This is a genomic window from Ruegeria sp. CE8 (genome assembly GCF_056537465.1).
Genome location: NZ_JBQFRP010000003.1, coordinates 284,734 through 397,027, shown reverse-complemented (window position 1 = coordinate 397,027; position 112,294 = coordinate 284,734). Strand labels below are relative to the sequence as shown.

The following is a 112,294-nucleotide window of genomic DNA, read 5'->3' as shown; positions in this document are numbered from 1 at the left end:
ATTATACCGGGCCATCTCCTGAGCGTAGGCGGCGGTGACCATCACTTGGGTCCGTGCCAGTCGATTGGGCAGATTTCAGCAGATTTCCCACCAAAATCCCAAACGCGCCCGTAATCGCGCACCTTGGACTTGGTACCTCGGGCCACAATGATATCTGGCCCCATCCAATATTTCGAGTTGGACACCATGACCGGGTGTTCCGGGTCTTTTCCGCCCAACATCTCAATCTCACCCTGAATCTTCCGGCCAATGGCGATGCGGCGCTTGTTGCCGTCTTGCTCAATCTGTACCGGAGCGCGCTCGGCCCCGATAATCTCACTGACCAGCATGGTGAAAAGCCCCGTGGTCCCGCCCGCCTGACCGCTGAAGATTTGCAGCAGTCCGTTATAGGCCTTGCCGCTGGCGCGCTCATCGACATAGGCGGCCACTTTCCACTGGCCTTCACCCATACGGCCAGGGATATCGACCAGCAGTCCGACATTCAGACCGGACAGATCTTCGCCCTCGTAATGACCCTCATCAATGATGACGCCCATCCATGCGTGACAATGCCCTTCAGTCGGAGGATGCGCGCCCAGTGAGACCACACAGGGGCAGAACACATCGCACGAGCAGTTAAGGATCAATTCGCCTTTGATTGCCCAATCCGTCGGGCTCATCTCGCGCCGTTTGGGATTTGGCATACGGCTGTCGATACGCTGGCTGATCGGCAGCTTGTCAGCCTCGGGTTTTCTGTTCTTAGCCATAGGCTTATCCTCCGTAGCTAATTGGATATACGAGCAGAATAAGACCACCCGCAATCAATGCAAATCCCATCGGTCGGGTCACTGCGTGCCCGATCTGGGGAAGTTTCTCCAAAACCATGAACAAGGTCGCGAGGCCCATCCACAATAGGCTCATGACACCTCCGACAAAACCAAGCGCCATGAAGCCCCAACAGCAGCCCACACAAAATGCGCCCAAGCCCAGCCCCATGCGCAAACCGCCAGTGAACCCGATTTTCCAGTTCCCCAGGAAATAGGTCATGGGGGCGTGACAAACGCCGTGACACACTTCTTTCGCACGGGTGAATTGAAATGCGCCGACTACGATCATGAGGACCCCGGCAAAATACCCGGATTTCCCGATACCCAACATGTCGATGACACCGCCGAACAGCAGAGCCAATTGAACTCCAGTAATCAAAGCTGCGAACCCGACCCAGACGGCAAGATATCCCGCCAGGACCCCCAACCAACCTGCGCGCGAGCCATTGGCGCTGCGGATCAGGTCGTCATAGCTGCGCAGGGTTGGAACCAGCGTTGGCAACATCATGGCCGCCATCATGATGGCCCACATCGAGAACAAGGGGCCAAACTCGGCCATAGGCATATACATGTCCATGCGCGGGTCCATCGCCGCCATTGCCTGCCCCACCGGGCCGGGCCGGCCGATCCAATCCAGATCCATGTTGCGGCTCATGGTGAACATCATCCACCACGCCCACAGGATCAGAACGTAAAACCCCAGCCAAAATGCATTGCGTAGAACTGTGCGACTCACGCCTTCCTCCCGACTCAGTCCTTGCTTTTCAAATGTCAGACTTTTAAATGTCAGACAAATAAAAATTCACCAATGGTCCCCGGAATATGAAAATTGACCCAAAGAAGCCTGCTGATCTGTCGGCACAGATCGCTCAGGCTATTCGCGATGCAATCATCTCGGGCGAGTTGATCGTAGACGAGCGCTTACCGTCCGAGGCCGAACTGTCCGATCAGTTTCAGGTTTCACGCCCAACAGTACGCGAAGCATTGAAACGTCTGGCTGCGCAGTCCCTGATCCGAACGCAACGCGGTGCAAGCGGTGGCGCATTTGTAAACCGGTTGAGCTTTGAAAACGCGTATTCACAGCAGATCACCACCTCGACCTTGTTGTTGTCGATGAATGCCGTCAGTTTTGATACCGCCTGCGAAGCGCGATTTGCATTGGAGCGCGCCTGTGCTCCCTTGTCGGCGCAGCGCCGAACGGCAGATCAACTGGCCACAATGCGGGCCGAAATCCACCGGCAGTCACAACCGGGTCTGACAGATGAGGCCTTCTGTGCCTCAGACGTTGCGTTTCACCGCGCCCTTGTCGATGGCGCCGGCAACCCCGTGTTGTCCTATCAATTGGCCGGAGCGGTCGAGGCCATGCAGCCCTTGATGAACATGATTACCTTCACGGCTCGATCCCGCGAGGCAATCATTGCACTGCACAACCAGATCGCTGATGCGCTGGAAGACCGCGACTCGACCAAAGTGGACGCGACACTAGTTGAACTTGAGAACTACACACGACAGCTGGCGCAGGACGTCGCGCAGCAGCGACGCAAGCCCGCATAAGGAGAACCGGATGACGACTGTCTTGAACGTGATTGCCGCACTCCTGACCGTTGGATTTGGCTTGTTCGGTTTTCTGGCCCCCAGCTTTACTTTGGGTGCGCTGGATCTGACCCCAACCGAAAGCAATATGGGCTTGAGCGAGATGCGGGCCTCAGTCGGCGGGCTGTTCGTTGTCACGGGTCTCGCCGTTCTGTGGCTGAACAACCCAATGGCCTATGCCATGCTGGGTGTCGTCTACGCAGGCGCGGCGTTGGGCCGATTTGTATCCGTTGTTCTGGACAACCCGCCTGTGGTCAAAGCTGTGACTTTTGGAGGAATCGAGTTGGCCCTGGCGCTTTGGCTGATACTGGCCAACATCAATAGAACCGCTTAACCCACTGTTTTTATTTCGTACGCCCGACTAAATTCCCGGTTTGCATCCGGCCGCTCGGTCACCTATATAGGTAATGTCCTTCGGGACTATGGACATAAACGCGCTCGTAATAAGCGGATCGGACCCGGGGGCGGTACCCGGCGGCTCCACCATACATCTTTCGTTTGAAGATCATGGGGCCGAAATAGGATCGACGAACGTCTAAAGGGGTTAGCTTTGTCTCGGCTGTCTGCCACCGTTACCGGCGAAAATAGTACAATTGCAAACGACAATCGTGCTCCGGTTGCAGTTGCTGCGTAAGCAGTAACAAGACCGAAACTTAAGCCCTTGCGCCTAGCCGCGTAAGGCGGGGTTCGCAGGTACCTGGCAACAGAAACCTGCATTTCCCGCCAAATGTCTGTGTTATTCCGCCGAGCATGTACATGTTCAGATTTTTTTCACTCTTTCATCTCATGCTGATCCCGACAGAAAAAGGAGAGCTGGGATGTCTCACGCTGATCTACTCAGAGAATGGTATTCCGAGGTTTGGGAAAACGGGAATACTGACGCGATTGATCGGTATTTTGCTCCTGAAACCACTGCCGAAGGGTTAATCCCAGAGATGCAGGTCGGCGCGGATGACTTCCGCGATCTGGTCATGGCGTTTCGGCACATTCTTGGGGACATTCAGGTCGATATGCCCAAAATCATCGAAAACGGTGACTGGGTGTCCGCCATCATTCACCTGCGCACAACGCGGGCGGATAACGGCGCGCCCCTTCAGGCGACAGGCAGCGTCATCGGACGGATCAAAGACGGGCGCATGGTCGAAGCGTATAACCAGTTCGATTTCATCTCATTGTTCGAACAACTCGGCCAATTTCCGGAAGACACCCTTCCGGTTTGCATGACCGGACAAAGGCTGGATTGGGCCTGAACCAGACCGGAGCAATCTTGACCCCTTTGGCGCTTACGCGGTAGCTAGGGCCATGGGGTAAGATTGCGAACACCCCGTGAGGCGTCAGCCCAAGTTTCGCATGTATCCGACAAAACCAGGAGACATGCTGTGCCCGCGCCGAACTCTATCACCGCCAAGCAATTGTTAAGACTGATAGGAACGCCTCAGGCCCCCATGCTGATCGACATTTGCATGGACGCCGACTTTGAAGCCGATCCCTATCTCATCCCCGGTTCTATCCGCCATCCTGCGAAAGACATTGAAGGCCTTGTGAATTTGATCGGTAGCCGCCCTGCGGTTGTGATTTGCCAGAAGGGCAAGAAACTCAGTCAGGCCGTCGTCTCGTGGCTGCGCGGCGAAGATGTCCAGGCCGAGTATCTGGAAGGCGGCATGTATGCCTGGCGTGACACGCCGGATGCGCCGCGTGTGCCCGCCGCCGCTTTGCCGGTTCTCAGACCTGAGGGGTCGGTTTGGGTCACGCGTCACCGTCCAAAGATCGACCGCATTGCCTGCCCGTGGCTGATCCGTAGGTTCGCGGACCCGAAGGCCCGGTTTTTGTTTGTTGCGCCCGCGGAAGTTGAAGCCACGGCCGAGATTTTTGGCGCGACTCCGTTCGACATAGAAAACACCCATTGGAGCCACAGGCAGGACCGGTGCACCTTTGATACGATGCTGGATGAGTTCGCTCTGCACACGCCAGCGCTGGATCGGCTCGCGACGGTCATTCGGGCCGCGGATACCGACCGTCACGACCTAGCCCCAGAGGCCGCAGGGTTGCTTGCAGTGTCCGTCGGGCTTTCGCGCCAATACCGGGACGATCACGAAAACCTTGAGGCAGGAATGCACCTGTATGACGCACTGTATCGCTGGGCGCGCGACGGGTTCGAGGAACGCCACGACTGGCCGGCGGATCGCAAATCATGACACCAACGATTTCGGATCTGGTCAGGGTCTTTGGGCACATCGGCCTTTTGTCCTTTGGGGGACCCGCGGCGCAGATCTCCCTGATGCATCAAGAACTGGTGGAAAAGCGGCCGTGGCTGGACGAACAGAGCTATCTGCGAGCGCTTTCACTTTGCATGTTGTTGCCCGGCCCCGAGGCGATGCAACTGGCCACCTATGCTGGTTGGCGTTTGCGCGGCGTGATCGGAGGGCTAATCGCCGGCGGTCTCTTTGTTCTGCCCGGCGCGCTGATCATTGCTCTGCTGGTCCGGTTGTACGCGGCTTTTGGTGACTTACCACTGGTACAGGCCGGTTTTCTTGGGGTCAAAGCTACCGTTATCATCATTGTGCTTCAGGCACTAAAAAACCTGTACTGCAAAGCCTTGACGGATATCGAGCATCGCGCCATCGCCGGGCTTGGCTTTGTCGCGATCTTTGCGTTCAACCTGCCTTTCCCATTAATCATTCTCGCTGCCGCCATTTGGGGTTACGTCAGCTTCAAGGGCGAAACGCGGTCTGCAGAAGCGCCCCCTGCCCCTAGCGCTGTGCGACCATTTCGAACCTGTGCCATTTGGCTAACGCTGTGGCTGGGTCCGCTGGTCTTGCTGAGCGTAACGGGCCAAAAACTGCTCAGCGACCTCGGATGGTTCTTCGCCCGTCTTGCCGTTGTCACGTTCGGAGGGGCTTATGCCGTTCTGGCTTATATGACCCAGACCGTCGTGGACAAATACCATTGGGTAACAACGGATCAGATGATTGACGCCTTGGGACTGGCTGAAACCACGCCGGGGCCGTTAATCTTAGTGACTCAATTCGTGGCCATGCTGACGGGCCAGATCTCGGGTGGGTTTTCCCTTGCCCTTGCCGCAGGAGCCGTTGCACTGTGGGCGACTTTTGTACCGTGCTTCCTTTGGATCTTTCTCGCCGCCCCCTATCTGGATCAACTGGCGACCCGCCCCAGGCTGTCCGCAGCTTTGCATGGAATCACCGCAGCGGTGGTTGGCGTGATTCTCAACCTTTCCGTGTGGTTCGCTTTGAACGTTCTTTTTGCGGACATTCCCGAAAAAACATGGGGCGCGATCACGCTGCCCTGGCCCGATCTGATTTCGTTAAACCTGCCCGCATTGCTTTTAACTCTGATCGCAGGGGTGTTGATATTTAAGCTAAAATTCGGCATGGGAGTGACCTTGGCTGTGATGGCCGCCGCCGGAGTCGGCATTCATTTTCTTTGAACAATCCACCCACTCCCGGTCTTTCGTTTCCTAAGGAATCCCCTATGCTTGGGGTAATCACTTTTGAGGATGACACATGTCGCAGGACATCGACTATGGAACCCTGATGCACACCGCGATGCGCGGTCTCATCCAAAAGGTTCTCACCAGCGTATCCGAAAACGGCCTGCCTGGAGCGCATCATTTCTTCATCACCTTCGACACCCGGCAAGACGGTGTCGAACTGGCCGATTGGCTGCGCGATCGTTACCCCGAAGAAATGACGATTGTCATGCAGCACTGGTTCGAAAACCTTGAGGTTGGCGACGACGGCTTTGCGATCACGCTGAATTTCGGTGACGCACCCGAACCGCTGTATATCCCCTATTCCTCGATAAAAACCTTCGTCGACCCTTCCGTTGAATTCGGGCTGCGCTTCGAAAGCCCCGATGACGAAGAAGAGGTCGAAACGCACATCGTCGAAGATGGGTTCGAAGTTGAGGAATCGCCGGTCCAGCAGGATGCGGATGTCGTCTCTCTGGACAGTTTCAGAAAATAGCGCCTGTCACACAGACCCCGCCTCGCGTGGGGTTTATTGTTTTTCGAGGAACGTTTCCACGGATCGGGATTTTATACCGTTGCGGAACCTGGAAAATGACAGGTTCAGCCCGCCATCCGCCAGCGTGCGATCAAACTGCTGCAGCTCGTAACCACCGCTTTCATCGATAAATAAGGAAAAGACCGTCAACGTCTTACCTTCGATCCGGCCCCAAACGAATGGTTCCCCCTGCATCGGGTCCAGCGGAACCTCATGCCCGAAAACATTTCGTTTCATGGCAGCGGAATAGACGTCGGAGCGATCCGACTGCTTGAAGTCGATGGAAAAGGATTGCTCTTTGACGCGGCCGTCCTGCTTATAAGTTGTTGTCTTCCAACTGACGTTGAAACCGTCCGATATTTCGTGGATTGAAACGCTCATGTCGCGAGGGGTCTCGCTGCCGTCATCGTCAACGACATTTGCAGACCCGACATAATCGCCGACAAAGGGTTTGATATCCCCTGCATGGGCCTGAAGGTTGGCAAAAGCGATCCAAAACAACGCACCCAAGGAAAACGCGAGTAGTTTCAGCGGGTGAAACCGGGGAAATAGGAGCACTTTGACCTCCATCACTGTGGTTTAGGCATTCTAGCTGAGACGTGAGCGCGCACAATGGCCGTAATTGCAGCGCAACCAAGAAAAATGACGCACCCCCGCGCCTATACCTTTGGCAGCCTTAAGTTTATGGTGCGCGCAACTGGCCGATTGCGCGATGACGTCGTCACGGGTAAACGGCATACGACTGCATACCAGACGGAGTGACCGATGTCTCAGACCCGCACCGAATCCGACAGCTTTGGCCCGTTGGAAGTTCCAGCCGACAAGTATTGGGGGGCTCAGACCCAACGTTCGATCATGAATTTTCCGATCGGCTGGGAAAAGCAACCCATTGCCATCGTGCGCGCGCTGGGCGTGATCAAAAAGGCCTGCGCGATCGAGAACAAGGCTATCGGAAAACTGGACGGAAAAATCGCTGATGCGATCATTCAGGCTGCGGGTGAAGTGATCGAGGGTAAGTTCGATGACAACTTCCCTCTGGTCGTGTGGCAAACCGGTTCGGGCACACAATCGAACATGAACTCGAACGAGGTTATCGCAAACCGCGCTATCGAAATTCTGGGCGGCGTGATCGGCTCGAAAGACCCAGTGCATCCGAACGATCACTGCAACATGGGCCAGTCGTCGAACGACACGTTCCCCACTGCAATGCATATCGCGACCGCGATGAGCGTTCGTGATGTTCTGCTACCGGGCCTCGAGAAATTCGCCTCGGCTTTGGAGGCGAAAGCAAAGGAGTTTGCAGGGATCATCAAGATCGGCCGTACGCACACACAGGATGCGACCCCGTTGACGCTGGAACAGGAATTCGGTGGCTACGCGCACCAGATCCGTCAGGGCATCACTCGGGTCGAGGCCGCAATGCCCGGGATCTATGAACTGGCGCAAGGCGGAACCGCTGTTGGCACCGGCCTGAACACGCATGACGGCTGGGACGAGGCCGTTGCCAAGAACATGGCCGACATCACTGCCCTGCCCTTCGTCACCGCGCCCAACAAGTTCGAAGCTCTGGCCGCCCACGATGCCATGGTGTTCCTGTCGGGCGCGCTGGCGACCGTTGCTGGTTCTTGCTACAAGATCGCGAACGACATCCGGTTCCTTGGCTCAGGCCCGCGTTCGGGTCTGGGTGAGCTGATCCTGCCGGAAAATGAGCCTGGTTCGTCAATCATGCCGGGCAAAGTGAACCCGACACAGGCCGAGGCTCTGACTCAGGTGGCCGCGCATGTGATGGGCAACGATGCCGCGATCAAGTTCGCGGGTTCGCAGGGCCATTTCCAGCTGAACGTCTACAACCCGATGATGTCGTATAACCTGCTGCAATCCATTCAGCTGCTGGGCGATGCCACCGACAGCTTTACTGAGCGTATGCTGCTTGGCATCAAGGCGAATGAGCCGCGCATCGACAAGCTGATGAAGGAATCGCTGATGCTGGTCACGGCGTTGGCCCCGACCATCGGTTATGACAACGCCACCACAGTCGCTAAAACGGCGCACAAGAACGGCACGACCCTCAAGGAAGAAGCGATCGCGCTGGGCTTTGTCGATGAAGAGACCTTTGACGCGGTTGTCCGGCCCGAACACATGATCGGGCCCAAATGACCGCTTGGGGGAAGCCTGTCTGTCTGTGCCTGCTCATCGCGGGCACAGCAACCTCCGCGCAAGCGGAATTGTTCGATCTGATCGACACTCGGCTGGAGTTGATGCAAGACGTTGCCGCGTTCAAGCACGCCAACGACCGCCGGGTCGAAGACCTCGAGCGCGAGCGAGTTGTGATTACCAAAACGCTGGAACAGGCTGCCCTGGTTGGCGTTGACCCAGACACGGCACAACTCTTCTTTGAGGCACAAATCGAAGCGGCGAAAGACATTCAGTCCTGTTGGATCGCGCGGTGGACCGAGGAGAAAACCTCCGTTCCAGAAAACTACGCCGACCTGACAACGGAAATCCGGCCTGCCCTTTTGGAACTTGGCGGGCAAATCCTAGAGGCGCTATCCGCCCAGCTGCCCGTTTCGCCATCATCACAAGCCGAGTTTTCTGAGGCCGTGCGCGTTGACTGCCTTTCAGATGACAGCCGCGCGGAATTGTTCGATAGTCTGACAAAGGTGAGGCACGAGCAATGACAACTCCGGTCAATCTGAACAAATACCGAAAAGAAAAAGCCCGGGCTGAAAACAAGGCCCGCGCGGAGCAGAACGCCGTCGCTTTTGGGAGAACCAAGGCCGAAAAAGATCTGGCGAAAAAGCAGCGGCGCAAGCTGAATCGAGACCTGGATGGCCGTAAGTTGGACACATGAGTGGTCGCCCGGTCAAACGTTCCCTGACGCTTAAAGGCCATCGAACATCCGTATCGCTTGAGGATGAATTCTGGCAGGCGTTTCGTTCGATTGCCAAAGAAAAAAATCAACCAATCAACGCACTGGCGGCCGAAATTGATGTTAACCGAGATCCTGAGGTCGGGTTGGCATCCGCCATACGGGTTTTCATTCTGAATTGGTATCGGGCCTGAGAAATCAGGCTTGCCCTTTGACTTCGAAACCGCCTAAAGTGAAGGGGAACAAAAGGGGTACAATTCAGTGGCGAAAACGATTGAAGGCCCGGATGGTAAACCACGGTGTGCATGGTGTCAGGCCGCACCGGAGTTCTTTGATTACCATGATCACGAATGGGGCTACCCGGTCGCAGATGATCAGCGCTTATTCGAGAAACTGTGCCTCGAAAGCTTTCAGTCTGGCCTCAGTTGGCGCACTATCCTGTCCAAACGAGAGAACTTTCGAAAAGCATTTAATGGCTTTGAAATTAATTCCGTAGCCGCTTTTGATGATGCAGATGTTGGTCGCTTGATTCAGGATCAAGGCATCGTTCGGCACCGTGGCAAGATCGAGGCTGTGATCAACAACGCGCGCCGCGCTCAGGAACTGATCGAGGCCGAAGGGTCTTTGGCCGCCTATGTTTGGAGATTTGAGGCCGATGCCCCATTGGACCCGCAGTCAACCTCAACATCGGCTGAGTCTGTGGCCATGTCGAAGGATCTAAAAAAGCGGGGTTGGAAATTTGTCGGTCCTACGACCGTCTTTGCCTTCATGCAGGCAATGGGTCTGGTGAACGATCACGCTGAGGACTGTGTGATGCGGAAAAAAGCGGCGCTGATGCGCCGCGATTTCACCAAACCCGTATAGCGCTTAGACAGACGCGCGGAAAATCTTGTCGATATTGCCGCCCAGAGCCGCATTGAACTCTGTATCCGACTGCTGCTTTGACAGACCTTCGGTCAATGCACGCGAGAAGGACGCGATCATCTTGCCATTCTGACCCAGCAAATCGCACGCCTGTTCGGTCGAATAACCGCCGGACAGCGCGACAACGCGCAGGACACGCGGGTGATCAGCCACTTCATCATACAGGTTGGCCTGGCTGGGGATGGTCAGCTTGAGCATGATGTCCTGCCCCTCGTCCAACTGGTCGAGGTTTTTCAGGATTTCGGCCTTCAGGATGTCTTCGGCTTCGGCTTTGGTCGCCGAGTTGATGTTCACTTCGGGTTCAACAATCGGAACCATGCCGGCGGCAACAACCTCAAGCGCGACATCGAACTGCTGCGCGACAACGGCCGCGATGCCTTCGGCGTTTGCATCATGAATAACCGAACGCTCCTTAGTGCCGAAAACGCCTTCGGCCTTGGCCAGTGTTTCGGCCAGACCTGGGATCGGCTTCATCATCTGAACGCCATTCGCTTCGTCTTCCAAACCTTTGTCGATCTTGAGGAAAGGTACGATACCTTTGACGGACCACAGGTAATCCGCGACCTTGCGGCCGTCAATTTGCTCGCCCAGCGTGCGTTCAAACAGGATCGCTCCGATTACTTTGTCCTTAGTGAAGTCATCCGCCAGAATGATCCGCGCGCGCATCTTCTGGATTTCACCGAACATTTCTTCGTCCGAGTTGTATTCCGATGCGTCCACCCCATAAAGCGCCAGCGCTTTGGGCGTCGAGCCACCACTTTGATCCAGTGCTGCGATGAAGCCTGCACCGTTGGACATTTGCGCGCGCTGTTCTGCTAAGGACATAAGACTTTCCCGTTAATATGATTCCGCATTTTCCAATCGCATACAGCAAGGCGTAGGGCGATGGTAGTTTGTTAGCGCTCAACCAAGCGCAACCAAATTCCGTCTTGGGATCGAACCGTGAGATGGGCGACCGGAACTGGCGTTCGGCCCTTAACAAGCTCAAACCGGAAGTTTCGCAGCAGCATCGATAAAAGCAGTGGCCCTTCGATCATCGCAAAACCAGCGCCTGTGCACACGCGCGGCCCAGCCGAAAAAGGGATATAGGCAATGCGCTGACAGGACTTGCCATTCTCGGTGTTCCAACGCGTTGGGTCAAACTCGTCCGGCCTGTCCCAAATCCGTTCTTGTCGGTGCAAATGCCAGGGGCTGATTACCACTTGCGAACCTTCTGCGATATCTCTGTCGCGAAAACGCTCAGGGCACGTGGCCTCGCGCACCATCATCGGGACAGGCGGGTAAAGGCGCAGTGCTTCGCGAAACACATCCCTGCTGAGCTTGAGGCGCGACATCGCGGCAAAACTTGCAGCGTCCAGCGCAGATGCCTCGTCCGCCAACCTTTCCTGCCACTCTGGGTACAAAGCCATCAGATAGAGCGTCCAGGCCAAAGCGGATGCGCTGGTTTCATGCCCGGCGAGGAAGAAGATCGCGACCTGATCAACCATTTCCCGGGTATCAAACGCGCGTCCGGTTTCGGGGTCGTGCGTCGTCATTATCTTGGTCGCAAGATCATCGGGCGCCTGACCCCTGGCAATCAGGTCCGAGCGTTCGGCTGTAAGCTGCGCAATCAACCTTTTGATATCTTTTGCATTCTTCCTCGTGTTCCGAGAATGAAGCCGTGGCAGCCACTTGGGCAACGGGACAAACGCCGCCACGTTCAGTATTGGCTGTGCACGCTGATAACTGCGAAACTTGTCAAACACCTTCGCGGCAATCTCATTGTCGATAGGAACAGAAAACAGGGTTCGGAAGATGACATCAGCCGCGATATGACTGGTGACCTCTTCGAACTCCAGAACCTCGCCGGCCTGCGGACGTAAACGCTCCACTGCGGCCTGACCGGCCGCATGCATGGCCGAGAACGTATCCTTCAGCCGACCACCTTCAAAAGCCGGGTCAATGATCCTGCGCTGCCGTTTCCAGGTCTCTCCGTTCGTCAGGAATACCGAGTTTCCCAGCAATGGGCGCAACCCCTCACTGATACGATTGGACTTCGGAAAGTCAACGGAGCGTTTTTTTAGAACTGTTTCAACGAGTTCTGGCTGGTTTATCAGATACGATCGAAAGAACGGAGTGCGGAATTCGGCCATCCACGCGCGGTACAGTCTTTGCGGTTGGGCGGACAGGATGTCTTTGCGAAACAGCTTTATATATCGCCAAAGCGACACTTTATCCGGGCGCGGCTTGGGCTTGGGTGGGATCATGCTTTCACCGATTGATACTTGGACACCGGCTTTTCCACCCGGGATTTCGACGGCGTCCTATCCTGAAACCGTTGCCCTAGTGTCTGGCTTCCCGCCGTAATGCGGAAATAGTCGTAACCACCGGGGTTATCAAACGCACAAAGGTACTGGAAATGCAGCCGAAAAAAACGCCAGCGCAAGCTCCGCCAACGCTCTGGAGACAGGGTCTGAGTAAAGGCTGCTGAAAGAACCAGGGGCCACTTTTTTTCATCGGTCGCAACACCGCTGACTGAGACCGGATCACACAGGGCAAAGGCACAGCCGTCACCGGGGGCCGAGACGTCCACCCAAGCCAGACAATCCTGCGTGGACAGGAATTGCAAATCCGCGCGCAAATCCTGCGCATCTGGTAGAAAGGAAACCATGGGCACGACCTGCCCCAACGTGAGAAACGAGAATTGCGGGCCATTTGCATAAGGGCCATCCTCTCGGATTACGTCGGCCAGTACGGTGACGCCCAGGTGGGCACCTGAACTGTGCCCAACGACCAAAACCTCGTCGACATCGGAATGCAGCGCGTCTCGGATCAGGGCGCTGAACGTTTTCAGGCGCTGGCGCAGCTCTCGTGACATCGCCCCACGCAGTTCAGCGGAATAAGCATAGTCGTGCATCAGGTAATAGGCGAACAACCGGTTATCGATTTTCCGAAACCAACGCGTCAGCCCAAAAGCCATAGCAACGGCTGGGACCACACCGAGCCAACCGAGAACCGGAAACAAAAGCAAACACACAACCCATGCCAACCCTATCGCCAGCATAAGCTGCGCCAATAACATGCAAACCGGGTACAGCGCTGCGATTACTGGCCCTTTTCGCAACCGCATCAGCCGCCACAAAGTTCCAGTGGAGATGTAAATCCACGCGGTTCGAATCAATTGCAGATAGGTAGCGGGTATCGAGTTCGACATGCTCTCGCGGACGATATCGGACCAGACGAGGACCTCAACATCGGCCACAACGTCCAAACCATCCTGATGCGATTGGACGTGCCAGCCATAAGGGCCGTCGCCGGACTTTGCCGAAACTGCTATTTGATAACCAGAAACATCGGCCTGAACACCGCCTTCGGTTCTATAGAGCTCGCGGTAGCGCCGTGGATGAATCGGGTCGTAGCCGGGAATATAGAACACCCGGCGTTTCCGCACCCGTGGTTGATTATTCTGACTGCTCATAGCCTTACCTTCTGCGGCGCAGGTTAACGCAGCCTGAGCGTCAAGGTAAGTCAGATCAGCAGATCATCCGAAATTCGCAAGCGCCGGGAAGGTTTCCAACAGCCACCAGCTGAACTCAGTGAACAGGCCGGTGATCAACATGATGCCGACGAACAAAAGCAAGCCGCCCATCACCTTTTCGATCGTGCCCATGTAAGGCTTGATCCGGTTCATCACGGTCATCGACCGGTTCAGGAACATCGCTGCCAGAAGGAACGGTATGCCCAAGCCCGCCGCGTAAACACCCAGCAGCAGCGTTCCCCGCGCCACCGATGCCTCGGACGCAGCCAAAGACAGGATCGCGCCCAACTGAGGACCAATGCACGGTGTCCAGCCAAACGCAAAAGCAAGACCCAGAATATAGGCGCCAAACACCGATCCCCCTGAGTCGCCGGTTTCGATCCGCGCTTCGCGATCAAGAAAGGGAATGCGGATGACGTTCAGAAAGTGCAGACCAAAGACGATCACCACTGCGCCGGACACCTTCGCAAACAGAACCTGATTCTGCAGAACGAAGGCCCCGAAGGCCGAGGCCGTGAACCCCAGAAGCAAAAACACAGTAGAAAGGCCCAGAACAAAGAACAGCGCAGCCAGCGTTGCCTTGCGCCGCGCTTGGGCCTGATCCTGCATCTCATTGATCGTCACACCGCTCATATATGCCAGATACGGAGGAACGATGGGCAGAACACAGGGCGACAAAAAGCTGATGAGCCCGCCTAACATGGCGACGAACATGGCAGGCAGCAGGCCCGCGTCTATGATTTCAATTCCGAACATGCCTCAGCACATATGTCATGTAACCGGCGACGTCACGGGGCCATTCAGTCACATCCTCGTGGTTGCGTGCTGGACACTGCGACAAAGTCGAAATATCTGACCCATATGTCAAATCCGCCAGAAACTCTCGATGCGTTGGGTCTGCTGTGCCCCTTGCCCGTTCTCAAAGCGCGCAAACGTCTGAAATCCATGCCAGCCGGAGCCGTTCTGCGCGTGCTGGCAGATGACCCGGCCGCCATCATTGATGTTCCACATTTCTGTTCTGAAAGCGGTCATCGACTGTTGTCTCAGGAAGACGCAGACGGACATCAAGTCTATCTGATCCAAAAATCCGACTGATACATTTCCAAAAGAAAAAGGCGGGCACTTGGCCCGCCTTTTCTTGTTACTGACCCAACGACCACCAGCCGCGCCGTTTAGGCTTAGCAGGCTGCTCAGGTTCTTCGGCGACAACCTCTAGAACAGGCTCAGCAGTTTCCTCAGCAGCGATTTCTGCGGGTTCTTGCGATTCATCAGCGACAGCTGCAGCCACGGGTTCGGGCTGTTCGTCCGCTGCTTGCTCGACCTCAGCCTCAGACTCGGCTGAAACATGTGCTTCAGGTTCAGGCAGCTCGACCTCTAGTTCAACCTGTTCCACCTCTGCGGCAGTTTCTTCAACTACTTCCAGCGAAGCTTCTTCGGCCGGAGCAACGTCAACCGCCTCAGCCGTCACTTCCACAACTACGGTTTCCTCGACCGCTACGGTCTCCTCACCGGTCGCAACTTCTTCCGGAGCGTCCTCAGCGGCGGTTTCCGCCTCGGATTCAACCGGTTCCGCGTCTTTCTTCTTGCGACGCGGCGCACGGCGGCGTTTGGGCTTAGCAGCTTTTTCCTCTTCTGCAGTTTCGGCGGCGTCACCCTCAGGCTCAGCTTCTTCCGTCGATTCGTCCTTAGCCTCTTCCGAAGCCTCAGCTGCAACAGCTTCACCCTCTTCGGCGCTTACCTCAGGAGTATCGCCGGAGCCATTGCTCTTTTTCCGACGACGGCGACGGCGCTTACGCTTGGGCTTGGTTTCTTCTTCGGCCTGAACGGAGTCTTCTTCGGCCTGCTCTTCTTCGCTGGCGTCGACAAGATCCATCAAAGACGCATCGACCGAGACCACCGGCGCGGTGGCCTCGGGTACGATCCGGCTGGCGGTCTTGAACTTCTCCATCGAGAAATCAGGGCTGACCAGGTGCACGTCGCCTTCGACACGCACGGACAGACCGTAACGCGCTTCGATCTGAGCGATATGTTCGCGTTTCTGGTTCATCAGGAAGTTGGCAATGCTGACCGGGCAGCGCACCAGAACCTCGCGCGAACGGCGACGCGTTCCTTCTTCCTCAATCTGGCGAAGGATGGTCAGCGCCATGTTGTCATCCGAACGGATCAGGCCGGTGCCGTGGCACGCCGGGCAAGGTTGTGTGGTCGCCTCCAACATACCAGGGCGCAGACGCTGACGGCTCATTTCCAGCAGGCCAAAGCCCGAGATGCGACCAACTTGAATGCGCGCCCGGTCGGTTTTCAACTTTTCCTTCAGACGCTTTTCGACGGCCGCGTTGTTCTTGCGCTCGTCCATATCGATAAAGTCGATAACGATCAGCCCCGCCAGATCGCGCAACCGCAGCTGACGGGCCACCTCTTCGGCGGCCTCAAGGTTCGTCTTGAGCGCAGTTTCCTCAATCGAACCCTCTTTGGTCGCCCGACCAGAGTTCACGTCGATTGCAACCAGCGCTTCGGTCACCCCAATCACGATATAGCCACCGGATTTCAGCTGAACGGTCGGATTGAACATCCCAGCCAGATAGCTTTCCACCTGATAGCGTGCGAACAGCGGCAGCGCGTCCTCATACCGTTTTACGTTCTTGGCATGCGAAGGCATGATCATTTTCATGAAGTCTTTGGCGATGCGGTAACCACCTTCACCTTCGACCAGAACCTCATCAATCTCGCGGTTGTACAAATCGCGGATCGAACGCTTGATCAGATCGCCTTCTTCATAAATCTTCGCTGGCGCAATCGATTTCAGCGTCAGTTCGCGGATCTGCTCCCACATGCGTTGCAGGTACTCATAATCGCGCTTGATCTCGGATTTAGTACGCTTGGCGCCGGCGGTCCGGATAATCAGACCGGCACCTGTCGGTACATCGATATCCGCCGCTATTTCCTTGAGTTTTTTACGGTCAGGCGCGTTGGTGATCTTGCGGCTGATCCCTCCACCACGCGCGGTATTCGGCATCAGAACGCAGTACCGACCCGCCAGCGACAAGTAGGTGGTCAGGGCTGCACCCTTGTTACCACGCTCTTCCTTGACAACCTGGACCAGCAAGACCTGACGGACCTTGATGACTTCCTGGATCTTGTACCGGCGTGGACGCGGCTTGCGCATCGGGCGAATGTCTTCGCTGTCATCTTCGTCCGCAACAGACTCGATCGTGTCATCCTTAGAAGTTGCGTCAGCCCGGGCCTCGTCCTCAGACTTTTCGTCATCCTCAGACGACACGTCTTCAGAGGCTTCATCTTCTTCCGACGGAGCCTCAGCTTCGCTAGACGTATCTTCGGATTCGTCAGTTGCTTCAGCCAACGCCTCTTCTACGTCGGCCTGCTTTTCCTCAGCAGCTTCCGCCGGGCTTTCATCAGCCTGTTCCGAAGCTCCTACTTCAACCTCAGCCGCAGCGCCTTCATCCTCAGGGCTGACCTCAGTTTCGGCGTCTACGACCGCTTCTGCCTCAATCTGCGCGTCCGAGGTCTCCTCTTCGTCGACAGGCTCTTCAACCGGCGTTTCAGCAACGTGATCCGCAGGAGACGTTCCTTCAGGCACTGCAACGTCAGCACCTTCTTCGCCTTCATCCAGATCTATGGTTTCCATGCCGGTGGGTTCCGAGGAAACCTCGATCGATTCCACGGCATCATCAGATTTCACATCTGCGGCCTTGGTCCGCGAACGAGACCGACGTTTTTTCGGCTTCGCCTCATCGGCCTCATCGCGCGCCTTCATCGCCTCGGCATAAGCGCGCTCTTCTTCCATCAGCGCTTCGCGGTCGGCGACCGGGATCTGATAGTAATCCGGATGAATTTCTGAGAACGCCAGGAACCCGTGGCGGTTCCCGCCATAATCCACAAAGGCCGCCTGCAGGGACGGTTCGACCCGCGTTACCTTTGCTAGATAGATGTTGCCAGCAAGCTGACGTTTGTTTTCGGATTCAAAATCGAACTCCTCGACCTTGTTTCCGTCAACCACCACGACGCGGGTTTCCTCCGCGTGGGTGGCATCGATAAGCATTTTCTTAGCCATGTGTCCTTGGTGCACCGCGCCAAATGCGTTGTCCTTACCCGTCCGGGAGGACAGGCGCTTTTGGGGTGGTGTCTTGTCAGGGCGATATCGGACGGCGCGCGGCAGGGTCTGGCGCTGTGGCCCCCTGCCCGTATACTCAGTCGTTGCGCGCGCGTCATCGCGGTTCTTCTCCGACAGGCGCGGTCAATACCTCCGCCTGCCCATTTATTCCTTTCGCCCGCTCTTGCGGGCTCAGGCGTTCAACTGCCCCGTTCGGGGCACAATCGGTCTGCTTTGCCATGCGGGATTGATCACCATCAGCGGCAGAACAGCGAAACTCAAAGATTCGGGACTTTTGGGCGCGAATTAGCCCTGCCCGTTCGGACACAATAAAAGCAGTCCTGTGGAAAACACAATGGGCAAACTGCGAGAAGATCAACACAAGGCCCCGGGGATCGCTTCATCTGGCCCAAAATATCCCGGGGGTGAATTGAGCCGCAGGCTCAAGAGGGGGCTGGCCCCCTCTCTATTGTTACAGATAATCCGAGCGCTGAAGCCCGTATTTCGCCATCTTCTCGTTCAATGTCCGGCGCGGCAGGCACAATTCATCCATCACGGACGCGATCGAGCCCTTGTGGCGCCGCATTGTATTGTCGATCAGCATCCGTTCGAACGCTTCGACATATTCTTTGAGCGGTTTGCCCTCGGTCGTCATGACAGGCTGCATTTCCTCGTGATCGGACATCAGCAGCGACGCAATGGTCCCTGATCCGCGTCTGGACTGCAGGACCGCGCGTTCGGCGATATTGATCAGCTGACGCACGTTGCCCGGCCAGGGCGCCTGCAGCAGCTGCGCCGCTTCCTGCGCACTCACCTGAGGGGCATCGCAGCCGTATTCCTCGGAGAATTGCTCGCTCAGACGGGTGAACAGAGTCAGAATGTCCTCTCCGCGCTGGCGCAGCGGCGGCATCGTGATCCGCAGCGCGGCCAGACGGTAGAACAGGTCGGGGCGCAGAACATCTTCGCTGGTCTTGCCAGCTTCCTGAAGATTGGAAATCGCGATGATCCGTGTTTCGGCCGGAGTCCCCTGATCATTCATCACGCTCAGCAACCGGGCCTGCAGCGTGTCGCTCAGCGCCTCGACGTCCTCAAGCACCAGGGTGCCGCCCCGCGCCTCTTCGATCGCGGGCAGTTGTGCGTCTTCCGGCATCATCGGGCCAAACAGGCGTTTCGAAAGCGCCTCTTCTTCCAGCGCCGCACAGGACACCAGAACGAATTTCTTGCCCGCACGGCTGCCGACTGCGTGCAGGGCATGCGCAACAAGCGTCTTACCAGTACCGGTTTCGCCATCAATCAGAACATGACCGTCCGCCTGCCCCAGATCCAGAATGTCCTCACGCAGGCGCTCCATCACCGGGCTGGCGCCGATCAGTTTGTTCATGATTTGCGTGCCGCCGGACAGTTCGCGCCGCAAAGCGCGGTTGTCCAGGGTAAGCCGGCGCGCATTGCTGGCGCGCTTCGCCAACTCGGACATTCGGTCAGGATTGAACGGTTTTTCGAGGAAATCGAACGCGCCTACACGCATCGCCTCGACCGCCATGGGAACGTCCCCGTGGCCCGTAATCATAATGACGGGCAGCGTGCTGTCGGCACCCATCAGCTTTTTCAGCAATTGAATGCCATCCATGCCGGGCATTTTGATATCCGAAATCACGATGCCCGGATAATCCGGCCCCAGTACTTTCAGGGCGTCCTCTGCGCTGGCAAAGGTTTCGGTGTCATAACCTGACAACGCCAGCCATTGGCTGATCGACTGGCGCATGTCCTGTTCGTCATCCACAATGGCTATCTTCATGGCCTGTGCCATAATCATTCCTCGTTATTCCGCGGCCTCAAGGCCGTCGCTTCCAAGTCTCGGCAACTGCATTTCAAACACCGCCCCGCCTTGCGGGCTGTTGCGTGCTGTCAGCCGTCCGCCATGGTCGTTCACGATCCCGGATGAGATGGCAAGCCCCAGACCAACGCCGTCACCGGGCTGTTTGGTAGTATAGAACGGTTCGAACAGGTTTTCGATGTCTTCTATTCCGTACCCGTTATCGCGCACAGTCAGAACCGCCATATCACCTGCGGCCAGGATAATTTCCACATCCGGCTCTGATACAGATTTGGTGGCGTCCAGCGCATTACGCAAGAGGTTGACCATAACCTGTTCGATCCGCATCCGGTCGCCCATGACCAAGACCGGTTCATCCGGCAGGATCTGAGTGATCTTGACGTGGCGCTGACGCAGTTGCGGCTCCATCATAGACAGGGATGAGGCCAGCGCTTCGCCAAGGTTTACAGGGGAAAACGTATCCGCGCCCTTCCGTGCATAAGATTTGAGCTGGCGAGTAATCGCCCCCATCCGCTCAATCAGGCCGTCGATCCGACCAAAGCTGGCCAGCGCCTCTTCCGCCCGGTTTCGGCGCAACAAAAGACGCGCCCCGGCCAGATAGGTTTTCATTGCAGCCAGAGGTTGATTGAGCTCGTGACTGACCGCCGCCGACATCTCACCCAACGCTGCCAGTTTCGAGCTTTGCGCAAGCGTCTGCTCGGCAACTTCCAGCGTTTTTTCAACCCGTTCACGCTCAGCAATTTCCCGCTTTAGCCTAGTATTCAATGCGCGAAGCTCTGCCGACTCGCGCTGAAACAGGGCCATACGGAACGTGGCCCGGCGACTCAGCGCGTAGAACGCCAGCGCCAGAAGAATCGCAAAGCCCATGATCTCGAGCGCGAGGACGCTGTTCACCTTTTCACGAATCGACGCGTAGGTGGTGAACGAGGTCATTTTCCAGCCCCGAAATGGGATGCGCGTTTCCATACGCATGACCGCCTCGCCTTGCAAATAGGCGTCTGGCGGCAGCGCGGTCCAGTCGGTCGTGGCGCGAATGGCCCGCTGAATGGCCCCTTGTGGCGGCTGGCGACGCATCGCAGCGTTTTCCTCGAGGCCGCGCCACTGAGGTTCGGTCGATAGGATGATGTTGCCCGTACTATCCGTAACCATCACCGCATCGGAAATCCCAGCCCAGGCTCGTTCGAACTTGTGAAGGTCAACCTCAACAACAATGACGCCAAGAATTTCGGCATTGGCGTCTATGCGTCGCGAATAGACGAAACTGTAGCCGCCGGACTTGTTTTCGATGACCGTAAAGATCGTTGAGTTCGATCGGACGGCATCAATAAAATACGGGGAACTGCGGTGTCCTTCGCCCAATCGGTTTCTGTCCGTAGCCGCCCTGGTAAGACCATCGCTGTCCAACAGCATTAGAGACGCCGCGCCAATTTCTTCGACAAAAGAAATCAGCCTTTGACTGGACAGCGAATAGTCGCTGGATTGCAGCGCGGAAATCAATATGGGATCGCGCGCCAAAAGCTGCGGAACAATGGCATTTCTGCGCAATTCGCTCAGCAGGTTTCCGGAATACAACGCCAGGCGCAGTTCGGCCCGGTTACGGGTGGATTCGGTAAAACGGTCTGTTAACAGCCGGTTAGTGACGTAAACCGTCGTGACCGTGGCAATCAACAGCAACAAAACCGCCACACGCAGCCGCCAACCCAATGGCGCGCCGCGAAATGGTTTTGTCAGAAAGGACCAGACTGAGCGATCTTCGGAACTCATCCAGGGAAGTTACGCGGGCTGGTTCGCAAGCTCAAGTCACGCTGGTGCGAGAACACCCGACAATGCGCGGAACAATGCCGTCCCGTCGGTTCCGCCGTGGCCTTCATCCGCCGCACGTTCGGGGTGCGGCATCATTCCCAGCACCCGACGGTTTTCGGACAGGATACCGGCGATATCGCCGACCGAGCCATTCGGATTCTCGGTATAGGTGAATGCGATCCGGTCCTGATCCTGCAGTTTGGATAGCGTGGCATCATCCGCAAAATAGTTGCCGTCGTGGTGCGCGATCGGGATACCGATGACATCGCCTGCATTATAGCCTTCGGTAAACGCGCTATCGCTGGTTTCCACTTTAAGGCCGACAGTTCGGCAGATGTATTTCAGACCCGCGTTTCGCAGCAGTGCACCCGGAAGGATTCCGGTTTCGGTCAGAATCTGAAATCCGTTGCAGATCCCGACAGCATAACCACCGCGCTCGGTATGATCGACGACGGCTTTACAGATCGGCGACTGCGCGGCGATCGCGCCGCAACGTAAGTAGTCCCCGTAGGAAAAGCCACCCGGCACACCTACGATGTCCACGCCTTCAGGCAGCGCGGCATCCTTGTGCCAGACCATTTCGACCTGAAAACCCGCCTGTTCAAAAGCGACGGCAAGATCCCGGTCACAGTTGGACCCGGGGAATACGATGACAGCTGCGCGCATGGCGGGCCCTCCGGTGTTGGGTTCAGACCAGTTCGATTTCGTAGCGTTCGATGACCGTGTTGGCCAGCAGCTTTTCGCACATCTCGGTGATGTCCGCCTCGGTCGCGCCGTCGGCCAGTTCTAGATCAATCACCTTGCCCTGACGCACACCTTCGACCTGATCAAAGCCCATGGCACCCAATGCGTGACGCACTGCCTCACCCTGCGGGTCCAGAACCCCGTTCTTGAGCATCACATGCACACGTGCTTTCATTCTCGCAACTCCAGCTGAGGACCGATGTTTCCGGCCCGTTCCGTTGCGCGGGGGATAACGTGCCAAAGGGCGTTCGACAACCCTTGTCAGCACGCAGTTTGACGCAGTTGGTATTTGCTCAGTTGCCGCCTGAAAGTCCCGGGTAATGTTTGTCGATTGCATTGAAGGTGCCGGTCAGGACCATTTCGACGGCCACAGCCACCAGAATGATCGCCATCACCCGCGTGATCACGTTGATCATAGTCGGACCAAAGAACCGCGAAATCGGGTCGGCAAACAAAAGCCCCAGCCCAACGATGGCGCAGGCGATCAGAACCGCCGAACCCAAAGTCACGATCTCGGCCCCATCGGACAACGTATGAGCAAATACAATGGTGGTCGCAATCGTGCCCGGACCGATTGTCAGCGGAATGGCCAAGGGCACCACGGCGATATTGCTTTTCTTCCTTGTGCCCTCTTCGACCGCATTCTTATCGCCCTGCGGCCGGTCGGACGCATTCAGCATCGACATGCCAACGCCCAGAATGATCAGGCCGCCCGCGATGCGAAACGACGGAATATCGATGCCAAAAACGGCAAGGATTTCTTCGCCGATCAGTACAGCGATCAAAGCGACCGTCACAACGGTACCTGTCACGACCAGCGCCACACGTTTACGTTCGGCCGGTGTGTACCCTTCGGTCATGCTCAGAAAGATGGGAATCCCGTACAGCGGATTAAAAATAGCCAACAGGGCCGCGAGAAATTTAAGAAAAACCGCCTGGTCGAATAATTCAGCCATTGCCTAGGTCACCATCCGATAATCTAACCCGACAATGTGAGACAATTGATCAAGCTGTCAATTTCACTGCGTGAAGAAAAAGCGCCGCTGGTTTCCCGGCGGCGCTTTCGTAAAATTGTTAGCCCTGCGAATGATCAGTTGATCAGCGTGGGTTTGTTCACGTTGCTTTTGGGCAAAACGCCCAGACGGCGCGCGACCTCGGAATATGCGTCGGTCAGGTTGCCCAGATCCCGGCGGAATACGTCCTTGTCCAGCTTTCGGCCGGTTTCGATATCCCACAGACGGCAGCTATCAGGGCTGATCTCATCTGCCACGATCAAGCGCTGGAAGTCTCCGTCGAACACGCGGCCGATCTCGATCTTGAAATCTACAAGCCGAATACCGACGGCCAACATCACACCGCTCATAAAGTCGTTCACACGCAGAGCGAGGCTGAGGATATCGTCCATGTCCTGCTGGCTGGCCCAACCAAAGGCGGCGATGTGTTCCTCGGTCACCAGCGGATCACCCAACGCATCGTCTTTGTAGCAATACTCGACAATAGGACGCGGCAGCTGCGTGCCTTCCGCGATGCCCAGACGTTTCGAGATCGAGCCGGCGGCGTAGTTGCGCACGATCACCTCAAGCGGAATGATCTCGCAGTTGCGCACCAGCTGCTCACGCATGTTCAGGCGGCGGATAAAGTGCGTGGGCACTCCAATCTGGTTCAGGCCTGTCATGAAGAACTCGCTCAGGCGGTTGTTCAGAACCCCTTTGCCGTCAATGACGTCCTTTTTCTCCGCATTGAACGCGGTGGCATCATCCTTGAAATACTGCACGATGGTTCCCGGTTCAGGGCCTTCATACAGAATCTTGGCCTTACCTTCGTAGATTTTCTTGCGACGCGCCATGAGCGACCTTTCCAGTCCGGGGCGAGGGAATGAGTCCCTTCGCGTTGGCGCCCTCATAGTCTAAGCCCCCCTTTCCCGCAAGTTCAGTAGGCCGAGAGGCTTTGACGCAGCGCAAATCCCTTGCACCGGGGCGCACCTATAGTCATATCATCAGTAAAGAAGATGTAATCCATGAGGTCCCCAACCAATGACCACTTTTGACGAACGTGAACAAGCTTTTGAAGCCAAATTCGCCCATGATGAAGAAATGCGGTTCAGAGTCGAAGCGCGCTGCAACAAATTGCTGGGCCTTTGGGCCGCGGAAAAGCTGGGAAAGTCCGGCGAAGAAGCAGAAGCATACGCCAAAACCGTGGTAATCGCCGACTTTGAAGAAGCCGGTCACGAGGACGTCGTGCGCAAAGTCTCGGGCGATCTGGGTTCACTGTCTTCCGACGACGAAGTCCGCGCCAAACTGGCCGAACTGCTGCCCGAAGCCAAAACACAGGTTATGACCGAGACCGAGTAACGTAAATTACTCAACTCATGATCTTCATGAGTTTTATGAATTTGATTTGATGCCCCGGTCATGAGACACGGGGCGTCTATATTTTTAACGGCCAAAATTGGCTTTTTGGGAATACCCCATGACAAACGCGCTCAATAAACTTCTGGAATCAAAAGACGCTTTGCTGGCCGATGGCGCCACGGGCACGAATCTGTTCAACATGGGTTTGCAATCGGGTGACGCTCCTGAACTTTGGAACGTCGATGCCCCGGACAAGATCCGCGCGCTATACCAAGGATCAGTTGACGCGGGCAGCGACCTGTTTCTGACAAACACCTTTGGCGGTACATCGGCGCGCTTGAAATTGCATGACGCTCAGAACCGTGTCGGAGAGCTGAACCGGATCGGGGCCGAACTGGGTCGCGAAGTGGCCGACAGGGCCGGACACACCGTGGTTGTTGCAGGTTCCGTTGGCCCGACCGGGGAAATCATGGAGCCGGTTGGCAGCCTGTCACATGCCGGTGCCGTCGAGATGTTTCATGAGCAAGCCGAAGCGCTCAAAGAAGGTGGCGTGGACGTTCTGTGGGTGGAAACGATCAGCGCGCCCGAGGAATTCAAGGCTGCGGCCGAAGCCTTTGCACTGGCCGACATGCCCTGGTGCGGCACCATGAGCTTTGACACCGCCGGACGCACCATGATGGGTGTCACCTCGGCGGACTTGGCGCAACTGGTTGAAACCTTGCCCAACCCGCCCATCGCCTTTGGTGCGAACTGCGGAACCGGCGCATCGGACATCCTGCGCACTGTGCTCGGTTTTGCGGCGCAGGGCACGGAACGCCCGGTGATTTCAAAGGGTAATGCCGGAATTCCGAAATACGTGGATGGCCACATCCACTATGATGGTACGCCCGAGTTGATGGGACAGTATGCAGCCATGGCGCGAGATGCCGGCGCCAAAATCATCGGCGGTTGCTGCGGCACCATGCCGGACCACCTGCGCAAAATGCGTGAGGCTCTGGACACGACCAGCCGCGGAACACGGCCGACCCTGGATCAGATTACAGACGCTCTGGGCCCATTCTCCTCGGCGTCAGACGGAACAGAAGATGACGCGGCAGTGCCCGAGCGGCGCTCCCGCCGCCGCCGCCGCGCTTAAGTCGCTCAGCGCCCCTCGAATTTCGGGGGGCGTTTTTCCATAAAGGCCACCACGCCTTCGGCAAAGTCACGTGACCGGCCACAATCGCCCTGCAGATGCGCCTCAATCGCCAGTTGTTGCGGTAGCGTATTGTCGTAGGTCCCACGGATCGCTTGCTTAATCGCGCCGAATGCGGTTGTCGGCCCATTGGCCAAATACGCAGCCCTCTTGCGCCATTGTGCGTCGAATTCATCGTCCGCTACGGCTTCCCAGATCATGCCCCATTCATCAGCCTGCCGCGCGCTGATTTTTTCGGCGAACAAAGCAGCACCCATTGCTTTGGCAAAGCCCATCTGGCGCGGCAGAAACCAGGTGCCGCCAGCGTCGGGCAGCAGGCCAATGCGCGAGAAGGCCTGAAGAAAGTAAGCGCTTTCTGTGGCAATCACCACATCTGCGCTAAGCGCGATGTTGGCCCCTGCCCCGGCAGCTGGTCCGTTTACGGCAGCAATGGTTGGGACCGGGCAACTATAGATCGATTCAAGCATCGGATCGTATTCGTCGCGCAGGGTCCGTTCCAGATCGATCTTGCCGGTGCTGGAGGAATCCCCCAGATCCTGGCCAGAGCAAAACGCATTGCCTGCCCCGGTTAACACGATTGCACGGACATGGCGGGCCGCATGTGTCATCGCATGAGTGACCTCCGCGCGCATCTGCGCTGTCAACGCATTCATCTTGTCGGGCCGGTTCAGAGTGACCACTGCCAAATTGTCAGTGATATCCAGCAGTATAGCCTCATAGTCCATGCAGTCCTCTCCCCATGCTCACGACATGGGGGAACCCTGACTCAATTAGTGACGAAGGGAAAGACGGACGGTAGGTCAGTCGTCAAGAATCTGGCGCAGACGTTCTTTTTCGTCCTCGCTCAGGCTGTCTTTGGTTTCTTTTCCAACGGCCTGAGACCGTTTGCGCAAGAAGTTCCAGCCCATTGCAGCGGCGATCAGCAGCATGATCGGACCAGCCAGCCATAGCATCAGATTTGAACCTGTAGTGGTCGGTTTCAGAAGCACGTACTCGCCATAACGGTCCACGATATATGCAATGGCCTCTTGATCCGTGTCACCGGCGACCAAACGCTCGCGCAGCAGCAGGCGCAGGTCGCGGGCAAGTTCGGCGTTGCTTTCATCGATGCTCTCGTTCCGGCAGACGAGACATCGCAGACCCGTACTCAGATCGCGTGCGCGCTGCTCCAGAACCGGGTCATCCAGAACTTCATCCGGTTGCACCGCAAACAGAGGCGAAGCGATCAAAGCGAATATCAGGATCAGACGCTTCATTCAGCCGGTACTCCACCAGTCGGCGCTTTGCGCGCGCCTGCCGCGACCCGGAACCTGCGGTCCGACAAGCTCAGGAACCCTCCCAGAGCCATCAGGATACACCCGCCCCAGATCCAGTTTGCAAGTGGTTTGATGTAGGTCCGCATGACCCAACCACCGTCAGCCTGCTGGTCACCAATCACGACGTAGAGGTCACCGAAAAAGCGATAGTCGATCGCGGCCTCCGTCGTGGGCATCCGGGCAACCGGGTAGTTGCGTTTCTCAGGATGCAGCGTTTTCATCGGGCGGCCGTTCTTTTCGACCCGCACATCGGCCATCGTCGAGAAATAGTTCGGACCTTCGACCTCGCGGACGCCTTCTAGAGTCAGAGTGAACTCTCCCACTTCGAATGACTGCCCTTTTTGCGCTACCCGGATGTCTTCGACTTCCCACGCGGTCAAACCGGCGATCGCAAAGATGGTAACGCCTAAGCCGGTATGAGCGACGGCTTTGCCCCAATCAGCTCCGGGCAGGCGGAACAAGCGCTTCAAGTTGCCCTTGCGACCCGTCCGGCTCCACAAATCCACCGCGGCACCGAAAGTGATCCAAGCGCCAAGGAACAGGCCAACAGGACCAAGGGCGCTGCGGCCGGTCTGCATAGCCCAAACCAACAGGGCCAGCGCAACAGCCAACGCGAACACATAGCGCAGTGAATACGCTGTCTTACCCAGTTTACCACGTTTCCAGGGCAGCATGGCCCCGATTGGCAAGGCGATCCCCAATGCGACCATGAAGGGCGTGAAGGCTGCGTTGAAAAACGGCGCACCGACCGAGAGTTTACGGTCAAAAGCCATCTCGGCCACCATCGGCCACAGCGTGCCGAAGAACACGACAAAGCAACTGACGGCCAGCAGGATGTTGTTCAGAACAAGCGCGCTTTCCCGGCTGACCATGCTGAATACGCCCTTGGCCTCCATCGCTTGCGCGCGAGCCGCAAAAAGCGTGAGCGCGCCGCCGATGAAGATCACCAGAATGAACAGGATGAAAACGCCGCGCTCTGGGTCATTGGCAAAGGCGTGAACCGAAGTCAGCAGTCCCGAACGAACGATGAAAGTTCCGATAAGCGAGAACCCAAATGCAATGATCGCCAAAAGGATGGTCCAGCTTTTTAAAGCTTCGCGTTTTTCGACCACGATAGCGGAGTGCAACAGAGCAGCGGCCAGAAGCCATGGCATGAACGAGGCGTTCTCGACCGGGTCCCAGAACCAAAAGCCACCCCAACCAAGCTCGTAGTAAGCCCACCACGACCCCAAGGCGATACCAATGGTCAAAAAGACCCACGCCGCCAATGTCCAAGGACGCACCCAACGGCCCCAAGCCGCATCCACGCGTCCTTCGATCAGGGCCGCCACGGCGAAGCTGAAGGCCATGCTCAGGCCGACATAACCCAGATACAGGAACGGTGGATGGAACGCCAAACCCGGGTCTTGCAACAACGGGTTGAGGTCGCGCCCATCAAACGGCGCTACGATCAATCGATCAAACGGGTTCGACGTGAACAGGATGAACGCAAAAAAGGCCACCGCAATAGCCGACTGAACGGCCAGCACGCGGGCTTTTAAGGTCGGCGGCAAGCCCCCGCCGAAGAACGCGGCCATCGCGCCGAACAACGACACGATCAGGACCCACAACAGCATCGAGCCTTCGTGATTCCCCCATGTGCCGCTGATCTTGTAGAGCATTGGTTTGGCGGAATGGCTGTTCTCGACAACCACTCTCAGCGAAAAGTCTGACGTAATGAAAGCCCAGACCAACGCGCCAAACGAGAACGAAACCAAAAGGAACTGAACAATTGCGGCAGGTTCCGCAAACGTCATCCACCCGGTCCACCGTTTGGCTGCGCCGATCAAAGGCACGACCGCCTGCACAATGGCGACGAGAAAAGCGAGGATCAGGGCAAAGTGGCCAAGTTCTGTAATCATGGCTCCGGATATAATCCCGTTGCCAGGCAAGCACCAATCACTTTCGCCCTTATTCGGCGAACATAGTGTCGCGGGTCAGCCTGATCTAATGCGTCGCCAGTCCTCCAGCGCCGGATTCGCGTCAGGCTGCGTGGCGTCTTCGGCCAAACTCACGTCCGAACCTGGGCTGGCCAAGCCGACGGGTTCAACCCGCATATCCTCCAATGCCTGCAGATTCCTGAGAACCTTCGGTGTACGGGCCATCGTAGCCGAAATTTCCCTCTGCAACTCCTGTACTTTGGCCTGATGCCGGGCACCGAAATAGAAGGACACGATCACCCCAAGAAGCCACCACAATGGCTCTGGCACCAAGGCGATTCCCTGCATCCGCGCAGAAAACCAGATCGGGTCGACCATCGCCGCAACGAAGAGCCCAAGCGTTCCAAGCGCCATTGCAGGCCGCGGCAGACGATTGAGACCGTCGACAAACCGGTCGAACGCGCTTTTCGTCGCTCCCTGGAATTCGGCCCCGAACTGGCTAACCGCCTGCTGTCGCACCACCAGATTTCGCTCGGCCCCATTTTCCGAGTTTTCCCGAAATACTTCAACGGTTTCACGGATGACATTACGGTTACTACCAAATAAAAACGCCAGCACACCCGAGATCAATCCCACCCCGAAATCCTCCTTTTGAACTCTTCATCACTCAGATGATAGGACGGCGACACGAACTCTTCGGCGCGTCGTATCCAGCCACCTTTTCCGCCTGCCCTTGTTCGCGCATATTTCCGGGAAGACGGCCTGCGATCCGCAAGGCGAAAGTAGTAATTGCGCCGCGCGATTCCATAAGCGTCTCGAAACGTTACCGGGTCCGGCCGCGTAGCGTTTTGGCACGCTTGGGCGGTGTGAGGGCCGACAACTCCGTCAACGGCGACTTCGTAGTTCATTTGTTGTAGCAGTCGCTGAAGAATACGAACGGCCTGAGAGCCGGAATTGACATACATGTCGAAAACCGATGGCTGGATCGCGGAGGGCAGTAATCCCAAGCGCGGAAGCTCAAAGTAGTGCCGGACAAAGATATCGACTGCCTGAGGCTGACTTAGACGTCGCACGTCCGATTTATCAATTGTGCCGTCCCCTGTCAGGTCCAGACCCAGTCGCCGCATCGTGTGAACGGTCACGCCATACTTGGTCGCGCCGCCCGGATCGTCCGGGTCATCAACGAACCCGCCTTCGCGCCCCACGATTTCAGTCGCAATTTGCCGAACCGTCTGCATCGTACCCTCCGCATGTGGTTGGGCGAAGGCTCAGACAAAAATCCTAACTTCGAGGAATCGAAAAGGGCGCTGCATGCCTTTTGCACGCAACGCCCTGTTTAGATGTTGGAACTATTCCTAGCTCAGCCTTCGTCGGCCTCTTGGTAAACGCCTTGCTCTTTCAGGGCGTCCACCACCTCTTTCGGCATGTAGGTTTCATCGTGTTTTGCCAGGATTTCAGTGGCTTCAAAGACACCGTTCACGTATGAACCAGTGCCAACCATGCCCTGGTTTTCTGAGAACAGGTCCGGCAAAACACCGGTAAATGCGACAGGCACGCTTTCACCGCCGTCGGTCACGACGAAATGCACCGTTTCCCCCTGACCGCGAATGATCGAGCCTTCTTCGACAAGCCCGCCTATCCGGAACACCTCGGTCGGTTTGGGCGGCTCAGCGATCACCTGACTGGGCGAGCGAAAAAAGTTGATGCCATCCCGCATCGCGTACCCAATCAACGCCGTGGACAATGCCAAAGCAACCGCTGCCAGCACAATGACCTGAATTCGACGACGTTTCTTGAGCGTTTTCATACCGTCCTCACGGGAATAGAGGGGCCATCATCAGCCCCTGAGTTTCATCTTCACCTAACATCAGGTTGGCGTTCTGCAAGGCTTGCCCACTGCTACCTTTTGTCAGGTTATCCAGCGCACCGATTACGATGGCGCGACGTTCGATCCGATCGCCAACCACGCCGATATGGCAGAAGTTCGATCCCCGCACATGATGGGTCGAGGGTGCTTCGCCAAACGGTAGCATCTGGATAAAAGGTTCGTTTTCATAGGCTTTGGCCAGCGTCTCATACACGCTTACAGCATCGCCTTTGACGTAGGTTGTCGCCAGAATGCCCCGGTTGGCCGGGATCAGATGTGGCGTGAACTGCACATGCACAGGCCGACCGGCCAGTGCCGAGAATTCCTGATCGAATTCGCCCAGATGCCTATGGGTTCCGCCGATCGCATAGGCATTATAGCCCTCGCTGAGTTCCGCGTGCAGCAGGTTTTCCTTTAGTGACCGCCCTGCCCCGGATACCGCGCATTTCAGGTCCAAAACGATGTCGTCAAAATCAATGACACCGGCAGAGATCAATGGGCGCAGCACGTACTGCCCTGTGGCCGCGTTGCAACCGGTGCCAGCGACAAGCCGGGCAGTCCGGATTTCGTTCCGGTAGAACTCGGTCAGGCCATAGACGGCTTCTTCCTGCTGCTCCAGTGCGGCATGCGGGTTTCCGTACCATTTTTCGTACTCTTCCGGGTCGCGCAGACGGAAGTCAGCAGACAGGTCAATGATCTTCAGCGTCTTGGGCAGGTCCCGAATGACCTCTTGACTGGTCTTGTGCGGCAGGGCGCAAAAACACAGATCGATCTGCGAGAAATCGATCTCGGAGATTTTGCAGAGGTCAGGCAGGTTCATATGGCGCAAATGCGGAAAAACCTGAGCCATGGACTGGCCTGCCTTACGCTCGGCGGACAGCGCGACAATGTCCATATTCGGGTGCTCGGCGATCAGCCGCACCAATTCGGCGCCCGTGTAACCAGATGCGCCCAGAATTGCGATTTTGTGCGTCATGTCAGACCTCTTGCTTGGGTGTGTCACAGAGTTCGACCGCCGATGTGACGGTCGTTGATTTACGGAATCAGACAGGCTCAGTCCTTGACCTAAGTCAGGCTGCCTCGAACGAGATTTGTCGTCGGAGAAACTGGGTCGCCCGGTCGCTGACGAAATCCGGCTTTCCAGTTGTCAGAAAACCGCCTTGCCCGTTGCCCTGCATATTCGGGTGCCTTTGCAGGTAATCGGCAAGACTTTCAGCCACCAGATCGCCTTGGCTGAACACCTGAACATCCGGACCAAGAGCCTGCTGGAAGGTTTCAGCCATCAACGGATAATGCGTGCAGCCGAGAATGGCCGCTTGCGGTTCCGGCATCTTGCGTTTCAGCGCATCCACATGGGACCGCACCAACGCCTCGGCCAGGATCATGTCACCATCTTCGATGGCATCAACCACACCACCGCAGGCCTGCGCCTCAACGTCCACGCCAATGGCGCGAAAAGCCAGCTCGCGCTGGAAAGCCCTGCTGGAAACCGTCGCCGGCGTTGCGAAAAGGGCCACGTGTTTGATCGCGACCTCGCGCGGCGGGCTGTTGTCGCCCCATTGCCGTTCGGTCAGCGCCTCGATCAAAGGCACGAATACACCAAGAACACGCTTGCCCTCGGGCACACCTTCTTCCTGCATACGCCGCAGAGCCGCCGCGCTGGCGGTATTGCAGGCCAGAATCACCAGATCACAGCCGCGGTTCCAAAGCTCGTTTACGGCTTTGCGCGTCAGGTCATAAATATTTTCGGCGTCCCGCACCCCGTATGGCGCGTGCGCGCTGTCCGCAAAATACAGAAAATCCACGTCAGGCAGACGTTTCTGTGCGGCGTTCAGGACGGTCAGACCGCCCAATCCAGAATCAAAGATGCCTACTGCCATTTGCCCCTTCAGGCGCGATGCCGTTCCTCAAATTCATAGCCGTAGTCATAGGACTTTAACGGCTTTGGGGACAGCTCATACGTGGCTTTGCGCAGGAAATCCATCATCTTGCGCGTATCCTTGCCCAACGGGTCCAAAACGTCGCGACCGATCGGTTCCCCAATCACGACTTTCACCGGCGTATCGACACGCTTTTTGAATTCTTTGATCAGCAGTCCCATGCGCAGAGTGTTGTGCATATGGCTGGCGATCTGGAACAGGCGCGAAGTGTGGCCGTCAAAGAAAACCGGCACGACCGTGGCATTCGATTTCGCCACCATTCGCGCTGTGAAACCGCGCCAACCCGGGTCCATTGGATGCGAAAACGGCTTCAACCCGGTGCTGACCGTGCCACCCGGGAAAATCCCGATGGCACCGCCATCGCCCAGGTAATTTAACGCTGTCTTGCGCGTCTCTAGGTTCAGCTTCATCGCCTCCTTCGTCTCGTCAAACGAGATCGGCAGAATAATGCGGTTGATATCTTCCGCCTTTCGGAACACGCGATGCGCCAGAATGCGGAAATCCCCGCGGGTTTCCGACAGCATATGACCCATCATCAACCCGTCCAGAATTCCATACGGATGGTTCGCAATCAGGATCAGAGGGCCGGATCGCGGGATATTCGACAGCGACCCGCCAACGACATCCAGTGACAAACCATAGCGATCCACCATGACCGACCAGAAATCACGACCGTTGGCGACTTCTTTCTCGTACCCGTCCGCGCGTTTAATCAGGCGCAGCCGACCCGTTGTGTTCTCCATCAGCTTGATGACCATGCGTCCGCCTTTGGTTTCGGCGGAATGAGCATAAGAGATGTCACGAGCGACGTGGCGGCGCGAGGGCATTGAAGTCTCCGGCTATTGGCTACTGCTAGATAAGTGTAAGTAACAATTTTGCCTAGTTATCGTGACAGCGTTGTGACGAATTATTCCGCCGCAGTCCGCATTTCCGGTCCGCCTTTACGGACGGCTGACAGCAATTCCTCTCGTCTTTTTGCAGCTTTAGCTTCGTTTTCGCGTAAAACAGGCCCAAACCCCCTGATTTCCAACGGCAAACTGGCCAATGCAACAACCGCATCGCGAGATTCAGGTGTGATCAAAGGTGTTATCTCTTCCAGATCGCGTTCATATTGCCGGATTAAAGCCCGTTCCATCCGCCGTTCTGCGCTGTAACCAAAGATGTCCAGAGGTGATCCGCGCAGACCTTTTAGCCTGGACAGAAGCTTCAGCGGGCCCAACATCCATTCGCCGAATGTTCGTTTACGCGGACGACCATCGGAGGCTTTGCCACCCAAAATCGGCGGCGCGAGGTGGAAGGTCATCTTGAAATCTCCGTCAAACTCAGCCTCGGCCTGCTCTCGGCTGCTCAGAAGCAGACGCGCAACTTCGTACTCGTCCTTGTAAGACAGCAATTTGTGATACCCCTTGGCAACGGCTTCACGGATAGAAGCATCTTCGAAGCTATCAACAAGTCTGCGGTACCGTTTTGCCAAACGAGCACTTTGATAATCCGTCAGATGCCGCGCCCGGAACTCGATCAACTGATCCAGCGTCTTAGGCAGTTCGGCCAATTTCGGCGTCAAGATTTCGCTGACCTCACCGGGATGCAGAACCGCCCAGCGACCGATGTCAAACGCGCGTTTGTTGCGCTCAACAGCGGTTCCGTTCAGCTCAATCGCCTTGATTACGGCCTCATGGCTGATCGGCAGCAGGCCGCGTTGCCACGCCGCGCCAAAGACCATCATGTTGGAGTAAATCGAGTCGCCCATCACGGCACGCGCGAGCTCTGTGGCATCGAACAGAGAAATATCCTCTTTCAGCCGTGCTTGCAGTGCCAGTTCCAAACGATCGCCAGGGATCTGGAAATTCGTGTCCCGCGTGAAGTCACCGGTCACCGTTTCATGGCTGTTGACGACCGCACCAGTCTGCCCTGTCCGAGTCAGCCCAAGGGTCTTCGCGCCGGCAGATACGACAAGGTCACCACCGATCAGCGCATGTGCTTCTCCGGTCGCCACCCGAATGGCGCTGATGTCTTCGGGTTTGTTCGCCAGACGACAATGGATGTGCACCGCGCCGCCCTTTTGGGCCAGTCCTGCCATCTCCATCATCCCGGCACCTTTGCCGTCGATCTGGGCTGCCTGCGCCAAGACAGCCCCCAAAGTCACAACTCCGGTTCCGCCTATGCCGGTGATCACCACGTTGTGGGTGCCTTCGATCACCGGAAGTGTGGGCATCGGCAGGTCGGGCAGATCAATCTCGGTGGTTGCCTCCTTACGGATTTTGGCACCCTCCAAGGTTACGAACGACGGGCAAAACCCGTTCAGGCATGAGAAATCCTTGTTGCAGCTGGATTGATCGATGGCACGCTTCCGGCCCAATTCCGTCTCTTTCGGAATGATCGAGACACAGTTCGACTGAACACCGCAATCGCCGCAGCCTTCGCAGATGTCCGAGTTGATAAACACCCGTTTGTCCGGATCCGGAAACGCGCCGCGCTTGCGACGCCGACGTTTTTCCGCCGCGCAGGTCTGAACGTAAACGATGACGGATACGCCCTCGATATCGCGGAACTTCTTCTGCACGTTCATAAGCTCGGCGCGTTCAAAAGTCTCCACGCCCGAAGGCAAGGCCTTGAGGTTCACGTCTTCTTTTTCGTCATAGACTAAAGCCACGTCCTGAACGCCCATGGCCTTGACCTCGGCTACGATCCGCTCTGCAGTCAGGTCGCCATCGTTACCCTGCCCGCCGGTCATGGCCACGGCGTCGTTAAACAGTATCTTGAAAGTGATATTGGTCCCCGCCGACAAAGCCGCCCGGATCGCCTGAACGCCCGAATGGTTGTATGTGCCGTCGCCAATGTTCTGGAATACGTGATTGGTCGTTGAAAACGGTGCTTCGCCGATCCAATTCGCGCCCTCACCGCCCATCTGCGTGAAACCGGTCGTTTCCCGGTCCATCCACTGCACCATGTAGTGACAGCCGATCCCTGCATAGGCACGGCTACCTTCCGGTAGTTTGGTCGAACTGTTATGGGGACACCCCGAGCAGAAGTAGGGCAACCGGGTTGCGATTTCCTCGGCATTGTCAGCCCGACGGGCTTCGGACAGTTTGGTCATCCCGGCGCGAACACCATCGGTGTCCCGGCCTTCTTCGATCAGAATGTCCCCCAACTTTTCGGCGATCATGATCGGATCCAGCGCGCCCCGCGTCGGGAATAATTCTTCGCGGTGCAAGGTCCCTGCACCGCCTTTGTACCATCCATAAACACGGCGACCGCGGCGGTCATCAAAGATGGTCTCCTTGACCTGAACCTCGATTAGCTTGCGCTTTTCCTCAATGATTACAATCAGATCCAGCCCTTCGGCCCAGTCCCGAAACCCCACCATGTCCAGTGGAAAGGTCTGTCCGATCTTGTAGGTGGTAATCCCCAGGCGCTCGGCCTCGACCTCATCGATGTTCAACAACGACATGGCGTGGGTCAGGTCCAGCCAATTCTTGCCCGCTGCCACAAACCCGATCTTCGCACCCGGCCTGCCCCAAACGCGCTTGTCCATCTTGTTGGCGCGCGAAAATGCCTCGGCCGCGAAGCGTTTGTTATCGATCACCCGTGCCTCTTGCAGGTGCGGCGTGTCGACCAACCGAATGTTAAGCCCCCCTTCGGGCATATCGAATTCTGGTGTCACCAGCTTCATTCGGTCAGGGCTGCCATCCACGACTGATGTGACCTCAATCGTGTCCTTCATCGTCTTCAAGCCGACCCAAACTCCGGCAAACCGGCTGAGTGCGAAACCGTAGATACCGTAGTCCAAAACCTCCTGAACACCCGCAGGACTGACTACCGGCATATACATATCGACCAAGGACCATTCGGACTGATGCAACACGGTCGAGCTTTCACCCGTATGATCGTCACCCATCGCCATCAAGACGCCGCCATGCTTGGCCGTACCCGCCATGTTCGCGTGGCGCATCACGTCGCCGGAACGGTCTACGCCCGGCCCTTTGCCGTACCAAAGACCGAATACGCCATCGAACTTACCATCGCCGCGCAGTCCCGCCTGCTGGCTGCCCCAAAGCGCCGTTGCGGCGAGGTCCTCGTTCAAGCCGTACTGAAAAGTAACATCGCTTTCGGCCAGTTGTTTCTGGGCGCGCGTCATCTGCTGATCTACAGCACCAAGGGGTGAGCCGCGGTAACCGGTGACCAGCCCCGCTGTGTTCAGTCCCGCTTGTCTGTCGCGGGCCTTTTGCATCAGCATCAAACGCACCAGCGCCTGCGTCCCGTTTAGAAGAACAGGGCTTTTCTCCAGATCAAACCGGTCGTTTAGCGATATCTGTGGCTGACTCATCAGACGCCTCCCCTCGTCAGATCAGTATGCTTCATTCCTTCACATTTTAGGTCAAAATACCTGACCTGTATAGCGCTTACCGCACTGTTATCGTAACGTTTCACCAGTTTGATTGTAGAACTTGTTACCTATTTCATATAGGGCTTCGAAAGGATCACGAAAGTTGCGGCGATGGATTGGGACAAGCTAAGGATATTTCACGCGGTTGCCGACGCGGGCAGCCTCACACACGCGGGAGACAAACTGAACCTGTCTCAATCCGCAGTTAGCCGGCAGATACGAGCACTTGAAGAGTCGCTCGATTCGACCCTGTTTCATCGCCACGCACGTGGCCTGATTCTGACTGAACAAGGCGAACTTCTGTTCGACGCGACATCGGCCATGTCCAAACGACTGGACGCCGCCGCTGCCCGCATTCGTGACAGTGAAGAAGAAGTTTTCGGCGTGCTGCGCGTCACAACGACCTTTGGCTTTGGCACCCTTTGGCTCGCCCCGCGCTTACCGAAACTGTACGAGCAATACCCCGACCTCAACATCGACCTGATGCTGGAGGAACGTGTTCTGGACCTGCCCATGCGTGAGGCTGATGTCGCCATCCGCATGAAAGAGCCAAGCCAGGCCGACCTTGTGCGCAAGCGCCTAATGACCGTGCAGATGCAGCTATACGCAACACAGGGATACATCGAGGAACACGGTACGCCTGCAACGCCCGAAGAAATTTCCAAACACAGGTTGATTTGTCAGACCCCATCCGCTCCGCAAGTGGGCGCCAGCGCGATGATGGTCCGGCATCTTATGACCTTCAATCCCACCTCTTTGTTGACGGTCAACAACTACTTTGGCGTTTTGCAGGGTGTGTTGCACAACCTGGGCATCGGTGTGCTGCCGGATTACGTAACACAGGACTTTCCGCATCTGGTTCCGATCCTGTCGGATATCGAAACGGCGGATGTCCCCGTTTACCTTGCCTACCCCGAAGAATTACGCCACTCAAAACGCGTCGCGGCGTTCAGAGACTTTGTTCAGGACGAGATCATAGCTCAGCGCAAGCAATTGAAGCAGATGGGAAAACTATAGCTATGCACCAATAGCATAGCGGGAATGACCTGCGATCAGTCTTAAAACTCTTGATAGTTCACAAACCGCCACCTAAATCGGCAGTCGAAGGCGGTGATGCTGAAACGCTCATCATCTTCATACCTCCCTGTTGGACTACGGCCGAGCTTAGTGCTCGGCCTTTTTTTTGCCTGCGGCGTGCATTTATCGGTCCAGCGGGCGAAACATCTGGGAAAATCCGACACTTAAGCCTATGATCACGAAAAAACTATCAAGACTTAAGGTCGAGGACAGATTCGATGTTTCACCCCATTCGCCTTTTAATGGCGTTGATTTCCGTTGTTCTGCTTTCGGGGCCGGTCCTCGCGCAGACAACCGGCACCAGCAGTGCGCCTGCCACTATCAGCATTCCCGAGGACCTGACCCCTGAGCAGGTGGACGATCTGGTCGCGCGCATGTCCGACGACCAGGTCCGCGCAATCCTGCTGGAGCGCTTGGATGCCGTCGCGGAAAAACACGCCGCAGAGGCAGCTGATCGTGAAGACCCGATAACGGAACTCAACGAGATTTGGGCCGAAATGGTGGCATCGTGGACGCATGTTGCGGTCACGATACCGAACCTCTTCACAGCGCAGGTTCAAGCGGTCGAGACCTTTGTCGGCACCTTTGGGACCACCGGCGCACTATCTCTTTTGGGATTGATCTTAAGCGTCCTGGTCGTCGGGTTCGTTGCGGAAAAGCTGTTCGGCTTCCTTACCCGCAATTGGCTTCGCGGGGTCGAAGCGGCCGATGAAAACGACCTGTGGGGGGCAGTCAGATACCTGTTTCGCCGTTTCTGCCGCGAAATCGCAGGACTGGTCGTGTTTTACGTCGTTATCCGAGCGCTGGGACGCGGCCTTCTGACGCCCGAACAAATCATCTACGCCGCGCCCTTTGTTTTCTACCTGATCTGGATTCCCCGATTGGGAGCTGCCGCCTCCCGGTTCATTCTGGCTCCGAACAAACCGCACTATCGGCTGGTAAATATTGATGATCATTGGGCGAAATACCTGCACCGTAATCTGATTGGCCTTCTGTTCCTGATCGGTTTCACGCTGTTCATTCTTCATTTCAACGAACTGAACGGCATTACCGGCCGTGAAACACGTATCGGATTCTGGCTGAACGCTGCGACCCACATCTATATTGGAGTAATAGCCTGGAAAGCCCGCGAGGGGCTTTCGCAAATGATGTTGGGCACAGACCCCGATCACACCAAGTTCGACGAGGAAGTTGCTCATTATTACCCCTATTTCGCCATCGGCGTGTCGGCGGTGATCTGGTTGCTTGTCGAGTTCCTGGTCGCACAGCGCAATCCGGTTTACCTGCATATGCTGGTTCAGGGCGCTCACTACACCACCATGTTCTGGCTGCTGATCGCGCCAGCGCTGGACACGTTGATACGCGGATTGGTCCGCCACTTGCAGCCGCCGATGATGGGTGAAGGCCCTGTGGCCGAGCAAGCCTACAAGTCGACCAAACGCAGCTACATCCGCATCGGCAGGGTGTTGGCCGGTATTCTGGTCATTCTGATGATTGCCAGAGCCTGGGACCTTGATCTCAGAGAGATTGCGGGCGGCCGGGAAGATTCCGGTAGTCAACTGATCCAGTTCTTCATCATCATCGCGATCGGCTACATTCTGAACGAGGTCGTATCGCTCTGGATCAACCGCCGTCTGGCGAAAGAACAGACCGCAGCCGAGCAAAGCCCAGATGAAGAAGCCGGTGAAGGCGGCGGGTCGGGCGGCTCGCGTCTGGCCACGGTTCTGCCGCTGTTGCGTGTGACTGCTCAGGTCGCCATCGCGGTGATCTTTGTCCTGCTCGCCCTCGGGGCGCTGGGTCTGGACATCACACCGCTGTTGGCCGGTGCCGGTATCCTGGGTCTGGCCATCGGTTTCGGTGCCCAGAAACTGGTCTCGGATATCGTTGGCGGGATTTTCTTCCTGATCGACGATGCCTTCCGCGTTGGAGAATATGTTGATGTGGGCGGCACCACCGGCACCGTCGAGAAAATCTCGATCCGCTCGATGCAGTTGCGTCACCACCGCGGGCCTGTGCACACCATTCCTTATGGTGAAATTCAGAAGCTGACCAACTACAGCCGTGACTGGGTCATTATGAAGCTGAAGTTCACCGTGCCTTTCGACACCGATCCGAACAAGGTCAAAAAGATCTTCAAGAAAATCGGCGCCGAGATGATGGAGGACGAGACCCACAAGGACGGCTTCCTGCAGCCCTTCAAATCTCAGGGCGTGTTCGACTTCGATGATGTCGGCATGATCATCCGCGGCAAGTTCATGGCAAAGCCGGGCAAGCAGTTCACGCTGCGCAAGGAAATCTTCAACCGGGTCAAGGCGGCCTTTAAGGAAAACGGCATCGACTTTGCCCGTCGCGAAGTTCGTGTCGCCATCCCCGGGTTGGATGAGGCAGAGCATGTGAGTGAAGAACAGAAGGCTGCAATCGGTGCAGCGGCAGGTGACGCCGTAGCGCAACAAGCGCAGCAACAACAAGAAGCGAAGAAGTAACTTCTCTAAACGAGCGGCCCCAATCGGGTCGCTCGCTTCGGTTTTGGACTGACCATAGAAGAGGCCGAAATGCTTCGCGCCGCAATCCGGACAGCCCTTTTGGCTTTACCTGCCCTTTACCCGAGCAAAACAACTGCACAAGAGCCAAGCGGTGTCGTCGATGTGCAAACAGGTGGCCTAGGTGGGACGACGGACGACAACAATATCGGGTTCCGTAGCGGCTCGGTTATTGTGGCCCCAATTCCTTTTTCGAATCCCACCATCGGATCCGGTCTCATTCTGGGGGCTGGTTATCTGTTTACGATTGATCCGGGGTCAAAACCTTCGGTCATCGGGATTGCCGGGCTGAAATCCGACAATGGAAGCACCGCCGGCGGCGCGTCTATCAACCTCGCTTTCGGTGGCGACAAATGGATTATCAAAAGCTTGTACGCCCGGGCTGACGTCCGCTACGACCTGTTTACGGACATCGGCGTTCTTCCAATCCAACAGGACGGCGACCTTGCAAGGCTAAGCGTATCGTACGGCGTAACGCCTGACCTGTCCTTTGGCCTGTCGCTTCGTTACCTCGACACGATGATCTCGCCAGAGTTTCCGGGCCTTCCGCCCATTCCTCCGCCGTTCGATCAGTTTCTCGAAACAACATACGGCAATGTCGGCCTTGTGGCCGATTGGGACACGCGCGACGATACGATCTACGCGCAAACAGGGTTCAACCTGCATGTCGAAGCGTTTAATGGCTATTCGCTGAAGGGATTGCTTGACGATTACTCAAAGGTTTACCCGAATTACACGCACTATCTGAACCCAACACAACAAACGGTCGTCGCGACGCGGCTATCCGTCTGCGGGTCGTCATCCGGAACTCCGTTCTTCGATCAGTGCGGTCTGGGCACGGTGGATGCATTCCGGGGATTCTCGGCGACCCAATTTCTTGATTTCTATTCCACGTCGCTCCAGATTGAAGCCCGCCAGCGTCTGACCAAACGTATCGGCATGGTAGCCTTTGCGGGCACCGGTCTGGTCGGATCAAGCTTTAGCGATCTTGGTGACGGGGGTGCTCACTCCGCCTATGGCCTCGGAGCGCGCTATCGGGTGTCGAAGAAGTTCCCGCTGGATTTCTCGGTCGATGTCAGCCGCAACGATGAACAGGAAAACAACGTGTATATTTACGTCGGTCAGAGGTTCTGAACGGCCTGCGCCCTCTTGACCCTTCCCACCGGCGCGACCTTGCCGTAAAAGGCCCGCAATCTCGGCCACCCTGGACAAGGACAGACGATGCAAGAGCCCGCCATCACCCCGGATCTGATTGCCGCACACGGGCTTAAGCCCGACGAATACGATATGATCCTCGAGATCATCGGGCGCGAGCCGACATTTACCGAACTCGGCATCTTCTCGGCCATGTGGAACGAGCATTGTTCCTACAAGTCTTCCAAAAAGTGGCTGCGGACCCTGCCAACCTCTGGCCCTCAAGTCATCTGCGGACCGGGCGAGAACGCTGGTGTAGTTGATATCGGCGACGGCCAGGCTGTGGTGTTCAAGATGGAAAGCCACAACCACCCGTCCTACATCGAACCCTATCAGGGCGCGGCAACCGGTGTTGGCGGCATCCTGCGAGACGTTTTCACCATGGGTGCGCGCCCCATCGCATCCATGAACGCACTGTCCTTCGGTGAACCCAGCCACCACAAGACCCGTCAGTTGGTCAACGGTGTGGTCGAAGGCATCGGCGGTTACGGCAACTGTTTCGGCGTACCATGCGTCGGCGGCGAGGTTCGCTTCCATCCCGCATATAACGGCAACTGCCTTGTAAACGCATTCGCTGCGGGTCTGGCCGACAGCGACAAGATTTTCTACTCGGCGGCATCCGGCGTCGGCATGCCCGTTGTTTATCTGGGTGCAAAAACAGGCCGCGACGGTGTTGGCGGTGCTACCATGGCTTCGGCCGAGTTCGACGACACCATCGAAGAAAAGCGCCCCACCGTTCAGGTTGGCGACCCCTTCACCGAAAAGCGCTTGATGGAAGCCACGCTTGAGCTGATGCAGACAGGTGCCGTGATCTCAATCCAGGATATGGGCGCGGCAGGCCTGACCTGCTCGGCTGTTGAAATGGGCGACAAAGGTGGTCTGGGCGTACGTCTGGATCTGGAAAACGTCCCCCAGCGCGAAGAGGACATGACTGCATATGAAATGATGCTGTCCGAGTCTCAGGAGCGCATGCTCATGGTCCTCAAACCCGAGCTTGAAGCCGAAGCCCGCGCCGTTTTCGAGAAATGGGACCTGGATTTCGCCATCGTCGGCGAAACTATTGCCGAAGACCGTTTCCTGATCGTCCACAATGGCGAAGTCAAAGCCGATCTGGTTCTGTCCAAACTTTCTTCGACCGCGCCGGAATACGACCGCCCATGGGTCCCCACGCCCGAAGCAGAAGAATTGGCCGAGGTCCCTCAGATCGACCCGATTGACGGTCTGCGCGCCCTGCTCGCCTCGCCCAACTACGCGGGCAAGCAGTGGGTGTACGAGCAGTACGACACTATGGTCATGGCAGACACCGCCCGTACGCCGGGCCTGGGCGCTGGCATGGTTCGCGTGCACGGCACCGACAAAGCCTTGGCCTTCACCAGCGACGTGACGCCCCGCTACGTCCGCGCCAACCCGGTAGAGGGCGGCAAACAGGCGGTGGCCGAGGCATACCGCAATCTGATCGCAGTCGGGGCCAAACCTCTGGCCACCACCGATAACCTGAACTTCGGCAACCCCGAAAAGCCCGAGATAATGGGTCAGTTCGTCGGCGCGATCCAGGGTATTGGTGAGGCCGTTGCTGCACTGGATATGCCAATCGTGTCGGGCAACGTATCGCTGTATAATGAGACCGACGGTCAGGCGATCCTGCCGACGCCGACCATCGGCGCTGTAGGTCTGCTGAACCACACCGACGAAATCATCGGCAATGAGGTCCGCGAGGGCCACGTCGCTCTGGTGATCGGCGAAACTAATGGTCACCTGGGTCAATCCGCCCTGTTGGCCGAAGTGTTCAACCGCGAGGACGGCGACGCCCCGCATGTCGATCTGGACGCCGAAAAGCGTAACGGCGACTTCATCCGGGCCAATCGCGAGATGATCAAGGCCTGCACCGATTTGGGTGATGGTGGTCTTGCGCTGGCGGCGTTTGAACTGGCCGAGTCCGCAGGCGTCGGTGTTCACCTCGATGAAGCCTCGACCGAGTTCCTGTTTGGCGAAGATCAGGCTCGCTATCTGGTCGCCTGTAACTTTGATCAGGCCGAGGCCCTGATGATCGCCGCCGGTCAGGCTGGCGTTCCCCTTGTGTCGGTCGGCCGCTTCACCGGCGACAGTGTTCGCATCGGAAGCTCTGAAGCCTCGCTTGTGGATATGGCAGCCACATTCCGCAACAGCTTTGCTGAGGCCGTCGCCTAAGCATTGAGCAGGCATTCAAACACAAAACCTGCGCCTGTTCCGGTGCAGGTTTTGTCGTTTCAAGGCCCCTATCACACCCTTGCGCGCCCTGCCCGGGCGCTCTACATCTTGATAAATACCTTCAGGAGTTACCTACATGCCGATGAGCGCCCACGAAATCGAACACCTGCTGCGCGAAGCCTTTCCCGATGCGGAAATTCAGGTCGGCGGGCAGGACGGTGTACATATGTCCGCCATGGTCGTGGACGAGAGCTTTCGCGGGAAAAACCGGGTCCAGCAGCAACGTGCCGTCTACGCGGCTCTGAAAGGCAAGATGGATGGTCCGGATGGAGAGCTGCACGCGCTGGCGTTGACGACGAAAGCGCCTGAATAGTGGATGAACCGGTCGGATGGGTTCTGCTGCGACTAACCTTTCTGATCATTGATATTGTAAACTTCATAGCCACCTTGTTCTGTGATCTGTCGAAACTACTGAGATACCGCCCCAGGTATTGGCGCGTCACGAGGAATATGAGGCGGCGCGAGTACGAACGACGCAAAAGGTGAGTGCCTAAAATGAGTGCCTGGCTGTTCTGGATAGGTGTACCCGCAGCATTGGTAGTTGCCGCCGCGCTGATCGAAGCCTATGTGAAGCGCAACAGAAAGCGTAACCTTGCCGATATGCGCCCAGACCCGGACAAAATCAGCAAGGTTGGTGGTATCGAACGATACGGGCTGGATCCGCTGGCCCTGGCGCAAGCCGAACACAGGCGGCTGGAGGAAGAAGGATGGACCTCTACCCCGTCACAGAACGAAACGACCGCCCCGGATGCGGGTGAAAAGGACAAGCAAGATGACCGACGTTAAAACTCAGATCGACGAAACCGTCAAAGCCAACGATGTGGTGCTTTATATGAAAGGCACCAAAGAGATGCCGCAGTGTGGGTTCTCGTCCCGCGTCGCCGGTGTTCTGAACTATATGGGCGTAAACTATGCCGACGTGAATGTTCTCGCCGACGAAGAAGTCCGTCAGGGTATCAAGGATTACTCCGATTGGCCGACAGTGCCCCAGCTTTACGTTAAGGGTGAGTTCGTCGGCGGTTGTGACATCATCACCGAGATGACCTTGTCGGGCGAGTTGGACACGTTGTTTGACGAGAACGGCGTTGAGTACAGCAAAGAAGCCGCCGACAAGATCCGCGAAGCAAACGCCTGATCAGCGACTGGTACAGTTTTCCAGAACAACCTGCTCACTGGTGGCCCCCCCGGTCGCCAGAAAGCTGACCGTGGCGTCCCAGCCTTTGGAACGCAAGATGTAAGACCCGGCGGTTCCTTGGGATTCATAACGGATGCCAGACCCGCTTGGCACTTGTTGGAGGGCAACCAATTGGTTGTCCACCATCATGGCAGCGGCACCCGATCCGTCAGGCGCATTGAAATACGCAACCTGCAACGGAATGCCATTCTCGCAGGTGAATGTGACCGGCAGGATGTCCATTTCGGCCCATGCCAAACTGCCCTGCAGACTGATCAGCCCGGCCACGGCGCCCGTTTTCAACACGTTCATTTTGTAGATTTCTCCTCGATCACCGTCGCCAGCGCTTCGGCACGCGCAGCCAGTTCGGCCAGCGTATCGGTCACGGACGGTGGAACGACGGCAACTTCAATCCGCTCGGGTTCTGGTTCCGGCCTGTTGCGCAGAGTCTGTAGTTCTGCCTCGATATCTGACAACTTGGCTTCGGCTGCCTTGAGCTTGTCGTCCATTGCGGCGGTTTTGTCAGCCAGCATAAGCCCGGCCATCAGCAGCATTCGCGCTTCTGGCATCCGACCGATCTGATCAGACAAGACCTGCGCCTCGTCATCCAGCATTTTTGCCGCAGTCGTCAAGAACTGTTCTTCGCCTTCCTGGCACGAGACATCAAAGCCGCGCCCACCGATATGAATGGTCAATTCGGGCATCACTCTACCTCTCCCTCAGCCAGCTTTGCCTTCGACAGCAACGGCTCCAGCCGGGCCAGCACGGCCTGAGCTTCGGCGGCGTCCGTGGCCTGCGCGGCCTTTGTCGCCTCAAGCTCGGCCGCTGTGGCACGGTTCAACAGTTCGGCATCCGGCAGGCCATTTTCGCTGGCGGCCCGCAGTTCGTCGACAGATTTGCGCAATTGCTCGTTTGCCTTGCGCATACGTTGCAGGTCATCGTCCAAACGCGACATCGCCGCTCCATGGCTGGCACGTTCGGCGCGCAGCATCTCAAGCTCGGCGTTAAGTTCGGCCACGCGTTCGCTATCGGCCAGTTCCGAGCGCAGTTGCGTATTTTCGGCTTCAAGCGCCTGCGCCTTGTTGGCGACGGTCTTAAGTTCTTCGTTTTCCGCTTTCAGAACAGCGAGTTCGCCCTGGCTTTCCAACGCGGCCTTAGCCTCGGCCAACTCTGATCTTGCTGCTTCGACTGCCGCAAGCTTCGTGGTGGCCTCGGACAACTGTTGGCGCAACGCCCCGTTTTCCGGGTCTTCAATGGGAGCCGCTTTCAGGCTTTCCATGTCGGCGCGCATCGCGTCGACCTCTTTCTCATGCCGTTCCTTGAGAGATATCAATCGTTCTTCAAGCTGGGCGTTTGCAACACGTTCATCTTCCAGAGCCACGCGAAGTGCGGTGTCTTCACCACCACCAGCAGGCGCCGCGTCCCGCAGAGCGTCGACTCCGGTTCCGATCCTCTCCATCGCGGCAACGATACGGCGCTGTAATTCTTCGATCTGGCTCATGCCCCTGCCACCTCTTTACCAAGGTTCACTTTTTCTCGGGCCGTCCGAATCAACAAAGCCCGTGTCTTGGCCTAGTCTAACCGAATGGAACGGAAAATACCCACTGTTTGCTTTCAATCACTTGGAAAGCATTCTTGAAGCACCAAGCCGATGTAACCCCCGGTTCTACTTGCACTTTGAGGGGTGAATGGTATTGAGCGCCCCATCTGCCTGTAATCCAAAGGAACAACGCCCGTGGACCTGACTGCGCTGCGCAATGCCAATCCTGAACACTGGGACAAGGCTGCGGCTATCCGCACCCTAACCCTTGACGCCGTCGCTGCCGCCAATTCCGGCCATTCCGGTATGCCGATGGGCATGGCCGACGTTGCGACCGTGCTGTTCGAAAAGCACCTGAAATTCGATGCTTCGGCCCCGAACTGGCCCGACCGCGACCGGTTTATCCTGTCTGCGGGCCACGGCTCGATGCTTGTTTATTCGCTGTTGTACCTGACGGGCCATGCGGATGTGACTCTGGAAGAGATCAAGAACTTCCGTCAGCTGGGCGCAAAGACTGCTGGTCACCCCGAAAACTTCCTGGTCGAAGGGATCGAGACCACCACCGGTCCGCTGGGTCAAGGCATCTCGAACGCTGTGGGCTTTGCAATGGCCGAGGAAATTCAGCGCGCTCATTACGGCAAGAAGGTCGTCGATCACTATACCTATGTGATTGCAGGTGACGGCTGCCTGATGGAAGGTGTCAGCCAAGAGGCGATCACCCTGGCTGGTCGTCATGAGCTGAGCAAGCTGATCGTATTCTGGGACAACAACAACATAACCATCGATGGCACTGTTGATATGGCCGACCGCACCGATCAGGTGCGCCGTTTTGCGGCTTCGGGCTGGCATGTTATCGAAATCGACGGCCATGACCCCAAGGCTATCGACGCAGCGATCGTTCAGGCAAAAGCGTCGACCAAACCGACCATGATCGCCTGCGAAAGCCACATCGCTCTGGGTCACGCCGCACAGGGAACGTCGAAAGGCCACGGCGCGTTGACCGATCAGGATCAACTGAAAGCCGCGAAAGAAGGCTATGGCTGGCCTCATGACGCATTCGAAATCCCAGCAAACATCAAATCGGCATGGGAAGCCATCGGTGCCCGTGGTGCCGCTGAACGCGCCGCGTGGGATGAGCGCTTCGCACAGCTGTCCGAGCGCAAGCAGGCCGAGTTCAACCGCGCTTACGCGTTCGAGACCCCGAAAAAGCTGGCCGGCGCGATCCGCGCGTTCAAAAAGCAGATTTCGGAAGATCAGCCCAAGCTGGCTACGCGGGCGTCGTCCGAGAAGGTTCTGAACGTTGTGAACCCGATCATGACGGAAACCGTGGGCGGTTCGGCAGACCTGACCGGATCGAACAACACCAAGTCGGCCGATATGGGCGTGTTCCTGCCGGAAAACCGCAAAGGCCGCTACATCCACTACGGCATCCGTGAACATGGTATGGCCGCAGCGATGAACGGCATGGCGCTGCACGGCGGAATCCGCCCCTACGGCGGCACGTTCATGGCCTTTACCGACTACGCCCGCCCATCCATGCGCCTAGCTGCGCTGATGAAGGTACCCAGCGTGTTCGTAATGACCCACGACTCCATCGGTCTGGGCGAAGACGGCCCGACCCACCAGCCGGTCGAACATCTGGCGATCTCGCGCGCGACCCCGAACACCTATGTCTTCCGCCCCGCAGATTCCGTTGAAACCGCCGAGGCCTGGGAACTGGCGTTGACCTTCAAGGACAGTCCCTCGGTTTTGTCGCTGACCCGTCAGGGTGTTCCGACTGTTCGGACTCAGCACAAAACCAAAAACCTGACGGCCCAGGGCGCCTACGTTCTGGCCGAAGCCGAAGGCAAACGTCAGGCCATCCTGATCGCTACCGGCTCTGAGGTTTCGCTGGCGATGGAAGCCAAGGCGATGCTCGAAGCCGAAGGCATCGGCACCCGTGTCGTCTCTATGCCCTGTATGGAGCTGTTCGCTGAGCAGGACGAAGCCTATCGCAAGCGTGTTCTGCCCGCTGGCGCCGTGCGTGTTGGCATCGAGGCCGCCGTTCGCGCCGGTGGCTGGGACCGCTGGCTGTTGGGCGAACGTGGTCGTGAGGCAAAAGCAGGCTTCATCGGGATGTCCAGCTTTGGTGCATCGGCTCCGGCAGGAGAACTGTACAAGCATTTCGGCATCACCGCCGAGGCAACGGTTGCCAAGGTCAAGGAACTGCTGGGCCTGTAAGCCAATTACAAAGAACCAAGCAAAGGGCGGCTTTGGCCGCCCTTTTTGTTAGCCTAAGCATCAATCTGTTTTCTTAAAGCGTCATAGGCTTTTTGAGCGTAGTCCAGCCTCAATTCATACTGTCCGCGTGCGATAACAAAGTCCGGGGCCTCAATACCTGCCGCCGAAAACGTCTGGATCAGGTGCGTTCCTGACAGCGGAATGTAGCCCCCCGATTGCCCTGAAAAACGGTTATACATCCGCCCTCCGAACCACCCGCTGCGCTTTTTTGACTCCAGCGCGGTATGCAGGCGAAAATGCAAAACTCCAAAAAGCTCTTTGGCATCAAACGGTATTAAATCGGCGGCAGCGCTCATTGCGGAGACAATCGGCGCAAGTCCATCACTCGACGCGTTCCGCGCACCTTTTTGCGTCGGACTTGGGCCAGAGAAGATGCGCAAGATTGGCTTGGTTTTTTCGGCCATAAACTCACCTATTCCGTTCAATCAATGCGCATCATTCTTGTCGGAGCTCTTCGAAAACAGCGGCCCGATCACCTTTGTCGCCAACGGAATCAGCGCCATCCCCCAGGCCAATCCGAGCACGCCGTCCATGGTAGCCTTGGACACCCATTCAACGACTCCAGTCCATTGCTCTGACACTGAATGCCCAATCGCATAAGCCCAATCGTGGATGTGGTGTCCCAGCCAGCCAAAGCCCAGAACCTCCATCCCGTGGATGATGATCGATCCTCCGACCCACAACATCGCAGCGGTCCCAACAATTGACAGGGTCTTCATCACGCCAGGCATCGCCTTGACCAACCCGCGCCCCAATCCGCGGCCAATCGGCGTTGGCGCGTTCTGGGCCAGGTACAACCCGACATCGTCCATTTTCACGATCAGGGCCACTGATCCGTAAACCGCGACTGTCACCCCTATCCCGACAACTGCAAGCGTCGCAGCCTGCATCCACAGGTTTGGCGCTTCGATTGCGGCCAGCGCTATTGTCATGATTTCAGCGGACAGGATAAAGTCGGTCTTGATCGCCCCTTTGACCTTCTGCTCTTCGAGATGGCCGGGATCGCGAATGGCCATATCCTCTTCGATGACGTGACTGCCATGAGGGAACAGAACGTGAAAAATCTTTTCGGCGCCCTCGAAACACAGATATGATCCGCCGATCATCAATAGTGGCGTTATCAGCCAAGGCGCAAAGTTCGCCAGCAGCAAGGCAACCGGAAGCAAGAGGATAATCTTGTTAAAAATAGACCCGCGCGCGATGCGCCAGATGATCGGCAGTTCCCGCGCAGGCGCGAATCCCTGAACGTATTTTGGCGTTACGGCCGCATCATCGATGATGACCCCTGCAGTTTTTGCGCCTGCCTTTCCTGCAGCCGCAACCACATCATCAACGGACGCCGCCGCAACCTTTGCAATACCCGCAACGTCATCCAACAAGGCCAACAGACCGCTCATAGTGCTTCCTTCCTCTCACCTGCCGCAGCCAGAGCCTACCTGATCAGACGGCTAGCGCAAGCGTTAGCGCAACCGGCGCAGGTTTGCGCTAACACGTTAAAAATATGTCACTTTTGGTCTTTTGAGAAAGCGTTTTGGGGGCTATATGGCCTGCAACGCAAGCGCATTTGGAGACAGCACATGACCATCAAGGTCGGTATCAATGGTTTTGGCCGCATTGGCCGCTGCACGTTGTCGCATATCGCGGCATCCGCCCGTAACGACATCGAAGTGATCAAGGTCAACGCAACCGGCCCGTTGGAAACCACGGCGCATCTGCTGAAATACGACAGCGTCCACGGTCGCTTTCCGCGCGACGTTGCCATCAACGGCAACAATATGGATCTGGGCCGCGGCCCGATGGAGATGTTCTCGACCTACGACATGAACGAACTGGACTGGGACGGCTGCGATGTCGTTCTGGAATGCACCGGCAAGTTCAATGACGGTCTGAAGGCCAGCACGCATCTGGAGCGCGGCGCGCAAAAGGTCCTGCTTTCGGCACCAGGTAAAAACGTCGACAAAACAATCGTCTATGGCGTGAACCACAACAGCCTTGTTGCCGATGACAAAATGGTCTCCAATGGCTCGTGCACCACGAATTGCCTTGCTCCGCTTGCCAAGGTTCTGGACGAAGGTATCGGCATCGAGCACGGCATCATGACCACGATCCACGCCTATACGGGTGATCAGCCGACCCTGGACCGCCGCCACAGCGACCTGTACCGTGCTCGCGCGGCGGCCATGTCGATGATCCCGACCTCGACCGGCGCAGCAAAAGCTCTGGGTGAGGTTCTGCCCAACCTGAAAGGTCGTCTGGACGGTTCGGCCATCCGCGTGCCTACCCCGAACGTTTCGGCCGTGGACCTTACTTTCCGAGCCTCACGTGATGTCACCACAGAAGAAGTGAACGCCATTGTACGCGAAGCATCACAGGGTTCGATGCAGCGCGTTCTGGGCTATGAGCCTGCGCCGCTGGTCTCGACCGATTTCAACCACACCGAGGAAAGCTCGATCTTTGCGCCGGATCAAACCCGCGTCGTCGGCGACCGCATGGTCCGTGTGCTGGCTTGGTACGACAACGAGTGGGCGTTCTCGGTTCGCATGGCTGACGTCGCGGTTGCCATGGGCCGCCTTAACTAAGACGCTTTTGAAATCTTGAACCTTTTCGCCCGCTCAGGTTATCTGGGCGGGCGTTTTCGTCCGGGGCTTTCATGACAAATCAAATCGCCATCTGGCTTGCCCTTCTGATCCTGGGCTTGATCATCGTCGACTATGTTCTTGTAGGTACTGAACATTTCGTGTTCCTCGGCAAGAAACTCTACGCCTTTCTGGACTGGCTCGCCTTCTGGCGGTGACAGAGGTTTTGCTTGACATTTCCGTTCATCTGGCTTTGTTAGCGCTAACTTAGTACAGTCGCATTTCGGACGGAGCAGGACATGACACTCAAGCTGGCAATTAACGGATTTGGTCGGATCGGACGCGGGGTTCTGCGTGCGGTTATGGAAACCGGACGCACGGATGTCGAAATTGTCGCGATAAACGACCTCGCCAAACCCGAAATGAATGCACATCTGTTTGAATTCGACAGCGTGCATGGGCGCTACGGCAAACCTGTGACGCTGACAGAGGCGGGACTTGACGTCGGTGCTGGCCCTATCCGCCTCACCAGCGAACGGGAGCCCGAAAAGCTGGACTGGGCCGATGTCGACGTCGTGCTGGAATGCACCGGCGTATTCCGAACGCGTGAAACCGCATCTCGCCATTTCGAAAACGGGTCGAAGAAAGTTCTGATCTCGGCCCCTGCCCGCGGCGATGGCGCCGTCAAAACCATCGTCTTCGGCGTCAATGATCACGAATTGACTGCAGAAGATACGGTTGTTTCCAATGCGTCCTGCACGACCAACTGCTTGGCGCCGGTGGCTGCCGCTTTGGATGCGGGCCTTGGCATTGTACACGGCAACATGACAACAGTTCACGCCTACACGGCAAGCCAGCCGGTCCACGACACTGCAGGCAAAGACCCCTACCTTTCGCGCGCCGCCGCCCTGTCGATGATCCCGACCACCACTGGCGCAGCCTCGGCCGTCGGACTGGTCCTGCCTCAACTGGCCGGCAAACTGACCGGTCAAGCCATTCGGGTGCCTACGCCAAACGTTTCAGTGGTTGATTTAGTCGCCGAAGTGTCGCGCCCGACTACCGAAGAGGAAGTGAACGCGCTGTTTGTTGAAGCTGCGGCCAAAATCCCCAGTGTCCTGGCGGCCGAGAAACGCCCGCTGATTTCGGTCGACTTCAATCACGACTCGCACAGTTCGACTGTGTCGCTGCCCGAAACCAAAGTCACCGATGGCACGCTGGTCCGCGTACTTGCGTGGTACGACAACGAATGGGGCTTTTCAAACCGGATGCTGGATACCGCCGCAGCGATGGGTGCCCTAGCCTAACCGTTCCTGCAACGCAGCTTTGACGCGGGGCGTGACGAATTTGGATACGTCCCCGTCCAACCGTGCGATTTCCTTGACCAGCTTTGACGCAATCGCCTGATGCCGAGCCTCAGCCATCAGGAACACGGTCTCAATCGAATCGTCCAGCGCCCGGTTCATGCCGACCATCTGGAACTCATACTCGAAATCCGCGACCGCCCGCAGTCCGCGGACAATGATCTGCGCACCGACGTCGCGGGCGCAATCGATCAACAGATTTTCAAACGGGTGGGCAACGATCTCGGTTCCGGTTTGCTCGGTCAAATGGGCGCACTCGGCTTCGATCATTGCAACGCGCTCTTCCAACGAAAACAGGGGACCTTTGTCGCGGTTAATGGCAACTCCAATGACCAGCTTATCCACCAGAGCCGAGGCGCGCCGGATGATATCGATATGACCCAGGGTAATCGGGTCAAAAGTACCAGGGTATAATCCAACCCTCATTGCGGCCTCCTGCGCAACAAAATTTCTGCGCAAGCAAACACAACTTCGCCGCAGGTGCAAGAGGCAGCGTTGGGCATCAAGAGCATCAATGCCCCATGATCATGCCCTGCAACGCATCCTTTTCCATAGCCAGCTCAGTCAGTTGCGCCTTAACCACGTCACCGAGAGTCACAATCCCAACCAGCTTACCATCTTCGACCACGGGCATGTGGCGAAAGCGCCCTTCGGTCATACGGCTCATGATATCCTGAACAGTATCCTGCTGCGTGGCCGTCACAAGATTTCGGGTCATATATGCGTTGACCGGTTGCGTGAGGCACCCGCTCCCGCTTGCCGCCAATTCCCGTACTATGTCGCGTTCCGACAGGATGCCTGTAGCCGTTTCGCCGCCGTCCTCGGACACGACCACCGTACCGATCCGCTTTTCCGACAGGATTTTCGCAGCTTCGGACACTGTGATCGATGGCAAAACAGTGACGACACCCCCGGTGGCCTTGGATTTCAGAATGGCCTGAACGAGCATATGCGTAACCTCCGGAATAATGTCCTGTTTTCCAAAGCGTTGCCGGAATGCGCAAACCTGTCAAGGTGACACTTGTGCCTCAAGTTGCTCAACCTCTTCGCGAATACCTTGCGACAAGGCCTGCGCGAACCGGTTCAGCCTTTCGTTGCGCTGATCGCCCTGGTGGCGCACCAGATGGAAGCTTCGGGTCAAACTCACCTGATCCGTCAGGATTTTCTGCAGTTTCGGATGGAACGGCAGGGTAAAGTCATGCGCCACGCAAATCCCCGTGCCAAGCGTAACCTGCCGCAGCTGTACCGAGACCGAGTTCGATGCAAGTGCGACACGGTCAACACCGATATCAACAAGATAATCCAGCTCGCGGTCGAAAATCATATCCGGGATGTAACCAATCATTCGATGGCCTTTGAGGTCTTCGATCGCCCGGATCTCGGGCCAAGCGGCAAGATATTCGCGCGTCGCAACAAGATGCAGTTTGTAGTCAGAAATTTTCTGAACCAGAAGGCTCCCGGCTGTTGGCGCACTGACGGTTACCGCCATGTCGGCCTCGCGCCGTGACAGGTTGATCACGCGTGGCAGAGCCAAGATCTGAATATCCAGATCCGGATTCGCGTCGCTGATTCTCGCGCAGACCTGTGGCAGAAGGTAGTTTGCCGAGCCGTCCGGGGCACCGATCCGAATTTGCCCGCTAAGGGTTTTCGAAGTTCCCGCCATCGCTCCGGCCGCTGCGCGCATGGCTTCTTCGGCTTTCAGCCCGTGCTCCATCAGACGCTCGCCCGCCGTGGTCAAAAGATAGCCTTGCTGAGATTTGGTGAACAGCGGGGCGTCCAAAGACGCCTCAAGCCGAGCGATCCGGCGCCCGACGGTAGCCGGGTCGATTTTCAGCTGTCGCCCGGCGGCGGACAGGCTTTCCTCGCGTGCGACGGCCAGAAAGACCCGCATATCGTCCCAATTCGGTGTCACACACCATCCTTTGCATTTTTGCAAAACATCTTTGAGACATTGCCTCTGTTCATGCGATTTATGCAAGCCTATTGTGCGCCCAAACGCATCGGAGGAGATCTGCAATGACCGAGCTGTCCCATTTCATCAACGGCGAGAATGTCGCCGGAACCTCAGGACGATTTGACGACGTCTTCAACCCCGCCACCGGCGAGGTTCAGTACAAATGCCCGATGGCGAGTGCTGCTGAAACAACCGCCGCCATCGAAAACGCCGCAGCCGCTCAGGTTGCATGGGGTGCAACCAACCCGCAGAAACGTGCCCGCGTCATGATGGCCATGGTCGGCCTGATGAACCGCGACATGGACAAACTGGCCGAGGCTCTTAGCCGCGAGCACGGCAAAACTATCCCTGACGCCAAGGGCGACTTGCAGCGTGGCCTGGAAGTGATCGAATACTGCATCGGCGCACCGCAAATGCTGAAAGGTGAATTCACCGACAGCGCGGGTCCCGGCATCGACATGTATTCGATGCGCCAGCCGCTGGGTGTTGTCGGCTCGATCATGCCGTTCAACTTCCCCGCGATGATGCCACTGTGGCACGTTGGACCGGCGCTGGCCTGCGGCAACGCCGTGGTGCTGAAACCGTCCGAGCGTGACCCCTCGGTTCCACTGATGCTGGCTGAGCTTTTCGTTGAGGCCGGTCTGCCCAAGGGCGTATTCCAGGTGGTGAACGGTGACAAAGAGGCCGTAGATACCATCCTCGACAGCGAGATCATTCAGGGTGTTAGCTTCGTAGGCTCGACCCCGATCGCGCAATACATCTATTCGCGCGCAACCGCGAATGGCAAACGTGCGCAGTGCTTTGGCGGCGCAAAAAACCATATGATCGTTATGCCCGACGCGGATCTGGACCAGGCTGCCGACGCTCTGGTCGGCGCTGGCTTTGGCGCTGCTGGCGAACGCTGCATGGCCATTTCGGTTGCTGTTCCCGTTGGCGAGGAAACCGCCGATGCGCTGATCGAAAAACTGATCCCTCGTGTCGAAAAGCTGAAGGTCGGCCCCTACACCGCTGGTGATGATGTCGACATGGGCCCAGTTGTCACCGGAGCTGCGAAAGAACGTATTCTCGGCCTGATCAACTCGGGCGTGGAGCAAGGCGCGAAACTGGTCGTCGACAACCGCGACTTCAGCCTGCAGGGATATGAGGACGGCTTCTTTGTCGGCCCCCACCTGTTCGACCACGTGACACCCGAGATGGACATCTACAAGCAAGAGATCTTCGGTCCGGTTCTGTCGACCGTCCGCGCAGGCTCCTATGAAGAAGCGCTGAAACTGGCGATGGATCACGAGTACGGCAACGGCACCGCGATCTTCACCCGTGACGGTGACACCGCACGTGACTTTGCCAGCCGTGTGAATATCGGCATGGTCGGCATCAACGTTCCGATCCCGGTTCCGCTGGCCTATCACACCTTTGGCGGCTGGAAGAAATCCATGTTTGGCGACCTGAACCAGCACGGCCCGGACAGCTTCAAGTTCTACACCCGCACCAAGACAGTCACGTCGCGTTGGCCGTCGGGCATCAAGGAAGGTGGCGAGTTCAACTTCAAAGCGATGGACTAATCTTCGGTCCCCTAAATCACCAAAGGCCGCCCAGCCGGGCGGCCTTTCGCATTTCTCAGCGCGTCTTCAGTTTTGGAGGAATTCGCGCAGAGTGATCTTACCGTCAAAATCAGCGTCGAGTTCAGCCATCAGCATCCGCAATTCATACGCGGGCATGCAGGCTTTGGCGATGCCGTCGATCTTTTCATTTTCAACCATCGTCAGGCACTCAGCGGACAGAGGCTCGTCCATTTCAGGATCGGGAAACTCGACGATATCCCGTGCCTCGACAGCTACAAATTCATCCGGAGACACGACGCCGTTTTCGTCCGCATCGTACTCCAAAAATTCCACGGCACGTTCAGCCAGATAGAATATCTCGAACTCGGAGTACTCGACTTTGCCGTCGGCGTTGGAATCCGCCCGGCTAATCTCATCCGCAGCGATGGCCTCGGCCGTGCAAGGTTCCGAGTTGGCATCACAATCCTCGGGTACGAAGAGAACTTCCTCTTCCGTCAGGAACCGGTGGAGTTCGGATTGGGTAATCACGCCGTCTCCGTCCCTATCAAGCTCGGTAAAGAAAATCCGTGCGTTCGGAGTGGCCTGTGCAGGTGTTTGCGCAGCCCCCCAGTATAAGCCCGCCAATAAAAGGACCGGCAACACATAAAGGGTCTTGGGGGCAAAATGGCTTAGTGAGCGTAAAGGCATGTCATCTTCTCCAACAGTGTCAGGTGAAGGCCCCGCCAGTTCCCGATCAATCACACCGCGCACGAGTTCGCTCATCGACGATCCGCGCTCCTCGCTCAGATCGGCCAATTTGGTTTTCAACTCATAAGATACGCGAATTTCCAAGGTTTCCGATTTCTTGGCCATATCGTGCGGTCTCCGAAATACTGTGGGCCTGTTCCCTGGAGTTGGAGCAGACATGGCCCGGAAAATACCCCAAGCCGTGTCCGGCAAACAGGAAAAACGTGTCCGGACACCGGTCTGACTACCGTCGGGACAAGCAAAAAACCGCATGCGCGCCCCAATTCTCACGGAAAATTTAAACGGTGCATCTGGCCCTGACGGCAAGCAGTCACTAAATTGCCGGAAAACCCCGAGCAGTCTTTCAGGAGGCTTAGTTGTCCAGTTCCCGTATTACACGTCGTGCCGCCCTGTTGGGGGTTGCCTCCACAATCGCGGCACCAACGCTTCTGCGCGCGCAAAGTAGCGATGCGTTCCCCGAGACGGAAGAAGCGATCAGCACGCAGTTGCCGGTGCGCCGCAATGTGTCCTCGTTTTCGCAGCAGAACTGGCAGGACCACTTTGATGAACTGGGCACAGGATGCCTGTTAGCTGACATTACCAGCCGCGCAGTGCACTACTGGGGGCCGGATGGCACCTACAAGCTGTACCCAAGCTCGGTGCCGATGAGCGAAGAGTTGACCAAACGCGGCTATACCAAAGTTGTCCGCAAAGCGGAAAACCCAAGCTGGACGCCCACCGCCTCGATGCGTGAACGAGACCCTTTGCTGCCCGTCCGGATGGAAGGTGGCGACCCCGGCAACCCGCTGGGCACACGCGCCATGTATCTGGGTTGGCCCGCTTATCTGGTGCACGGAACGCACGACACGCGGAAAATTGGACGCCAGAGCTCATCCGGCTGCATCGGTCTCTACAATCAGCATGTCGAGGAGCTTTATCCTTTGGTTCAAATCGGAACTCAGGTCAGACTGGTCTGACGACAAAGCCCCGGCCGCAAGGACCGGGGCTTCTGTTTTTCAATACCTGATTTTACTCCGGCAGGATCACAGCGTCGACGACATGGATCACACCGTTGCTGGTCTCGATGTCAGCTTGAATAACCTCAGCATCGTTAACCTTGACGCCGTTCTTCGCATTCACGCTCAGGCGGTCGCCCTGAACAGTCAGCACCTTGGCGCGCTTGCCGGCAATGTCACCCGACATGACCTTGGCCGGTACGACGTGATAGGTCAGGATTTCGACCAACTGATCTTTGTTCTCGGGAAGCAGCAGAGTTTCTACCGTACCTTCGGGCAGTGCAGCAAAAGCCTCGTCCGTCGGAGCGAAAACGGTGAACGGTCCGTCGCTTTTCAGCGTATCGACCAGACCGGCGGCCTGAACGGCGGCGACAAGGGTGTTGAACGAACCCGCTGATACTGCGGTGTCCACGATGTCCGCGGCCTGTGCCTTTACAGGCAGGGTCAGTGCAAGTGCGGCGGCGGCGCCCATAAACGTGCGGCGAAACATGGCTGTCATCTCCTCTCCAGCTTGTTATGGAAAGGGTTACGGGCGTTTTGCCGCACCGGATCACTATGAGTTCAGTTTTCTTTGACCTGGACCCAGATGCTCTGGGCGCGACCATCTTTCAGAAACGGCAGTGCCTCGACCGCATCGGGGCGGTCCTGTTGCAGGTAGTATCCCGGCCAAAGCATTGAATATGCACCAGATTGCAGCAATGCGTGCAGCATGTACTGCTCGCCCCAACCCGGACAATCGTAGAAAAAACGCTTGGGATACTCATAGGGCAGAAAAACATCGTGCACATGGATGACCACACCGGGTTTAAGCGTCGGAATGATGCGACAGAACAGATGTGCGACGTCGTTGCTCATACGAACAACGTGACTGGAGTCGATGAACAGCACATCGCCCGCCTCTAGCTGTTCGAATAGCGCCGGGTCGACCTCTTCCAGACGCTTCTGCTCGAACTGATCCACAACATGAGCGATATCCGCCCGGGGATAGGGATCAATTGCAGTGACCTGCGTTTCCAGACCCCCATCGATGATCGCCTGTCGGGTTACGCGGGTCGAGTTCCCACAACCGACCTCGATCACGCGCTTGGGTTTGAACCGGCGGATCATCAGGTACAGCGCATCCGCGTCCGGGCTATCGTAATATCCGTTATTGATGCGGTACCCTGTCTTGTTGCGCTCCGGATCTTTCAGGGCTTCAAGGGCGCCGGAATGCTCATGGAACTCGGCCGTCAGCTGGGCAATGTCGAACGCCTCCATGCCCGGTGACAGGGCGTAGGCGGGACGGGTCAGCCCCCCTGCCCGTTCAAATGCCTCAAGGCGGGCGCGCTCGTCATTTTCGGTTACTTTGTCGATCAGTTTCACACCAAACCGGTCAAGCACGGCATTCAGCCGGGGGAATTTCCTGGGTTTCACGACGGGCTCCGGGGTTTGGTCACAATCTGGCCCGTTCCTTACCTTCGCAGGCAGGGGTTTCGCAAGAACCCCACGGCCAAACACTTGGCAAAACGGCAATTTCCGTATTCACTGGTCCGAACAGAATTGCGAGGGCCGCTATGCAGCAGGAATTCACGCTGGGCATCGAGGAAGAGTATCTGCTGGTCGATCGCGACAGCCTTGAACTTGCCGAAGCACCCGCAGCCCTGATGGAAGCCTGCCAGGCCGATTTCGAAGGACAGGTCAGCCCGGAATTCCTGCAGTGCCAGATCGAGGTCGGCACCCGGCCACATGTAACGATCAACTCCGCGCGCGAGGATCTAAAGCGCCTTCGGTCATGCGTCTCGAAACGCGCCGCCGAACACAACCTTGCTCCGATCGCCGTGTCCTGCCACCCGTTTGCCGATTGGAAAAAACAGCACCACACCCGCAAAGACCGCTATGACGCGTTGCAACACGCACTGGGCGGCGTGGCCCGGCGCATGCTGATTTGCGGTATGCATGTTCACGTGGGCGTGGCCGACTCGGCCTTGCGCGCGGACCTGATGCCGCAGCTGTCTTACTTCCTTCCACATCTCTTGGCACTGTCTACCTCGTCACCGTATTGGAACGGGGAAGACACCGGCTTGTCGTCGTACCGGTTAACCGTGTTCGACAACCTGCCCCGCACCGGGTTGCCGCCAGTCTTTTCAAGCTGGTCAGAATATGAACGTACAACGGGTGTGCTGGTCGAACTGGGCGTGATCGAGGACACAACAAAAATCTGGTGGGACTTGCGGCCATCACATCGGTTTCCCACACTCGAGACTCGGATCATGGACGTGCAGCCCCGGCTGGAGCATGCCCTCTCACTGGCTGCGATGGTGCAAGCCCTGACGCGTATGCTGTGCCGTCTGAAGGATCGGAACCTCAGGTGGCGGCAATATGACCGGTTCCTGATCGGAGAAAACCGCTGGCGCGCGCAACGTTACGGCGTCGGCGAAGGCATGATCGACTTTGGCGAGCGTTCGATCAAACCCATGCCTGACCTTATGGGCGAACTGATGGGACTGCTCGCCGAAGACGCCGAGGCACTGGGCACCATGCCCGAACTGGCGAAACTGGTACAAATCGCCCAGAACGGGACATCGGCCACCCGCCAGCGCCGGGTTCATGCCGAAGCCGCCGCTAAAGGCGAGGATCCTGGCCAGGCCGTCGTCCGGCACCTGATCGAAGAGTTTCATCAGGACCTCTGAACGACGCCGACGATTTTCGCGAATTTTCCCGCGCCTTGCCGCGCCGACGATTGCTGGCCGTGCAAAATTTCTGTAAGGATTGAGAAATAAACACTCGTTCAATTCATCGGGCAGCGTGGGAGGCAAGCCATGGATTTCGCAACCACCGAAGAACAAAATGCAATCTTCGACATGGCCTACGATTTCGGGCAAGAGAACATCGCCCCTTATGCCCGGCAGTGGGAAGCCGATGGTACCATTCCCAAGGACCTGTGGCCACGCATTGGCGAACTGGGATTTGGCGGCCTTTATGTGTCGGAAGACAGCGGCGGTTCGGGACTGACTCGTCTGGACGCCACCCTCGTCTTTGAGGCTCTTTCTATGGCCTGCCCCTCTGTTGCGGCCTTTCTGTCCATCCACAACATGTGCGCCAAGATGCTCGACAGCTTTGCCAGTGACGAGTTGAAATCGCGCATCATGCCCGATGTACTAAGCCTGAACACGGTGCTCAGCTATTGCCTCACCGAACCGGGTTCGGGTTCGGATGCAGCAGCGTTGAAGACGCGCGCCGAGCGCACAAACGAAGGCTACACCTTAAACGGGACCAAGGCGTTTATCTCCGGTGGCGGTTACTCTGATGCCTATGTCTGTATGGTGCGTACCGGGCAGGACGGACCCAAAGGCATTTCGACGGTCTATGTCGAGGATGGTACCCCCGGCCTCAGCTTTGGCGCGCTGGAACAGAAGATGGGATGGAAGAGCCAACCCACAGCGCAAGTACAATTCGACGACTGCAAGATCCCCTCCGAAAACCTTGTCGGCACCGAGGGCGACGGGTTCAAATATGCAATGATGGGGCTGGACGGCGGACGGTTGAACATCGCGTCCTGTTCCTTGGGCGCTGCGCAGACCGGACTGAACTTGACGCTGCAGTACATGTCCGAACGGAAAGCTTTTGGGCAGTCCATCGACCAGTTCCAGGCCCTTCAGTTCCGCCTGGCGGATATGGAGATCGAATTGCAGGCCGCCCGAACATTTCTGCGTCAGGCCGCATGGAAGCTGGATCATGGTGCGCCGGATGCCACCAAGTTCTGCGCCATGGCCAAGAAATTCGTGACCGAGACCGGGTCGAAAGTGGTCGACCAATGCCTGCAACTGCATGGCGGCTATGGCTATCTGGCCGATTACGGGATCGAAAAGCTTGTGCGCGATCTGCGCGTACATCAGATATTGGAAGGCACAAACGAGATCATGCGGGTCATCGTCGCGCGCCAGATGCTCGCTCAGCGCTGAGGACTATATGTCAGACATCTATATTCGCATGACAGGCCGCGCCGGTCGCATCACATTGACCAGACCCAAGGCATTAAATGCCCTGAGCTATGACATGTGTTTGGCCATCGATACCGCCCTGCGGAATTGGCGCGAGGATGACGCGGTCGATCTGGTCATTTTCGATGCCGAAGGTGACAAGGCCTTTTGCGCGGGCGGAGACATTGCCGAACTCTACGAAACCGGAACCAAGGGCGATTTCGAATATGGGCGAAAGTTCTGGCGTGATGAGTACCGTCTGAATGCGTTGGTCTTCGAATACCCAAAACCGGTCGTCAGCTTTCTTCAGGGTTTCACCATGGGCGGCGGCGTCGGCATAGGCTGTCATGGCAGCCACCGCATTGTTGGAGAAACCTCAAAAATCGCCCTTCCCGAATGCTCCATCGGATTGGTGCCGGATGTCGGAAGTACCCTGATACTGGCGTTGGCCCCCGGACGTTTGGGCGAGTATCTGGGCACGACGGGCCACCGCATGGGGCCGGCCGACGCCATCTTCGCCGGTTTTGCGGACCATTTCATCCCGATCGCGCAATGGTCGGACCTGATCGAAATGCTCGAAGCATCCGGCGACGCCAGTGTGCTTGAAAGGCATGCCGAGGCTCCGCCGGAGGGTGAGCTGCCCGGTTTGCAAGCCGGGATCGATACTGTTTTCGACGGCGAAGCGTTAAGTGACATACTGAATAACTTGCGGCATTCGGACAGCGATACGTCCGATGATACGCACAAACTCATGGGCCGCAACTCGCCGCTTTCAATGGCATGCACCGTAGAAATGCTGCATCGTCTTCGGTCCCCTAGCCTGACAATGCGCAAGGCCTTGGAACTGGAATATCGGTTTACTTACCGCGCCATGGAGAACGGCGATTTTCTGGAAGGCATTCGGGCTCAGATCATCGACAAGGATCGCAATCCCATCTGGCGCCATAAGGATCAAGCCGTGCCCGCAGTTGACGTATCGAAAATGCTGCAGCCCCTGGGCGCGGATGCGCTGACATTCGAGGAGGAATAGAGAATGAAAATCGGGTTTATCGGCCTTGGAAACATGGGCAATCCGATGGCGGCCAACCTAGCCAAGGCCGGGCACGATGTCGTCGGTTTTGACATGGCAGATGTCAGTGTTCCCGGTGTCTCGATGGCTGGCTCTGGAACTGAGGCCGCAACAGCGGCCGACATTGTTGTCACTATGCTGCCGAACGGCCAAATCCTGCGGGCGGTGGCAGATGAGATCGTTCCCGCTATGACCTCGGGTGCCGTTTGGATTGATTGCTCAACCGTCGATGTCGACAGCGCCCGTGCCGTGGCCGACAAGGCAAAAGATGCCGGCATTCTGGCCGTCGACGCCCCAGTGTCGGGAGGCATCGGTGGCGCCGCAGCAGGTACGCTGACCTTCATGGCCGGTGGCAGTGACGCAGCTTTTGAGAAAGCCGCTCCGCTCTTCGACATCATGGGACAAAAAGCTGTTCATTGCGGCGAATCCGGGGCCGGCCAGGCCGCCAAGATCTGCAACAATATGATCCTCGGCGTCACCATGATTGCAACCTGCGAAGCCTTTGCTCTAGCCGACAAGCTTGGACTGGACCGGCAAAAGATGTTCGATGTGGTCAGCACATCCTCGGGCTATAGCTGGACCATGAATGCATATTGCCCCGCTCCTGGTGTCGGACCTGCCAGCCCCGCAGACAATGACTATCAGCCCGGTTTTGCAGCAGAGCTGATGCTCAAGGATCTCCGCCTGAGCCAGCAGGCAGCGGAAAGCTCGGACGCGGACACGCCTATGGGACAAGTTGCAACGGCGCTTTACGAGCAGTTCGTCGAGTCTGAAGATGGTCTGGGAAAGGATTTCTCAGCCATGCTGCCGCGGTTTGAAAAACGCAGCCGAACCTAGATTGCGTCAGGCGGCAGTTTCCTGCCCATCGGGTTGACCGGTGGGCAAACTGCAGCCATCTGTTTTCCAAACCCGCGTTAACGCGAAAGGAAACATGATGTCGCGAATCCTGCCAATCACTTTGACCATTTTCGCGCTTATCCTAGGCCCTGCCTCAGCAATGGCCGGGAACGGTAAGGGAAAAGCGGGCCACTGCCCGCCGGGTCTGGCGAAAAAGGCAGTGCCCTGTGTTCCGCCCGGCCAAGCGAAGAACTTCTACAAAACGGGCGACTATATCACGCGCGATTACCGTTGGATCAATGATCCCTATCGCTATGGCCTGAAACGCGGCGGGTCCTATGTTCGTGCTGGCGATTACGTTTACCGCGTCGACCCCGAAACGCGTAAAGTGCTGAACCTGATCGGCGCGGTGGCTGATATTCTCTACTAGATATCAGCCGCTATTCCGCTGCGACGCGCGCGCCGTCCAACATTTGCTTCAGATATTGACCCGTGTGGCTGCGCTCGATCTCAGCCACATCCTCGGGAGTTCCGGTGGCAACTATCTGGCCACCACCATCGCCGCCCTCCGGACCGATATCGATGATGTGGTCGGCCGTTTTCACGACATCCAGATTGTGTTCGATCACGACAACCGTGTTTCCCTGGTCGACCAGTTCATGCAGAACTTCCAACAGCTTACGCACGTCTTCGAAGTGAAGACCGGTCGTAGGTTCGTCCAGGATGTACAGAGTCCGCCCGGTTGACCGTTTGGACAGTTCCTTGGAAAGCTTAACCCGCTGCGCTTCGCCTCCGGACAGCGTCGTGGCCTGCTGGCCAACTTTGATATAGCCAAGACCAACGCGCGCCAGCGCATCCATCTTGTCCCGGATCGAAGGCACCGCTTTGAAGAACTCTTGCGCATCTTCCACAGTCATATCAAGGACATCTGCGATGGACTTGCCCTTGAACTTGATCTCTAGGGTCTCGCGATTGTAGCGCGCGCCCTTGCAGGTTTCGCAAGTCACGTAGACGTCGGGCAGGAAGTGCATCTCGATCTTGATGACACCGTCACCCTGACACGCCTCGCACCGGCCGCCCTTGACGTTAAAGCTGAACCGCCCGGGTTTGTACCCGCGGGCCTTGGCTTCCGGCAGACCGGCAAACCAGTCGCGGATCGGGGTGAAGGCCCCGGTGTAAGTCGCTGGATTCGAACGTGGAGTTCGCCCAATCGGGCGTTGATCGATGTCGATGACCTTGTCCAGATGCTCTAACCCTTTGATGGTTTCGCAGGGCGCCGGAGTTTGACGCGCGCCGTTCAGTCGCATCGAAGCAGTCTTGAACAGAGTCTCAATCGTCAGGGTCGACTTCCCACCGCCGGAAACCCCCGTGACGCAGACAAATTTCCCAAGCGGGAACTCGGCGGTTACGTTTTTCAGGTTGTTCCCAGTCGCTTTAACGACCGTGACCTTCTTTTTGTTCCCCTTGCGCCGCTTTGTTGGAACCGAGATTTCGCGAGTGCCCGACAGATACTGACCCGTAATCGAAGCCGCATCCGCCGCAATTTGATCAGGTGTGCCCTTGCTGACAACCTGTCCCCCATGCACACCGGCCCCAGGGCCAATGTCAAATACATAGTCAGCCTCGCGGATCGCTTCCTCGTCATGCTCGACGACAATCACGGTGTTGCCCTGATCCCGCAAGTTCTTCAGCGTGCCAAGCAGGCGGTCGTTGTCCCTCTGATGAAGGCCAATTGAGGGCTCGTCGAGAACGTAGAGAACACCGGTCAGACCGGACCCAATCTGGCTGGCCAGACGAATGCGTTGACTTTCTCCACCAGACAAAGTGCCACTTGATCGCGACAACGTAAGGTATTCTAAACCCACGTTATTCAAGAACCCGAGGCGCTCACGGATTTCCTTGAGGATCGCTCGGGCGATCTCGTTCTTCTGGACACTAAGATGGTTGGGAGCGTCTTCGATCCAGGCTAATGCCTCGCGGATGGACATCTGAACCACCTGACCGACGTGCAGGCCTGCGATCTTGACTGCCAGAGCCTCTGGGCGCAGGCGGTAGCCTTCACACGCCCCGCATGGCCGGTTGTTCTGATACCGCTCAAACTCTTCACGAATCCACGCGCTGTCAGTTTCGCGATAGCGGCGCTCCATATTCGGAATCACGCCCTCAAAGCTGCGGGTCACCTGATAAACCCGCCCGCCTTCGTCGTAGCGGAACTGGATTTCCTCGTCGCCCGACCCCCGCAGGAACACTTGCTGCACCTTTGCAGGCAGATCTTTCCAAGGCGTGTTCTTGTCGAACTCATAGTGCCGGGCGATAGCTTCGATGGTCTGCAGGAAGTAAGGCGACTTGCCCTTACGCCAGGGGGCAAGCGCCCCATCGTACAGCTTCAGGGTCTGGTCCGGCACCACAAGCCGTTCGTCAAAGAAAAGCTCGACCCCCAACCCGTCACAATCCGGACAGGCCCCGAACGGGGCGTTGAAAGAAAACAGACGCGGTTCGATTTCAGGGATCGTGAAGCCACTGACTGGACAGGCAAAATTCTCGCTGAATGTGATACGTTCCGGATCTCCCTCACGAGGGGCGGTCTCAAGAATCGCGATGCCATCCGCCAGATCCAGCGCAGTCCGCAGACTATCGGCCAGCCGCGTTTCCATACCCTCGCGTACGACAAGCCGGTCAACAACCACATCGATGTCATGGCGAAACTTTTTGTCCAGTGTTGGCGGTTCGTCCAGCTCGTAGAACTCTCCATCGACCTTCACACGTTGAAAACCCTGCTTGCGCAGCTCCAGAAACTCTTTCTTGTATTCACCCTTGCGGTCCCGAACGATTGGAGCAAGCAGATAGCCGCGCGTCCCCTCCTCCATCGTCATGATGCGGTCGACCATGTCCTGAACCTGCTGGGCCTCGATCGGAAGGCCTGTCGCCGGGCTGTATGGCGTGCCGGCACGGGCAAACAACAAGCGCAGGTAATCATAGATCTCAGTCACCGTTCCGACGGTCGAACGCGGGTTCTTGGACGTGGTTTTCTGTTCAATCGAAATCGCGGGTGATAGACCGCTGATATGGTCTACATCCGGCTTTTCCATCATGTCCAGAAACTGGCGCGCATACGCGGAAAGGCTCTCGACATAGCGGCGCTGCCCCTCGGCATAGATCGTGTCAAACGCCAAAGAAGACTTGCCGGAACCAGATAGCCCGGTGATCACCACAAGCTGATCGCGCGGGATGTCGACGTCGATACCTTTGAGGTTATGTTCGCGCGCGCCGCGCACTTCGATATTCTTCAGCTCAGCCATTTTGGCCCCCAACACACAAGTGTCTTAGAAATAGGTGAACGACGCTGAGTCTCCAACAAAAAAGTTAGAACAAAGAGAGAACTGTCAATTGTTCGCCTATTCGACAAACTCGCAATGCAATTTGCACGCCGGGGCGCCAAATAAGTTATTAGACTGATGCTGACTTTGGAGAAAATGGCGCGGTTGACGGGGCTCGAACCCGCGACCCCCGGCGTGACAGGCCGGTACTCTAACCAACTGAGCTACAACCGCGCATCTATTTTCGTGATCCCTTAACCCGGATCCAGGCTGACAGCAGTGGCGCGGTTGACGGGGCTCGAACCCGCGACCCCCGGCGTGACAGGCCGGTACTCTAACCAACTGAGCTACAACCGCCCGCTGTCCGTTCGTTGCTGAACGTTGGGGTGTATTATGGCTACGCTTGGGCAGCGTCAAGCGGCGTTTTGAAGTTTTTTTGAAGAACATGATTTTTTCCGAGAAAGCCGCCTGCCCTCAAGGTCCGGAAACCTGCTTTTTTCAGGCCAGGATGGTTTTCACAGCCGGCCGTCTTGCCAAGCATCCCGAGTCACTATAACAGCACCGCCTACGGGTGATTAGCTCAGTGGTAGAGCGCTTCGTTCACATCGAAGATGTCAGGAGTTCAAATCTCTTATCACCCACCATTCCCCATCTGAGCGTCAACCTCCGCTAAAGGCTTGAAACTGCAGGGCTTGCCAGCTTGCGAGTCGCCTGCGTATCGTACCTGTATATGCCGTGTGATCAATCGGCGCTGGTGGGCGGGGTTTCGCATGGCCAAGTTGAAACGGGATATTGGCCTTGTTGGCCTGACGTTTATTTCGGTCGGCGGAATCATTGGATCAGGCTGGTTGTTCGGTCCCCTTTTGGCCGTTCAGCATGCCGGACCTGCCGCGATCCTTTCGTGGATCATCGGCGCGGCGGCCATGTTCATACTGGCCATTACATTTGCTGAAATCTCGGCCATGCTACCCATCCCCGGCGGGATCGCGCGCGTCCCCCAGTTCTCGCATGGCAATATCGTTTCCATGGCAATGGGATGGACAGCCTGGATTGGGTACAACACCACTGCCCCGATCGAGGTTGAGGCCATGCTGAAGTACCTCGCCCCCTACGCGCCGTGGTTGCACGCGGCGGACACGGGCGATTTGACCGGCGCCGGGATAACCGTGGCCCTGTTTTTTATGTTGTTGTTTGTAGTTATCAACGCGTTGGGTGTGAAGTTCTTTACTCAGGTCAACGCGACCCTGACCTGGGCCAAGATCGCCATCCCCATTGTGCTTTCGGGTCTGTTGATCGCCAGTCGGTTTGACACCGCAAATTTCTCAAGTCCCGGTGGCTTCGCGCCCTACGGGCTGCAAGGAATAATGGCGGCTGTTTCGACCGGCGGCGTGATCTTTTCTTTCATCGGATTTCGCCATGTCGTCGACATGGCCGGTGAAGTCAGAAACCCGAAGGTCGCGATCCCTGCGGCGCTGGTTCTGTCCATTATTCTCTGCGCAGCGATCTATATTGGTCTGCAGATTGCATTTATCGGCGCGCTTGACCCAGAGATGCTCAAGAGCGGTTGGGCGAGCCTGAACTTCGGCGGCCAGGGTCCGTTGGATGGCGTCATTATGTCAGTGGGCATCGTCTGGTTTCTGAGCGTTCTGAACGTCGGTTCGGTTATTGGACCGTTCGGAAATGGCTTGGTGTCTACCGGTTCAAACGCGCGAATTGCATTGGCGCTGTCACAAAACGGGTTCTTGCCGAAACGCCTGCAGATGTTGTCCTCTTTCGGTGTCCCTTTGTGGGCTCTGGCATTGAACTTTCTGATCGGGATATTGTTCCTGCTCACCGTTCCGTTCACCACCGTCATCGCGTTGAACGGCGCGGCCATCGTAATGTCGTTTGCAGTCGGGCCCATCGCTGTAGTTTGCCTGCGCCAATTGATGCCCGACCACCCCCGCTCCATCCGAATTCCCGCCGTCAAAGTTGTGGCCATTTCCGCATTCGCCATCGCGACGCTCGTCATCTACTGGAGCGGCTGGGATACCGTCTGGAGGCTCGGAATAGCTCTGGTCGTCGGGTTTGTTCTTTTACTGGCCCGGTTTCACAATAGGCTGGATGAAATGGACGTGACCGAGGCACTGTGGCTGGTTCCCTACTTTATCGGGATCGGTCTGATCTCGTTTCTGGGTCAGTTCGGAGAAGGCGCGCAAAATCAAATTCCATTCGGATGGGATATCGTGCTGTGCGTTCTGTTTTCAGCGGTCATATTCGGCCTTGCGGTTCGGTCGGCCCTGTCTCTAAAGAAGTTCCGCACTTACATCGCTGAAGAAGAGGTTCTGGACCCCAAAAAACCCATCATCGGTTTCTGAAAAAGACGGGGAAATCCTTAGCCCTTTTCAATGAATGATGCATGTGAAAGCTCAAAGCGCAATGGCCGCTTTGAGCCCAAAGTGGCCCCCGCTCATGGATAAACTACGGAGTATATAGAATACGTCTTACCTGCTCAGGCGACGATCCAAACCAACGGTGACACGTTCGTGTAAACGCACTTGGGTTTTTGTAGCCCAAGTTCTTTCCGATATCTGTTATGGAAAGGCGCCCCTCGGTCAGCCATTGCTCTGCCTGACGCATTTTCGCCCTGTCTACGAGTTCTGCCCCTGTGGTGCCGTATCTTGTAAGTTCTCTTTGAAGCGTTTTGGGATGCAAACCGATGAATTTTGCAAACCCGTCCAAGCCAGGCCATGCGGAGTAGTCAATCACAGAGAATAAGCCGGCCAAGTCGAGCACTTTTTGAATGGGACTGTACGCCTCCGTCGCCTCGTTTCGTTCAAATTTTGATTGCTGCATCAACCAAGACGCGGGGAACGACATACTAAGGCCCCATGCATCGCATTTTTGAACCTGACTTTTTGGAATAAATGTTGGCGGGATCGCTTTCGGATCAAAAACAAGTACTTCGACCAATGCGCTGTTCCATACTGGCCCCAATCTCGCCTTCAGCATTTCAGACCATGCAACAATGTCCCACGCGTCCGCTTGGCCAGGAGGTTGAGAAGCTTGAAGCATCCGGCGGCCCGTCAATATGGCTCGCCCACCTTCAATCGTCATTGTGTAGTTCATTGAAATTTGCGCGGCTTCCACAAAGTGAAGCCAAGCAACCAGCAGGTCTCCCAAGCTAGGCGTGTAACTCATAGTTTCAGGTGGGACGAAACCGTTACTCCAATCAAATTGACCAGCAATCTCTCCGCAAAGATATGGATTTTTTGAAAGTCTGGCGGCACGGGTGGACGCGCGATACACACATGCGCTTGGAATTGGTTGGGTCGGGCCAGATAATACTTCTGACCTGAGTAAGCAGCCTTCCAAGACCTTTTCTCTGTCGGCGCCCAATTCGCAAGCTCGATCTATCACCGCTGACAAAAATTTTGACTGCATGACTGGGATCGTCACTTGAGAGGCGTGTGCGCACATATGTCATCCAAGTTATCTTTACTGGACAGAGAAAAATAGGTTTGTCCTCAAATGACAATAAGTAATTCTCAAAAACCTTGTTAGCATGATCGCCACCTCGGATATCATTAGCTGGAGATCGGAAAATGAACTTTTCCTTTGAGCTACGTTTCAAGCGAGCACTATCGAAGAGTGCAGCCTCGGTTATCTTTGCGGGACTCATTTCCACTCCGGCATTCGCACAAGAGGGTAGCTTTCCGATACTCTTTACTAACGTACATGTTTTTGACGGCGTGAATGCAGAGAGAATTGAGAACGCGAATGTCTTGGTAGTCGATAATCTAATCGCGGAGGTATCGTCTGAACCCCTTGCCGTCGCCAATGCTAAGATAATCGACGGTGGAGGCAGAACTCTGATGCCGGGCCTGATTGATGCCCACGTGCATATGGCAATAACAGAGCCTGTGGCTGATCTGAGAGATAACTTTGATTGGATGTATTGGGGCGCTGTTTCCACGTCAGAAGCAGAAAAAATGTTGCTGCGTGGCTTCACAACTGTCCGAGATGCTGGAGGCCCTGCAATTGGATTGCAAAAAGCAATTGATCGAGGAAAGGCAGTCGGACCACGAATATACCCATCTGGACCCGTGATCTCTCAAACTTCGGGTCACGGAGAACATCGCGTTTACACCGAACCGCACCCCAACTTTATGGGAGCACAGCCCTCTTTCTTTAATCAACATGTAGAGTTCCTGGCCGATGGCGTTCCAGAAGTACTGCGCGCAACGCGAGAGGCGCTGCGGCTCGGAGCTACGCAAATAAAAGTTATGGCTGGCGGTGGTGTGTCTTCTTCGGTCGACCCACTGCACACTGTACAGGGCTTGCCTGGGGAGCTTGAAGCCTCAGTTAAGGCCGCAGCGGACTGGGACACTTATGTCATGGTCCACGCATACAATGATGACTCGATCCTGCGCTCCTTAGAAGCTGGCGTAATCAGCATCGAACACGGACAGCTGATGACAGAAGTCTCTGCACAAGCAATCAAGGATGCTGACGCTTGGATTGTCCCCTTCTACTCGCTGCTGGGGCTGGACGAAGAAACAGTGGCAAAGGCACTAGGACCGACCGCTGGGGCAAAGTTCCTCAGTGTCCAAGCCGGTGCAAGAAATCAGATGAAGCTCATCAAGGATTTCGGAATAGAAAAGGTCGCATTCTCAACAGACATCATTGGAGACCCAGTTGCGCTTTCGAAGCAGAATGATGAATTCCAGTATCGGACCGAAGTCTGGTCATCTTATGAAATTCTAGTTCAGGCAACGTCTAAGACTGCTGAATTGCTGGCGCTTTCAGGAAAGCTTAATCCATACGTTGATGGCCCGTTGGGCGTGATATCGGAGGGAGCTTATGCCGATATTCTACTGGTGGACGGCAATCCAATTGAAGACGTTACTATCCTCGTCGACTACGCGAACAACATCGATTTCATCATGAAGGATGGGGTGATCTACAAGAACGCACTCGAATGAGTGTCGCGCGGAGTGAACTTACCTCGGCACTCCGCGCACCTTTCCAATTGGAGACTTCTATGAAATGAGCCCTTCCGATTGGCTGCTTTGTCCGCATAGTCGCCATCCTTCACAGACAACGCCCGAAGATATCTTCGGGCGTTGTTTTGTAACATGGTGCCGCTCCTACTATGCGTTCGGCACCATGTTGCATCATTTATTGCAAAGGGCTGGGGGAAATCCCCGCCTTTCGTTTGCTTAATTTGATCAGTGCGTTGTGGCTGCCTGACCAGAGCTTTCGGAAGCCTTCGCGGCAGCTGCCGCTGCTTCTTCGGCGGCCTCATCCCATTCGATGGCCTCAGGCTCACGCACAAGCGCTTCCTTCAGCACTTCGGACACGTGCTTGACGGGAATGATCTTGAGACCTTCCTTCACGTTGTCCGGGATCTCGGCCAGATCTTTTTCGTTCTCTTCCGGGATCAGCACGGTCTTGATACCGCCACGCAGGGCCGCCAGAAGCTTTTCTTTCAAGCCGCCAATCGGCATCGCGTTACCACGCAGAGATACCTCGCCCGTCATGGCGATATCCTTGCGCACCGGAATACCGGTCAGTACCGAAACGATCGAAGTAACCATTGCCAGACCGGCACTTGGGCCATCCTTGGGCGTCGCCCCATCCGGCACATGGACGTGAATGTCCAGCGAGTCGAACTTCGGCGGTTTCACCCCGATCTGGGGCGAGATCGACCGCACATAGGACGAGGCCGCGTCGATGGATTCCTTCATCACATCGCCCAGCTTACCCGTGGTCTTCATCCGGCCTTTACCAGGCAGTTTCAGCGCCTCGATATGCAGCAGATCACCGCCAACGGAAGTCCACGCCAGACCGGTGACAACACCAACCTGATCGTCCTGTTCGGCAAGGCCATAACGGAACTTCGGCACGCCAAGGAACTCATCCAGATTGTCGGGCGTCACAGTGACCTCTTCCGCCTCTTTCTTGATGATCTTGGTCAGCGACTTCCGCGCCACTTTGGCGATCTCACGTTCGAGGTTCCGCACGCCCGCCTCGCGGGTGTAAGTGCGGATGATCTTCTGCAGCGCTTCATCGGTCAGTTCAAATTCCTTGGCCTTCAGACCATGGTTTTTGACTTGCTTGTCGATCAGGTGCTGTTTGGCGATCTCGCTCTTTTCCTCTTCGGTGTAACCAGCCAGCGGGATGATCTCCATCCGGTCCAGCAGAGGCCCAGGCATGTTGTAGCTGTTCGACGTGGTCAGGAACATCACGTTGGACAGGTCATATTCGACCTCAAGGTAGTGGTCCATGAACGTGCTGTTCTGTTCCGGGTCCAACACTTCCAGCATTGCCGAGGCCGGATCACCACGGAAGTCCTGCCCCATCTTGTCGATCTCATCGAGCAGGATAAGAGGGTTCGTGGTTTTCGCCTTTTTCAGCGCCTGAATGATCTTGCCGGGCATCGAACCGATATAGGTCCGACGGTGGCCACGAATCTCGGATTCGTCGCGCACGCCACCCAGCGAGATGCGAATGAACTCGCGCCCCGTTGCTTTTGCCACAGACTTACCAAGCGAGGTCTTACCCACACCCGGAGGGCCAACAAGGCACAAGATGGGGCCTTTCAGCTTTTTCGAACGCTGCTGTACCGCCAGATACTCGACGATCCGCTCCTTGACCTTCTCAAGCCCGTAGTGATCGGCGTCCAGAATGTCCTGCGCACGGCCCAGATCCTTTTTGACGCTGGATTTGGTGCCCCACGGCAAGGCCAGAATCCAGTCGAGATAGTTGCGCACGACGGTGGCCTCAGCCGACATCGGGCTCATATTGCGCAGCTTTTTCAGCTCGCCTTCAGCCTTTTCTCGCGCTTCCTTCGACAGCTTGGTCTCTTCGATCTTGGCTTCCAGTTCGGCGACTTCGTTGCTGCCGTCCTCACCATCGCCAAGCTCCTTCTGAATGGCCTTCATCTGCTCATTCAGATAATATTCGCGCTGCGTCTTCTCCATCTGGGTTTTGACGCGGGTCTTGATCTTTTTCTCGACCTGCAGAACGGACATTTCGCCCTGCATCAGGCCATAGACCTTCTCAAGCCGTTCGCTGACTGAAAGCGTCTCCAGCAGCTCCTGCTTTTGCTCGACCTCGATACCCAAATGACCCGACACAAGGTCGGCCAGTTTAGCGGGCTCGGCAGTCTCACCCACGGCAGTCAGCGCTTCTTCGGGGATGTTCTTGCGCACTTTCGCGTAACGCTCGAACTCATCCGCAACCGTGCGCTGCAGTGCTTCGGTCGTGGTTACGTCACCCGGAATTTCGGTCAGATACTCGGCGCGGGCCTCAAAGAATTCTTCGTTTTCAAGGAATTCCGTAATTTGAACACGGGCCTGACCTTCGACCAGCACCTTCACGGTGCCATCCGGCAATTTCAGCAATTGCAATACATTGGCCAGCACGCCCGACCGGTAGATGCCATCAATTGTGGGGTCATCGTCACTCGGATCAATCTGACTGGACAACAGAATCTGCTTGTCGTCCTGCATCACTTCTTCCAGCGCGCGGACGGATTTTTCCCGACCAACGAAAAGCGGCACGATCATGTGTGGGAACACCACGATATCGCGCAGCGGCAGCACTGGGTATGAGGAGTTCAGGGGCTCTTGCATGCTCTATCCTTATTTTATTGGCAAACCTTCTGCTCGCCCCGCTTTGCGGCAGCATCGGAAGGCTCCTTTAGATTTCCAAAGTGGTGCAGATTGCTCTGGTTTTCAAGCAGTCATACCCCCGCTGCCCAAACAATCATCACATCTTGCCTGGACAACTGATCGGCGCTCAAAATTCCTTTTGCAGAACAAGAACCTTCTGCGCGCCACGTTTCCGGAACCCGTCAGGAAATACATAGGCAAAGCCGATTTCCGGGGTCAGCGCGTTCAAGTCACGCTCGATCTCAGGATCCGAGTGCTCGAAACTCCGGCGGCGCTGAAACCCTTGAAAGAGGTCACCGGTTTTTGTGAAACCCTTGGGTTCGTAGGTGCGTGGTTGCCAATGAAGATCTTCGATAATGTACATCCCACCGGGCTTGAGCAGAGGCCACATCTCCAACAGACCGAACTGCTGGTGATGCGAGGCATGGGATGCGTCATCCAGAATAATATCGAAACCAGGCTCAAGCTTGGCCGCGGCATCTTTGATGTTCTCGCGCTTGTCCATATCGCATTGAACGAAATCAAACCGCGCGTCTTCGAACCACGAGAAATCGGAAACGTCCAACCCCGTCACATGACCCTTGGGGAAATACTCCAGCCACATGGAAACCGACGGAAGAGCCGTCGTCTCTCGATCCGCACTTTGCCCCTTTTCCGGCCCGCCGATCTGCAAGCCCATTTCCAGGAGACGGACGTTTTGATCGCGCATAGGAAAGAACAGCAGATTGTACAGGCGCGTGTAGCCATGCGCATAGCTAACAAAGCCCTTGTCCGAGCCATAGTCTTCCGCCAGTTTCGTCAGATTTTTCATTGATGTTCCCTTGTCGCTTTGAACGGCGAAATGCCTGCGAACTCCGAATTGTCTACCGGTTTCCCACTACCAAGTCGCTGCGAAATCGTTTCGCTGCAAAAACTCTTCGATATCCGCATATCTGTCGATCCCCCTGCGCATTAGACGCACGCGCCGACGCAAAACCACCGGATTGAAATCCTCTGCCCAAACATTTGCGTGCAGAGCTTTTGCCTCATCATCCAGCCCGCGATCCACGAGGAACTCGTGCATGCAACGCGGGTAATGCTCATCAAACAGAAACAGCGGCGCATCCCAAGGTTTCTTGTCACCTGAGAAGTGCATGATCCTTGGATTTAGTGCCGAGGCCAGAACACCATCACCCATGTGACATTGCCAGTTCCAGCTTGGGGGCAATTCAGCCCAATTGCCGGACAGAACAACATTCAACGCCGTCTGGTCCGCCATGGAGGCGGCCTTACCATGCTCAAGCAGAAACTCGACTGCCCGGTTCGCTATGTCCTGGGATACAAACTCGGGCCCGTTGGCAATGAGCATGCCCGCGTTGAAGTAACGTTCGCGCTGATCTGGTTGCAAAAAATGCGCGTCACGAACCCCTTCCTCACTGTTTCTTCCCCAATAAACAGCCTCTCGAACTGCAGCAACTGGACGCCCCGACCAGTCGATTTCCGGCAAATCCGTCAGAGACCCCCACCGAAGAAACATGTCCACGTCACAATAGATCACGCGCTCATATTTTTGGCTGAGTTGCTCGATTGCCCTGACCCGCAAAAGTGTAGCGGGCGTAACATGCCTAAAAGAGCGAAACTTGTTGCTGGGGATAATCTCTTCTTCGTGTTGAACGACCGTGACATCCGCGCCAAGCAGATCCGTGTACTTCTTGGAAACAGGTTCCGACAGATACAAAAAGTAATCCGCGTCGCGACGTGTATCCTTCTGAATTGCGCGAAGCAAAAAGAATACCGCCTGCCAGATCAGGCGAGAGTCTACGCACACAACTACGGCGTTGGAATTCTTCGGCTTTAACTGGATATGTTCCCCATGCCCGGTCGTTCCGCCAGCCTGCATTACACGGCTTTCTGTTCGTTATTGTCCGAGCGGAGCAAAGACACAGTTGTTACAGCGCGTCAATATCGCCTTGCGCACGCTGCGCATGGAACTCGGCCTGCCAGGCGTCGAACGTTCCGACGGCAATGGCGTCGCGCATACCCTGCATGATTTCCTGGAAATAGTGCAGGTTGTGCCAGGTCAGAAGCATGCCCGAAATCATCTCGTTCGAGCGGAACACGTGGTGCAGATACGCTCGGGAATAGTTCGAGCAAGCGGGACAGCTGCACGCCTCATCCAATGAGCGCGGGTCGTCAGCGTGGCGGGCGTTTTTGATATTCACCACACCGTGGCGCGTGAAGACCTGCCCGGTACGCCCCGAGCGCGACGGCAGAACGCAATCCATCATGTCTATGCCGCGGGCAACGGCCCCGACAATATCGTCAGGCTTGCCGACGCCCATCAAATAGCGTGGCTTGTCCACCGGCAACATGTCCGGCGCAAAGTCCAGAACGCCAAACATCGCCTCCTGCCCCTCGCCGACGGCCAGACCGCCGACGGCGTAGCCTTCGAACCCGATCTCTTTCAGCGCTTCGGCAGATTCTTCGCGGAAGTCTTGCTCCAACCCACCCTGCTGAATACCGAACAAGGCATGGCCGGGACGATCCCCGAAGGCGTCGCGCGATCGTTCAGCCCACCGCATCGACAAGCGCATCGAGTCCGCGATGCGGTCCCGGTCGGCTGGCAAGGCCGGGCATTCGTCGAAGCACATCACGATGTCGGATCCCAGAAGGCGCTGAATCTCCATCGATCGTTCGGGCGTAAGCTCGTGCGCCGAACCGTCGATATGAGATTTGAATGTGACGCCCTTTTCCGTCAGTTTCCGCAGCCCGGCGAGCGACATGACCTGAAATCCGCCCGAGTCCGTCAGGATCGGACGCTCCCAATTCATGAACTTGTGCAACCCGCCCAGTCGGTCGATCCGCTCGGCGGTCGGGCGCAGCATGAGGTGATAGGTATTACCCAACAGAATATCGGCCCCGGTCGCGCGCACGCTTTCCGGCATCATTGCTTTGACTGTCGCGGCCGTGCCGACAGGCATGAATGCGGGCGTGCGCACTTCGCCGCGCGGAGTGTTGATGACTCCGGTGCGGGCCTTGCCGTCGGTTGCTTTCAAATCGAATGAGAAGCGGTCTGTCATGTATATGCCTCGAGGGGGTCGCGGAACCGGGCAGCAATTGCCCGATCTTTCTGGTATTTTCAAGCCGTCAGGGCAATGACGCAACGCGGTCTGTGAAAAGGCTTACAACTCCTTCTCCGTCCACGTCCCTGCAAACCCGGACTATCGGTCTGGCCGGATCGGGTCGGGTCGCCCCAATTTCAGGCCCATCAACCGCAACCTGAAGCCCCGTTTCGACCATATCGAACATCGGCGCATGCGTGCAGGCAATCACGGCTGTCGAGTCGTGCAGGCCGCACCCTTCCAACCCACCGATATCCTTGTAGAACTTCAGATAGAACTTTGAGATATCGCGCAAAAATGCGCCCATTCCTGCTGAACGTTTCGCCAAAGCCTCGAAATCGGCGGTCTCGTACAAGGTCTTCAGCGTGACATCCAAACCAACCAAAACGGTATCCGGTGGCGACGCGAACACGGCATCTGCAGCCTGCACATCATGATAGATATTGGCTTCGGCGTGTTCGGTGATGTTTCCCGGGCAATACACAGCCCCTCCCATGATCACCAAACGCTTGAGATTGGACGCAAAACCAGAATCCAATTGCATGGCATCGGCAATGTTGGTCAGCGGTCCAACCGCGCAAACCACCAGTTCGCCTTTATGCGCCCGCGCCTGGTCAACAAGAAACTCCGCCGCGGTCATAGTGTGATTTGCCCCAACCTGCGGAATCTCGGTGATGTCCCCGAACCCTTCAGGGCCATGCACATGCTCGGACGGCGCATGTGCATTGGCACCCCGCGGATATGGAGCGCCCTCGGCCACAGGTGCGTCCAACCCCAGCTTATGCAGCAAAAAACGCGCGTTGCGGCTGGATTGGTGTACATGCGTGTTGCCGAACACGGTGGTCAGGCCAATCAGCTCGATTTCCGGGGCTGCGGCGGCATATGCAATGGCCATCGCATCGTCGATACCAGGGTCTGTGTCGATAATCAGTTTCATCCCCGCCCGATAGCGCAATCACGTCAGGATGCAAAGCGGTCACATTCAGAATTTTCCGTTCAACATCCCCAATGTCAGAGATTTGCATCCACCGGTATTCCCGCCATACCAGAGTTGAAATTGGGCAAGTCAATCCCCAAGTGTATACCATAGTACACAAAAATACAGAGGACAGATATGACCGAAGACCAGATCATTGGATTGCTAACGTCAAACATCATTTACCTGCTCGCCGCGGTTCTGATTATCACTATCATCTTCAAGGGCATCAAAATCGTGCCGCAATCCGAGAAATACGTGGTCGAACGCTTTGGCCGCCTGCACTCAGTGCTCGGGCCAGGCATCAACTTTATCGTTCCTTTTCTTGATGTTGCACGCCACAAGATATCCATTCTGGAACGTCAGTTGCCAAACGCAACCCAGGACGCCATCACCAAAGACAACGTTCTGGTCCAGATCGATACGTCGGTGTTTTACCGCATTCTTGAACCCGAAAAGACCGTTTACCGAATCCGCGACGTTGATGGCGCGATTGCGACCACCGTTGCCGGTATCGTCCGCGCCGAGATCGGTAAAATGGATCTCGATGAGGTGCAGTCCAACCGCGCGCAACTGATAGAACGCATTCAGGAAAGCGTCGAAACCGCCGTTGATGACTGGGGTATCGAAGTCACCCGCGCCGAGATTCTGGACGTGAACCTTGATCAGGCCACCCGCGACGCAATGTTGCAGCAGTTGAACGCTGAACGTGCCCGCCGCGCACAGGTGACCGAGGCCGAAGGTCAGAAACGTTCAGTTGAATTGCAGGCCGATGCAGAACTCTATGCGGCCGAGCAGTCCGCCAAGGCCCGCCGGATTCAGGCTGAGGCCGAAGCCTATGCGACCGGTGTCGTGGCCAAGGCCATTCAGGACAACGGTATTGAGGCCGCGCAATATCAAGTAGCATTGAAACAGGTCGAAGCCTTGAACGCGCTGGGTAACGGCAATGGAAAGCAAACCATCGTGGTCCCCGCAAATGCGCTTGAAGCCTTTGGCGATGCCTTCAAGATGCTGAAAGGAGGAAGATAATGGCCGATCCCTTCTGGCTGACATGGTGGCTCTGGCTGGCCGGGGCGCTGGCCCTGGGTATTCTTGAGATCATTCTGCCGGGGTTCATCTTTCTGGGATTTGCGATTGGCGCTGCGATAACGGGTCTTTTGCTTGTTATCCCCGGTATTGCTCCCAACTTGCCCGTGCTGCTTTTGATCTTCGCAGTCTTGTCGCTGGTTGCCTGGCTGGTTTTGCGGCGCATGTTCGCCCTGCCCCATGGCCAGGTAAAATTCTTCAGACACGATATCAACGACTGAGGCGAATATGGCAGCGCCCATGGGTCACAAAGCCCCACTGGACGCTGCCAAAGGCTTTCCCTATATAATTCCTCAGGTAACAGCCCCGAGGCATGAATGACTCATCCAAGTGAACAGTTTGAAGGCACGCCACTGATTGCGCCTTCGACCATCGAGCATCCCCTGTACGACGCAGTGGTAGAAGCTTGTCGGACTGTGTATGACCCTGAAATCCCGGTTAATATCTACGATTTGGGTCTGATCTACACCATCGACATCAACAAAGAAAACGCGGTGAAGGTGATCATGACCCTGACCGCACCCGGATGCCCGGTTGCCGGTGACATGCCCGGATGGATCGTCGAGGCGATTGAACCGGTCGCAGGCGTCAAAGAAGTTGATGTCGAACTGACATGGGAGCCCCCCTGGGGTATGGAGATGATGTCGGACGAAGCACGTCTCGAGCTCGGCTTCATGTGAGTTTTGGTTCAGGTTCTCAAGATAAAGACTTGAAATATATCTAATAAGGCCGCCTCAGACAGGGCGGCACTTGTTCATTAAAAGGGCCGTGCGTCCTATTCTACGCCGCAGGTCGATTTGATCTCGGCAGCACGTTGATCCAGCTCTTTGACATAATCGCCATTCAACATGCTCAGCCTTTTCTTTTCAGTGCCCGTGGCCAAGCCCAGCAAGGCACCGGCTGGCGTGATCGCAAAGATACTCTCCGCCTGCTGGTCTTCCGCATGTTTCTTTTCGGCTGCAATGGCGCGCAAGTCACCTTCGGCTGTTGAGCAGTTCACTGGATGGCGTTCAGAATCTGCCGCGGCAGATACGAAACTTGCGCTTAACAACAACGCGCCAACCGATTGAATCAGAAAGGTTCTTTTAAAGAAATATCCCATCTCTGCCATATTCATTCACCCTGTGCTCAAATTTCATGATACTGTGGTCAAGCTAAGGCGAACTTTGTTAACGACGCAAGTTCACTTTGGCTTTCAAGTCGATTGGCCATGTAACCGTCGGTAAAAGTTAGGTCAGAAGGTCTGCTATGTCTTGAGCCCGCCGCCCCTCGGCCCTAAATTGGCGGTAACGCAGCGCAACGGAGAACCCCATGTTTGGCATTCCCGGCAAACAGGCCGTGACAATAACGCCCAAAGCGGCCGAACAGATCGCACGCCTGATGGCGTCGGGCGGTCATGCTGGCCTGCGCATCGGCGTCAAAAAGGGCGGCTGCGCTGGCATGGAATATACCATGGACTACGTGGACGAGCCCGACGCGAATGACGAAGTCGTCGAGCAGGACGGCGCTCGAGTCATGATCGCGCCGATGGCGCAGATGTTCCTGTTCGGAACCGAAATCGACTATGAAGTCTCGTTGCTGGAGTCCGGCTTCAAGTTCCGGAACCCGAACGTCGTGGACGCCTGCGGCTGTGGCGAATCCATCAAGTTCGACGACGCCCTTTCCTCGCAAAACTAAGTCGCCTGCAGGTGCACGTAAGTCTCGTTGTAGCGTTGTGTCAGGTGCTGACCTGCGCTGATCGTTTCACCTGACTGTGGCGGGGCGACATTGGTGTCGTAGGATGGATTAAAGAACAACGGCACCGAGATTCGCTCCTGTGCACCTCCGATCACCCGGTGCTGAGTGGCTTTGACCTGACCCGCCGTCCAGAATTCAAGCATCTCACCGAAATTGATGATGAAGGTGCCGGGATCTGCCGAAACCGGTTGCCAGCCGTTGTCGGGCATGCGGACCTCTAACCCTGACGAGCCATCAGTCGCCAGCAAGGTCAGGCAGCCGTAATCCGTGTGCGCTCCGATACCAAAGTCCCGGTCACCAGCCCATGCTGGGCGCTTGGGATAGAAGTTTCCCCGCAACAGCGCCATTGGCGTATCAAAGGCGCGATCAAAACTGGATTCGTCACGCCCCAGAGCAACCGCAATAGCGCGAAGCACACGCATCGCCACCGCACAGGCCTCACTGTAATACTCACGGATTGTACGTTGAAAACCCTGCGGGTTTTCCGGCCACAGGTTTGGTGCATAAACACTCAGGCCCTGATCCGCGTAGGCGTTGTTCTTGGCCAGCTCAAAGCCGCAATCGAATACCTCTTTGAAATCCGGATTGGCCGCCGGGTCCACCTGTTCGGATTGTGGTGCGCCCCACCCCCGGTTCGAACCGGTCGCAGCCATATCGACAATCCGTTTCTCGGCTACTGGCAGGTGAAAGAAATCGTGGTAGGCCGCAATCACATGGCGCACCTGATCGCCGGTCAGACCGGTGTTCGACACCGTCAAAAATCCGACTTCGCCGACAGCAAGCAGCAGTTGTTTCAGCTCAGCCTTATCCCTGTTGTCGAGTTTTTTCAGGTCCAGATCGTCGATCATGCAGCCCTCCAATCTGGCGCGGAACTTGCCGTTGTGGGTAGCTGTTTGCAACCGGAATTGTCACGCTGGACTTGTGGTGCTATCCGGTGAGGAAACAACGACTTATTTTGGGGGTATGCGTTATGCGGCGCAAGCTGGCAGCTGGAAACTGGAAAATGAACGGAACTTCGGCAGCCTTGACTGAGCTTCAGGCGTTAGCACGTTCCTACCCCGCGGCAGCGGTAGATGTGCTGATCTGCCCACCGGCGACTCTGCTGCACCGCGCTGCGGAGAACTTGAAAGAAACAGAGATTACGGTTGGGGGTCAGAACTGCCACGCCGCTGAGTCTGGCGCCCATACCGGCGACATCAGTGCCGAAATGTTGGTGGATGCCGGTGCGAGCAGCGTCATCCTTGGCCATTCCGAACGGCGCGAGGACCACGGCGAGCAGAACGAGGATGTCCGGGCAAAGGCGCGAACTGCGATGGATGCCGGGTTGAAGACGATCATTTGCGTCGGTGAAAGCCTGGAACAGCGTGAGGCGGCCAACACGCTGGACATTATCGGCGGCCAGATGTCCGGCTCGATCCCGGACCAGTCGACCGGTGAGAACCTGATCGTCGCCTATGAACCCATATGGGCCATTGGCACCGGCAAGGTCCCTACCCTAAACGAGATCGGTGAGGTTCACGACTTTATCCGCGCCCGGCTCGAACGGCGGTTCGGCGAAGGTGTCGGCCGCTCGGTCCGATTGCTTTACGGCGGTTCGGTCAAACCGAGCAACGCGGCCGACATTTTCGCGGTCTCAAACGTGGACGGAGCACTGGTGGGCGGTGCCAGCCTGAAAGCCAAGGACTTTTCAGGAATCATCGGCGCCCTGCAAAAAGCGTAAAGTCAGGCCAGTTTCATCGTTATCAGCCCTGCCACAATCAGGGCCGCCGCGATAAGGCGGGGTGCGGTCAGCGCCTCGCCCAGAAACATCACGCCGACCATGAACGCGCCCACGGCACCGATCCCGGTCCAGATCGTATAGGCAGTTCCCAATGGCAGGTCTCGCATCGCGAGAGCCAGCAAGCCGAACGATCCGATCATTGAGACGCCCATCACAGCCGTGGGCCATAAACGCGAAAAACCAGCTGATTGCTTCATCGCAACCGCCCAAACGATTTCCAGCAAGCCGGCAAACAACAACAAAATCCAAGGCATAGGGACACCTCATATCTGTTCGGGTCGTCCCGAATGATAAACCGATAGGGGGAGGTCGTCCTCGTGTCGGTACATAAAATCTCTTGACCGGTATTCAAGAGGATGCGAGGTGCAAAACACACAACCTTAGGGACAGCCACTCCGCGACAGCGCAGAGACCAATGGCAGCAAGCTGGTGCCCGATCGCACGAGCCAGCCTTCAGAAAAAAAAGAACTTACTCAGGTAAGGAACAATAAATGGACAAAACCAACCTGAAAGCGCCCAAAACCTGCGTCATCTGCATGAAATGGGGCGATGCGTTCGGCGCTGACTACGTCAACTTGCTTTACGCTGCGGTCCAGGACCACCTTTCCTTGGATCATGACTTCATCTGCATCACCGACAATTCCGATGGTCTCGACCCTGGCGTCAAGGCCCACCCTCTCGAATTTCCGCAGCTTGATCGGGATCTTTGGATTCATGGCAAATGGCCAAAGGTCTTGATGTTCGACAGGCAGATTGTTGCGGGTTACGACGCGGCTCTGTTCCTTGACCTGGATCTGGTCGTCACCGGCAAATTGGATCCGTTGCTGTCGATCATGATGGACAAAGGCGGTCTGTTTCTGATGCCCAAGTTCCGTGGGCTGGTCTGGCGCCTGATCCCTGCAGCCATCTGGGACCGGGTTCCAGGGTTCATGAACAAGGTCACGCGCGGCAACTCATCGGTGGTAGGATTTGTACCGGCCGAACAGTTTCATCTGTACGACGATTTTGACGGCGCCAAACATCTGCTGAAGTACGAGAATGACCAGAACTATATCTCGGCGCTTGCTACGGATCGAAAATGCTATCCAAAGAACTGGTGCATCGGCATTATCCATCTGGTGTATTACTGGCCGTTCGGCCTGATCTTCAAAAAATACAAAAAGCGCCCGGGCCGACCCAAGATCGTTATCTTCAATGGTCGCCCAAACCCGGTTGAACTGATGGATGACAGTATCGGGTATTGGGGGTCACGCCGCCGCCGCGCATATGGCGGGATCGAATGGGTTGCCGATTATCTGAAACGATACGGCACGTAACAAAAAAAGGCCGGGTCTGATCGCAGACCCGGCCTTTATGCTTCTTTTGAGCAGCTAGTTCGTCACGATTTCCGGCCCCATGAAGGTGTTGGGCAGGAAGGTTGAGAGCCATGGAATGTAAGTGACCATGATCAGGAAGACGAACAGTACAGCCAGGAACGGCAGCGCTGCTTTCACAACGCTCATCATCGGCATACCGGCCACGCCCGAGGTCACGAAGAGGTTCAGACCGACCGGAGGTGTGATCATTCCGATCTCCATGTTCACCACCATGATGATACCCAAATGGATCGGGTCGATACCCAGCTCGATCGCAATCGGGAACACCAGCGGCGCCACGATGACCAGCAGGCCCGATGGCTCCATGAACTGACCGCCGATCAACAGGATGACGTTGACCACGATCAGGAACGTCACCGGCCCCAAACCCGCCGACAGCATGGCGCTGGCGATGTGCTGAGGCACCTGCTCGTCTGTCAACACGTGCTTGAGGATCAGCGCGTTGGCGATGACGAACAGCAACGTCACCGTCAGCTTGCCAGCCTCGAACAGCGTGTGCTTGGTGTCGGGATGGAAGAACGCCGTGACGAGCGCATAAGGCTTTTTCAGCAGCGGAAGGTTCGGTGTGCCCTCTTCAGTGCTGAGCGGCCCCATGTCCTTGTAAACAAAGCTGGCGATGAAAAAGGCATAGACGGCAGCAACTGCAGCGGCCTCGGTCGGGGTGAAGATACCGCCATAAATACCGCCCAGAATGATTACGATCAGGAACAAGCCCCACCCGGCTTCGCGCGCTGAGACAAAGATCTCACCCCAGCCTTTCCAGTCACCTTTGGGCAGGTTTTTGACCTTAGCCATGACGTAGATCGTAACCATCAGCATCAGGCCCGCCATTAGGCCGGGAATAACGCCCGCCAGGAACATGCGCCCAACCGAGACCTCGACAGCCGCAGCATAGACCACCATCACGATGGACGGCGGTATCAGGATTCCCAGCGTACCGGCGTTACAAATCACACCGGCCGCGAATTCTTTCGAGTACCCAACCTGACGCATCCCTGCGATCACGATCGAACCGATAGCGACTACGGTGGCCGGAGACGACCCGGAAAGCGCGGCGAATAGCATACAGGCGAACACGCCCGCAATCGCCAGACCGCCCGGCAAGTGCCCCACACAGGCAATCGAGAACCGGATGATACGCCGCGCCACACCGCCTGTCGTCATGAAGGACGACGCGAGGATGAAGAACGGAATCGCCAGCAGGGTAAAATGCCCTTCGAACGCCTCAAACAGCGTGCCCGCAACCGATGCCAGCGAGCTGTCAGAATAGATCAGCAGGAACAGGGTCGAGCTGAGGCCCAGGGCCACCGCGATCGGCACACCGATCAGCAGCAGGCCAATGACCATCGAGAAAAGAAGAATTACGTCCATCAGTCATGCTCTCCTTGCTGAGCACGAACTTCTTCGATCTCGTCCTCGACTTCGTGGCTGGCGACAAGCCGATCGGTTTCACCACGCCAGATTTGTACTGCGACCTGCGAAAAGCGGATCACCAACAACAACATGGAAACGGGCAGCACCAGATACGGCACAACCTTGGGCAGCTTTTCATAGCCCTCGCCGTAGTTGATCAGGTCCTCCAGAAAACGCAGCGGGGCGACCATCGGGATATCATCGACTTCATAAAAGCTCTGGCTGCGCGCACCGGTGTCAAATCCGGTTGGGAACCAGCGGCCGGAGGTCGGTGGCAGGTCGGCGAAGACCGCCCAGTAGTCGTATGACCCTTTCAGCAACAGCAGCGAGAACACCAGGCAACATGCGACCGCGATCAACGCCAGAATACGGCGCGGAGCCGGTGCCAGCATGTTCAGGATCGCATCGACACCCAGATGCGCGTGTTTCTTAACTGCGTATGACGCGCCCAGAAGAACCAGCCAACCAAAGGTGAATACTGTCAGCTCAAGCGCCCACAGGATGTTGGAATTGAATACAAACCGCGCGATCACGTTGGCAAAGGTCACGACCGTCATCAGGCCCAACAGCAACGCAATCATGGTTTCTTCGATATGGTCGACCAGCCCGCCTTGGCCGGGTTTCGAACCAGACATTTTTCTGTCCCCACATTATTGGTGATGAGAGTAAGTGTGGCGGGCCTTATCCCGGCCCGCCTGGCCTGCGCGTCGATTACTCCCCAGTTCCCGGACGCGCGGCCTGGTCCGGGATCAGAACCCGGCGTTGATCGCCTGAGCGGCGTCGATCTTGTCCTGACCCACGTCGCCAGCGAACTTGTCCCAAACAGGCTTCATCGCATCGACCCACGCCTGACGCTGCTCTGGGTTCAGTTCGCGGATGATTCCGCCCGCATTGGTGATCGAAGCTTTGGCCGCTTCGTTCACGGCGAAGGCTTCTTTGTTCCGGGTCTCGGATACTTCGCCCAGAATGGTCAGGAACTGATCACGCACCTCGGGGTCAAGGCTGTCCAGCCAATCAACCGATGTCACGACCAGATAATCGATGATACCGTGGTTGGTCTCGGTGATGCCGTCCTGAACTTCGAAGAACTTCTTGCCGTAGATGTTCGACCAAGTGTTCTCCTGCCCGTCCACAACGCCCTGCTGCAGCGCGCCATACACTTCCGAGAAGGCCATCTTCTGGGGGCTACCACCGATGGCTTCCATCTGAGCAACCAGCACGTCCGAAGACTGAACACGGAATTTCAGGCCATCCGCATCCGTCGGCTCGACCAGCGGCTTGTTGGCGGACATCTGCTTCATGCCGTTGTGCCAGAAAGCCAGCCCCTGCAAGCCGCGGCGCTGCATGCTGTCTTTCATGGCCTGACCGTCAGCCGAGGCCTGGAACGCGTCGACAGCGTCGATGTTCTTGAACATGAACGGCAGGTCAAACAGGCGGAACTGCTTGGTGAATTTCTCGAACTTCGATAGCGAAGGCGCGGCCAGTTGCACGTCGCCCTGCAACATCGCCTCAAGAACCTTGTCATCGTTATAGAGCGTGGAGTTCGGGTAGACCTCCATGCACATCACGCCGTTCATTTCGTCATTGACGCGCTGCTCCAGCAGAGATGCCGCAATGCCTTTGGGGTGCTTATCGGTGTTCGTAACATGCGCGAACTTGACGACGATTTCTCCGTCATCACACGCAGCCATGGCGGCAGTGGCAGATACACTCAGCGCCAGAGCAGTGGCTGCAGTTGTCAGGAATTTCATTTGTCTTTTCCTCCCAGACTTCCATGAAACCTTCAGTTGACGCCGCATCGACGCCACATGGCGGGCAGTGAAGCGAATCAAGGGGCACCGCTCAACTTTTTGTTGTTGATTTAAACGGATCGGAATTTATCCTTTATTATCTATAACTTAAAATCCGCCCCATATCTGGATAGGGCAACACCCGTTCTTCCCGTGCGAAAAACCGCACAACTATCGTCGCGGATGTGCGGTTTTCCGCACAGGCAGCGAATCAGACGACATATGCGCGTGGCGATTCTCCAGCCGCAACTGCAGCCCGCGACAGCGGGCTGCCCGGCCCAACGCCTTGAAACGCATGATAATGCGGCCAAAGGCGGCGGGAGCCTCCCTAGCGACGATAGTCCTCGGGACGAATCTGATAGCGTGCCAGCTTGTCGTAAAAAGTCTTGCGCGGCAGCTTCAGCGCCTTTGCCGCATCCGAAGCTTTGCCGTTGTGCCGCCCCAGCGCCGCAATCAGCAAAGACCGTTCGACCCGCGCCATTTGTTCGCTCAGACCCAGATCCGCCGCCTGCGCGACTTCTTCCGGCATTCCCAGCACGAACCGCATGGCCGCCGACATCAGCGATCTGGCATTGCCCGGCCAATCACTGGCCATCAGCGAGGCAAGATGTTCCGAGGTGATCTCTGGCTCGGCGATGCCGGCCTGCTCGGCCGCCTGCGCGACGTAATGACGGAAGATGACCGGAATATCCTCGGGCCGCTCAGCGAGTGAAGGGATCCGCACGCGCATCACATCCAACCGATAGAACAGGTCCGCGTTGAACCTGCCCTTTTCGGACAGGACGGCCAGATCGGCAGTCGTACCTGCAACGATCCGGGCATCGGTGCCCTGCTCCACCAATTCCAATGCAGCGTATTGCGTAGCCTCCGGCATGGCCGAAACCTCGTCCAGAAACAGGGACCCGCCAGCCGCATCTTCACAGACGCGTGCCAACCCATCGGGCGTCAGGCCAGACGCTGGGCGCTTGACGAAAGGCCCCTGCCCGACGGGTGACATCATATGCACCACCTCAGCCACTTTCGAAATCCCGCTGCCCGGAGGTCCAGTGACCAGAACTTCAGCGCCAGTCGGCGCAACGGACCGCACACGTTCACGCAACGCTTCGGCTTGGGCGGACAAGCCAAACAATAGCCGCGCTGCAGGATCGCCACGCTCAAGTTCCGATTTCAATGCCCGCTGCTCGATCACTTGCGCGCGTGCGTTCAACGCGCTCTGCAAAACGGGCAGCAAATCCGTGGCAGCACACGGTTTTTCCAGAAAGTCGAACGCGCCCTGCCCCATGGCCTGGACGGCCATCGGAATGTCGCCCTCGCCAGTCAGCAGGATGACGGGAAGTTCGGGATCAATCTCGCGCGCGTAATTCAACAGATGAAATCCATCCCGACCGGGCATACGAATGTCCGATACAATGACGCCCGGAAAATCCGCACGGATATGGTCCTTCGCCGCCACAAACGAGCCCGCCGTGACAGGAGTGTAATCCGCCAGTTCCAAGGTCTGGGCCAAAGCCTCGCGAACAGCAGCATCGTCATCGACCAGTAGTACTTTCCGAGTCATGCGACCTCATGCTCCGTGAAGGGCTCAAGTTCGACCGTAAACTGCGCCCCGGTTTCCAGATTGGTGCCCCGGATGTTTCCTCCGAAGCTTTGCACCAGACCATACGAGATCGACAGCCCAAGCCCCATACCTTCGGACGATCCAACAGCTTTGGTCGTATAGAACGGCTCGAACAGCTTTTCCGAGTTTTCGATCCCCGGCCCGATATCGCGCACGGTCACGGCCAGCTTGTTGCCGCTTTCGATTCTGATGCGGACAAGGCGATCATCCTGTCCGCTCATGGCATCGGCTGCGTTGTTGATCAGGTTGACGAACACCTGAACCAAGCGCACTTCGCCACCCCATGCAAAAACCGGGTTTTCCGGAGGCACCCAATCCATGGCAACGCCTTCGGTACGCAACCGTGCTTCGGTCAGTTCAACCGCCGTGTCGATCACCTGAACCAGATTGACCTTGCCCATCGGTTCACTTTCATTTCGGGCAAAGGCGCGCAGGTTCTTGATGATGCGCGCCATCCGCGCCGCCATCGCTGAAATTCGCGACAGGTTTTCTGATGCCTTTTCTTCCCTCCCGCGGGACAGAAAGGCAGCACCATTGTCCGCAAACTGCTGGATTGCCATCAAAGGTTGGTTCAACTCGTGGCTGATACCAGCTGACATTTGGCCCAGGGCGCTCAGCTTGCCTGCCTGAATCAGCTCTTCCTGCGCGTGTTTCAGCGCGGCTTCTGCGTCTTCACGTTCGCGCACCTCACGGCGCAATGCAACGTTTGCGGCCGTCAACGCCTGGGTTCTTTGCGCCACCCGGCTTTCCAAAATCGCGTTGGCCTCTGCCAATGTGCGTCTGCGTTCGGTCGCCAGAAAGAGCAGCGCACCGAAGGCCAAACAGATCGCTGCGACTGTTGCCGCCTGCAACCCCGCCAAACGCCGCGCCGGTGCGACGTCCACCAAAACCTCAGCCGTCATGTCAATCACGGGCAATTCCAGCATCAGATGCAAGGCGCGGCTGGGCAGATAACGCCCCCAGTTCAGTTTCCAAACCTCATGCGGGCCAACCAGAACCGACCCGAACTCTACCTCGCCACCATCCGGAGGTGTCAAGCCAAGTTGCCCGTCATCGCGACGCCAGAACAACAGATCTGATCGGTTCGAGATAAAGACGACGCCGTCCCCATCAATAAAGAACACCGCCTCGGTACTGCCGCGCCAAGTCTGTTCCACGTCCTGCACATCGGCAACAACGATCAGCACGCCCTCGACTTGACCAGCGGGTCCAAAGGCCGGAGCCGCATAGGAATAGGTGCGATCTCCGCTGTTTTCCACAACCCCATGAGCGCTGCCCATCGCGCCCTGCAAGGCACGTCTGAAAGCCGGATGGTCGGCTATGACTGGTCGCGCCACTGGTTGCGCCGAGGCCAGCACCCGCCCCTCTCGATCCAGATACATCATGTTCACGGCCGAGGTCTTGTCAGCCACATCCAGCAATATCGCCCGGGCTGCCTGTTGCTGCGCGGCAGTCTCAAGGGTGCGCAGGGCGGGATGGGTGGCCATCAGAACCGCCAGTTCCTGATATACCTGCATCTGAGTGCTCAGTCGGTCGGCCGCCAACTCAAGATCGGCTTCGGCCTTTTCGCTCAACTGCGACAGCGCCTGCCGATAGCCATAGGACCAGACGCCAGCCGACAACAGACCGACGGCAAACAGAAATCCCAGAATGACCCAAACTCTGTGCATGACATAGGGTCTTGCATTCGGCGCGCCGCATGGCAAGTCTGCGCCGCATGAAGACGGTATTTCAATCTCCGGTCGACCCGGATTTCGTTCAGAACCCCTACCCGTTCTATGATCAGGCCCGCGCATACGGCGACCTTGTCTATTGGGACGACTACGGGAAGGTCGCAGCTGTATCGCAGCGCGCGGTTTCAGCCCTGCTAAAGGACCGCCGGTTTGGACGAGAAGTTCCGGAGGAAATGCGAACACCCGGTCCAGCCCATCTTGCGGCGTGGCTGGCTGTCGAGGCGCATTCGCTTTTGGAAGCCGAACCTCCCAGGCACACCCGCCTTCGCGCTTTGGTCATGCGGGCTTTCACATCACGTGCAATCGCGGCGCTTGAACCTTCGCTTCACGATCTAAGCCACTTCCTGATAGACGAATTTCCAGACGCGCCTTTTGATTTGCTGCCCGCGTTTTGTACACAGGTTCCGGTCATCACGATATGCCGTCTTCTGGGCGTGCCAGAGGAAATGGCCCCTAGCTTGCTGCGCTGGTCGCACGACATGGTAGCGATGTATCAGGCCAGTCGAACGGCTGAGACCGAGACCGCCGCGGCCGCTTCATCTCAGGAATTCACCGATTTTCTGACCGGATACATCGAGCGGCGCCGCAGAGACCCGCAGGACGATCTGATCACCCGATTGATTGTGGCCGAGGAAGATGGTGAGAAACTTTCGCGCGATGAATTGGTGGGCACCTGCATCCTGCTTTTGAATGCCGGTCATGAGGCGACTGTGCATTCATTGGGCAATGGCGTGAAGACCGTTCTGCAACTGGGTATCGGGCCTCAGGCCTTTGCGCCGGATACAATTGACGGCACGATAGAAGAAATTCTGCGTTATGACCCGCCGCTGCACATGTTCACCCGCTTTGCCTACGAGGACGTCGAAGTTTTCGGGCACAGGTTCAAACGCGGTGATGAGGTCGCGTTACTTCTAGGCGCAGCGAACCGAGACCCTTCGGTCTGGACCAACCCGAACAAGTTTGATCCCGCCCGCCCGATCACCACGAACACCAGTTTCGGCGCCGGGCTGCATTTTTGTGTCGGGGCACCACTGGCCCGGATGGAAATGCGCATCGCGCTGTCCGCGTTGTTTGAACGGTGTCCCAATCTGCGACTGAGTGCCGAGCCGGAATACTCGAACACCTATCATTTCCACGGGCTGACCAAGTTGATGGTTCAGGTCTGACCTCAGTTGTCGATCAGCGCGTTCAGCGGAAGCATAGTTGTCGACTTAATCTCTTCCATCGACAGCAAGGCGGTCACGTTGTGCACACGCACCTCAGAGATCAAAGCCTGATAGAACTCGTCATAGGCGCGCGCGTTCTTGACCCGCACCTTTAGGATATAGTCGATGTCCCCGGCCAATCGGTGCGCTTCTTGCACTTCGGGCCTGTCGCGAAGCGCCTTGAGGAACTTATGCTGCCATTCGGCCTCGTGCTCTGAGGTTCGGATGAGAACGAAAAACGTGGCCTCAAATCCCAAGGCTTCGGCGTCCAGCAATACGGTCTGCTGACCGATCACTCCGGCCCCTTTCAGCTTGCGGATCCGATTCCAGACCGGGGTCTTGGAACTGCCAACACGGGCGGCTATTTCGTCCAGTGATTGGCTGGCGTCCCGCTGCAGCTCAATCAGAATTTTCCGATCCGTATCGTCAATGCGCACCGACATTCCAATTTTCCTTTCGTTTCGAAACCAGCGTCCCGATCGGCAAGCCCTACGAAACGTTTGTTCTTATTTATCGCCCCATATGGCGCATCGGCGGGAATATTTCCTATATTGCAACTTAAGTCAAACCACACTCGGGACACGAAATGCAGCATACGCAATCATACGATGGCACAGGGCACGTCGACTTTGTCGGCGCGGGTCCCGGCGATCCTGAATTGCTGACGCTCAAGGCGCTGAAAGCCTTCGAGCGCGCGGACGTTGTGCTGCATGACCGCCTGATCAGCGCTGAAGTACTGGCACTGGCCGGCAAGTCCGCTGAAATGGTAGATGTCGGTAAGGTCGGGTTCGGGCCTTCGTGGAAGCAGGAAGACATTGATGCCCTGCTTGTCGAATACGCCCTGAAAGGGCAGCGCGTCGTACGCTTAAAATCCGGTGACCCGACTGTGTTCGGTCGTCTGGACGAAGAAATCGAAGCGGTTGAGACCGCAGGTATTTCGTGGCGGATCGTTCCTGGCATTACCGCAGCTTCGGCGGCCGTGGCCGGCATCGGTCAAAGCCTGACGAGGCGCGGCCGCAATTCGTCGGTGCGTTTCCTGACTGGCCACGACATGAAGGGTTTTGCCGATCACGATTGGAACGCGCTGGCCCGCGAAGGTTCGGTTGCGGCGATTTACATGGGCAAGAAATCCGCCCGCTTCATTCAGGGCCGCCTGATCATGCACGGCGCAGACCGTCAGACGCCAGTGACGCTGATCGAAAATGCAACGCGCCCCGATCAATGCATCCTGTCCACTACGTTGGATCAGTTGCCCACCGATTTGAACGCCGCCGAAATGGACGGCCCCACCCTGACCTTTTATGGCCTCGCCCCGCGCCAGGCGGCCGCGGCCCTGACCGAATTCAAGAAGGAGCACGCCTGATGGCCCGCGCTTTTACCCCCAAAGTGGTCACCGCCAACGATTTGTTGGAAGGTGACGTTATTTACCTGACCGAAGACGATCGCTGGTCGCGCGAGTTGTCCGAGGCCGAACTGATCACCGACGAAGCGCACGCTCAGGTGCGCCTGCTGGATGCCACACGTCAGGCCAGCAAGATCGTAGGTGCCTATCTGGCCGACGCCGTCGCCGGCGAAAACGGCCCCGAGCCCGCCCATTTCCGGGAAGACTTCCGCCGCACTGGTCCGTCCAACTATGCCCACGGCAAACAGGAAACTTCCCCGCAGCCCCGGGCCTGACCTCTGGCCCTTCTCTCTCCCCTTCTAAAGGCCCCAAGGTTCGGGGCTGCAACTAAGGACAGCTAGACATGTATCGCTACTCCGAGTTTGACAAAGATTTTCTGGCAGAGCGTAACGCGCAATTCCGTGCTCAGGTCGAGCGCCGCATTGACGGCTCGCTGACCGAGGATGAATTCAAACCCCTGCGTCTGATGAACGGCCTGTACCTGCAGCTGCACGCCTACATGCTGCGCGTGGCGATCCCATACGGCACGCTGAACAGCGGGCAGATGCGCCAACTGGCACTGCTGGCCGAGAAGTGGGACAAGGGCTACGGCCATTTCACCACCCGTCAGAACATCCAGTATAACTGGCCCAAGTTGAACGACGTTCCGGACATGCTGGACGCGCTGGCCGAGGTCGGCATGCACGCCATCCAGACCTCGGGCAACACCATCCGCAACGTGACCGCCGACCATTTCGCCGGTGCCGCGGCGGATGAAATTGCCGACCCGCGCCCCTATGCCGAACTGCTGCGCCAGTGGTCCACTGACCACCCGGAATTCCAGTTCATGCCGCGTAAGTTCAAGATCGCGATCACCGGCTCGGAAAACGACCGTGCCGTGATCAAGGCGCATGACATCGGCCTGCAACTGGTTGAACGCGACGGCGTCCTGGGTGCCCGCGTCATCGTTGGTGGTGGTCTTGGCCGTACCCCGATGATCGGCAAAGAGCTGTCCGAGTTCGTCGCCTTTGACGACCTGCTAGCATACCTCGAAGCCACCGTTTCCGTGTGGAACCAGATCGGTCGCCGCGACAACAAGTACAAGGCGCGCATCAAGATCACCGTGCACGAGCATGGCATCGACGCCATCCGTGCCAAGGTGAACGAGCGCTTCCTGAAGGTCCGCCCGCAGTTCAAAGGCGCCGACATGGCGCTGCTGAATGAGATTAAGGGCCACTTTGCGCCTCCGGCCTTCCGTGAAGGTTCGGTTGCGTCGTTCGAAAGCGCCTATACCAACGATCCGGCCTTCCGTTCGTGGGTCGACACCAACATCGCGCCGCACAAAAACGCGGACCACGCGATCGTCACGATCTCGATCAAGAAGCATGGTCAGACACCGGGTGATGCGACTGCCGAACAGATGCGCGTGATGGCCGACCTAGCCGAAGAGTTCGCCTATGACGAGCTGCGCATTAGCCATGAGCAGAACGTGATCCTGCCGCATGTCCACAAGTCGGACCTGCCGGCGATCCATGCGAAGCTGAAAGAATACGAACTGGCCACCGCCAATATCGGCCTGATCAGCGACATCATCGCCTGCCCCGGCATGGATTACTGTGCGCTGGCAACAGCCCGTTCGATCCCGGTTGCGCAAGAGATTGCGACCCGCTTCGACGAGCTGAAGCTCGAGCATGATATCGGCCACCTGAAGATCAAGATTTCGGGCTGCATTAACGCATGTGGTCACCACCACGTGGGTCACATCGGCATCCTGGGCCTGGATCGTGCAGGCGTCGAGAATTACCAGATCACGCTGGGTGGTGATGCGACCGAAACCGCGGCCGTTGGCGACCGCACCGGTCCGGGCTTTGCCTATGATGAGATCGTTCCGGCGGTCGAACGCATCGTCGATACCTATCTGGAACAGCGCGACAGCGCCGAGGAGACCTTTTTGCAGACCTATCGCCGCGTAGGCATGGCACCGTTCAAAGCGGCGCTTTACCCCGAGGCGCAGGCTAATGCCGCTTGACCTGATCCAGACGGAGCTGGGCCGGGATCGACGCGAACTGACCGAACAGGTCGACGCGCTGAATGCCCAGTTCCGCCACCACAGCGCCCATGACGTAATGCATGGCGCGCTGGAGGAGATCGAAGAGCTTGCTCTGGTCTCCAGTTTTGGTGCGGAATCGGTCGTGTTGCTGCATATGGCAGCGGTGGTCGACAAGATGACGCCAGTGCTGTTCGTGGACACTCAGATGCTGTTCACCGAAACGCTGGAATACCAGCAAGAGGTGAGCGAGCGTCTGGGCCTAAGAAACATTCACATCATCCGCGCCGAGGATGAGGATGTGGAACGCGATGACCCCTATGGTGCACTGCGCTTGGGCGACACGGATGCGTGCTGTAACCTGCGCAAGACCTTCCCGTTGCAAAAGGCACTGGCGGGATATGACGGCTGGATCACCGGTCGAAAACGGTTCCAGTCGGGCACACGTGCCGCGCTTGAGTTCTTCGAAGTCGAAGACGGCACCGGTCGGATCAAGGTCAACCCGCTGGCCCATTGGGCACCTGAAGACGTGCGCGCGTATATGGACGAAAACAACCTGCCCCGGCACCCGCTGGTGGCCAAAGGTTACCCCTCGATCGGCTGTGCCCCCTGCACCTCGCCGGTCAAAGAAGGCGAAGACCCCCGCGCCGGACGTTGGCGCGATCAGAACAAAGAAGAATGCGGTATTCATTTTGTCGACGGCAAGATGGTCCGCTCCGGAGAGAAAACATGAACGTAATCGTTACCGATGAGGGCTTTGCCCCCGACGACTGGACCGATGGCTTTGTCACGCTTGAGGACGCAGCGAATGACGTTGTTGCGCTGGATGTGGCATCGGACACGGACCCGGATGAACTGTTTGACCGGCTGGGCAGTGCCCAAATGGTGCGCGTGGACTTTCCGTCCTCAGCCGACGGGCGTGGTTTCACCATTGCGCGTGTGCTGCGCCTGAAAGGCTATACCGGTCGTTTGCGCGCCAGGGGCCATGTTCTGGCCGACCAATACGCCATGGCGCGTCGCAGCGGGTTCGACGAGGTCGAGATTGACAACACGCTGGCCGCCCGCCAGCCCGAGGATCAGTGGCTTGCCCGCTCAGACTGGCAGAACCATAACTATCAGGCCCGCCTGCGCGGCTGAATCCGCCAATCGCTAGCTTGTGAAAAGAAAGGGGCATTCAGCCCCTTTTCCTGACTTGGATCAAAGATTAAACGGAGATGTCGGTTTACCCCGCCGACAGTGATAACGATGACAGAGATGAAGCCCGTGACCGAAGCAACCGCCGTAAAGGCCCCCGTCTTGCCGGACGCCCAGACCGTAACAGACGTCAAACACTGGACCGACAGCCTGTTCTCTTTCAAGGTGTCGCGCCCTGCGTCCCTGCGGTTCCGTTCGGGTGAGTTCGTCATGATCGGCCTGCTGGGCGACAACGGCAAGCCGTTGCTGCGCGCCTATTCGATCGCGTCGCCGTCCTGGGACGAAGAGCTGGAGTTCTACTCGATCAAGGTGCAGGACGGCCCTCTGACATCCAAGCTGCAGCACATCAAGCCGGGCGACCAGATCATCCTGCGGCCCAAGCCAGTGGGCACGCTGGTCCACGACGCCCTGCTGCCCGGTAAGCGCCTGTGGTTCTTTGCCACCGGCACCGGTTTCGCTCCGTTCGCGTCGCTACTGCGCGAACCGCAGACCTATGAGGATTATGACGAGGTCATCATCACCCACACCTGCCGTGAAGTGGCCGAGTTGGAATATGGCCGCCAGTTGATCGACAGTATCCGTCAGGACGAGATGCTGGCCGAGTTGATGGGCGAAGGTTTTGCTGACAAGATCCGCTACTACCCGACCACAACGCGGGAAGAGAGCCCCAAAATGGGCCGCATCACCAACCTGTTGAAAGACGGCACCGTGTTTGCCGATCTGGGCATCGAAGGCGGCATCAAACCGGACACCGACCGGGCAATGGTCTGTGGTTCGTTGGCCTTCAACCTCGACATCAAAGAGATTCTGGAAGAGTTCGGTCTGCGCGAAGGCGCAAACTCCGAACCTAAGGAATTTGTCATCGAAAAAGCCTTTGTTGGTTAATCTAGCACACCGGTTCCGGGGCAATTTGCCCCGGAACACCTAAAGACCCCTGACAAAACCCGGATTTTTCACGTCACCCGTTGCTTATGCCGCTTGAAACGGCGTGCAGGCCGGTCTAAATTTCGGGCTCGAAATTCTGCAATCATCAAAGGAATGAACCCATAGCCCGCAGACCTCACAACGCGCCGCCGCAAAGAGATACTGGACCGCGCGTCAATGAAAGAATCCGTGCCCCCGAAATTCGCCTGATCGGCGCTGACGGTGATAACGTCGGGGTGGTTCATCCCGCCAAAGCCATGCAACTTGCGGCCGATGCAGGCCTAGACCTGGTCGAGATTTCGCCGAACGCGAACCCGCCGGTCTGCAAGATCATGGATTTCGGCAAGTTCAAGTACGAACAGCAGAAACGCGAAAGCGAAGCCCGTAAAAAACAAAAAGTCATCGAGGTGAAAGAGGTCAAGTTCCGGCCCAACACCGACACGCATGACTACGACGTCAAAATGAAGAACGTCGTGAAGTTTCTGGAAAAGGGTGACAAGGTCAAAGTTACCCTGCGCTTCCGTGGACGTGAAATGGCGCACCAGAACCTGGGTCGTGAGCTGTTGGAACGTGTAGCCGAAGACATCAAGGAAATCGGCAAGATCGAAAACATGCCGAAGATGGAAGGCCGTCAGATGATCATGATGATCGGCCCGCTTCCGCAGAAATAAGCCCTGCAAATACCTGATTTCGAACCCTGTCAGATACGCTCTGGCAGGGTTTTTTGTGCTCGCTTTGTGTAACTCAGCAAGTTTTCTCGACCGCTAAGCTCCACGACCCAAAGACAGAAACCGACACCATGTCGGAAACCGGCTCCCTGATTTCGACTTTGTCTTGGCGGAAAGGGATAAGACTCATCGCCCAAAGCGCCCGACACTTAACGGGAACGAGCTACGGAGACAGCGATGGGCGAGATGTCATTCTCAGGCGGCGTGTATCAATCGCTACCGTCCAATAGCTATTGCGATGAAACTGTTTTCATTCGAGAGCGCGCCCACATATTTCGTCGCAGTTGGCACCTGATCGGCCATTCGACCGATATCGCCAATTTCGGGGACTACGTCGTCGAAGAAATTGACGGGATATCAATCATCGTAATACGGGGTCAGGACGGTGAAATCCGGGCCTTCTATAATGTCTGCGTGCATCGTGGGCATGAATTACTGCAAGGCAGCGGCTGTACCAAAAAGATGACCTGCCCGTACCATGCCTGGACCTATGACACGACCGGTCAGTTGAGGGCAGCCCCAAACGCTGCATCGTTTCCGGGGTTTGAGAAAGAGAAATACAAACTGCGTTCGGTTCGGGTAGAACTGTTCTTTGGGCTCATTTTGGTGAACCTGGATGACAACGCCCAACCGCTGGCAAGCGTGGCAGAGGGCGCCCTGCCCGAAATCTCGGAATATGCGCCCAACCTGCCCCGCTACAGACGCGCGGACCGGACCGAGCGGCTGGCCCAGGCGAATTGGAAGGTGGTCGCCGAAAACTTCAATGAATGCTATCACTGCGCTGTCGTACACAAAACGTTGACCACAGGTGTCGTCGATCCGGATCAATACCGCACCCGAGGGTTCGAGTACGGAATTCGACACGCAAGCCCTGCCCGTCCGGATTCTCAGAAGTCGTACAGTTATGTTGCAGACCCCGAGGCGCGCACGGACAAATTTCTGACCTGGTGGTTTTTCCCATTGTTCGCCTTACAGGTGTATCCCGGCGGCATCGTGAACACTTACCGCTGGAAACCGTTAAGCGTGAACCGGACCAAAATCGAAGTCGACTGGTGGCTGCCTGAGTCTGAACCAAACGCCGTTGAGCGCGAAATCATTCACCAGCACCGAACCACTACGTTTGCCGAGGACGGCCCAATTGTAGACTCGGTCCAGCGCGGGCTTGAAACCGGTGCAATCGGGACTGGAGCGTTGGTTGTGGACGATGCGTGCTCGTCCCAGTCCGAACATCCGATCATGGCCTTCAATGCCCTGTATCAGAGGGCCATGGACATCCCAGCCCCCTGAATTGCGTCATCTGTCCGATTATGTCGGTACCGACGTTGAGATTGCTTTGCTCAGCTTGCTGACGAGCTCGTCGATCTGCCCGTCCTCGATGATGAATGGGGGCGCCAACAGGATGTGATCCCCAAGCCGTCCATCCCGCGTGCCGGACATGGGATAGCAGATCAGACCTTCGGCCAAGGCGGCCTTCTTGATCTTGCCCGCAACGCCGAGCGCTGGATCAAACGGCGTTTTTGACTCGCGATCAGACACCAATTCCAACCCGCGGAACAGGCCCCTGCCGCGAATATCTCCGACATTCGGGTGCTGGCCAAACTCGGCTTGCAGGGCTGCGTGCAGTTTCTCGCCCATCACTCCAGCGCGCGCGGGCAGGTCGCGCGCAGCCAACTCAGTAACAACGGCCAACGCCGCAGCAGTGGCGACCGGGTGCCCGATATAGGTGTGTCCGTGTTGAAAAAAGCCAGAGCCATCTCGGATTGCGTCGTAGATTTTCCCGGTGCACATCATCGCACCAATTGGTTGATACCCAGCGCCCAGCCCTTTGGCGATACACAGGATATCTGGCGCGACACCGTCATGGTCGCACGCAAACAGGTGTCCCGTCCGACCCATGCCACACATAACTTCATCAAGGATCAACAAGACCCCATACTGGTCGCAAATCTCACGAATCCGTTTGAAGTAACCATCAACCGCCGGCACAGCGCCAAGCGTTGCCCCAACAACCGGTTCGGCCATGAAGGCCATGACTGTTTCGGGGCCTAAACGAAGGATTTCCGCCTCAAGTTCATTGGCCACGCGCTGACCGTAATCAAAACTACTCTCGCCATCGGGCTTTTCGGCGTACTCGAAACACGGCGCGATATGCGTCATCTCGATCAGCATCGGAGCGAATTGGGCACGACGCCATTCGTTGCCCCCTGCGGACAAGGCTCCGAGAGTATTCCCGTGATAGCTCTGCCGCCGCGCAATCACCCGGCGCCGTTCTGGTTGCCCGATTTCCAAATAGTATTGCCGCGCTAGCTTCATGGCAGCCTCGGTCGCCTCGGACCCACCCGAAACGAAATAGACCCGGTCAAGGTCTCCCGGTGCATGTTCAATCAACAGATCGGCCAACGCTTCGGCCGGCTCAGATGTCATAAAGCCGGTGTGCGCAAAGGCGATCTTCTCAACCTGATCCTGCACGGCCTTTATCACGGCCGGATTCGAGTGCCCCAGACATGACACTGCGGCATCACCGCAGTCCAGATAACGCTGTCCTTGTGCATCAATCAGATAACATCCGTCTCCGCCAACCGCGACCGGCAAGTCCGATTTGGTGTGGCGTGGAAAAACGTGACTCATGCGATTACTCCCTTCAAAGCTGCGACAAGCGCCGCAACCGACACGGCGTTGGTGGCCCAATTGTTCCCATTGCTGTCGGTCATACTGTTTTCAAACCCGACCCGCAGGTCTCCGCCGCGCGTGGCGGCCAGTTGCAGACAGGCGTGTTCCTGCTTTCCGAACGCGCAAATCATCCAGCGCGACGTGTCCTGCGGAAACTGATCAAGATCTTCCGGCCTCGATTCCTGCCCGGACGTATACCGCCCCAGAACCAACAATCGATCCGTTTGCCCGCTCTGGACAATCCCGCTGGATTGCCATTGAGACAAAAGTCCGGCGTCCTCGGCGTCATAGAGAATGTGCTGAACGCGGGTTCCCTGTTCGGCGCACAAGCCGTAGACCTTGGCGGCAAATTCCGGTGCCCGCGCAACCTCTCGCACCGAGATCGAGGCCCACTGCGGTTGCACCTGCTGCAAGCAAGCCAATTGCGCCGAAACGTCAAAGATACTGGCGGCTTCGGTCGTGATCTGAATGTCCATATCGGGCACAACGCGGCGCAGCTCCGCCATCGTCTCAAGATAACGCCCTGAATCCAGCGAGTGCTGACCTTGCTGGTCTCGAACATGCAAATGGATGCCATGGGCGCCAGCGTCAAAGCAGCTTTGAGCCGTGTCCACGATTTCCTGAAGCGAAACCGGCAGTTTTGCGTGGTCCACGTGCCCTCGACGCGCACCATTCGGCGCTACCAGGATATAGGGTTTGGGCGTCGTTTGAGTTTGTGACGGGATTTCATACATCAGAGCAACCTTTGCAACCTGTACCCCAGTTATCGACCTTTCGTACGTTTTCAATTTGCATTCTATATAACATATGTTTTTCTTCTATCGATGACAGATACGTTGACCCAACTGGCCGATCACCTGCGGCAGACTATAGACGAATTACCACCGGCCTTGCAGGCCGCCGCGAAGTACATTCTCGACCACCCCGGAGATTTTGGGCTGGACCCAATCCGCGGGACAGCAGACAAAATCGGTGTCAGCTCGAATGTGTTGGTACGGCTGGCACACCATATGGGGTTTGATGGTTTCGATGCTTTTCGCGCTCCGTTTCGCGATGCTCTGGTTACCGACAAAGAGGAACACCTGGGGCAAAGTTGGCTGGCCGATATGCGAGGCGGAGACGCATTGGACCATGCACAGGCGAAATACGCCCAGAACGAACAGAACGTCGTCATGCGGTCGTTACGGCTGATGAAACCAGAAAGGGTCAGGCAAGCCTTAAATATCATTACATCTTCAAACAGGTGTTTTGTCACCGCGACGCGCGCAAGCTTTGCCTTGTCCTATTACTTTTCCTATGCCGGGCGAATGGCGCATCCGGGAATTCAGCTTGTGCCGCGCCACATGGGTGCCGCAACAGATGACTTGTTGGACGCCGATCAAGACGATTGCTTGATTGCGATTACTGTCCGCCCTTATTCGGCCGACACGATTCAATCCATGCGCATGGCACGGCGAAGGAACTTACCGATCATCCTTGTCTCGGACAGTGAGGTGATCGCGCCTGGGATCGAGCCAGATGTGGTGTTCCCCGTCAGCACCCGGTCTCTGCACCACTTTTCAAGCTATTCCGGCGCGATGGCGGTACTGGAATGCCTGTTGGGCCACTTGTTCAATGCTGGCGGAGACGCTGCGCGCGACCGTGTGGACAATTACCAAAAAGCCCGAGAAGACACTGGCGCTTACTGGCAGCCATCAAAGCCGCCCAGAATAAGGCGCAAATAAAAAAAGCCCCGGCGGTTGTTCCGGGGCTTTTGTGTTGGTGGCTTACATGCAGGCCTGAATGGCCCGCTTGGTCATGACGCTGACCAAGTGCGCGCGGTATTCTTTACTACCGTGCAGATCACCAATCATGTTCGCTGGGTTGATGTGCAAACCCGTCAACGAGTCAGGCCGAAACTCTTTGTTCAGCGCTTCTTCAGCCTCGGTCCAGCGGAACACGCCGTCTTCGCTGGCTCCGGTCACGGCGACACGGACGCCGTCGGCAAACCGCGCCAGATAGACGCCGACCAGCGCAAAACGCGAGGCCGGTTGCAGGAATTTCTGATAGCTGGCCGCCTGTGGCACCGGGAACCGGACTGAGGTGATGATCTCGCCTTCATCTAATGCGGTCGAGAACATCCCCTCAAAGAAGTCATCCGCTGCGATCTGGCGGGTGTTGGTGATAATCGCCGCGCCCGATCCCAAAGCGCCCGCCGGATAGCAGGCTGCCGGGTCGTTGTTGGCGATCGACCCACCAATGGTTCCGCGATTGCGCACTGCAGGGTCTCCGATCTGACCAGCCAGTGCCGCTAAAGCCGGATAGCTGCTGGCTGCCTCTGCCGCCACGGTCGCATGGCTCGTTGCGCCGCCGATTGACACAGATCCATCATCCTCGATGCAAACGCCCCGCATCTCGGGAATCCCACCAAGCGACACCAGCGTCGACGGCGCCGCCAGCCGTTGCTTCAGGGTCGGGATGAGTGTCTGACCTCCCCCCAGCGCCTGCGCATCCTCGCCTCCCAACGCCGAAACGGCGTCAGCAATGGTCGAGGGTTTCTCATACTCGAAATTGTACATTTCGTCTTCCTTTCCGAAAGGCGCGGATCCGCCCTTCATCTGGCTATAAATATCCCGGGGGTCCGGGGGCTGGCCCCCGGTCCGCCCTCTCAATTTAGCTGTTCATCGCCGCCCAGACGCGCGACGGGCTCATGGGCATGTCGATATGATCAACCGCCTTGCCACCCGAATTCAGCGCATCCAAAACCGCGTTTACCACCGCCGGAGGCGAACCGATCGCCCCAGCCTCGCCACAGCCCTTCACACCCAACGGATTGTGGGTACAGGGAGTCTGACTGGAATGATCGACACCATAGAACGGCACATCATCAGCACGCGGCATCGCGTAATCCATGAAAGACGCACTCAGCAGCTGACCATTCTCGTCATAGGCGCAGTTCTCCAGCAGCGCCTGGCCGATGCCCTGCCCGATACCGCCATGGACCTGACCGTCAACGATCATCGGATTGACGATGTTGCCAAAGTCATCGGCGGCAGTGAAGGCCTCGATGGTGACCTGCCCAGTCTCGGGATCGACCTCGACCTCACAGGCGTAGGCACCTGCCGGGAAGGTGAAGTTCGCCGGGTCGTAAAACGCGGTTTCCTCCAACCCTGGTTCGACTTCCAGCGGATAGTTGTGCGGCACATAGGCGGTCAGGGTCACGTCGCCCCAGGCCACCGATTTGTCCGTGCCCGCTACGCTGAACTGACCATCCTTGAGCTCAATATCCGCCTCGGCGGCCTCCAGCAGGTGGGCCGCGATCCGCTTGGCCTTCTCGATCACCTTCTCGGTCGCCTTGACCATGGCCGAGCCACAAACGGCCAGCGAGCGCGAGCCGTATGTGCCCATGCCAAACGGGATCTTCGAGGTGTCGCCATGCACAATTTCGACCATCGACTCGTCGATACCGATCATGTCCGCCACAACCTGCGGGAAGGCGGTTTCATGCCCCTGACCGTGGCTGTGCGCACCGACCATGACGCTGATCGACCCGGTGGCGTTCACCCGAACGGTCGCCGCATCGTAAAGGCCCGCGCGGGCCCCCAGCATGCCGACGATGTTCGAAGGTGCGATGCCGCAGGCCTCGATATAGCAGTTGACGCCCAGACCGCGCAGCTTGCCGTTGGCTTCGCTTTGCGCACGGCGTGCGGCAAAACCTGCCAAATCAGCCGCAGTCTCAAGCTTGTCCATCGTCCCGTTATAGTCGCCCGTGTCATAGGTCAGCGCCACCGGCGTGTCGTAGGGGAACTGAGTGACAAAGTTCTGACGACGCAGGGCAATCGGATCAACGCCCAGTTCGCGTGCGGCCTTGTCCACGACCCGCTCCAGCTGGAACGTCGCCTCGGGGCGGCCCGCGCCGCGATAAGCATCGACAGGCACCGTGTTGGTGAACATCGCTTTCACGTTCACCTGAATGACCGGCGTCTTGTAGTTGCCTGCCATCAGGGTGCCGTGCAACCAGGTCGGAACCGAGCTGGAGAAGGTCGACAGATACGCGCCCAGATTTGCATAGGTGTTGGTTCGCAGGCCGATGAAGTTGTTGTCCGCATCCAGCGCCAGCTCGATCTTACTGACATGGTCGCGTCCGTGGGCATCGGACATGAACGCCTCGGACCGGCTGGACGTCCACTTCACGGGGCGATTGCAGGCCTTGGCGGCAAAGGTGCAGAACGCCTCTTCGGCATAGTGGAAGATTTTGGTGCCAAAGCCGCCGCCCACATCCGGGGCCACCACGCGCACCTTGTGCTCGGGCAGACCCAGAACAAAGGCGCACATCAGCAAGCGGATCACGTGCGGATTCTGTGAAGTGGTAAACAGCGTGTACTCATCCGTGCCACGCTTGTACTCGCCCACCGCCACACGCGGTTCCATCGGGTTTGCGACCAGGCGGTTGTTCACAAGATCCAGAGTCGTTACGTGGGCTGCGTTGGCAAAGACCTCATCGACCTTGACGTCGTCAGTCTCACCCAGCTGCCAGTCATAGCAAATGTTGTTCTTCAGATCGTCATGAACTAGCGTCGCACCCTCTTGCGCGGCGGCCTTCATGTCGATCACGGCGGGCAGTTCCTCGATATCCACGTCAATGGCCTCGGCCGCGTCGCGGGCCTGCTCAAGGCTGTCGGCCACAACGGCTGCGATCGGGTCGCCAACATGGCGCACCTTGCCTTGTGCCAGAATGGGGTGCGGCGGCTCCTGCATCGGCGCGCCGTGTTTGTCGGTCACTTCCCAGCCGCAGGGCATCCCGCCCACGCCTTCGAAATCCTTGCCGGTGAAGACCTTGACCACGCCCGGCATATCCTCGGCTGCCGACGTGTCCACGGATTTGATCCGGCCATGCGCGATGTCGGACCGCAGGAAATGCACATAAGCCTGGCCATGTACGTTGATGTCGTCGGTGTAATTGCCCGCTCCGGTCAGAAAGCGCACGTCCTCGCGCCGCTTGGAACTGGCTCCGATGCCACTGTCTTTGGGCATTGCTTGTTCTCCTCCCATAAACGGATGCGTGTGCATCCTTTGTCATCCCACGGGCGTCTCCCCTGACGCCCGCAGCGGCATCATTCGGCAGCGATGCTGCCCACGTCCTGACCAGATGCGGCCATGATCGCCTTGACGATGTTGTGGTAGCCGGTGCAGCGGCACAGGTTGCCCTCGAGATACTTTCGGACCTCGGCCTCGGTCGGGCGCGGGTTCTCCTTCAGCAGTGCTGCCGCACTCATCACCATGCCGGGCGTGCAGAAACCGCATTGCAATCCGTGATGATCCTGAAATGCCTGTTGGATCACATTCAGAGAGCCATCCGCATTGGCCTGCCCTTCGATGGTGCCAACGTCGGCCCCATCCGCTTCAAGCGCCAGCATGTTGCAGGATTTGACCGCCTCGCCGTTCACGTGAACCACACACGCACCGCATTGCGCGGTATCGCAGCCAACATGAGTTCCAGTTAAATTGAGATGGTCGCGCAAAAAACCGGACAATAGCGTCCGGCCTTCCACTTCACCGCTCACGGTTTTACCGTTCACGGTCATAGAGACCTTGGTCATAAGATCCTCCCCTATTTTGGCTATTATCGCTAAAGCCGAGTTAAACACGGGAAAATTTGTTTGAGAACAAAAATATCTAGCGCCAATATCCGACGTTCGTAGGGGTCGCCATTACGATCCAAGGCGCCTAAGCACAAAAACAAATGACCTCAGAGTCAGCCTTTTCGCCCGGATCTTGGTTGTGGCCGCGTCGGGATTTCCTTGAGCAAACCGCCAACCCCCATTTCGGCGATGTCGGCACCGGTCGTCTCGATCCCGCAGGTGACACGCGACAGGACCCAATCCGCCCCGTTCAATGCCGGCGAGCGGGCGCACCCCGGTAAACCGATCACCGGCCGAGCACCATGCGAGCCCAGAAACAGCAGATTACCGGGATCGACCGGCATACCGAACCTGTCCACTTGCCCCCCAGCTGCCCGCACGGCCTCAGGCGCGACATCGAACACATCAGACGTCGCAGAACCGGTCAGGATCATCACGATGTCCCCGTCCGTATCCGAAACCGCATTCGACAGAGGCTCTGGTTTGTGTGGAACGATGCGCACATCGCACAGGTCCATTCCCAATGCCTCGACCCGACCGCGTATTGCGGCGATGCCTTTTTCGTTGGGCGGGCCACCCGGTATATCCGTGACGATCAGCCCCGCGGTTTTGTGGACCGGACGCACCAGAGTTACAGACGATCGGGCAAGGTTGGTTGCGGTCAGGACATCATCCCTTGGAACCGCGTAGGAAATCACCTTGATCGTGGCGACCATCCCGCCCGCGCCCATTTGCTGATATTGCGGCACTGTTGCGACTGTGATCATGGGATTGACGCGGTTGAATTCTCGTAACGCATCCACATTCAGCACGACCACGCCCGGCCCATCCGCCAACAGATTTACGCGGCCTGTAAACGGTTGCGTCACCCGTAAACCAGCAGCTTGAGGGTCAGGTGCCAGCGCGGCCGCCAGCATTTCGGCCGCCTCGTCTTCGTGGCAATCCCCGGGCTCCAACTGGGCAACCGTAACAGTGTCGTACCCTGCGACAACAAGCTGATCGCGATGCTCGACCGTCAGAACGAGGCCCTTGCGCAACTTGACATCCTGAACCTTGACGGAATGAGCCAGGATTGCGCCGGTGACATCGGCGACGGGAACGGGGCCGAACTTCATACCTTACCCCGCAACACGGCTGTCATTTGGGCAAGAATGGAGACCGCGATCTCAGATGGGTCGGCCGCACCGATATCCAAACCTATTGGTCCATGAATCTGCGATATCTGCTCATCCGAAAAGCCGGCATCTTTCATACGTGCCACGCGCTTGGCATGCGTTCGCGTGGACCCCAACGCACCGATGTAAAACACCCCGGCCTTAAGCGCAGATTCCAGGGCCGGATCATCCAGTTTGGGATCGTGTGTCAGCAGAACGACGGCAGTTCGTGAGTCCAAGCCCAACTTGGAGACGGCTTCGTCCGGCCAGTCTGTCAGGATGGTTTCACCCGGGAAACGGGCGTTCGAGGCAAAAGCATCGCGCGGGTCGATGATGGAAGGATCATATCCGGCGATCCGCGCCATCGGCACCAGCGCCTGAGCGATATGCACCGCACCAACAATAATCAGTCGTAGCGGGGGGTTATGGACCGCAACAAAAGTCTGACCGTCCTCTTCGAACCCGGACCGGTCCATACGCATTCGATCACGATACGCATTGCGGCGCAAAGCCCGCTGACCGGTCTCAATGTTCACTTCATAAGCGACGAGTTCCCGTCGGGCGCGAGCTTCGACCAGATCTCGCAGCATGGGTTCCGGCAGCACCGATCCAACGGGTTCGACAAGCACACGGATCGTACCGCCACAGGCCAGACCCACGGCGAACGCATCCTCGTCGCTGACACCGAACTCCAGCAGGCGTGCCTCGCCCTCGTCCATAGCCTCAAGCGCTTCGACAATGACCGCACCTTCGACACAGCCGCCGGACACCGACCCTTCGATCCGCCCGTCCCCGGCAATTACCAACTGCGCGCCAACACGGCGCGGCGCGCTGCCCCATGTCTCGACGACGGTGGCAAGAGCCGTCGGTTTGCCCTCACTGTACCAATTCAGGGCCGTCTCTGGGCTGTTGTCGAATCTGTCCATTGCACCCTCCCGGCGTGTTCTGATCCAACATAGGCAGGTTTGGCGCAATGAAAAGTAAGCCTAAAGGCGAATAAGGGGCTGATCGCGCCACGCCCCAGCTTTTTGATCCGGTATCGGCGTATACAAGCCCAGAAATGCCGCCGCAGCGCAAATCATTGATTGCACATGTTCCAGATTCTAGCCTACACGCGTGACTGCTGCATTCCAGTATGCGCATATAAATTTTTCACAACGGAGACAAAGAGTTGAAACGCATTATTACACTCGGAATGGCAATTGGCCTGCTTACTTCCACTGTTGCATCCGCCGACACGTTCCTGCGCTATGGCGAAGTTGAAGGCTGGAAAGTCTTCGTCGATCAGGACAAAAAAACCTGCCTGATCGAAGCCGTTGATGACGCGGAGAATGTTGTTCAGATGGGTCTGACCGAGGATCGCGGCGTTGGGTATGTCGGCGTTTTCACGAAAGAGAAAACTGACATCAAACGCGGTGAGAAAGAAGCCGTAGCGATCCTTCTGGGCGACAACATCTATGTCGGCGAAGCGACCGGCATGAAGGGTAATATCACCAAGGGCTACTCCGGAGGCTATGTACTGTCCGATGACCCTCAGTTCGCGGATGACATTGCCAAGCAAAAGGTCATGGTCGTGTTCCCTGAGAAAGAGTTCGCCTTCACCGTCGACCTGACCGGCACCTACAAGGCCATGGAATTGGCGCGTAAGTGCAACGAAGAACAACTGAGCTGACGCTCACTGGGAAAGCGCGATCATCAGCCGCGCTTTCTCACCCACGTCGTCTGGTTTCGAGATGACGTTGGCCAGATCTTCCAGCGACGCAATCGAGTGCCCTGCGCGGAAACTGTCCACATGGGGCAGCATGGTCGCGACGCCCCGAGCCTTTGGCGCAAATCCATCCCAGCGCAGCAACGGGTTCAGCCAGATCAGGCGACGCGCCGACAGGTGCAGTCGCTCCATCTCTTTCCCCAGTGCCTCGGGATCTCCGCGATCCAGTCCGTCCGAGATCAACAACGCCACCGCGCCCTGCCCCATGACACGACGCGACCAGTCGCGGTTGAACGCGTGCAGGCATTCGCCGATCCGCGTCCCGCCCTCCCAATCCTGTGCCTCGGCACCGGCTGCGGCCAAGGCAGCGTCGACATCGCGTTGCTGCAGGTGACGGGTGATATTGGTCAGGCGCGTGCCAAAGGTAAATGCGTGGACCTTGGCCCAACCGGCCCCTTTCGCATTCGAAACCGTGTGGAGAAAGTGCAGCACAATCCGGCTGTACTGGCTCATCGACCCCGAGATATCGCAGAGCACAACAAGATTGGGCCATCGGGGTCTGGGTTTGAGTCTGGCGATGTCACGCAATTCCCCCCCCTGACGCATCGCGGCGCGCAGGGTTCGCGCCCGGTCAATGCGGTGCCCCAGATGGCTTGCCTGACCGCGCCGGGATTCAATGGGTTGGACCGGCAGAGTAAGCCGCGACAACATCCGCTTGGCCTGCGCGATTTCAGCGGTGCTCATTTGTTCAAAGTCCAAACTGCGCAGACGTTCTTCGGAAGACACGGTCTGCGAGGTGTCAATCTCCAGTTCGGTCTCTTCCTCCTGCTCGGCCACTTCAGGCAGATCGCTTTCAACACCGTCCAGCAACGCCTCGGCTGCGCGTTTTTCAGCCGCATCCGCCTTGCGTTCTTCCTGCACGCCACGAATAGCAGGCAGCATCATGGACATCATATGCTCCAGATATCGGGGGTCACGCCAGTACAGGCGAAAGACCTGCGCGAACACAGTGCGATGCTCCGGTCGGTTCACGAAACACGCGTGCAGGGTCCAGTAGAAATCGCGTTTCTCAGTAAACCCCGCAGCCTGTACGGCGCGTATAGCATCGACAACTCGCCCCGTCCCGATGGGCAAACCGGCCTTCCGCAGTGCCCGTGCAAAATGGGTGATGTTCTGCGCCAGCTTGGGATTGTCAGGGATCTCGATCGGGAGTTGTTCAGCCACGTTTTGCTCCCTTCTTCAAAGCCTGGACAATGACGCCCGCCGCTTCTTTTGGGCTCAGCGAGCCGACCGGTATTTCAATCTGACCCTCAAGACGAAGCAAAGAGAGATCACGTCGGTACTTTTTCAAGATATCAGGATCCATTAGCTTACTCTGACCGCGCCGTTCGGGATCACAGAGACGCCGCAGATTTTCTTGCTCGCTTATCTGAAGCGTAAACGGCTGGATACGCCCGCCTCGGCGACGGGCGAAATCCAAAGTTGGAGCAATCAGCGCACGATCCGCCGGGCTCTCTTCAAGGGCATCGGTGAAGATCAGCGGCACGCTCGCAGCCAGCGTCATTGCTGCGTCATAGATCGAACTTCTCACGATGCGACGAAGCGCAGCATGTCTTGGATCCGATCGATCAAACAACGCGCTAGCTGGATTCAGCATCAGATGATTGTCGATCAAGCGCCCCCCAAGCATATCGGCCAGCGCCAAACCGATTGTCCGTTTTCCCGAACCCGGCCAACCAACGATGTGAATCGTTAGGGGCTCCTCAGGCATCA

113 protein-coding genes, 3 tRNA genes and 1 other RNA gene (2 of these 117 running past the window's edge) are annotated in these 112,294 nt (G+C 57.1%); 53 read left to right on the top strand and 64 right to left on the bottom strand.

Translation table 11 applies throughout. The features are described 5' to 3' along the window. The 3 genes in view from ACR0AA_RS07625 to ACR0AA_RS07615 are tightly spaced (at most 4 nt apart) and all read right to left on the bottom strand, a layout consistent with a single transcriptional unit that may run on beyond the window. Window positions 1-42 carry the beginning of a DinB family protein gene (locus tag ACR0AA_RS07625; protein ID WP_480755787.1) on the bottom strand. Its footprint begins 465 nt before the window's first position, so the window shows 42 of its 507 coding nt (coding positions 1-42); it begins with the start codon at window positions 40-42; its stop codon lies beyond the left edge, outside the window. After that, entirely contained in the window at window positions 42-746 is a 705-nt protein-coding gene (locus tag ACR0AA_RS07620) for a DUF1326 domain-containing protein (protein WP_480755785.1), read from the bottom strand. Before ACR0AA_RS07620 ends, ACR0AA_RS07625 begins: the two co-directional genes overlap by 1 nt. A 4-nt stretch (window positions 747-750) precedes the next feature. Continuing rightward, on the bottom strand, window positions 751-1,542 hold the full coding sequence (locus ACR0AA_RS07615; protein WP_480755783.1) for a DUF2182 domain-containing protein: 792 nt from the start codon (window positions 1,540-1,542) through the stop codon (window positions 751-753). 86 nt (window positions 1,543-1,628) lie between these two features. On the opposite strand from ACR0AA_RS07615, the gene ACR0AA_RS07610 reads away from it, so the two are divergent. The 7 genes from ACR0AA_RS07610 (at window position 1,629) to ACR0AA_RS07580 (ending at window position 6,382) form a co-directional block, all read left to right on the top strand. Beyond that, window positions 1,629-2,360, top strand: coding sequence for a FadR/GntR family transcriptional regulator (locus ACR0AA_RS07610; RefSeq protein ID WP_480661621.1), 732 nt, complete (start codon window positions 1,629-1,631; stop codon window positions 2,358-2,360). Window positions 2,361-2,370: 10 nt separating this feature from the next. Continuing rightward, the gene (locus ACR0AA_RS07605; RefSeq protein WP_480661619.1) at window positions 2,371-2,733 is read left to right on the top strand and encodes a DUF4345 family protein; all 363 of its coding nucleotides are present in this window, start codon (window positions 2,371-2,373) and stop codon (window positions 2,731-2,733) included. 36 nt (window positions 2,734-2,769) lie between these two features. Then, window positions 2,770-3,117: a transfer-messenger RNA gene (gene ssrA / locus ACR0AA_RS07600) on the top strand. Window positions 3,118-3,217: 100 nt separating this feature from the next. Then, window positions 3,218-3,649, top strand: a complete 432-nt coding sequence (locus ACR0AA_RS07595) for an ester cyclase (RefSeq protein WP_480661617.1) — start codon at window positions 3,218-3,220, stop codon at window positions 3,647-3,649. 129 nt (window positions 3,650-3,778) lie between these two features. Further along, the gene (locus ACR0AA_RS07590) at window positions 3,779-4,594 is read left to right on the top strand and encodes a chromate resistance protein ChrB domain-containing protein (protein ID WP_480661615.1); all 816 of its coding nucleotides are present in this window, start codon (window positions 3,779-3,781) and stop codon (window positions 4,592-4,594) included. Beyond that, window positions 4,591-5,844 carry a chromate efflux transporter gene (chrA, locus tag ACR0AA_RS07585; protein WP_480661613.1) on the top strand — a complete coding sequence of 418 codons (1,254 nt, stop codon included), beginning with the start codon at window positions 4,591-4,593 and terminating at the stop codon, window positions 5,842-5,844. Before ACR0AA_RS07590 ends, chrA begins: the two co-directional genes overlap by 4 nt. A 76-nt stretch (window positions 5,845-5,920) precedes the next feature. Continuing rightward, window positions 5,921-6,382 (top strand): SspB family protein, encoded by a 462-nt coding sequence (locus ACR0AA_RS07580; protein WP_480661611.1) that lies wholly within the window; start codon window positions 5,921-5,923, stop codon window positions 6,380-6,382. Between the two features lie 33 nt (window positions 6,383-6,415). Here ACR0AA_RS07580 and ACR0AA_RS07575 read toward each other — a convergent pair whose 3' ends face one another. After that, a complete protein-coding gene (locus tag ACR0AA_RS07575) occupies window positions 6,416-6,979 on the bottom strand; it encodes a hypothetical protein (RefSeq protein WP_480661609.1) in 564 nt (187 codons plus the stop codon). A 207-nt stretch (window positions 6,980-7,186) separates the two neighbouring features. Here ACR0AA_RS07575 and fumC point away from each other — a divergent pair, with 207 nt between their 5' ends. From fumC to ACR0AA_RS07550, 5 genes are all read left to right on the top strand, one after another. Then, window positions 7,187-8,578 (top strand): class II fumarate hydratase, encoded by a 1,392-nt coding sequence (gene fumC / locus ACR0AA_RS07570; RefSeq protein WP_480661607.1) that lies wholly within the window; start codon window positions 7,187-7,189, stop codon window positions 8,576-8,578. Beyond that, the gene (aroQ, locus tag ACR0AA_RS07565) at window positions 8,575-9,099 is read left to right on the top strand and encodes a gamma subclass chorismate mutase AroQ (RefSeq protein WP_480755778.1); all 525 of its coding nucleotides are present in this window, start codon (window positions 8,575-8,577) and stop codon (window positions 9,097-9,099) included. The genes fumC and aroQ overlap by 4 nt, the downstream gene beginning before the upstream one ends. Then, the gene (locus ACR0AA_RS07560) at window positions 9,096-9,272 is read left to right on the top strand and encodes a DUF4169 family protein (protein ID WP_480661603.1); all 177 of its coding nucleotides are present in this window, start codon (window positions 9,096-9,098) and stop codon (window positions 9,270-9,272) included. The genes aroQ and ACR0AA_RS07560 overlap by 4 nt, the downstream gene beginning before the upstream one ends. Further along, the gene (locus tag ACR0AA_RS07555) at window positions 9,269-9,484 is read left to right on the top strand and encodes a ribbon-helix-helix domain-containing protein (protein WP_480661602.1); all 216 of its coding nucleotides are present in this window, start codon (window positions 9,269-9,271) and stop codon (window positions 9,482-9,484) included. The genes ACR0AA_RS07560 and ACR0AA_RS07555 overlap by 4 nt, the downstream gene beginning before the upstream one ends. A gap of 67 nt (window positions 9,485-9,551) precedes the next feature. After that, window positions 9,552-10,154, top strand: coding sequence for a DNA-3-methyladenine glycosylase I (locus tag ACR0AA_RS07550; protein WP_480755776.1), 603 nt, complete (start codon window positions 9,552-9,554; stop codon window positions 10,152-10,154). 3 nt (window positions 10,155-10,157) lie between these two features. On the opposite strand, the gene ACR0AA_RS07545 is transcribed toward ACR0AA_RS07550, so the two are convergent. The 4 genes from ACR0AA_RS07545 to ACR0AA_RS07530 all read right to left on the bottom strand — a co-directional run bounded on the left by ACR0AA_RS07545 (window position 10,158) and on the right by ACR0AA_RS07530 (window position 14,487). Then, the gene (locus ACR0AA_RS07545) at window positions 10,158-11,039 is read right to left on the bottom strand and encodes a fructose bisphosphate aldolase (protein ID WP_480661598.1); all 882 of its coding nucleotides are present in this window, start codon (window positions 11,037-11,039) and stop codon (window positions 10,158-10,160) included. 71 nt (window positions 11,040-11,110) lie between these two features. Then, complete coding sequence (locus ACR0AA_RS07540) at window positions 11,111-12,460, bottom strand: cytochrome P450 (protein WP_480755773.1); 1,350 nt, start codon at window positions 12,458-12,460, stop codon at window positions 11,111-11,113. Continuing rightward, the gene (locus tag ACR0AA_RS07535) at window positions 12,457-13,671 is read right to left on the bottom strand and encodes a hypothetical protein (protein WP_480661594.1); all 1,215 of its coding nucleotides are present in this window, start codon (window positions 13,669-13,671) and stop codon (window positions 12,457-12,459) included. Before ACR0AA_RS07535 ends, ACR0AA_RS07540 begins: the two co-directional genes overlap by 4 nt. Before the next feature lie 63 nt (window positions 13,672-13,734). Further along, window positions 13,735-14,487, bottom strand: a complete 753-nt coding sequence (locus ACR0AA_RS07530; protein WP_480661592.1) for a cytochrome c biogenesis CcdA family protein — start codon at window positions 14,485-14,487, stop codon at window positions 13,735-13,737. Between the two features lie 105 nt (window positions 14,488-14,592). On the opposite strand from ACR0AA_RS07530, the gene ACR0AA_RS07525 reads away from it, so the two are divergent. Continuing rightward, complete coding sequence (locus tag ACR0AA_RS07525; RefSeq protein ID WP_480661590.1) at window positions 14,593-14,826, top strand: sulfurtransferase TusA family protein; 234 nt, start codon at window positions 14,593-14,595, stop codon at window positions 14,824-14,826. A 46-nt stretch (window positions 14,827-14,872) separates the two neighbouring features. On the opposite strand, the gene ACR0AA_RS07520 is transcribed toward ACR0AA_RS07525, so the two are convergent. From ACR0AA_RS07520 to purC, 7 genes are all read right to left on the bottom strand, one after another. Further along, window positions 14,873-17,800, bottom strand: coding sequence for an Rne/Rng family ribonuclease (locus ACR0AA_RS07520; protein ID WP_480755770.1), 2,928 nt, complete (start codon window positions 17,798-17,800; stop codon window positions 14,873-14,875). A gap of 511 nt (window positions 17,801-18,311) precedes the next feature. Further along, window positions 18,312-19,646, bottom strand: a complete 1,335-nt coding sequence (locus tag ACR0AA_RS07515) for a sigma-54-dependent transcriptional regulator (protein WP_239335358.1) — start codon at window positions 19,644-19,646, stop codon at window positions 18,312-18,314. 12 nt (window positions 19,647-19,658) lie between these two features. Continuing rightward, window positions 19,659-21,437, bottom strand: coding sequence for a sensor histidine kinase (locus tag ACR0AA_RS07510; RefSeq protein WP_480661585.1), 1,779 nt, complete (start codon window positions 21,435-21,437; stop codon window positions 19,659-19,661). Window positions 21,438-21,473: 36 nt separating this feature from the next. Beyond that, on the bottom strand, window positions 21,474-22,142 hold the full coding sequence (purQ, locus tag ACR0AA_RS07505; RefSeq protein ID WP_480661584.1) for a phosphoribosylformylglycinamidine synthase subunit PurQ: 669 nt from the start codon (window positions 22,140-22,142) through the stop codon (window positions 21,474-21,476). 22 nt (window positions 22,143-22,164) lie between these two features. Continuing rightward, window positions 22,165-22,395, bottom strand: coding sequence for a phosphoribosylformylglycinamidine synthase subunit PurS (gene purS / locus ACR0AA_RS07500; protein ID WP_170354098.1), 231 nt, complete (start codon window positions 22,393-22,395; stop codon window positions 22,165-22,167). A gap of 118 nt (window positions 22,396-22,513) precedes the next feature. Further along, on the bottom strand, window positions 22,514-23,176 hold the full coding sequence (locus tag ACR0AA_RS07495) for a MarC family protein (protein WP_480661581.1): 663 nt from the start codon (window positions 23,174-23,176) through the stop codon (window positions 22,514-22,516). Between the two features lie 134 nt (window positions 23,177-23,310). Further along, on the bottom strand, window positions 23,311-24,066 hold the full coding sequence (gene purC, locus ACR0AA_RS07490) for a phosphoribosylaminoimidazolesuccinocarboxamide synthase (RefSeq protein WP_480661579.1): 756 nt from the start codon (window positions 24,064-24,066) through the stop codon (window positions 23,311-23,313). A 187-nt stretch (window positions 24,067-24,253) separates the two neighbouring features. Between purC and ACR0AA_RS07485 the strand changes: the two genes are divergently transcribed. After that, window positions 24,254-24,571, top strand: coding sequence for a DUF1476 domain-containing protein (locus tag ACR0AA_RS07485; RefSeq protein WP_480755764.1), 318 nt, complete (start codon window positions 24,254-24,256; stop codon window positions 24,569-24,571). Window positions 24,572-24,689: 118 nt separating this feature from the next. After that, the gene (bmt, locus tag ACR0AA_RS07480; protein WP_480661576.1) at window positions 24,690-25,706 is read left to right on the top strand and encodes a betaine--homocysteine S-methyltransferase; all 1,017 of its coding nucleotides are present in this window, start codon (window positions 24,690-24,692) and stop codon (window positions 25,704-25,706) included. 5 nt (window positions 25,707-25,711) lie between these two features. On the opposite strand, the gene ACR0AA_RS07475 is transcribed toward bmt, so the two are convergent. From ACR0AA_RS07475 to ACR0AA_RS07430, 10 genes are all read right to left on the bottom strand, one after another. Beyond that, window positions 25,712-26,488, bottom strand: a complete 777-nt coding sequence (locus ACR0AA_RS07475; RefSeq protein ID WP_480661574.1) for an enoyl-CoA hydratase-related protein — start codon at window positions 26,486-26,488, stop codon at window positions 25,712-25,714. Window positions 26,489-26,563: 75 nt separating this feature from the next. After that, entirely contained in the window at window positions 26,564-27,019 is a 456-nt protein-coding gene (locus tag ACR0AA_RS07470) for a cytochrome c-type biogenesis protein (RefSeq protein ID WP_480755762.1), read from the bottom strand. Next, window positions 27,016-28,980 carry a heme lyase CcmF/NrfE family subunit gene (locus ACR0AA_RS07465; RefSeq protein WP_480661570.1) on the bottom strand — a complete coding sequence of 655 codons (1,965 nt, stop codon included), beginning with the start codon at window positions 28,978-28,980 and terminating at the stop codon, window positions 27,016-27,018. The genes ACR0AA_RS07470 and ACR0AA_RS07465 overlap by 4 nt, the downstream gene beginning before the upstream one ends. Before the next feature lie 75 nt (window positions 28,981-29,055). Beyond that, window positions 29,056-29,634, bottom strand: coding sequence for a holin family protein (locus tag ACR0AA_RS07460; RefSeq protein WP_480661568.1), 579 nt, complete (start codon window positions 29,632-29,634; stop codon window positions 29,056-29,058). Beyond that, window positions 29,625-30,236, bottom strand: coding sequence for a holin-associated N-acetylmuramidase (locus ACR0AA_RS07455; RefSeq protein WP_480661566.1), 612 nt, complete (start codon window positions 30,234-30,236; stop codon window positions 29,625-29,627). The genes ACR0AA_RS07460 and ACR0AA_RS07455 overlap by 10 nt, the downstream gene beginning before the upstream one ends. A gap of 122 nt (window positions 30,237-30,358) precedes the next feature. After that, complete coding sequence (gene ccmE, locus ACR0AA_RS07450; protein ID WP_480661564.1) at window positions 30,359-30,805, bottom strand: cytochrome c maturation protein CcmE; 447 nt, start codon at window positions 30,803-30,805, stop codon at window positions 30,359-30,361. A gap of 7 nt (window positions 30,806-30,812) precedes the next feature. Next, on the bottom strand, window positions 30,813-31,841 hold the full coding sequence (argC, locus tag ACR0AA_RS07445) for an N-acetyl-gamma-glutamyl-phosphate reductase (RefSeq protein WP_480661562.1): 1,029 nt from the start codon (window positions 31,839-31,841) through the stop codon (window positions 30,813-30,815). Between the two features lie 94 nt (window positions 31,842-31,935). Then, window positions 31,936-32,745, bottom strand: coding sequence for a glutamate racemase (gene murI / locus ACR0AA_RS07440; RefSeq protein ID WP_480661560.1), 810 nt, complete (start codon window positions 32,743-32,745; stop codon window positions 31,936-31,938). Between the two features lie 8 nt (window positions 32,746-32,753). Next, on the bottom strand, window positions 32,754-33,632 hold the full coding sequence (locus tag ACR0AA_RS07435) for a lysophospholipid acyltransferase family protein (protein ID WP_480661558.1): 879 nt from the start codon (window positions 33,630-33,632) through the stop codon (window positions 32,754-32,756). A gap of 80 nt (window positions 33,633-33,712) precedes the next feature. Continuing rightward, window positions 33,713-37,132, bottom strand: coding sequence for an indolepyruvate ferredoxin oxidoreductase family protein (locus ACR0AA_RS07430; RefSeq protein WP_480661556.1), 3,420 nt, complete (start codon window positions 37,130-37,132; stop codon window positions 33,713-33,715). Between the two features lie 171 nt (window positions 37,133-37,303). Between ACR0AA_RS07430 and ACR0AA_RS07425 the strand changes: the two genes are divergently transcribed. The 7 genes from ACR0AA_RS07425 to grxD all read left to right on the top strand — a co-directional run bounded on the left by ACR0AA_RS07425 (window position 37,304) and on the right by grxD (window position 45,385). Continuing rightward, a complete protein-coding gene (locus ACR0AA_RS07425) occupies window positions 37,304-38,209 on the top strand; it encodes a LysR family transcriptional regulator (protein ID WP_239335382.1) in 906 nt (301 codons plus the stop codon). 278 nt (window positions 38,210-38,487) lie between these two features. Then, a complete protein-coding gene (locus ACR0AA_RS07420; protein WP_480661554.1) occupies window positions 38,488-40,752 on the top strand; it encodes a mechanosensitive ion channel family protein in 2,265 nt (754 codons plus the stop codon). Window positions 40,753-40,821: 69 nt separating this feature from the next. Continuing rightward, window positions 40,822-41,943, top strand: coding sequence for a BamA/TamA family outer membrane protein (locus ACR0AA_RS07415; RefSeq protein ID WP_480755759.1), 1,122 nt, complete (start codon window positions 40,822-40,824; stop codon window positions 41,941-41,943). Window positions 41,944-42,030: 87 nt separating this feature from the next. Then, on the top strand, window positions 42,031-44,190 hold the full coding sequence (gene purL, locus ACR0AA_RS07410; RefSeq protein ID WP_480755758.1) for a phosphoribosylformylglycinamidine synthase subunit PurL: 2,160 nt from the start codon (window positions 42,031-42,033) through the stop codon (window positions 44,188-44,190). Between the two features lie 136 nt (window positions 44,191-44,326). Then, window positions 44,327-44,563 (top strand): BolA/IbaG family iron-sulfur metabolism protein, encoded by a 237-nt coding sequence (locus ACR0AA_RS07405; protein ID WP_480661549.1) that lies wholly within the window; start codon window positions 44,327-44,329, stop codon window positions 44,561-44,563. 182 nt (window positions 44,564-44,745) lie between these two features. Continuing rightward, on the top strand, window positions 44,746-45,036 hold the full coding sequence (locus ACR0AA_RS07400; protein ID WP_480661547.1) for a hypothetical protein: 291 nt from the start codon (window positions 44,746-44,748) through the stop codon (window positions 45,034-45,036). After that, on the top strand, window positions 45,023-45,385 hold the full coding sequence (gene grxD, locus ACR0AA_RS07395) for a Grx4 family monothiol glutaredoxin (RefSeq protein ID WP_480661545.1): 363 nt from the start codon (window positions 45,023-45,025) through the stop codon (window positions 45,383-45,385). Before ACR0AA_RS07400 ends, grxD begins: the two co-directional genes overlap by 14 nt. Here the strand turns inward: grxD and ACR0AA_RS07390 are convergent, their stop codons facing one another. From ACR0AA_RS07390 to ACR0AA_RS07380, 3 genes are read right to left on the bottom strand one after another with little or no spacing between them, the layout of a single operon-like run. Beyond that, the gene (locus tag ACR0AA_RS07390) at window positions 45,386-45,736 is read right to left on the bottom strand and encodes an MliC family protein (protein WP_480661543.1); all 351 of its coding nucleotides are present in this window, start codon (window positions 45,734-45,736) and stop codon (window positions 45,386-45,388) included. Continuing rightward, on the bottom strand, window positions 45,733-46,128 hold the full coding sequence (locus ACR0AA_RS07385; RefSeq protein WP_480755755.1) for a cell division protein ZapA: 396 nt from the start codon (window positions 46,126-46,128) through the stop codon (window positions 45,733-45,735). The genes ACR0AA_RS07390 and ACR0AA_RS07385 overlap by 4 nt, the downstream gene beginning before the upstream one ends. Further along, a complete protein-coding gene (locus tag ACR0AA_RS07380) occupies window positions 46,128-46,925 on the bottom strand; it encodes a hypothetical protein (RefSeq protein ID WP_480661539.1) in 798 nt (265 codons plus the stop codon). Before ACR0AA_RS07380 ends, ACR0AA_RS07385 begins: the two co-directional genes overlap by 1 nt. A gap of 234 nt (window positions 46,926-47,159) precedes the next feature. On the opposite strand from ACR0AA_RS07380, the gene tkt reads away from it, so the two are divergent. Continuing rightward, a complete protein-coding gene (gene tkt / locus ACR0AA_RS07375) occupies window positions 47,160-49,184 on the top strand; it encodes a transketolase (protein WP_480661537.1) in 2,025 nt (674 codons plus the stop codon). Between the two features lie 53 nt (window positions 49,185-49,237). Here tkt and ACR0AA_RS07370 read toward each other — a convergent pair whose 3' ends face one another. Both ACR0AA_RS07370 and ACR0AA_RS07365 read right to left on the bottom strand, forming a co-directional pair. After that, window positions 49,238-49,648: a hypothetical protein gene (locus ACR0AA_RS07370; protein WP_480661535.1), complete on the bottom strand. Its 411-nt coding sequence runs from the start codon at window positions 49,646-49,648 to the stop codon at window positions 49,238-49,240. Window positions 49,649-49,669: 21 nt separating this feature from the next. Continuing rightward, window positions 49,670-50,641, bottom strand: a complete 972-nt coding sequence (locus ACR0AA_RS07365; RefSeq protein WP_480755752.1) for a DUF808 domain-containing protein — start codon at window positions 50,639-50,641, stop codon at window positions 49,670-49,672. A 180-nt stretch (window positions 50,642-50,821) separates the two neighbouring features. On the opposite strand from ACR0AA_RS07365, the gene gap (ACR0AA_RS07360) reads away from it, so the two are divergent. From gap (ACR0AA_RS07360) to gap (ACR0AA_RS07350), 3 genes are all read left to right on the top strand, one after another. Beyond that, on the top strand, window positions 50,822-51,823 hold the full coding sequence (gene gap, locus ACR0AA_RS07360) for a type I glyceraldehyde-3-phosphate dehydrogenase (protein ID WP_480661531.1): 1,002 nt from the start codon (window positions 50,822-50,824) through the stop codon (window positions 51,821-51,823). A gap of 71 nt (window positions 51,824-51,894) precedes the next feature. Further along, window positions 51,895-52,038 (top strand): hypothetical protein, encoded by a 144-nt coding sequence (locus tag ACR0AA_RS07355; RefSeq protein ID WP_480661529.1) that lies wholly within the window; start codon window positions 51,895-51,897, stop codon window positions 52,036-52,038. Between the two features lie 81 nt (window positions 52,039-52,119). After that, the gene (gene gap, locus ACR0AA_RS07350; protein ID WP_480661527.1) at window positions 52,120-53,124 is read left to right on the top strand and encodes a type I glyceraldehyde-3-phosphate dehydrogenase; all 1,005 of its coding nucleotides are present in this window, start codon (window positions 52,120-52,122) and stop codon (window positions 53,122-53,124) included. Here the strand turns inward: gap (ACR0AA_RS07350) and coaD are convergent. The 3 genes from coaD to ACR0AA_RS07335 form a co-directional block, all read right to left on the bottom strand. After that, window positions 53,116-53,607 (bottom strand): pantetheine-phosphate adenylyltransferase, encoded by a 492-nt coding sequence (gene coaD / locus ACR0AA_RS07345; RefSeq protein WP_480661525.1) that lies wholly within the window; start codon window positions 53,605-53,607, stop codon window positions 53,116-53,118. The genes gap (ACR0AA_RS07350) and coaD overlap by 9 nt on opposite strands. 85 nt (window positions 53,608-53,692) lie before the next feature. After that, window positions 53,693-54,130, bottom strand: coding sequence for a CBS domain-containing protein (locus ACR0AA_RS07340; protein WP_480661523.1), 438 nt, complete (start codon window positions 54,128-54,130; stop codon window positions 53,693-53,695). 60 nt (window positions 54,131-54,190) lie between these two features. Continuing rightward, window positions 54,191-55,093, bottom strand: a complete 903-nt coding sequence (locus tag ACR0AA_RS07335; RefSeq protein ID WP_480661521.1) for a LysR family transcriptional regulator — start codon at window positions 55,091-55,093, stop codon at window positions 54,191-54,193. Window positions 55,094-55,197: 104 nt separating this feature from the next. Here ACR0AA_RS07335 and ACR0AA_RS07330 point away from each other — a divergent pair, with 104 nt between their 5' ends. Further along, entirely contained in the window at window positions 55,198-56,697 is a 1,500-nt protein-coding gene (locus ACR0AA_RS07330) for a CoA-acylating methylmalonate-semialdehyde dehydrogenase (protein WP_480661519.1), read from the top strand. Between the two features lie 66 nt (window positions 56,698-56,763). Here ACR0AA_RS07330 and ACR0AA_RS07325 read toward each other — a convergent pair whose 3' ends face one another. Further along, entirely contained in the window at window positions 56,764-57,549 is a 786-nt protein-coding gene (locus ACR0AA_RS07325; RefSeq protein ID WP_480661517.1) for an EF-hand domain-containing protein, read from the bottom strand. Window positions 57,550-57,800: 251 nt separating this feature from the next. On the opposite strand from ACR0AA_RS07325, the gene ACR0AA_RS07320 reads away from it, so the two are divergent. Then, window positions 57,801-58,400 (top strand): L,D-transpeptidase, encoded by a 600-nt coding sequence (locus tag ACR0AA_RS07320; protein WP_480661515.1) that lies wholly within the window; start codon window positions 57,801-57,803, stop codon window positions 58,398-58,400. Between the two features lie 52 nt (window positions 58,401-58,452). Here the strand turns inward: ACR0AA_RS07320 and ACR0AA_RS07315 are convergent, their stop codons facing one another. Next, a complete protein-coding gene (locus ACR0AA_RS07315) occupies window positions 58,453-58,929 on the bottom strand; it encodes a fasciclin domain-containing protein (RefSeq protein WP_239335696.1) in 477 nt (158 codons plus the stop codon). A 71-nt stretch (window positions 58,930-59,000) separates the two neighbouring features. Further along, the gene (locus ACR0AA_RS07310; RefSeq protein WP_480661513.1) at window positions 59,001-59,852 is read right to left on the bottom strand and encodes a class I SAM-dependent methyltransferase; all 852 of its coding nucleotides are present in this window, start codon (window positions 59,850-59,852) and stop codon (window positions 59,001-59,003) included. A 140-nt stretch (window positions 59,853-59,992) separates the two neighbouring features. Between ACR0AA_RS07310 and ACR0AA_RS07305 the strand changes: the two genes are divergently transcribed. From ACR0AA_RS07305 to ACR0AA_RS07285, 5 genes are all read left to right on the top strand, one after another. Further along, entirely contained in the window at window positions 59,993-61,108 is a 1,116-nt protein-coding gene (locus ACR0AA_RS07305) for a carboxylate-amine ligase (RefSeq protein ID WP_480661512.1), read from the top strand. Between the two features lie 129 nt (window positions 61,109-61,237). Further along, window positions 61,238-62,380, top strand: coding sequence for an acyl-CoA dehydrogenase family protein (locus ACR0AA_RS07300; protein WP_480661511.1), 1,143 nt, complete (start codon window positions 61,238-61,240; stop codon window positions 62,378-62,380). A gap of 7 nt (window positions 62,381-62,387) precedes the next feature. Next, window positions 62,388-63,428: an enoyl-CoA hydratase/isomerase family protein gene (locus ACR0AA_RS07295; RefSeq protein ID WP_480755749.1), complete on the top strand. Its 1,041-nt coding sequence runs from the start codon at window positions 62,388-62,390 to the stop codon at window positions 63,426-63,428. A 3-nt stretch (window positions 63,429-63,431) separates the two neighbouring features. Further along, window positions 63,432-64,304: a 3-hydroxyisobutyrate dehydrogenase gene (gene mmsB / locus ACR0AA_RS07290; protein ID WP_480661509.1), complete on the top strand. Its 873-nt coding sequence runs from the start codon at window positions 63,432-63,434 to the stop codon at window positions 64,302-64,304. 97 nt (window positions 64,305-64,401) lie between these two features. Continuing rightward, the gene (locus tag ACR0AA_RS07285) at window positions 64,402-64,734 is read left to right on the top strand and encodes a hypothetical protein (RefSeq protein WP_480661508.1); all 333 of its coding nucleotides are present in this window, start codon (window positions 64,402-64,404) and stop codon (window positions 64,732-64,734) included. A 10-nt stretch (window positions 64,735-64,744) separates the two neighbouring features. Here the strand turns inward: ACR0AA_RS07285 and uvrA are convergent, their stop codons facing one another. The 3 genes from uvrA to ACR0AA_RS07270 all read right to left on the bottom strand — a co-directional run bounded on the left by uvrA (window position 64,745) and on the right by ACR0AA_RS07270 (window position 67,978). Next, a complete protein-coding gene (gene uvrA, locus ACR0AA_RS07280; RefSeq protein WP_480661507.1) occupies window positions 64,745-67,603 on the bottom strand; it encodes an excinuclease ABC subunit UvrA in 2,859 nt (952 codons plus the stop codon). A 175-nt stretch (window positions 67,604-67,778) separates the two neighbouring features. Next, a tRNA-Asp gene (locus tag ACR0AA_RS07275) sits at window positions 67,779-67,855 on the bottom strand. Between the two features lie 46 nt (window positions 67,856-67,901). Beyond that, window positions 67,902-67,978 (bottom strand) — tRNA-Asp (locus tag ACR0AA_RS07270). A gap of 212 nt (window positions 67,979-68,190) precedes the next feature. Here ACR0AA_RS07270 and ACR0AA_RS07265 point away from each other — a divergent pair. Next, a tRNA-Val gene (locus tag ACR0AA_RS07265) sits at window positions 68,191-68,265 on the top strand. A gap of 126 nt (window positions 68,266-68,391) precedes the next feature. Continuing rightward, the gene (locus tag ACR0AA_RS07260; RefSeq protein ID WP_480661506.1) at window positions 68,392-69,978 is read left to right on the top strand and encodes an APC family permease; all 1,587 of its coding nucleotides are present in this window, start codon (window positions 68,392-68,394) and stop codon (window positions 69,976-69,978) included. A 103-nt stretch (window positions 69,979-70,081) separates the two neighbouring features. Here ACR0AA_RS07260 and ACR0AA_RS07255 read toward each other — a convergent pair whose 3' ends face one another. Beyond that, window positions 70,082-71,044, bottom strand: coding sequence for a helix-turn-helix domain-containing protein (locus ACR0AA_RS07255; RefSeq protein WP_480666341.1), 963 nt, complete (start codon window positions 71,042-71,044; stop codon window positions 70,082-70,084). Between the two features lie 161 nt (window positions 71,045-71,205). On the opposite strand from ACR0AA_RS07255, the gene ACR0AA_RS07250 reads away from it, so the two are divergent. Beyond that, window positions 71,206-72,585, top strand: coding sequence for a metal-dependent hydrolase family protein (locus tag ACR0AA_RS07250; protein ID WP_480666340.1), 1,380 nt, complete (start codon window positions 71,206-71,208; stop codon window positions 72,583-72,585). A gap of 246 nt (window positions 72,586-72,831) precedes the next feature. On the opposite strand, the gene lon is transcribed toward ACR0AA_RS07250, so the two are convergent. The 5 genes from lon to ACR0AA_RS07225 form a co-directional block, all read right to left on the bottom strand. Then, on the bottom strand, window positions 72,832-75,240 hold the full coding sequence (gene lon, locus ACR0AA_RS07245) for an endopeptidase La (RefSeq protein WP_480755747.1): 2,409 nt from the start codon (window positions 75,238-75,240) through the stop codon (window positions 72,832-72,834). 166 nt (window positions 75,241-75,406) lie between these two features. Then, the gene (locus ACR0AA_RS07240; RefSeq protein WP_480661499.1) at window positions 75,407-76,090 is read right to left on the bottom strand and encodes an O-methyltransferase; all 684 of its coding nucleotides are present in this window, start codon (window positions 76,088-76,090) and stop codon (window positions 75,407-75,409) included. A 66-nt stretch (window positions 76,091-76,156) separates the two neighbouring features. Next, window positions 76,157-77,158, bottom strand: coding sequence for a glycosyltransferase family 8 protein (locus ACR0AA_RS07235; RefSeq protein WP_480661498.1), 1,002 nt, complete (start codon window positions 77,156-77,158; stop codon window positions 76,157-76,159). A 49-nt stretch (window positions 77,159-77,207) separates the two neighbouring features. Then, on the bottom strand, window positions 77,208-78,338 hold the full coding sequence (gene tgt, locus ACR0AA_RS07230) for a tRNA guanosine(34) transglycosylase Tgt (RefSeq protein ID WP_480755745.1): 1,131 nt from the start codon (window positions 78,336-78,338) through the stop codon (window positions 77,208-77,210). Window positions 78,339-78,405: 67 nt separating this feature from the next. Next, window positions 78,406-79,317 (bottom strand): nucleoside hydrolase, encoded by a 912-nt coding sequence (locus ACR0AA_RS07225; RefSeq protein ID WP_480755743.1) that lies wholly within the window; start codon window positions 79,315-79,317, stop codon window positions 78,406-78,408. A gap of 177 nt (window positions 79,318-79,494) precedes the next feature. Between ACR0AA_RS07225 and ACR0AA_RS07220 the strand changes: the two genes are divergently transcribed. The 3 genes from ACR0AA_RS07220 to ACR0AA_RS07210 all read left to right on the top strand — a co-directional run bounded on the left by ACR0AA_RS07220 (window position 79,495) and on the right by ACR0AA_RS07210 (window position 81,122). Then, a complete protein-coding gene (locus ACR0AA_RS07220) occupies window positions 79,495-80,385 on the top strand; it encodes an SPFH domain-containing protein (protein WP_480661495.1) in 891 nt (296 codons plus the stop codon). Continuing rightward, entirely contained in the window at window positions 80,385-80,663 is a 279-nt protein-coding gene (locus ACR0AA_RS07215) for an NfeD family protein (RefSeq protein WP_480755742.1), read from the top strand. Before ACR0AA_RS07220 ends, ACR0AA_RS07215 begins: the two co-directional genes overlap by 1 nt. A gap of 96 nt (window positions 80,664-80,759) precedes the next feature. Next, the gene (locus ACR0AA_RS07210; protein WP_480661493.1) at window positions 80,760-81,122 is read left to right on the top strand and encodes an SUF system Fe-S cluster assembly protein; all 363 of its coding nucleotides are present in this window, start codon (window positions 80,760-80,762) and stop codon (window positions 81,120-81,122) included. A gap of 95 nt (window positions 81,123-81,217) precedes the next feature. Here the strand turns inward: ACR0AA_RS07210 and ACR0AA_RS07205 are convergent, their stop codons facing one another. Then, entirely contained in the window at window positions 81,218-81,553 is a 336-nt protein-coding gene (locus ACR0AA_RS07205) for a hypothetical protein (protein ID WP_480661492.1), read from the bottom strand. A gap of 200 nt (window positions 81,554-81,753) precedes the next feature. Between ACR0AA_RS07205 and ACR0AA_RS07200 the strand changes: the two genes are divergently transcribed. Further along, window positions 81,754-82,119, top strand: coding sequence for a HesB/IscA family protein (locus ACR0AA_RS07200; protein WP_480661491.1), 366 nt, complete (start codon window positions 81,754-81,756; stop codon window positions 82,117-82,119). On the opposite strand, the gene ACR0AA_RS07195 is transcribed toward ACR0AA_RS07200, so the two are convergent. Then, window positions 82,116-83,027, bottom strand: a complete 912-nt coding sequence (locus ACR0AA_RS07195; RefSeq protein WP_480755741.1) for an isopenicillin N synthase family dioxygenase — start codon at window positions 83,025-83,027, stop codon at window positions 82,116-82,118. The genes ACR0AA_RS07200 and ACR0AA_RS07195 overlap by 4 nt on opposite strands. A gap of 122 nt (window positions 83,028-83,149) precedes the next feature. On the opposite strand from ACR0AA_RS07195, the gene tpiA reads away from it, so the two are divergent. Beyond that, window positions 83,150-83,899 (top strand): triose-phosphate isomerase, encoded by a 750-nt coding sequence (gene tpiA / locus ACR0AA_RS07190; protein ID WP_480755740.1) that lies wholly within the window; start codon window positions 83,150-83,152, stop codon window positions 83,897-83,899. A gap of 2 nt (window positions 83,900-83,901) precedes the next feature. On the opposite strand, the gene ACR0AA_RS07185 is transcribed toward tpiA, so the two are convergent. Continuing rightward, on the bottom strand, window positions 83,902-84,213 hold the full coding sequence (locus ACR0AA_RS07185) for a DMT family transporter (RefSeq protein WP_480661488.1): 312 nt from the start codon (window positions 84,211-84,213) through the stop codon (window positions 83,902-83,904). A 237-nt stretch (window positions 84,214-84,450) separates the two neighbouring features. Between ACR0AA_RS07185 and ACR0AA_RS07180 the strand changes: the two genes are divergently transcribed. Continuing rightward, on the top strand, window positions 84,451-85,275 hold the full coding sequence (locus ACR0AA_RS07180; RefSeq protein WP_480755738.1) for a hypothetical protein: 825 nt from the start codon (window positions 84,451-84,453) through the stop codon (window positions 85,273-85,275). 54 nt (window positions 85,276-85,329) lie between these two features. Here the strand turns inward: ACR0AA_RS07180 and ACR0AA_RS07175 are convergent, their stop codons facing one another. The 5 genes from ACR0AA_RS07175 to ACR0AA_RS07155 all read right to left on the bottom strand — a co-directional run bounded on the left by ACR0AA_RS07175 (window position 85,330) and on the right by ACR0AA_RS07155 (window position 91,826). After that, the gene (locus tag ACR0AA_RS07175) at window positions 85,330-86,706 is read right to left on the bottom strand and encodes a TRAP transporter large permease (protein WP_480661486.1); all 1,377 of its coding nucleotides are present in this window, start codon (window positions 86,704-86,706) and stop codon (window positions 85,330-85,332) included. Then, the gene (locus tag ACR0AA_RS07170; protein ID WP_239335488.1) at window positions 86,706-87,383 is read right to left on the bottom strand and encodes a TRAP transporter small permease; all 678 of its coding nucleotides are present in this window, start codon (window positions 87,381-87,383) and stop codon (window positions 86,706-86,708) included. The genes ACR0AA_RS07175 and ACR0AA_RS07170 overlap by 1 nt, the downstream gene beginning before the upstream one ends. 114 nt (window positions 87,384-87,497) lie before the next feature. After that, window positions 87,498-88,499, bottom strand: a complete 1,002-nt coding sequence (locus ACR0AA_RS07165) for a DctP family TRAP transporter solute-binding subunit (RefSeq protein ID WP_480661485.1) — start codon at window positions 88,497-88,499, stop codon at window positions 87,498-87,500. A 367-nt stretch (window positions 88,500-88,866) separates the two neighbouring features. Next, window positions 88,867-90,096 (bottom strand): sigma-54-dependent transcriptional regulator, encoded by a 1,230-nt coding sequence (locus tag ACR0AA_RS07160; protein WP_480661484.1) that lies wholly within the window; start codon window positions 90,094-90,096, stop codon window positions 88,867-88,869. Next, window positions 90,093-91,826, bottom strand: coding sequence for a sensor histidine kinase (locus ACR0AA_RS07155; protein WP_480661483.1), 1,734 nt, complete (start codon window positions 91,824-91,826; stop codon window positions 90,093-90,095). Before ACR0AA_RS07155 ends, ACR0AA_RS07160 begins: the two co-directional genes overlap by 4 nt. A 47-nt stretch (window positions 91,827-91,873) precedes the next feature. On the opposite strand from ACR0AA_RS07155, the gene ACR0AA_RS07150 reads away from it, so the two are divergent. After that, window positions 91,874-93,055, top strand: coding sequence for a cytochrome P450 (locus ACR0AA_RS07150; RefSeq protein WP_480755839.1), 1,182 nt, complete (start codon window positions 91,874-91,876; stop codon window positions 93,053-93,055). Between the two features lie 2 nt (window positions 93,056-93,057). On the opposite strand, the gene ACR0AA_RS07145 is transcribed toward ACR0AA_RS07150, so the two are convergent. Continuing rightward, window positions 93,058-93,537 (bottom strand): Lrp/AsnC family transcriptional regulator, encoded by a 480-nt coding sequence (locus tag ACR0AA_RS07145; RefSeq protein WP_480661482.1) that lies wholly within the window; start codon window positions 93,535-93,537, stop codon window positions 93,058-93,060. Between the two features lie 143 nt (window positions 93,538-93,680). Between ACR0AA_RS07145 and cobA the strand changes: the two genes are divergently transcribed. The 8 genes from cobA to ACR0AA_RS07105 all read left to right on the top strand — a co-directional run bounded on the left by cobA (window position 93,681) and on the right by ACR0AA_RS07105 (window position 100,655). Continuing rightward, the gene (gene cobA / locus ACR0AA_RS07140) at window positions 93,681-94,457 is read left to right on the top strand and encodes a uroporphyrinogen-III C-methyltransferase (RefSeq protein WP_480755737.1); all 777 of its coding nucleotides are present in this window, start codon (window positions 93,681-93,683) and stop codon (window positions 94,455-94,457) included. Beyond that, entirely contained in the window at window positions 94,457-94,771 is a 315-nt protein-coding gene (locus ACR0AA_RS07135; protein ID WP_480661480.1) for a DUF2849 domain-containing protein, read from the top strand. The genes cobA and ACR0AA_RS07135 overlap by 1 nt, the downstream gene beginning before the upstream one ends. A gap of 68 nt (window positions 94,772-94,839) precedes the next feature. Continuing rightward, entirely contained in the window at window positions 94,840-96,504 is a 1,665-nt protein-coding gene (locus tag ACR0AA_RS07130) for a nitrite/sulfite reductase (RefSeq protein ID WP_480755735.1), read from the top strand. After that, window positions 96,494-97,255, top strand: coding sequence for a phosphoadenylyl-sulfate reductase (locus tag ACR0AA_RS07125; RefSeq protein ID WP_480661478.1), 762 nt, complete (start codon window positions 96,494-96,496; stop codon window positions 97,253-97,255). Before ACR0AA_RS07130 ends, ACR0AA_RS07125 begins: the two co-directional genes overlap by 11 nt. Next, on the top strand, window positions 97,252-97,659 hold the full coding sequence (locus ACR0AA_RS07120) for a DUF934 domain-containing protein (RefSeq protein ID WP_480661477.1): 408 nt from the start codon (window positions 97,252-97,254) through the stop codon (window positions 97,657-97,659). The genes ACR0AA_RS07125 and ACR0AA_RS07120 overlap by 4 nt, the downstream gene beginning before the upstream one ends. A gap of 108 nt (window positions 97,660-97,767) precedes the next feature. Then, a complete protein-coding gene (locus ACR0AA_RS07115; protein WP_480661476.1) occupies window positions 97,768-98,601 on the top strand; it encodes a ferredoxin--NADP reductase in 834 nt (277 codons plus the stop codon). Between the two features lie 119 nt (window positions 98,602-98,720). Continuing rightward, window positions 98,721-99,311, top strand: a complete 591-nt coding sequence (infC, locus tag ACR0AA_RS07110; protein ID WP_480661923.1) for a translation initiation factor IF-3 — start codon at window positions 98,721-98,723, stop codon at window positions 99,309-99,311. 234 nt (window positions 99,312-99,545) lie between these two features. After that, complete coding sequence (locus tag ACR0AA_RS07105) at window positions 99,546-100,655, top strand: aromatic ring-hydroxylating oxygenase subunit alpha (protein WP_480661475.1); 1,110 nt, start codon at window positions 99,546-99,548, stop codon at window positions 100,653-100,655. 18 nt (window positions 100,656-100,673) lie between these two features. Here the strand turns inward: ACR0AA_RS07105 and ACR0AA_RS07100 are convergent, their stop codons facing one another. Further along, the gene (locus ACR0AA_RS07100; protein WP_480755732.1) at window positions 100,674-101,996 is read right to left on the bottom strand and encodes an aspartate aminotransferase family protein; all 1,323 of its coding nucleotides are present in this window, start codon (window positions 101,994-101,996) and stop codon (window positions 100,674-100,676) included. Then, window positions 101,993-102,772: a beta-keto acid cleavage family enzyme gene (locus tag ACR0AA_RS07095; RefSeq protein ID WP_480661473.1), complete on the bottom strand. Its 780-nt coding sequence runs from the start codon at window positions 102,770-102,772 to the stop codon at window positions 101,993-101,995. Before ACR0AA_RS07095 ends, ACR0AA_RS07100 begins: the two co-directional genes overlap by 4 nt. 90 nt (window positions 102,773-102,862) lie before the next feature. Between ACR0AA_RS07095 and ACR0AA_RS07090 the strand changes: the two genes are divergently transcribed. After that, window positions 102,863-103,762 carry a MurR/RpiR family transcriptional regulator gene (locus ACR0AA_RS07090; protein ID WP_480661472.1) on the top strand — a complete coding sequence of 300 codons (900 nt, stop codon included), beginning with the start codon at window positions 102,863-102,865 and terminating at the stop codon, window positions 103,760-103,762. 42 nt (window positions 103,763-103,804) lie between these two features. On the opposite strand, the gene ACR0AA_RS07085 is transcribed toward ACR0AA_RS07090, so the two are convergent. The 5 genes from ACR0AA_RS07085 to ACR0AA_RS07065 all read right to left on the bottom strand — a co-directional run bounded on the left by ACR0AA_RS07085 (window position 103,805) and on the right by ACR0AA_RS07065 (window position 109,739). Next, window positions 103,805-104,596 carry an FAD binding domain-containing protein gene (locus ACR0AA_RS07085; protein ID WP_480661471.1) on the bottom strand — a complete coding sequence of 264 codons (792 nt, stop codon included), beginning with the start codon at window positions 104,594-104,596 and terminating at the stop codon, window positions 103,805-103,807. A gap of 94 nt (window positions 104,597-104,690) precedes the next feature. After that, on the bottom strand, window positions 104,691-107,051 hold the full coding sequence (locus ACR0AA_RS07080) for a xanthine dehydrogenase family protein molybdopterin-binding subunit (RefSeq protein WP_480661470.1): 2,361 nt from the start codon (window positions 107,049-107,051) through the stop codon (window positions 104,691-104,693). 80 nt (window positions 107,052-107,131) lie between these two features. Beyond that, window positions 107,132-107,617: a (2Fe-2S)-binding protein gene (locus tag ACR0AA_RS07075; RefSeq protein WP_480661469.1), complete on the bottom strand. Its 486-nt coding sequence runs from the start codon at window positions 107,615-107,617 to the stop codon at window positions 107,132-107,134. Window positions 107,618-107,772: 155 nt separating this feature from the next. Beyond that, window positions 107,773-108,774, bottom strand: coding sequence for a molybdopterin-binding protein (locus ACR0AA_RS07070; protein ID WP_480755728.1), 1,002 nt, complete (start codon window positions 108,772-108,774; stop codon window positions 107,773-107,775). Next, on the bottom strand, window positions 108,771-109,739 hold the full coding sequence (locus tag ACR0AA_RS07065) for an XdhC family protein (RefSeq protein ID WP_480755727.1): 969 nt from the start codon (window positions 109,737-109,739) through the stop codon (window positions 108,771-108,773). Before ACR0AA_RS07065 ends, ACR0AA_RS07070 begins: the two co-directional genes overlap by 4 nt. Before the next feature lie 245 nt (window positions 109,740-109,984). Here ACR0AA_RS07065 and ACR0AA_RS07060 point away from each other — a divergent pair, with 245 nt between their 5' ends. Then, window positions 109,985-110,485, top strand: a complete 501-nt coding sequence (locus ACR0AA_RS07060) for a hypothetical protein (protein WP_480661466.1) — start codon at window positions 109,985-109,987, stop codon at window positions 110,483-110,485. Between the two features lie 3 nt (window positions 110,486-110,488). Here ACR0AA_RS07060 and ACR0AA_RS07055 read toward each other — a convergent pair whose 3' ends face one another. The 3 genes in view from ACR0AA_RS07055 to ACR0AA_RS07045 are tightly spaced (each overlapping or abutting the next) and all read right to left on the bottom strand, a layout consistent with a single transcriptional unit that may run on beyond the window. Further along, window positions 110,489-111,745 (bottom strand): vWA domain-containing protein, encoded by a 1,257-nt coding sequence (locus tag ACR0AA_RS07055; protein WP_480661465.1) that lies wholly within the window; start codon window positions 111,743-111,745, stop codon window positions 110,489-110,491. Continuing rightward, window positions 111,738-112,292, bottom strand: a complete 555-nt coding sequence (locus ACR0AA_RS07050) for a hypothetical protein (RefSeq protein WP_480661464.1) — start codon at window positions 112,290-112,292, stop codon at window positions 111,738-111,740. The genes ACR0AA_RS07055 and ACR0AA_RS07050 overlap by 8 nt, the downstream gene beginning before the upstream one ends. Continuing rightward, window positions 112,292-112,294, bottom strand: the 3' end of a protein-coding gene (locus ACR0AA_RS07045; RefSeq protein WP_480755725.1) for an AAA family ATPase. The gene runs 906 nt beyond the window's last position; only the last 3 of its 909 coding nucleotides appear in the window; its start codon lies beyond the right edge, outside the window — the gene reads right to left on this strand; its stop codon occupies window positions 112,292-112,294. Before ACR0AA_RS07045 ends, ACR0AA_RS07050 begins: the two co-directional genes overlap by 1 nt.

Bases quoted from the DNA above. Each gene is read 5' to 3' on its own strand.
- ACR0AA_RS07620 (WP_480755785.1), bottom strand. From the start codon at position 746: ATGGCTAAGAACAGAAAACCCGAGGCTGACAAGCTGCCGATCAGCCAG.
- ACR0AA_RS07610 (WP_480661621.1), top strand. From the start codon at position 1,629: ATGAAAATTGACCCAAAGAAGCCTGCTGATCTGTCGGCACAGATCGCT.
- ACR0AA_RS07605 (WP_480661619.1), top strand. From the start codon at position 2,371: ATGACGACTGTCTTGAACGTGATTGCCGCACTCCTGACCGTTGGATTT.
- ACR0AA_RS07595 (WP_480661617.1), top strand. From the start codon at position 3,218: ATGTCTCACGCTGATCTACTCAGAGAATGGTATTCCGAGGTTTGGGAA.
- chrA (WP_480661613.1), top strand. From the start codon at position 4,591: ATGACACCAACGATTTCGGATCTGGTCAGGGTCTTTGGGCACATCGGC.
- ACR0AA_RS07580 (WP_480661611.1), top strand. From the start codon at position 5,921: ATGTCGCAGGACATCGACTATGGAACCCTGATGCACACCGCGATGCGC.
- fumC (WP_480661607.1), top strand. From the start codon at position 7,187: ATGTCTCAGACCCGCACCGAATCCGACAGCTTTGGCCCGTTGGAAGTT.
- aroQ (WP_480755778.1), top strand. From the start codon at position 8,575: ATGACCGCTTGGGGGAAGCCTGTCTGTCTGTGCCTGCTCATCGCGGGC.
- ACR0AA_RS07560 (WP_480661603.1), top strand. From the start codon at position 9,096: ATGACAACTCCGGTCAATCTGAACAAATACCGAAAAGAAAAAGCCCGG.
- ACR0AA_RS07555 (WP_480661602.1), top strand. From the start codon at position 9,269: ATGAGTGGTCGCCCGGTCAAACGTTCCCTGACGCTTAAAGGCCATCGA.
- ACR0AA_RS07545 (WP_480661598.1), bottom strand. From the start codon at position 11,039: ATGTCCTTAGCAGAACAGCGCGCGCAAATGTCCAACGGTGCAGGCTTC.
- ACR0AA_RS07540 (WP_480755773.1), bottom strand. From the start codon at position 12,460: ATGATCCCACCCAAGCCCAAGCCGCGCCCGGATAAAGTGTCGCTTTGG.
- ACR0AA_RS07535 (WP_480661594.1), bottom strand. From the start codon at position 13,671: ATGAGCAGTCAGAATAATCAACCACGGGTGCGGAAACGCCGGGTGTTC.
- ACR0AA_RS07530 (WP_480661592.1), bottom strand. From the start codon at position 14,487: ATGTTCGGAATTGAAATCATAGACGCGGGCCTGCTGCCTGCCATGTTC.
- ACR0AA_RS07525 (WP_480661590.1), top strand. From the start codon at position 14,593: ATGTCAAATCCGCCAGAAACTCTCGATGCGTTGGGTCTGCTGTGCCCC.
- ACR0AA_RS07520 (WP_480755770.1), bottom strand. From the start codon at position 17,800: ATGGCTAAGAAAATGCTTATCGATGCCACCCACGCGGAGGAAACCCGC.
- ACR0AA_RS07515 (WP_239335358.1), bottom strand. From the start codon at position 19,646: ATGGCACAGGCCATGAAGATAGCCATTGTGGATGACGAACAGGACATG.
- ACR0AA_RS07510 (WP_480661585.1), bottom strand. From the start codon at position 21,437: ATGAGTTCCGAAGATCGCTCAGTCTGGTCCTTTCTGACAAAACCATTT.
- purQ (WP_480661584.1), bottom strand. From the start codon at position 22,142: ATGCGCGCAGCTGTCATCGTATTCCCCGGGTCCAACTGTGACCGGGAT.
- purS (WP_170354098.1), bottom strand. From the start codon at position 22,395: ATGAAAGCACGTGTGCATGTGATGCTCAAGAACGGGGTTCTGGACCCG.
- ACR0AA_RS07495 (WP_480661581.1), bottom strand. From the start codon at position 23,176: ATGGCTGAATTATTCGACCAGGCGGTTTTTCTTAAATTTCTCGCGGCC.
- purC (WP_480661579.1), bottom strand. From the start codon at position 24,066: ATGGCGCGTCGCAAGAAAATCTACGAAGGTAAGGCCAAGATTCTGTAT.
- ACR0AA_RS07485 (WP_480755764.1), top strand. From the start codon at position 24,254: ATGACCACTTTTGACGAACGTGAACAAGCTTTTGAAGCCAAATTCGCC.
- bmt (WP_480661576.1), top strand. From the start codon at position 24,690: ATGACAAACGCGCTCAATAAACTTCTGGAATCAAAAGACGCTTTGCTG.
- ACR0AA_RS07475 (WP_480661574.1), bottom strand. From the start codon at position 26,488: ATGGACTATGAGGCTATACTGCTGGATATCACTGACAATTTGGCAGTG.
- ACR0AA_RS07470 (WP_480755762.1), bottom strand. From the start codon at position 27,019: ATGAAGCGTCTGATCCTGATATTCGCTTTGATCGCTTCGCCTCTGTTT.
- ACR0AA_RS07465 (WP_480661570.1), bottom strand. From the start codon at position 28,980: ATGATTACAGAACTTGGCCACTTTGCCCTGATCCTCGCTTTTCTCGTC.
- ACR0AA_RS07455 (WP_480661566.1), bottom strand. From the start codon at position 30,236: ATGCAGACGGTTCGGCAAATTGCGACTGAAATCGTGGGGCGCGAAGGC.
- ccmE (WP_480661564.1), bottom strand. From the start codon at position 30,805: ATGAAAACGCTCAAGAAACGTCGTCGAATTCAGGTCATTGTGCTGGCA.
- argC (WP_480661562.1), bottom strand. From the start codon at position 31,841: ATGACGCACAAAATCGCAATTCTGGGCGCATCTGGTTACACGGGCGCC.
- murI (WP_480661560.1), bottom strand. From the start codon at position 32,745: ATGGCAGTAGGCATCTTTGATTCTGGATTGGGCGGTCTGACCGTCCTG.
- ACR0AA_RS07435 (WP_480661558.1), bottom strand. From the start codon at position 33,632: ATGCCCTCGCGCCGCCACGTCGCTCGTGACATCTCTTATGCTCATTCC.
- ACR0AA_RS07430 (WP_480661556.1), bottom strand. From the start codon at position 37,132: ATGAGTCAGCCACAGATATCGCTAAACGACCGGTTTGATCTGGAGAAA.
- ACR0AA_RS07425 (WP_239335382.1), top strand. From the start codon at position 37,304: ATGGATTGGGACAAGCTAAGGATATTTCACGCGGTTGCCGACGCGGGC.
- ACR0AA_RS07420 (WP_480661554.1), top strand. From the start codon at position 38,488: ATGTTTCACCCCATTCGCCTTTTAATGGCGTTGATTTCCGTTGTTCTG.
- ACR0AA_RS07415 (WP_480755759.1), top strand. From the start codon at position 40,822: ATGCTTCGCGCCGCAATCCGGACAGCCCTTTTGGCTTTACCTGCCCTT.
- purL (WP_480755758.1), top strand. From the start codon at position 42,031: ATGCAAGAGCCCGCCATCACCCCGGATCTGATTGCCGCACACGGGCTT.
- ACR0AA_RS07405 (WP_480661549.1), top strand. From the start codon at position 44,327: ATGCCGATGAGCGCCCACGAAATCGAACACCTGCTGCGCGAAGCCTTT.
- ACR0AA_RS07400 (WP_480661547.1), top strand. From the start codon at position 44,746: ATGAGTGCCTGGCTGTTCTGGATAGGTGTACCCGCAGCATTGGTAGTT.
- grxD (WP_480661545.1), top strand. From the start codon at position 45,023: ATGACCGACGTTAAAACTCAGATCGACGAAACCGTCAAAGCCAACGAT.
- ACR0AA_RS07390 (WP_480661543.1), bottom strand. From the start codon at position 45,736: ATGAACGTGTTGAAAACGGGCGCCGTGGCCGGGCTGATCAGTCTGCAG.
- ACR0AA_RS07385 (WP_480755755.1), bottom strand. From the start codon at position 46,128: ATGCCCGAATTGACCATTCATATCGGTGGGCGCGGCTTTGATGTCTCG.
- ACR0AA_RS07380 (WP_480661539.1), bottom strand. From the start codon at position 46,925: ATGAGCCAGATCGAAGAATTACAGCGCCGTATCGTTGCCGCGATGGAG.
- ACR0AA_RS07370 (WP_480661535.1), bottom strand. From the start codon at position 49,648: ATGGCCGAAAAAACCAAGCCAATCTTGCGCATCTTCTCTGGCCCAAGT.
- ACR0AA_RS07365 (WP_480755752.1), bottom strand. From the start codon at position 50,641: ATGAGCGGTCTGTTGGCCTTGTTGGATGACGTTGCGGGTATTGCAAAG.
- gap (WP_480661531.1), top strand. From the start codon at position 50,822: ATGACCATCAAGGTCGGTATCAATGGTTTTGGCCGCATTGGCCGCTGC.
- ACR0AA_RS07355 (WP_480661529.1), top strand. From the start codon at position 51,895: ATGACAAATCAAATCGCCATCTGGCTTGCCCTTCTGATCCTGGGCTTG.
- gap (WP_480661527.1), top strand. From the start codon at position 52,120: ATGACACTCAAGCTGGCAATTAACGGATTTGGTCGGATCGGACGCGGG.
- coaD (WP_480661525.1), bottom strand. From the start codon at position 53,607: ATGAGGGTTGGATTATACCCTGGTACTTTTGACCCGATTACCCTGGGT.
- ACR0AA_RS07340 (WP_480661523.1), bottom strand. From the start codon at position 54,130: ATGCTCGTTCAGGCCATTCTGAAATCCAAGGCCACCGGGGGTGTCGTC.
- ACR0AA_RS07330 (WP_480661519.1), top strand. From the start codon at position 55,198: ATGACCGAGCTGTCCCATTTCATCAACGGCGAGAATGTCGCCGGAACC.
- ACR0AA_RS07325 (WP_480661517.1), bottom strand. From the start codon at position 57,549: ATGGCCAAGAAATCGGAAACCTTGGAAATTCGCGTATCTTATGAGTTG.
- ACR0AA_RS07315 (WP_239335696.1), bottom strand. From the start codon at position 58,929: ATGTTTCGCCGCACGTTTATGGGCGCCGCCGCCGCACTTGCACTGACC.
- ACR0AA_RS07305 (WP_480661512.1), top strand. From the start codon at position 59,993: ATGCAGCAGGAATTCACGCTGGGCATCGAGGAAGAGTATCTGCTGGTC.
- ACR0AA_RS07300 (WP_480661511.1), top strand. From the start codon at position 61,238: ATGGATTTCGCAACCACCGAAGAACAAAATGCAATCTTCGACATGGCC.
- ACR0AA_RS07295 (WP_480755749.1), top strand. From the start codon at position 62,388: ATGTCAGACATCTATATTCGCATGACAGGCCGCGCCGGTCGCATCACA.
- mmsB (WP_480661509.1), top strand. From the start codon at position 63,432: ATGAAAATCGGGTTTATCGGCCTTGGAAACATGGGCAATCCGATGGCG.
- ACR0AA_RS07285 (WP_480661508.1), top strand. From the start codon at position 64,402: ATGTCGCGAATCCTGCCAATCACTTTGACCATTTTCGCGCTTATCCTA.
- uvrA (WP_480661507.1), bottom strand. From the start codon at position 67,603: ATGGCTGAGCTGAAGAATATCGAAGTGCGCGGCGCGCGCGAACATAAC.
- ACR0AA_RS07260 (WP_480661506.1), top strand. From the start codon at position 68,392: ATGGCCAAGTTGAAACGGGATATTGGCCTTGTTGGCCTGACGTTTATT.
- ACR0AA_RS07255 (WP_480666341.1), bottom strand. From the start codon at position 71,044: ATGCAGTCAAAATTTTTGTCAGCGGTGATAGATCGAGCTTGCGAATTG.
- ACR0AA_RS07250 (WP_480666340.1), top strand. From the start codon at position 71,206: ATGAACTTTTCCTTTGAGCTACGTTTCAAGCGAGCACTATCGAAGAGT.
- lon (WP_480755747.1), bottom strand. From the start codon at position 75,240: ATGCAAGAGCCCCTGAACTCCTCATACCCAGTGCTGCCGCTGCGCGAT.
- ACR0AA_RS07240 (WP_480661499.1), bottom strand. From the start codon at position 76,090: ATGAAAAATCTGACGAAACTGGCGGAAGACTATGGCTCGGACAAGGGC.
- ACR0AA_RS07235 (WP_480661498.1), bottom strand. From the start codon at position 77,158: ATGCAGGCTGGCGGAACGACCGGGCATGGGGAACATATCCAGTTAAAG.
- tgt (WP_480755745.1), bottom strand. From the start codon at position 78,338: ATGACAGACCGCTTCTCATTCGATTTGAAAGCAACCGACGGCAAGGCC.
- ACR0AA_RS07225 (WP_480755743.1), bottom strand. From the start codon at position 79,317: ATGAAACTGATTATCGACACAGACCCTGGTATCGACGATGCGATGGCC.
- ACR0AA_RS07220 (WP_480661495.1), top strand. From the start codon at position 79,495: ATGACCGAAGACCAGATCATTGGATTGCTAACGTCAAACATCATTTAC.
- ACR0AA_RS07215 (WP_480755742.1), top strand. From the start codon at position 80,385: ATGGCCGATCCCTTCTGGCTGACATGGTGGCTCTGGCTGGCCGGGGCG.
- ACR0AA_RS07210 (WP_480661493.1), top strand. From the start codon at position 80,760: ATGACTCATCCAAGTGAACAGTTTGAAGGCACGCCACTGATTGCGCCT.
- ACR0AA_RS07205 (WP_480661492.1), bottom strand. From the start codon at position 81,553: ATGGCAGAGATGGGATATTTCTTTAAAAGAACCTTTCTGATTCAATCG.
- ACR0AA_RS07200 (WP_480661491.1), top strand. From the start codon at position 81,754: ATGTTTGGCATTCCCGGCAAACAGGCCGTGACAATAACGCCCAAAGCG.
- ACR0AA_RS07195 (WP_480755741.1), bottom strand. From the start codon at position 83,027: ATGATCGACGATCTGGACCTGAAAAAACTCGACAACAGGGATAAGGCT.
- tpiA (WP_480755740.1), top strand. From the start codon at position 83,150: ATGCGGCGCAAGCTGGCAGCTGGAAACTGGAAAATGAACGGAACTTCG.
- ACR0AA_RS07185 (WP_480661488.1), bottom strand. From the start codon at position 84,213: ATGCCTTGGATTTTGTTGTTGTTTGCCGGCTTGCTGGAAATCGTTTGG.
- ACR0AA_RS07180 (WP_480755738.1), top strand. From the start codon at position 84,451: ATGGACAAAACCAACCTGAAAGCGCCCAAAACCTGCGTCATCTGCATG.
- ACR0AA_RS07175 (WP_480661486.1), bottom strand. From the start codon at position 86,706: ATGGACGTAATTCTTCTTTTCTCGATGGTCATTGGCCTGCTGCTGATC.
- ACR0AA_RS07170 (WP_239335488.1), bottom strand. From the start codon at position 87,383: ATGTCTGGTTCGAAACCCGGCCAAGGCGGGCTGGTCGACCATATCGAA.
- ACR0AA_RS07165 (WP_480661485.1), bottom strand. From the start codon at position 88,499: ATGAAATTCCTGACAACTGCAGCCACTGCTCTGGCGCTGAGTGTATCT.
- ACR0AA_RS07160 (WP_480661484.1), bottom strand. From the start codon at position 90,096: ATGACTCGGAAAGTACTACTGGTCGATGACGATGCTGCTGTTCGCGAG.
- ACR0AA_RS07155 (WP_480661483.1), bottom strand. From the start codon at position 91,826: ATGCACAGAGTTTGGGTCATTCTGGGATTTCTGTTTGCCGTCGGTCTG.
- ACR0AA_RS07150 (WP_480755839.1), top strand. From the start codon at position 91,874: ATGAAGACGGTATTTCAATCTCCGGTCGACCCGGATTTCGTTCAGAAC.
- ACR0AA_RS07145 (WP_480661482.1), bottom strand. From the start codon at position 93,537: ATGTCGGTGCGCATTGACGATACGGATCGGAAAATTCTGATTGAGCTG.
- cobA (WP_480755737.1), top strand. From the start codon at position 93,681: ATGCAGCATACGCAATCATACGATGGCACAGGGCACGTCGACTTTGTC.
- ACR0AA_RS07135 (WP_480661480.1), top strand. From the start codon at position 94,457: ATGGCCCGCGCTTTTACCCCCAAAGTGGTCACCGCCAACGATTTGTTG.
- ACR0AA_RS07130 (WP_480755735.1), top strand. From the start codon at position 94,840: ATGTATCGCTACTCCGAGTTTGACAAAGATTTTCTGGCAGAGCGTAAC.
- ACR0AA_RS07125 (WP_480661478.1), top strand. From the start codon at position 96,494: ATGCCGCTTGACCTGATCCAGACGGAGCTGGGCCGGGATCGACGCGAA.
- ACR0AA_RS07120 (WP_480661477.1), top strand. From the start codon at position 97,252: ATGAACGTAATCGTTACCGATGAGGGCTTTGCCCCCGACGACTGGACC.
- ACR0AA_RS07115 (WP_480661476.1), top strand. From the start codon at position 97,768: ATGACAGAGATGAAGCCCGTGACCGAAGCAACCGCCGTAAAGGCCCCC.
- ACR0AA_RS07105 (WP_480661475.1), top strand. From the start codon at position 99,546: ATGGGCGAGATGTCATTCTCAGGCGGCGTGTATCAATCGCTACCGTCC.
- ACR0AA_RS07100 (WP_480755732.1), bottom strand. From the start codon at position 101,996: ATGAGTCACGTTTTTCCACGCCACACCAAATCGGACTTGCCGGTCGCG.
- ACR0AA_RS07095 (WP_480661473.1), bottom strand. From the start codon at position 102,772: ATGTATGAAATCCCGTCACAAACTCAAACGACGCCCAAACCCTATATC.
- ACR0AA_RS07090 (WP_480661472.1), top strand. From the start codon at position 102,863: ATGACAGATACGTTGACCCAACTGGCCGATCACCTGCGGCAGACTATA.
- ACR0AA_RS07085 (WP_480661471.1), bottom strand. From the start codon at position 104,596: ATGTACAATTTCGAGTATGAGAAACCCTCGACCATTGCTGACGCCGTT.
- ACR0AA_RS07080 (WP_480661470.1), bottom strand. From the start codon at position 107,051: ATGCCCAAAGACAGTGGCATCGGAGCCAGTTCCAAGCGGCGCGAGGAC.
- ACR0AA_RS07075 (WP_480661469.1), bottom strand. From the start codon at position 107,617: ATGACCAAGGTCTCTATGACCGTGAACGGTAAAACCGTGAGCGGTGAA.
- ACR0AA_RS07070 (WP_480755728.1), bottom strand. From the start codon at position 108,774: ATGAAGTTCGGCCCCGTTCCCGTCGCCGATGTCACCGGCGCAATCCTG.
- ACR0AA_RS07065 (WP_480755727.1), bottom strand. From the start codon at position 109,739: ATGGACAGATTCGACAACAGCCCAGAGACGGCCCTGAATTGGTACAGT.
- ACR0AA_RS07050 (WP_480661464.1), bottom strand. From the start codon at position 112,292: ATGCCTGAGGAGCCCCTAACGATTCACATCGTTGGTTGGCCGGGTTCG.